The organism is Sorangium sp. So ce321, from assembly GCF_051530195.1.
Lineage (GTDB): Bacteria > Myxococcota_A > Polyangia > Polyangiales > Polyangiaceae > Sorangium.
Genome location: NZ_CP150329.1, coordinates 5,505,336 through 5,620,678, shown reverse-complemented (window position 1 = coordinate 5,620,678; position 115,343 = coordinate 5,505,336). Strand labels below are relative to the sequence as shown.

At 71.0% G+C, this 115,343-nt stretch carries 73 protein-coding genes (3 of these 73 running past the window's edge); 42 read left to right on the top strand and 31 right to left on the bottom strand.

All coding sequences use genetic code 11. The features are described 5' to 3' along the window. Nucleotides 1-600, top strand: the final stretch of a protein-coding gene (locus tag WME89_RS20640; RefSeq protein WP_438010836.1) for a YncE family protein. 639 nt of this gene lie to the left of the window's left edge; 600 of the gene's 1,239 nt are visible here — the last part of the coding sequence; the start codon falls outside the window, past its left edge; its stop codon occupies nucleotides 598-600. A gap of 11 nt (nucleotides 601-611) precedes the next feature. On the opposite strand, the gene WME89_RS20635 is transcribed toward WME89_RS20640, so the two are convergent. Continuing rightward, nucleotides 612-845 (bottom strand): hypothetical protein, encoded by a 234-nt coding sequence (locus tag WME89_RS20635; RefSeq protein ID WP_438010835.1) that lies wholly within the window; start codon nucleotides 843-845, stop codon nucleotides 612-614. Nucleotides 846-922: 77 nt separating this feature from the next. Here WME89_RS20635 and WME89_RS20630 point away from each other — a divergent pair, with 77 nt between their 5' ends. Beyond that, nucleotides 923-1,303, top strand: a complete 381-nt coding sequence (locus WME89_RS20630) for a trypsin-like serine protease (RefSeq protein WP_438010834.1) — start codon at nucleotides 923-925, stop codon at nucleotides 1,301-1,303. Nucleotides 1,304-1,418: 115 nt separating this feature from the next. Here the strand turns inward: WME89_RS20630 and WME89_RS20625 are convergent, their stop codons facing one another. Next, nucleotides 1,419-2,177: an SDR family NAD(P)-dependent oxidoreductase gene (locus WME89_RS20625; RefSeq protein WP_438010833.1), complete on the bottom strand. Its 759-nt coding sequence runs from the start codon at nucleotides 2,175-2,177 to the stop codon at nucleotides 1,419-1,421. A 222-nt stretch (nucleotides 2,178-2,399) separates the two neighbouring features. On the opposite strand from WME89_RS20625, the gene WME89_RS20620 reads away from it, so the two are divergent. Both WME89_RS20620 and WME89_RS20615 read left to right on the top strand, forming a co-directional pair. After that, complete coding sequence (locus WME89_RS20620) at nucleotides 2,400-2,837, top strand: NADAR family protein (protein WP_437665034.1); 438 nt, start codon at nucleotides 2,400-2,402, stop codon at nucleotides 2,835-2,837. 167 nt (nucleotides 2,838-3,004) lie between these two features. After that, the gene (locus WME89_RS20615; RefSeq protein ID WP_438010832.1) at nucleotides 3,005-5,137 is read left to right on the top strand and encodes a hypothetical protein; all 2,133 of its coding nucleotides are present in this window, start codon (nucleotides 3,005-3,007) and stop codon (nucleotides 5,135-5,137) included. Nucleotides 5,138-5,147: 10 nt separating this feature from the next. Here WME89_RS20615 and WME89_RS20610 read toward each other — a convergent pair whose 3' ends face one another. Both WME89_RS20610 and WME89_RS20605 read right to left on the bottom strand, forming a co-directional pair. Then, a complete protein-coding gene (locus tag WME89_RS20610; RefSeq protein WP_438010831.1) occupies nucleotides 5,148-5,810 on the bottom strand; it encodes a hypothetical protein in 663 nt (220 codons plus the stop codon). 303 nt (nucleotides 5,811-6,113) lie between these two features. Continuing rightward, nucleotides 6,114-6,821, bottom strand: a complete 708-nt coding sequence (locus tag WME89_RS20605; protein ID WP_438010830.1) for a hypothetical protein — start codon at nucleotides 6,819-6,821, stop codon at nucleotides 6,114-6,116. Between the two features lie 109 nt (nucleotides 6,822-6,930). On the opposite strand from WME89_RS20605, the gene WME89_RS20600 reads away from it, so the two are divergent. Further along, complete coding sequence (locus WME89_RS20600) at nucleotides 6,931-7,896, top strand: DUF4423 domain-containing protein (protein WP_438010829.1); 966 nt, start codon at nucleotides 6,931-6,933, stop codon at nucleotides 7,894-7,896. Nucleotides 7,897-7,960: 64 nt separating this feature from the next. On the opposite strand, the gene WME89_RS20595 is transcribed toward WME89_RS20600, so the two are convergent. Next, nucleotides 7,961-8,632, bottom strand: a complete 672-nt coding sequence (locus WME89_RS20595) for a cyclase family protein (protein ID WP_438010828.1) — start codon at nucleotides 8,630-8,632, stop codon at nucleotides 7,961-7,963. Nucleotides 8,633-8,927: 295 nt separating this feature from the next. Between WME89_RS20595 and WME89_RS20590 the strand changes: the two genes are divergently transcribed. Further along, nucleotides 8,928-10,652 (top strand): ABC transporter substrate-binding protein, encoded by a 1,725-nt coding sequence (locus WME89_RS20590; RefSeq protein ID WP_438010827.1) that lies wholly within the window; start codon nucleotides 8,928-8,930, stop codon nucleotides 10,650-10,652. Between the two features lie 27 nt (nucleotides 10,653-10,679). Here the strand turns inward: WME89_RS20590 and WME89_RS20585 are convergent, their stop codons facing one another. Together WME89_RS20585 and WME89_RS20580 are read right to left on the bottom strand one after the other, a co-directional pair. Then, nucleotides 10,680-12,269 carry a carboxypeptidase regulatory-like domain-containing protein gene (locus tag WME89_RS20585; protein WP_438010826.1) on the bottom strand — a complete coding sequence of 530 codons (1,590 nt, stop codon included), beginning with the start codon at nucleotides 12,267-12,269 and terminating at the stop codon, nucleotides 10,680-10,682. A 208-nt stretch (nucleotides 12,270-12,477) separates the two neighbouring features. Then, nucleotides 12,478-13,032 (bottom strand): hypothetical protein, encoded by a 555-nt coding sequence (locus WME89_RS20580; RefSeq protein WP_438010825.1) that lies wholly within the window; start codon nucleotides 13,030-13,032, stop codon nucleotides 12,478-12,480. 782 nt (nucleotides 13,033-13,814) lie between these two features. Here WME89_RS20580 and WME89_RS20575 point away from each other — a divergent pair. Beyond that, nucleotides 13,815-14,966: a hypothetical protein gene (locus tag WME89_RS20575; protein WP_438010824.1), complete on the top strand. Its 1,152-nt coding sequence runs from the start codon at nucleotides 13,815-13,817 to the stop codon at nucleotides 14,964-14,966. Between the two features lie 47 nt (nucleotides 14,967-15,013). On the opposite strand, the gene WME89_RS20570 is transcribed toward WME89_RS20575, so the two are convergent. Further along, nucleotides 15,014-19,144 (bottom strand): PAAR-like domain-containing protein, encoded by a 4,131-nt coding sequence (locus WME89_RS20570; RefSeq protein ID WP_438010823.1) that lies wholly within the window; start codon nucleotides 19,142-19,144, stop codon nucleotides 15,014-15,016. Between the two features lie 185 nt (nucleotides 19,145-19,329). After that, nucleotides 19,330-20,178: a septum site-determining protein MinC gene (minC, locus tag WME89_RS20565; RefSeq protein ID WP_437931477.1), complete on the bottom strand. Its 849-nt coding sequence runs from the start codon at nucleotides 20,176-20,178 to the stop codon at nucleotides 19,330-19,332. Nucleotides 20,179-20,449: 271 nt separating this feature from the next. Here minC and WME89_RS20560 point away from each other — a divergent pair, with 271 nt between their 5' ends. The 3 genes from WME89_RS20560 to WME89_RS20550 all read left to right on the top strand — a co-directional run bounded on the left by WME89_RS20560 (nucleotide 20,450) and on the right by WME89_RS20550 (nucleotide 25,993). After that, nucleotides 20,450-21,241: a hypothetical protein gene (locus WME89_RS20560; protein ID WP_438010822.1), complete on the top strand. Its 792-nt coding sequence runs from the start codon at nucleotides 20,450-20,452 to the stop codon at nucleotides 21,239-21,241. 154 nt (nucleotides 21,242-21,395) lie between these two features. Beyond that, nucleotides 21,396-23,315 carry a WD40 repeat domain-containing protein gene (locus WME89_RS20555; protein ID WP_438010821.1) on the top strand — a complete coding sequence of 640 codons (1,920 nt, stop codon included), beginning with the start codon at nucleotides 21,396-21,398 and terminating at the stop codon, nucleotides 23,313-23,315. Nucleotides 23,316-24,784: 1,469 nt separating this feature from the next. Continuing rightward, nucleotides 24,785-25,993: a hypothetical protein gene (locus WME89_RS20550; RefSeq protein ID WP_438010820.1), complete on the top strand. Its 1,209-nt coding sequence runs from the start codon at nucleotides 24,785-24,787 to the stop codon at nucleotides 25,991-25,993. Between the two features lie 205 nt (nucleotides 25,994-26,198). Here the strand turns inward: WME89_RS20550 and WME89_RS20545 are convergent, their stop codons facing one another. The 3 genes from WME89_RS20545 to WME89_RS20535 all read right to left on the bottom strand — a co-directional run bounded on the left by WME89_RS20545 (nucleotide 26,199) and on the right by WME89_RS20535 (nucleotide 31,203). Then, the gene (locus WME89_RS20545) at nucleotides 26,199-27,773 is read right to left on the bottom strand and encodes a dipeptidase (RefSeq protein WP_438010819.1); all 1,575 of its coding nucleotides are present in this window, start codon (nucleotides 27,771-27,773) and stop codon (nucleotides 26,199-26,201) included. A 386-nt stretch (nucleotides 27,774-28,159) separates the two neighbouring features. Then, complete coding sequence (locus WME89_RS20540) at nucleotides 28,160-28,882, bottom strand: tetratricopeptide repeat protein (RefSeq protein ID WP_438010818.1); 723 nt, start codon at nucleotides 28,880-28,882, stop codon at nucleotides 28,160-28,162. Between the two features lie 2 nt (nucleotides 28,883-28,884). Beyond that, nucleotides 28,885-31,203, bottom strand: a complete 2,319-nt coding sequence (locus tag WME89_RS20535) for a 5'-nucleotidase C-terminal domain-containing protein (protein ID WP_438010817.1) — start codon at nucleotides 31,201-31,203, stop codon at nucleotides 28,885-28,887. A 269-nt stretch (nucleotides 31,204-31,472) separates the two neighbouring features. Here WME89_RS20535 and WME89_RS20530 point away from each other — a divergent pair, with 269 nt between their 5' ends. Further along, nucleotides 31,473-33,005 carry a DUF1570 domain-containing protein gene (locus tag WME89_RS20530; RefSeq protein WP_438010816.1) on the top strand — a complete coding sequence of 511 codons (1,533 nt, stop codon included), beginning with the start codon at nucleotides 31,473-31,475 and terminating at the stop codon, nucleotides 33,003-33,005. Nucleotides 33,006-33,557: 552 nt separating this feature from the next. Further along, the gene (locus WME89_RS20525) at nucleotides 33,558-34,217 is read left to right on the top strand and encodes an SMI1/KNR4 family protein (protein WP_438010815.1); all 660 of its coding nucleotides are present in this window, start codon (nucleotides 33,558-33,560) and stop codon (nucleotides 34,215-34,217) included. Between the two features lie 291 nt (nucleotides 34,218-34,508). Here the strand turns inward: WME89_RS20525 and WME89_RS20520 are convergent, their stop codons facing one another. From WME89_RS20520 to WME89_RS20505, 4 genes are all read right to left on the bottom strand, one after another. Continuing rightward, nucleotides 34,509-35,081: a hypothetical protein gene (locus WME89_RS20520; protein WP_438010814.1), complete on the bottom strand. Its 573-nt coding sequence runs from the start codon at nucleotides 35,079-35,081 to the stop codon at nucleotides 34,509-34,511. A 2-nt stretch (nucleotides 35,082-35,083) separates the two neighbouring features. Beyond that, on the bottom strand, nucleotides 35,084-36,454 hold the full coding sequence (locus WME89_RS20515) for a hypothetical protein (RefSeq protein ID WP_438010813.1): 1,371 nt from the start codon (nucleotides 36,452-36,454) through the stop codon (nucleotides 35,084-35,086). Next, nucleotides 36,451-37,383 (bottom strand): hypothetical protein, encoded by a 933-nt coding sequence (locus WME89_RS20510; protein WP_438010812.1) that lies wholly within the window; start codon nucleotides 37,381-37,383, stop codon nucleotides 36,451-36,453. Before WME89_RS20510 ends, WME89_RS20515 begins: the two co-directional genes overlap by 4 nt. Nucleotides 37,384-37,482: 99 nt before the next feature. Beyond that, nucleotides 37,483-38,436 (bottom strand): STAS domain-containing protein, encoded by a 954-nt coding sequence (locus WME89_RS20505; RefSeq protein WP_438010811.1) that lies wholly within the window; start codon nucleotides 38,434-38,436, stop codon nucleotides 37,483-37,485. Between the two features lie 159 nt (nucleotides 38,437-38,595). Here WME89_RS20505 and WME89_RS20500 point away from each other — a divergent pair, with 159 nt between their 5' ends. From WME89_RS20500 to WME89_RS20490, 3 genes are all read left to right on the top strand, one after another. Continuing rightward, on the top strand, nucleotides 38,596-38,769 hold the full coding sequence (locus tag WME89_RS20500) for a hypothetical protein (protein WP_438010810.1): 174 nt from the start codon (nucleotides 38,596-38,598) through the stop codon (nucleotides 38,767-38,769). A 109-nt stretch (nucleotides 38,770-38,878) separates the two neighbouring features. Then, the gene (locus WME89_RS20495) at nucleotides 38,879-39,730 is read left to right on the top strand and encodes a DUF350 domain-containing protein (protein ID WP_438010809.1); all 852 of its coding nucleotides are present in this window, start codon (nucleotides 38,879-38,881) and stop codon (nucleotides 39,728-39,730) included. Continuing rightward, a complete protein-coding gene (locus tag WME89_RS20490) occupies nucleotides 39,727-40,971 on the top strand; it encodes a glutathionylspermidine synthase family protein (RefSeq protein ID WP_438010808.1) in 1,245 nt (414 codons plus the stop codon). The genes WME89_RS20495 and WME89_RS20490 overlap by 4 nt, the downstream gene beginning before the upstream one ends. 243 nt (nucleotides 40,972-41,214) lie before the next feature. On the opposite strand, the gene WME89_RS20485 is transcribed toward WME89_RS20490, so the two are convergent. After that, nucleotides 41,215-43,137 (bottom strand): ATP-binding protein, encoded by a 1,923-nt coding sequence (locus WME89_RS20485; RefSeq protein ID WP_438010807.1) that lies wholly within the window; start codon nucleotides 43,135-43,137, stop codon nucleotides 41,215-41,217. Next, complete coding sequence (locus WME89_RS20480) at nucleotides 43,137-44,099, bottom strand: ABC transporter substrate-binding protein (protein ID WP_438010806.1); 963 nt, start codon at nucleotides 44,097-44,099, stop codon at nucleotides 43,137-43,139. Before WME89_RS20480 ends, WME89_RS20485 begins: the two co-directional genes overlap by 1 nt. A gap of 291 nt (nucleotides 44,100-44,390) precedes the next feature. Between WME89_RS20480 and WME89_RS20475 the strand changes: the two genes are divergently transcribed. Continuing rightward, nucleotides 44,391-48,077: a thioester reductase domain-containing protein gene (locus WME89_RS20475; RefSeq protein ID WP_438010805.1), complete on the top strand. Its 3,687-nt coding sequence runs from the start codon at nucleotides 44,391-44,393 to the stop codon at nucleotides 48,075-48,077. Here WME89_RS20475 and WME89_RS20470 read toward each other — a convergent pair. Both WME89_RS20470 and WME89_RS20465 read right to left on the bottom strand, forming a co-directional pair. Then, nucleotides 48,055-49,107, bottom strand: a complete 1,053-nt coding sequence (locus WME89_RS20470) for a sugar phosphate isomerase/epimerase family protein (protein ID WP_438010804.1) — start codon at nucleotides 49,105-49,107, stop codon at nucleotides 48,055-48,057. The two genes, WME89_RS20475 and WME89_RS20470, sit on opposite strands and share 23 nt — an antisense overlap. A 103-nt stretch (nucleotides 49,108-49,210) precedes the next feature. Next, nucleotides 49,211-50,584 (bottom strand): 3-deoxy-7-phosphoheptulonate synthase class II, encoded by a 1,374-nt coding sequence (locus WME89_RS20465; protein WP_438010803.1) that lies wholly within the window; start codon nucleotides 50,582-50,584, stop codon nucleotides 49,211-49,213. A 911-nt stretch (nucleotides 50,585-51,495) separates the two neighbouring features. Between WME89_RS20465 and WME89_RS20460 the strand changes: the two genes are divergently transcribed. The 5 genes from WME89_RS20460 to WME89_RS20440 are packed head-to-tail and all read left to right on the top strand — an operon-like array spanning nucleotide 51,496 to nucleotide 62,260. Then, on the top strand, nucleotides 51,496-57,231 hold the full coding sequence (locus WME89_RS20460) for a copper oxidase (protein ID WP_438010802.1): 5,736 nt from the start codon (nucleotides 51,496-51,498) through the stop codon (nucleotides 57,229-57,231). 43 nt (nucleotides 57,232-57,274) lie between these two features. Continuing rightward, nucleotides 57,275-59,263, top strand: a complete 1,989-nt coding sequence (locus WME89_RS20455; RefSeq protein ID WP_438010801.1) for a cytochrome D1 — start codon at nucleotides 57,275-57,277, stop codon at nucleotides 59,261-59,263. Next, nucleotides 59,260-59,916: an SCO family protein gene (locus tag WME89_RS20450; RefSeq protein WP_438010800.1), complete on the top strand. Its 657-nt coding sequence runs from the start codon at nucleotides 59,260-59,262 to the stop codon at nucleotides 59,914-59,916. Before WME89_RS20455 ends, WME89_RS20450 begins: the two co-directional genes overlap by 4 nt. Beyond that, the gene (locus tag WME89_RS20445) at nucleotides 59,913-60,590 is read left to right on the top strand and encodes an SCO family protein (protein WP_438010799.1); all 678 of its coding nucleotides are present in this window, start codon (nucleotides 59,913-59,915) and stop codon (nucleotides 60,588-60,590) included. Before WME89_RS20450 ends, WME89_RS20445 begins: the two co-directional genes overlap by 4 nt. Beyond that, nucleotides 60,587-62,260: an ABC transporter substrate-binding protein gene (locus tag WME89_RS20440; protein ID WP_438010798.1), complete on the top strand. Its 1,674-nt coding sequence runs from the start codon at nucleotides 60,587-60,589 to the stop codon at nucleotides 62,258-62,260. Before WME89_RS20445 ends, WME89_RS20440 begins: the two co-directional genes overlap by 4 nt. A 16-nt stretch (nucleotides 62,261-62,276) precedes the next feature. Here the strand turns inward: WME89_RS20440 and WME89_RS20435 are convergent, their stop codons facing one another. Together WME89_RS20435 and WME89_RS20430 are read right to left on the bottom strand one after the other, a co-directional pair. Next, on the bottom strand, nucleotides 62,277-63,800 hold the full coding sequence (locus tag WME89_RS20435; RefSeq protein ID WP_438010797.1) for a hypothetical protein: 1,524 nt from the start codon (nucleotides 63,798-63,800) through the stop codon (nucleotides 62,277-62,279). 189 nt (nucleotides 63,801-63,989) lie between these two features. Further along, on the bottom strand, nucleotides 63,990-65,480 hold the full coding sequence (locus tag WME89_RS20430) for a protein kinase domain-containing protein (protein WP_438010796.1): 1,491 nt from the start codon (nucleotides 65,478-65,480) through the stop codon (nucleotides 63,990-63,992). 614 nt (nucleotides 65,481-66,094) lie between these two features. On the opposite strand from WME89_RS20430, the gene WME89_RS20425 reads away from it, so the two are divergent. The 5 genes from WME89_RS20425 (at nucleotide 66,095) to WME89_RS20405 (ending at nucleotide 71,630) form a co-directional block, all read left to right on the top strand. Beyond that, complete coding sequence (locus WME89_RS20425; protein WP_438010795.1) at nucleotides 66,095-66,262, top strand: hypothetical protein; 168 nt, start codon at nucleotides 66,095-66,097, stop codon at nucleotides 66,260-66,262. Between the two features lie 283 nt (nucleotides 66,263-66,545). Continuing rightward, complete coding sequence (locus WME89_RS20420; protein WP_438010794.1) at nucleotides 66,546-68,084, top strand: DUF1592 domain-containing protein; 1,539 nt, start codon at nucleotides 66,546-66,548, stop codon at nucleotides 68,082-68,084. A 2-nt stretch (nucleotides 68,085-68,086) separates the two neighbouring features. Next, nucleotides 68,087-69,517, top strand: a complete 1,431-nt coding sequence (locus WME89_RS20415; RefSeq protein WP_438010793.1) for a DUF1552 domain-containing protein — start codon at nucleotides 68,087-68,089, stop codon at nucleotides 69,515-69,517. 107 nt (nucleotides 69,518-69,624) lie between these two features. Continuing rightward, entirely contained in the window at nucleotides 69,625-71,046 is a 1,422-nt protein-coding gene (locus tag WME89_RS20410) for a M64 family metallopeptidase (RefSeq protein ID WP_438010792.1), read from the top strand. Next, entirely contained in the window at nucleotides 71,025-71,630 is a 606-nt protein-coding gene (locus tag WME89_RS20405; RefSeq protein ID WP_438010791.1) for a hypothetical protein, read from the top strand. The genes WME89_RS20410 and WME89_RS20405 overlap by 22 nt, the downstream gene beginning before the upstream one ends. A gap of 33 nt (nucleotides 71,631-71,663) precedes the next feature. On the opposite strand, the gene WME89_RS20400 is transcribed toward WME89_RS20405, so the two are convergent. Continuing rightward, nucleotides 71,664-72,653 (bottom strand): LacI family DNA-binding transcriptional regulator, encoded by a 990-nt coding sequence (locus tag WME89_RS20400; protein WP_438010790.1) that lies wholly within the window; start codon nucleotides 72,651-72,653, stop codon nucleotides 71,664-71,666. Between the two features lie 185 nt (nucleotides 72,654-72,838). Between WME89_RS20400 and WME89_RS20395 the strand changes: the two genes are divergently transcribed. The 9 genes from WME89_RS20395 to WME89_RS20355 all read left to right on the top strand — a co-directional run bounded on the left by WME89_RS20395 (nucleotide 72,839) and on the right by WME89_RS20355 (nucleotide 87,958). Beyond that, entirely contained in the window at nucleotides 72,839-74,518 is a 1,680-nt protein-coding gene (locus tag WME89_RS20395) for a ribulokinase (RefSeq protein WP_438010789.1), read from the top strand. Beyond that, a complete protein-coding gene (gene araA, locus WME89_RS20390; protein WP_438010788.1) occupies nucleotides 74,515-76,035 on the top strand; it encodes an L-arabinose isomerase in 1,521 nt (506 codons plus the stop codon). The genes WME89_RS20395 and araA overlap by 4 nt, the downstream gene beginning before the upstream one ends. A gap of 13 nt (nucleotides 76,036-76,048) precedes the next feature. Then, complete coding sequence (locus WME89_RS20385; protein ID WP_438010787.1) at nucleotides 76,049-76,747, top strand: L-ribulose-5-phosphate 4-epimerase; 699 nt, start codon at nucleotides 76,049-76,051, stop codon at nucleotides 76,745-76,747. 134 nt (nucleotides 76,748-76,881) lie between these two features. Further along, on the top strand, nucleotides 76,882-77,802 hold the full coding sequence (locus WME89_RS20380) for an ABC transporter substrate-binding protein (RefSeq protein WP_438011954.1): 921 nt from the start codon (nucleotides 76,882-76,884) through the stop codon (nucleotides 77,800-77,802). 158 nt (nucleotides 77,803-77,960) lie between these two features. Further along, complete coding sequence (locus WME89_RS20375; protein ID WP_438010786.1) at nucleotides 77,961-79,484, top strand: sugar ABC transporter ATP-binding protein; 1,524 nt, start codon at nucleotides 77,961-77,963, stop codon at nucleotides 79,482-79,484. Between the two features lie 56 nt (nucleotides 79,485-79,540). Continuing rightward, a complete protein-coding gene (locus tag WME89_RS20370) occupies nucleotides 79,541-80,536 on the top strand; it encodes an ABC transporter permease (protein ID WP_438011953.1) in 996 nt (331 codons plus the stop codon). A 95-nt stretch (nucleotides 80,537-80,631) separates the two neighbouring features. Further along, nucleotides 80,632-81,642: a galactofuranose ABC transporter, permease protein YjfF gene (gene yjfF / locus WME89_RS20365; RefSeq protein ID WP_438010785.1), complete on the top strand. Its 1,011-nt coding sequence runs from the start codon at nucleotides 80,632-80,634 to the stop codon at nucleotides 81,640-81,642. Nucleotides 81,643-82,098: 456 nt separating this feature from the next. Continuing rightward, on the top strand, nucleotides 82,099-85,416 hold the full coding sequence (locus WME89_RS20360) for a glycosyl hydrolase 115 family protein (RefSeq protein ID WP_438010784.1): 3,318 nt from the start codon (nucleotides 82,099-82,101) through the stop codon (nucleotides 85,414-85,416). A gap of 109 nt (nucleotides 85,417-85,525) precedes the next feature. After that, nucleotides 85,526-87,958: an alpha-glucuronidase family glycosyl hydrolase gene (locus tag WME89_RS20355; RefSeq protein ID WP_438010783.1), complete on the top strand. Its 2,433-nt coding sequence runs from the start codon at nucleotides 85,526-85,528 to the stop codon at nucleotides 87,956-87,958. Between the two features lie 375 nt (nucleotides 87,959-88,333). Here the strand turns inward: WME89_RS20355 and WME89_RS20350 are convergent, their stop codons facing one another. After that, nucleotides 88,334-90,340 carry a c-type cytochrome gene (locus WME89_RS20350; protein WP_438010782.1) on the bottom strand — a complete coding sequence of 669 codons (2,007 nt, stop codon included), beginning with the start codon at nucleotides 90,338-90,340 and terminating at the stop codon, nucleotides 88,334-88,336. 330 nt (nucleotides 90,341-90,670) lie between these two features. On the opposite strand from WME89_RS20350, the gene WME89_RS20345 reads away from it, so the two are divergent. Then, nucleotides 90,671-93,514, top strand: a complete 2,844-nt coding sequence (locus tag WME89_RS20345) for a DNRLRE domain-containing protein (protein WP_438010781.1) — start codon at nucleotides 90,671-90,673, stop codon at nucleotides 93,512-93,514. Between the two features lie 232 nt (nucleotides 93,515-93,746). After that, nucleotides 93,747-94,145: a hotdog domain-containing protein gene (locus WME89_RS20340; RefSeq protein WP_438010780.1), complete on the top strand. Its 399-nt coding sequence runs from the start codon at nucleotides 93,747-93,749 to the stop codon at nucleotides 94,143-94,145. 209 nt (nucleotides 94,146-94,354) lie between these two features. On the opposite strand, the gene WME89_RS20335 is transcribed toward WME89_RS20340, so the two are convergent. After that, a complete protein-coding gene (locus WME89_RS20335; RefSeq protein ID WP_438010779.1) occupies nucleotides 94,355-95,533 on the bottom strand; it encodes a cytochrome P450 in 1,179 nt (392 codons plus the stop codon). Between the two features lie 458 nt (nucleotides 95,534-95,991). Next, nucleotides 95,992-96,960: a LysR family transcriptional regulator gene (locus WME89_RS20330; RefSeq protein WP_438010778.1), complete on the bottom strand. Its 969-nt coding sequence runs from the start codon at nucleotides 96,958-96,960 to the stop codon at nucleotides 95,992-95,994. A gap of 45 nt (nucleotides 96,961-97,005) precedes the next feature. Here WME89_RS20330 and WME89_RS20325 point away from each other — a divergent pair, with 45 nt between their 5' ends. Continuing rightward, nucleotides 97,006-98,010 (top strand): hypothetical protein, encoded by a 1,005-nt coding sequence (locus WME89_RS20325; protein WP_438010777.1) that lies wholly within the window; start codon nucleotides 97,006-97,008, stop codon nucleotides 98,008-98,010. Nucleotides 98,011-98,172: 162 nt separating this feature from the next. Here the strand turns inward: WME89_RS20325 and WME89_RS20320 are convergent, their stop codons facing one another. The 3 genes from WME89_RS20320 to WME89_RS20310 all read right to left on the bottom strand — a co-directional run bounded on the left by WME89_RS20320 (nucleotide 98,173) and on the right by WME89_RS20310 (nucleotide 105,650). Then, nucleotides 98,173-102,129, bottom strand: coding sequence for an ATP-binding protein (locus WME89_RS20320; RefSeq protein ID WP_438010776.1), 3,957 nt, complete (start codon nucleotides 102,127-102,129; stop codon nucleotides 98,173-98,175). A gap of 373 nt (nucleotides 102,130-102,502) precedes the next feature. Further along, the gene (locus WME89_RS20315) at nucleotides 102,503-104,041 is read right to left on the bottom strand and encodes a hypothetical protein (protein WP_438010775.1); all 1,539 of its coding nucleotides are present in this window, start codon (nucleotides 104,039-104,041) and stop codon (nucleotides 102,503-102,505) included. Between the two features lie 37 nt (nucleotides 104,042-104,078). Continuing rightward, nucleotides 104,079-105,650 (bottom strand): hypothetical protein, encoded by a 1,572-nt coding sequence (locus WME89_RS20310; RefSeq protein WP_438010774.1) that lies wholly within the window; start codon nucleotides 105,648-105,650, stop codon nucleotides 104,079-104,081. Nucleotides 105,651-106,755: 1,105 nt separating this feature from the next. Between WME89_RS20310 and WME89_RS20305 the strand changes: the two genes are divergently transcribed. The 3 genes from WME89_RS20305 to WME89_RS20295 all read left to right on the top strand — a co-directional run bounded on the left by WME89_RS20305 (nucleotide 106,756) and on the right by WME89_RS20295 (nucleotide 111,344). Further along, on the top strand, nucleotides 106,756-107,715 hold the full coding sequence (locus tag WME89_RS20305) for a hypothetical protein (protein ID WP_438010773.1): 960 nt from the start codon (nucleotides 106,756-106,758) through the stop codon (nucleotides 107,713-107,715). A 436-nt stretch (nucleotides 107,716-108,151) separates the two neighbouring features. After that, nucleotides 108,152-109,324, top strand: coding sequence for an oxygenase MpaB family protein (locus WME89_RS20300; protein WP_438010772.1), 1,173 nt, complete (start codon nucleotides 108,152-108,154; stop codon nucleotides 109,322-109,324). 658 nt (nucleotides 109,325-109,982) lie between these two features. Then, entirely contained in the window at nucleotides 109,983-111,344 is a 1,362-nt protein-coding gene (locus WME89_RS20295; protein WP_438010771.1) for a putative zinc-binding metallopeptidase, read from the top strand. A gap of 135 nt (nucleotides 111,345-111,479) precedes the next feature. On the opposite strand, the gene WME89_RS20290 is transcribed toward WME89_RS20295, so the two are convergent. Beyond that, nucleotides 111,480-114,311, bottom strand: coding sequence for a PAS domain-containing protein (locus tag WME89_RS20290; protein ID WP_438010770.1), 2,832 nt, complete (start codon nucleotides 114,309-114,311; stop codon nucleotides 111,480-111,482). Nucleotides 114,312-114,583: 272 nt separating this feature from the next. On the opposite strand from WME89_RS20290, the gene WME89_RS20285 reads away from it, so the two are divergent. Beyond that, nucleotides 114,584-115,343, top strand: partial view of a hypothetical protein gene (locus WME89_RS20285; RefSeq protein WP_438010769.1) — the 5' portion only. Its footprint extends 35 nt past the window's final position; 760 of the gene's 795 nt are visible here — the first part of the coding sequence; its start codon is at nucleotides 114,584-114,586; its stop codon lies beyond the right edge, outside the window. After that, nucleotides 115,288-115,343 carry the end of a serine hydrolase domain-containing protein gene (locus WME89_RS20280; RefSeq protein ID WP_438010768.1) on the bottom strand. Its footprint extends 1,366 nt past the window's final position, so 56 of the gene's 1,422 nt are visible here — the last part of the coding sequence; the start codon falls outside the window, past its right edge; it ends in the stop codon at nucleotides 115,288-115,290. The two genes, WME89_RS20285 and WME89_RS20280, sit on opposite strands and share 91 nt — an antisense overlap.

Genomic DNA, 115,343 nt, shown 5'->3' with positions numbered 1-115,343 from the left:
GCCCTCTCGCGGCCGGACGGCGCCCGGGCCTACGTCGCCTGTTATGGCGACGACGCCCTCGCGATCGTCGACCTGACGGACCCGGACGCCGAGGTGAAGCTCGTCCCCGTCGGGCCGCCCCTGTCGTCCGACGCCCACGCGTCGGCCTACGGGCCCTACGCCGTCATGATGTCGCCCGATCAGAAGACCATCGCCGTGAGCAACACGGATAGCAGGGAGGTGCGCTTCTTCGATGTCGCGTCGGGGACGTTCGACGAGTCCAGGACGATCCTCACGATCGGCGCGCCTTATCTGGGCGCATGGACCCCTGACGGGAGGGCCATCTACGTACCGACGCAGGTGCCCGACACGATCGTTCGGATCGGCGTGACCCCGGACGGCGGCGCCGCCGTGTCCCGGAACATCAGCGAGGATTGCTTCAGGCCGCACCTCGCGGAGCTCGACGAGGAGCACGGGCTGTTCATCGTCTGCGAGGGCGACCAGACCGTGACGCCGGGCAAGGTGCTCCGGCTCGATCCCGGGACGCTGGAGACGCTCAGCGAGGCCGAGGTGGGCCTCTTTCCCGACGCGTTCGCGCGCGTCGCGGTGGGGGCGCGATGAGGGTGGAACAGCTACGCCACGGTGGGTTCCAGTAGCGGCTCTCCGCCCGGCTCGCCCGGCTCGACGCCCGCGCCGCCGCCCTCCGCCTCGCCGTCCTCGCCGCCGTCCCCCGCGTTGTTCTTCCCCGCCCCCGGCTTGCGCCCCCCGCCCCGCGCGAACAGCGACGGCGCGATCGCGTCGGCGTCGCCCTCGTTCCAGCGCAGGTACGACACAGCGCGGCGGCACGCGTCGTCATGCGCTGTCACGCACAGAATGAGAACATAGCGGCCTGGTGCGATTCGAGCGAAGGGCGACCGAGAGTACCGGCATCCACCAGGTAACGGTGAGCGGTGACGCAGGATCTGGCCGCGCCTCGGGGATCGAGGCCGCCGGAGCTGCGACCGAGGACAGGGTCGGCGACCCGGTAAGGCTGATCGGCTTCGGCAATGATGATGAGATCGCCGGGATCAACGGCGTCAAGCGCCACGTGTCCACCACCGTCAACACCGTCACCCCGCTCCTGCTCGGTCTCGGCGACGCGGACCACCACACGTGCGAGGGAGACTCGGGCGGGCCTGCGCTGATGAACGTGAGCGGCGTCCCCACGATCGTCGGCGTGACGTCGTTCGGCGGACGGCAGGCCCCCAGCCTCTGCATCGACGGCTGGGATACACGGGTCGACCTCTACCTCGACTTCATCGACCAGTTCGTGAACGCGCCCTAGCACTACCCGATCGAGGTCATGGATCGGCGGTTCAACCGCCCCCGGCGCACCGATCGTCCACAGCGAGGCGATCGCCATGTGCCCTGCGACTCAGGTCGCCGGGGCGCCGCGCTCCTCAAACGCCGTAAAGGACCTGGAAGACCCGCCGCAAGAGGCCGGGGGCGAAGCGCCGGGCATGCCACATCGCGGTCGTCCCCGGCCCGGGGAACACGAAGACACGCCTGGAGGGCAGCGCCTCTTCTATGGCGTCAATCACGGCATCCGGCGACAGGGGCTTCACGAGCTTGGTCGCCTTCTCGGGGATCGCCCCGCTCCCGATCATGGTGGACAGCATCGCGGTGTCCACCCCCGGGGGGCACACGCAAAGCACGCGGATCCCCTCGCCGGCCACGTCCTCGGCCAGGCACTCGGCGAACCCGACCACGGCGAACTTGCTCGCGCAGTAGGCAGGCAGCACAGGGGTCGGCATCCAGCCGGCGATCGAGGCGAACAGCACGATCTCGCCCGACCGGCGGGCCCGCATGGCCGGCAGCACCGCCTTCACCCAATGCACCGTGCCGAGGTAGTTCACCTCCAGGACGCGGCGGAAATCGGCGGAGGACGCCTCGTGCGCCCGCCCGGGCAGGCAAATGCCGGCCGCGTTCACGAGCCGGTCGACCTCCCCCAGCCGCTCATGGATCTCCTCCGCCGCCCGGGCGACCGCCTCGGCGTCGGATACGTCACACTCGAACGCCGAGATCCCGGGCTGGCTCGCTTCAAGATCCTTCAGCAATGAAGCCGCCCAATCCACGGCGGCCACCTTCGTGCCCGCTCGCGCCAGGCGTACAGCCGCCGCCCGCCCCATACCACTCGCTGCCCCCGTGACGATCGCCACGCGCGGATTTCCCATCTGCCGTCCTCCTCGAACAGGCGGTCCCGAAATGGTCCCGCTCCGATCGTTGTATTGTCTCATGTCAGGGCTGCCAGCTTACGGCGTCGTCTGCCTGGTGGAGAAGGCCGCCGGGACGCCGACGACGCCCGGAGAGCTTCTCTTCCTGGCACCTCGCCGACGCGTTTGCCGCCCGGCGTCGCCGCGCCGTGGGGTAGGATGGGGCCCATGGCTGTCATCCGCTTCTATCGCGCCGGCGACGCCCACGGCTCCTTCTCCAACTTCTCGCGCCACCCGGTCACCCTGAAAGGCAAGGTGTGGCCCACGAGCGAGCACTACTTCCAGGCCCAGAAGTTCCCGGGCACGGCCCACGAGGAGGAGATCCGCAACGCCCCCGGCCCCGGCGAGGCGGCCCGCATGGGCCGCCAGCGGAGCCGCCCGCTGCGCCCCGACTGGGAGCAGGTGAAGGACGACATCATGCGCGAGGTGGTGCTGGCGAAGTTCACCCAGCACGAGGAGCTCAGGCACGCCCTGCTCGACACGGGCGACGCCGAGCTGATCGAGCACACAGCGAACGACGCCTACTGGGCCGACGGCGGCGACGGGAGCGGGAAGAACATGCTGGGCAAGATCCTGATGGAGGTCCGCGAGCAGCTGCTTCGCTGACGCGCCGGAGAGAGCCTCTCTCCTCGGGAGCCTCGGGATCGCTGGTGTTACGCCGGTGGGAGCGCGCGGACGCCGGAGCACGCGCGAGCCCCGTCGGTCAGCGCTTTGGCGGAGACAACGGGGCCGGTCGGGTGGTACCACGGCGCAACTTCATGAGAAGAGCACCCATGTCGAGGCGCGTGTCCTTTCCCAGCGTCCTCACCGCGGCCGGGCTTGTCGCGCTCGCGTCCTGCGGAGGCCCCACCGCGGCGACGCCGCCGTCGCGCCCGGCCGAGGCCCCGTCCCCCGCGGGGAGCGCGCCGTCGACCGTCCCCGCGCCGCCGCGACGCGTGGAGTCGCTCGTCGACATCGTCCCGAGGGACGCGGCGCTTGCCGTGAGCGTCCCGGGGGCCGACGCGCTCCTCGCCGGCGCTGCGCCGGCCGTCCGGGAGGCGCTCCTCGCGGAGGCCGCGGCGGTCCTGGCGGGCCAGTCCGGCATGAGCCCTGAGCTCGCCCGCGACCTCGCGGCGTCGTTCGACGGCGCCACGGTGTTCGTCTTGGGCGAGGCGGCCCGGGGCGGAGCCGTGGGCGCGCGCGCCGAGCACAGCTGCGCGGCGGCGCGATTCCGCGACACGGCCCCGGTCGAGCGACTGCTGAAAGAGCTGCCGCGGGAGACCGGCGAGGGCGGCGTGTTCGCGATCCGGGGCGACAAGGACAGCGTGGTCGCTCACGGCGCATGGCTCGCGGAGTCGCGGGTCGCCCTCCTCTGCGCCCGGCCAGAGCCGCTCGCGAGGGCCCTGCGCGTCGCGGAGCGGCGCGAGCCGTCGTTCAGGACCTCCGCGCTCTTCCAGGCCGAGCGCGCCCAGGATCCCTGGCTCGCGGCCGACCTCCACCGGCTGAGCGGCAGCGGCGCGGCCGAGCCCGGGTCACGGCTCTTCATGGCCCTTCCCGTCCGCCAGGGCGCGTCCGCCCTCCACGTGGAGCTCGCCGTCTACGGGCCGGGGTATCCCGCCCTCGGCACGGTGCTCGCGGCGACGGACCATGGAGCCGTGGCGAAGCTGCCTGCGGGCGCCCTGATGACGCTCGGGCTCTCGCTCCAGCGGCCGCCCGGAAAGACGGTGAGCGACGTCCTCGGCGCCTTCGACGGGCTCGCCGGCGGGCCTGCCGCGGCGGCGGCCGCGGGCGCGCTCGCCGAGATCGGGCTCGAGCTCGGCGACCTGGACCGGGCGCTCGGCGGCGAGGCCGCGGTCGGGATCTACCGCGATCCGAAGCACAAGCTCACCCTCGCGGGCGGCCTCGCGGGTGGCCGGCGCGACGAGGCGCTCAGGCACAGCGCCGTGCTCATCGCGCTGGCGACCGCGGACGAGGCGGCGCAAAAGAAGGTGTTCGGCGCGGTCGCCGCGCAGATGAAGCGGACATCGAAGAAGCTCAGGGTCAAGCCGGGCTCGCTGGCGCAAGATCTCGAGGACGGCAACGAGCTGCGGGCCGAGGCGCGGCGAGGGTTCGTGCTGATCGGCGCTGGCGACCGGAAGTACCTCGCCCAGGTCGCCGCGCGCTTCGGGAACGAAAAGGAATCCCTGGCCGCGAGCCCGTCGTTCGCAGAGGCGCGGGCGGACGCGAAGGCGACCTCGCATCTGCAGATGTACATCGATCGTCAGGCCCTCGCGGGCGTGCTCGACGGCGCCGCGGCGGCGAGCTTCGGTGCCCTCGGCGGCTCGCCGACGCTGCTCTCGCTGGCGCTCGCGCCGAGCGACCGCGGGCTCGAGCTCACGCTGACCGGCCATGGCGGCGTCGAGATCCTCGGCGCGGGCGCCGCGCTCGCCGTCTACGGTGTCAGGCGCTACATCACCTCGGCGAAGACGGCGGAGGCGAAAAACACGGTGCTGGCGATGGCCCGCAGCGCGGCGGGGGCGTTCGAGCGCGCGGCGGGCGCGGCGGGCACGCAGAAAGGTGGGCCGCCGTCGCGCGCCCTCTGCAAGTCGGCCACCCCGGTCCCCGCCGCCGTGCCGCCGGGGACCCGCTACACGCCCTCTTCGAGCCCTGGAAAGGACTTCAACCAGGGCGACGACACCTCCGGGTGGCGGTGCCTGCGGTTCAGCGTGGAGGAGCCCTTCTATTATCAGTACGACTACCGCGCGGGCTCGGGCTACAAGGGCCCCGCGCGCGGCGGGCCCGATCCGGGCAAGGACGGGTTCGAGGTCTCCGCCGAGGGGGATCTCGACGGCGACGGCGAGACGAGCCTCTTCACGAGGACCGGGAAGATCATCAACGGCAAGCTCGTGCTGAGCCCGCAGATCTTCATCTCGAACGAGCAGGAGTAGCGCGCTCCCCTCACCGCTCCCGCGGCGCGACGACGCGCAGCGAGGCGCGCGCGTCGCCGATGCGCACAACGACGTCGCCCTCGCCCCAGCGCTCGTGGAGCGGGTAGGCGCGCATGCGGATACCGTTGCCGAGAACGCCGCTGCACAGGGCCGCCATGTGGCCGCAGCGCGGCGGATTGACCGCGAGGAAGTCGGGGTGGCTCCAGGCGATGCTCCGCGACGAAACGAGGTCGAGATCGAAGGGCTCCCCGCGCGCGGTAAGGGCCTCGACCTCGAGCTCCACATCGCCCTCGATGACGCCGGGCCCCTTCACGGTCAGCCGCGCGATCGGCGCGACGACGAGGGCGATGTCGCCGTTCTCGCACCGCACCACGCCGCGCCCTGCGCGCATCGCCTCGACGTACACGGGCGGCCCGTCCCCCGGCTCCACCCGGAGGGCGCCGCCGCCCTCGTGGACGCGGCACGCACCGCCGCTGCGCTCCGGGAGCACCACGCTCACGCCGGCGGGCACGCGGTGCTCGCCGAGCAGCGGGTGACACCCCGCGAGCCAGGGGAGCAGCGCCAGGACGCCGGCACGCACGGGCAGAACGCCGCGGCGCGCGGCGGCGCGGCGATGGCGCCTCGTGCCGGAGATCCGCGCGGCGACGGGCAGGCGGTGATTCCGGCTCATCATCGCAACGTATCATGACGGGGCGAGGGGCGCGCCCACGAGCCACCGCGGGCTCCGGTCCCGGCCCTGAGGAATCCCCTCATTCTACAGCCCTTTCAGCAGGAAAATTGAACAGGGAGGCGGGGAGACAGGGAGTATTTTGAAGATCTTCCTCCCCGTCTCCCCGCCCCCCTGTGAATTTTCCGAAGAATTTGAGGGGATGCCTCAGATCCCGGCCTCCTCGGCGCGTCGCCGTCACCTCGATCCCTGATCACCTCGCGCCGCGGCCGACTCCGCAGGTCGGCCATCACAGCCCGGAACGGCGCCTCAGAAGTCCGCCACGTCGAAGGGCTGCGCGGAGACCGACGCGTCCGGTCCGCTCCCGGTAGGGTAGCTCTCGGCGATCCCGCTGATCGTACCGTTGACGGCGCTGCTGCTCAGCGTGCCGCTCAGGTAGACGAACACCTCCCTGAACTCCGCGGGATCGACCTCGGTGACCTCGTACGAGCCCTGGAGCGCCTCGAGATCGATCGTGTGATGGTACCTGCCGGCGTCGACCTGCTCGGCCCGGAGCGTGACCGAGAACGACTCGTCGAACGCGCCGTCCTCCGTCGCGAAGGCCAGCGGGGCGTCGATCTGCAGGTGATCGGCGCAGTCCACGGCGAGCGCCGGCTCGGCGACGCCCGGCCCGCTCCCCTCCGGCCCGCCCGCCTTCGCCGGCTGGGACCGGACGAACCGCGCCGAGATGAGCTCGCCGAGGGAGACGGCCGCCGTCGTGCTGCCGCCCTTCGCCCACGTGAGCGGCGCGGAGCGCTCGCCGGAGAGCGCCGCGATCACCTCGTTCGCCGAGAAGCCCAGCGGGGAGACGACGTCCGCGCCGATGTCCTCCGCCTCCTCGTCGCACCCGCCCTCCGCGCCCTGGACTCCGCCGATCTGGCCGCCCTGCGGGGGGCCGCCCTCGCCATCGACGCACCCGAGGAGCCCGACGCCCGTCACCGCCGCAAGCACCCAAGAAAGCCAACGCCGCTCGCTCATGTTCAAGACCTCCTGCGGGCTACCTTGCGTTCGCCCGCGGAGCGGCGCCAGCTCAGCTTCGCACATTCCATACCGCAAATAGACCGATAACTGTGCGAATCTGCGATACGTGAACCACGAATCCCTCGCAAGAGAGCTGATCCGCGCCCTCCGCGGGCGGCGCTCGCAGCTCGGCTTCAGCCGCCGGCTCGGCTTCCGCACCAACGTCGTCTACACGTGGGAGTCCGGGCGGCGATGGCCCACCGCGGCCACGTTCCTCGCGGCGGCGCGGCGCGCTGGCGTCGACGTCGCGGCGGCGGTGAGTCGCTTCTTCCCCTCGCTGCCCGCCTGGCTCGCGCACACCGATCCGGCGTCGGCCGAGGGCGTCGCCGCGCTCCTCACCGAGATGCGGTCGATGTCGCCCATCGTCGACGTGGCGCGGCGCGCGGGCAGGAGCCGCTACGCTGTCGCGCGCTGGCTCTCGGGCGCGGCCGAGCCGCGGCTCCCTGACTTCCTGCGCATGGTCGAGGCCTGCTCGCTGCGCCTGCTCGACTTCGTGGCGCTCTTCGCGAACCCGGCGGCGCTCCCGGCGGCGAGCGCGGCGTGGCGCACGCTCGAGTCCCAGCGCCGCGCCGTCTACGAGGAGCCGCTGCTCCCCGCCGTCCTGCTCGCCCTGGAGATGCCTTCCTACCGGGCGCTGCGGCGCCACGAGCCGGGGTGGATCGCGCGGCGGCTCGGGTTCCCTGTCGAGGACGAGGCGCGCTGCCTGGAGCGGCTCGCCGAGGCCGGCCAGATCCGGAGGAGCCGCGGGCGCTGGAGCGTCGCGCCGATCCGGACCGTGGACACGCGCCCCGACCCGGACGCGGAGCACCGGCTCAAGTGCTTCTGGGCCGGCGTCGGGCTGGAGCGGCTCTCGCGCAAGGCGGACGGGCGCTTCTCGTTCAACGTCTTCACGGTCTCCGCGGCCGACCTCGCGAAGCTCTCCGAGCTGCACGTGAGCTATTTCCAGAACATGCGCGCGGTGATCGCCGAATCATGGCCGCCCGAGCGCGTCGTCGTCGTCAATATGCAGCTCTTCCCCCTCGACGGCGAGTGAGCCGCTCACGGTGGCTGTCGGTACCCCCGGGGGCGCCCGCGCCGCGCCCGCTGCTCTCCTCGATTCACACGATCGCGAACGCCCGGACCGGGAATGTACCGAAGGAGCGGACCTTCACCGGCACGGCGAAGAGCCGGGCCCCGGCGGCCGGGAGCTGGTCGAGCGCCGTCATGTGCTCGCAGATCGGGATGTCTTTTCCGAGCAAGATCGAGTGGACCGGCCGCGCTGGATCGGCCGTGTCGTCGATGTTGTAGGTGTCGACGCCCACGAACGCGACGCCCGCGCCGGCGAGGAGCCGCGCCGCGTCCCGCGTGAGGTACGGGTGCCCCTCGAAATAGCGCTCCGAGCGCCAGTGGTCGCTCCAGCCCGTGCGCACGAGGACGGCCTTGCCGGCGAGGTCGAGCCCCGCGAAGGCGCCCTCGTCGATCGCGCGCCCGGGCCGGTCCCGCGCCTCGATGACAACGCTGTCCAGGTCGGCGAGCGATTCGAGCCGCAGGTCGGCGAGGTCCTTGCCGTTCGCATAGCGATGGAAAGGGCTGTCCAGGTACGTCCCCGTGTTCGCGACCATGTCGATGCGGCCGATGTGGAATTCGACACCTTCCGCATACAGCTCGCGCGATCGCTCGCGCGAGAGGAAATCGCAGATGACGGGGGCCGGCACGCCCTTGTACGTGGTCATGCCGTGCTCGATGGTGTGGCTCAGATCGACGAGCCGTCGTGAGGTGGGCGTGGTCACGGTCCGCTCCTAGGGAGCGCCGCCACGCGGGCGGAGCCTCCCATGACCCGGTGAGTTCCCCGAGCCGCCGGCAGTTTCGCGACAGGACGCGAGGAGGTCCAGAAATCGGGTAAGTTGACATGCTCTCACATCCGCCGATAGAGTGTGAATTCGGGGATGGCGCGCTCGTTCCGGGGCACCCTGGGGCGGGCGCTCTGCGGTGGCGCCTCGGCGCGTGCCGGGCCGGGCGTCGCCATTGAAATGGAGCGTCGCAGGGGGAGCCGAGATCGCCCGCATGGAGAACGTTATGCCTGGGATGAACCGAGCCACGCCGCGTCGCGCTTTCATCCTGTCGGCGCTGCTCCTTTCCACCGGCGCCGTGGCGGGCTGCTCCTCCAAGGAAGGCGCCGCCGTCGCTCAGGAGCGGCGCGAGGCGGCGGCGCCCGCGCCCGCGCCGCAGCCTCAGGCGAAGGGCGCCGCGCTGGTCACGGTCGCCAGGGAGCAGCAGGCCACGTGGGTGCGCAACTTCAATCCCCTGCTCCCCGAGGGCAACTCGCGCTTCCCGACGGTCGCCGGCGTGTACGAGCCGCTGCTCGTCTACAACACGATGAGGAACGAGTACACGCCGTGGCTCGCGACCAGGTACTCGTGGAGCGACGGGAACAGGAAGCTCACCTTCACGACGCGCTCCGGGGTCAAGTGGTCCGACGGACATCCGTTCTCGGCGCGGGACGTGTCGTTCACGTTCGCGCTCCTCAAGAAGCACCCGGCGCTCGATCTGGCGGGGATATGGAAGTTCCTCGGCGGCGTCACGGCGGAGAGCGAGGACGTCGTCGAGTTCACGCTGAGGCGGCCCTACGTCCCCGGGCTCAGCTACATCGGCCACCAGCCGATCGTGCCGGAGCACAAGTGGAAGGACGTCGCCGATCCGGTCACGTACGCGAACGAGAGCCCCGTGGCGACGGGGCCCTTCACCGAGGTGAAGACGTTCCAGAACCAGGTGTACGAGCTCGGCAAGAACCCGCATTACTGGCAGGAGGGCAAGCCGGCGGTCGACGGGCTGCGCTTCCCGGCGTACCCGGGCAACGACCAGGTCAGCATGGCGCTCGTCAACGGCGAGATCGACTGGGCGGGCGCCTTCGTCCCCGACATCGAGCAGGTCTTCGTCGCGAGGGATCCGGCGCACCACCATTACTGGTTCCCGCTCGTCGGAGGCACGGCCACGCTGTACCCGAACTCCACGCGGAAGCCGTTCGACGACGTGCGCGTGCGCAAGGCCATCAGCATGGCGATCGACCGGGACCAGATCGTCAAGCTCGCGGCCGACAACTACACGCACGGCGCGGACGCGACCGGGCTGGACGACTCCTACGAGCGGTTCCGCAGCGAGAAGGCGGTGGCGGCGGGCGACTGGGTGAAGCTCGACGTCCAGCGGGCGAACCAGATCCTCGACGAGGCGGGCTACCCGCGGGGCGCGGACGGGGTCCGGACGAGGAACGGCAAGGCGCTGCGCTTCGAGATCAACGTGGTCAGCGGCTGGTCCGACTGGGTGCGCGCGGTCCAGATCATCACGCAGAACCTGCAGAGCGTCGGCATCGAGGCGACGATGCGGACGTACGACTTCAGCGCGTTCTACGAGGCGCTGCAGAAGGGCATGTTCGACATGTCGATGGGCTGGACCACCGTCGAGCCGACGCCGTACAACTTCTACCGTGATCTCATGAGCGCTGCGCTCGTGAAGCCTGTCGGCGAGATGTCCGCGCGCAACTGGCACCGCTTCGGCGCGAGGGAGGCCGACACGCTGTTCCACGCGTTCGAGGCCGCGACGGATCCCGCCGAGCAGAAGCGCATCCTCGAGGCGCTGCAGATGATCTTCGTGCAGACGGCGCCGGTGATCCCGCTCTTCAAGAACCCTTCCTGGGGCGAGTACAGCACGAAGCGGTTCACGGGGTTTCCCACCATGGAGAACCCGTATGCCAAGCTGACGCCGAACAACCCGCCGGAGTACCTGCTCGTCCTGACCGAGCTCCGGCCGAGGTGAAGGCCCCGGCCGGGCCGGGGCGGCGGCTCAGTTCGTGTCCTCGGCGGCTGGCCTCGGCGTCACGTCGAGGTTCACGGTCGTGACGCCGCCCTCGTCGACCTGGACGCCTTGGCCCACCGAGGTGGTCATGACGGTGATCAGGTAGTTTCCCGCGACGAGCGAGGGCACACGGAAGCTGCCGTCCTTGTCGGTCACCGGCGTGTGCCGCTCGAAGCCCGGCTTGCGGCCGCGGTTCGCGGTGACGAGGAGGCGGATCCCGGCAAGGGGCTTGTCGCCGGCGGTGACGCGTCCGCGGAGCTCGCCGGTCCCCTCGGCGAAGAGGGAGATGTCGCGGTTCACCGCCATGCCCTCCTTGACGTTCACGGACACCATGGTCGCGCGGCTCCCGTCGCGCAGCTCGACACGCACCCTCCCGGCCGGCAGGTCATCGATGCGATAGCGCCCCTCTTCGTCGGCCGCCACGTTCACGAAGCCGACCGAGCGGGCGAGGAGCGTGATCTTGGCGTGGGGGATCGGCGAGCCGTCCTCCCGGCGCGCCACGCCACGGATGCTCCCGCCAGGGGACATGACCACCTTGACCGGCTCCACCTTGCCGCAGTCGGAGATGTTCGAGGCCAGCGTGGTCACCGCGTGGCTCCCGTCGTAGGCGCGCACGTGGATTTCCCCCGTGGGCACGTGCTCGAGCCGGAAGGTGCCGTCGTCCTCGGTCTGCGTCTGCTGCACATCGGCCGAGGACTGGACGGCCTGCTCGCTCAGGTAGCCGGCGCCGAGGCGCGACTCGGCGTCGACGAACACGCCGGGCAGCGGCGTGCCCTGCGCGTCCTCCACCCTCCCTGAGAGGACGCACCCGCGGGAGAGCGCGAGCTCCACCGCAGCCGTATCGCCGCGCTCCACGGAGAGCATGTCGGAGAACCCCGGCGCGAGCTGCTCGGCCGTGGCCTTGAGGATCACGTCCCAGGGGGGAATCTGGTCGATGCGGAAGGTCCCATCGGGGCTCTCGAACGTCTGCGAGTACATCGGCGGCGGCGCCGGCACGTCGTCGGGAACGGCGGAGAGGACATCGATGGTGAAGCGGCGCACCGGCTCCTTGCGCTCGTCGAGGACGCGCCCGGTGATGACGCCGCTCCGCGACAGCGCGAGGCTCACGGTGTCGCCGCTGTGCGCGACCGCGTTGGTCGGGCCGTAGCCGGCCAGCTCGGCCTTGAGCTGGTACGTCCCGTCCGGGAGGCTGAGCTCGAAGCGCCCGCGCTGGTCGCTCTTCACGGAGCGCGCGGTCGAGGGGATGTTGCCGGCGACCTCGAAGGTCGTCGCGATGACGGTCGCGCCCGCGAGCTTGTCACCGTCCGTGTCATAGACGTGGCCGACGATCCGCGGGCCCTCGGGCTCGCGCGGCCCGGACGGCGCGGGCGACCTCAGGATGGCCCGGTTCCGGTAGGTCGACGATCTCCTCCGCGTCTCGCCCCCGGCCTCCTCGCTGTGCGCGGAGAGGGGCTCTTCGGCTCTGGAGCGGGCGAGCAGCATCACGGCGGCCGCGATCGCGATGGCGAGCAGGGCGAGCAGGAGGAGCCTGCCAGAGGACCGGTGAAGAGAGCTTGTTCGTGAGCTGTGCAGTTGCATCGTCGTGCCTCCAGGTGGCGTACCCCGGCGAGCGCGCGGTCGCGGCAGACGCCTTACACAAAAAGGGAGAGCCGCCGGCCTAAGCCAGCGACTCCCTTACGAAAAGAGACCGGAGCGCGCGCCGCCGTCGGCCACCGGAGCTCCCGCGTGCATCCCGGGAGCTCCGGCCGGCCGCCGATCGGCCGCGCTCCGGATCGCGCGTCGAGGATCAGTCGTCGGTCGTCGGCGCCTCCGTGGCGTCCTCGTCCACTTCTTCCTCGTCCCCGCCGTCGTCGCCCACAGCCACGAGGTCGCAGCCGTAGTTGACGTAGCCGAGCCCCTTGAAGCTGCACACGCCCCAGACGTTGCCATCGGGGTCCTGGTTCCCGATGAACTTGTTGACCTTCCGCTTCTCATTCTTGAAGAAGAACTTGGTGATTTTATCGGGAGCGTTGATGACGAGAGTGCCCGTCGGCTCCTTGTCGAGCTCTTCGCAGTCGTAGTTGCCGGTCGTCATCTTCTGCCAAAGAAAGACACTGGTGCTGTCCAGCAGATCCCCTTCGAACGTCGCCTTGCAGGCGTGCGCACAGAACTGGGCCGGGTAACCGAGCGCCTCGTCGTCCTCAACAAGAAAAGAAGGATCGCACTTCACCGTGTTGACGTCACTGACACCGAAATAATAATCGATCTCGAGCCTGAAGTCCTTGTTCGCTTCGATTGCCATCGCGCTGGCGGAGAACGTCGCGGCGGCAAGAACAACGAACGAGATAAGCGACTTCTTCATGGAATCCTCCCATCATGGCCACACGTAAACAATCTCACGCCGGGACATGCCTCCCGGCGCACAGCTCCACATCAGCCGGTGGGCCAGTGCGACATCTGTCGCGAGCTCACCGGCCTCTTGCGGGCCCGAACGCGGTCACGCGCTCGGCTGAGCTCTGCGTGACAGCGAGCGGTAAGCTATTCCACGACTGCGCTGGTGCAAGAGCTTTTTCAGCTGGTGGTTATGTTTCAGGGTAGTCGCGCTGGACGATAATTCTTTGTTCCAGCGGCGCCAGCTTACGGGAACACTGGGTTTGTCCTCGCGCCATCGCGCTTGTCGATTTCTGTCACCGATGCCTCCGCGGTGGTCCGGACGCGAGATGTCGACCGTCTCTGGTCCCGCAGAGGGCGATCGTTCCAAACGGCCTTCCCTGTGTGCGAGAGGTGATGACCGATGGCGAACGCTGCCAGGGCGAACACGCTCGTCCCGGGTGCAGTCGGCTCAGGAGCCCACGACGGCGGAGCCCCGGCGGGCCCGTCGCTCCCCCGGGGGGACCGCATTGTCCCGAGCGGCTCAACGGCCGACCGTCGGCGCTGGAACCCGCGCCCATGCCGGCGGCTGCGGGCGATGGGGATCGGCTCCGGCCCGGCGTGCGGCACGTGCGCATCGGGCAGGCTGACGAGGCGAGCGAGGAGCGCCGGCGCGCGAGGGCGGGCCCGCGGAGCAACGCGAGGACGCGTGCCCCGGAGCCCCCCATCACGTAGGCTTCCGCGGGCATGACGGAGGCAACAGCGAGTCCCCCTGTGTCGACTCTCCGCGGCCGAGAAGAGCCGCTGCGCCGCACGATCGTCGCGGCGCACCTCGGCGCGGAGCACCGCGAGGGCATGAACCTCGTGTGGAGCGCGGGCCTCGATCTCGCCTGGCGCGAGCTGACCAGGCTGGCTGGCGGCGGCCCCATCACCCTGCCCGGCGCCGGCGAGGACGACCCCGCGCTGGCCCTGGTCCGCGCGCTGAACGACAGCGCCGTCAAGGCTGGCGACGCCGGCACGCTCGACGAGGGCGCGTACGTGGCCCGCGCGGGGATGCACACGCCGGAGCTCGTGGCAGGCCTCCTGGAGGAGCTGCGGCGCAAGTTCGGCGGCGACGCGGCGCCGCGCCTGCTCGAGGAGCCGCCGAGCCCGGGTGGGTTCCTCGCCTATGCCTGCCTCTCCAAGCAGCTCGTCTTCGACCCGCCGCTCGTGCGGGGCACATGGCCTCTCTCGTTCCGAGGGGACTCCCCGCAAGGGAGGTACGTGCACTCCTTCGGGCTCTGGGAGACCCAGGACGAGCCGCCGGAGCTCTGGGGGCCGCGCGTGCGCTCGATCGTGATCCACTATCCCCGCTGGACCGACGCGGAGGTCGACGCCATGTCCGAGGAGGAGATCGACCGGATGTACAACGAGCGGACCTTCGTGGTGGAGGTCCTGCCAGCGGACCGCGGCGATCGCGTCATCGTCGCGTGCGTGGAGCCCGGGGCCACGCTGCAGGAGACCGTGCAGCGGGCCATGGCGCGGCTCGACGACCGGGCGGAAGAGCACCCGCGAGCGCGCCTCGATTCGACGGAGAGGTTCCAGGTCCCGTGCATCGATCTCGACGTGCGGCAGCTCTACCCGGAGCTCCAGGGCAAGCTGTTCGCGGGGGCGCACCTCCCGGCGGGGCTGCTCGGCGAGGTACTCCAGGCCGTCCGCTTCCGGCTCGACGAGGGCGGCGTGACCCTCCGCGCCGAGGCGCGCGGGCGCGGCCTCTGCGCGCCCCCCCGGGAGATGGTCTGCGAGAGGTCGTTCCTCGTGCTCCTGATCCGGCGCGGCAGCCCTGTCCCCTTCTTCGCGCTCTGGGTCGCGAACGACGAGCTGCTCGTCCCATCGCCTGAACCGGAGCTGCTCGGCGAGATGCGGAGAGAGGGGCTGATGGACTGAGGCCCACCGCGCGACGCTTGAACGCCATCACGGGCTGCGCCCGCGGATCACCACGTGCCCTGGTGCGCCGTGGGCGACGCGACGGGGGTCGTGGTGCCCCCGGCGGCCCGGCGCCACTCACCGCCGTTGAGGTCCACGGAGCCGTTCGCGCCTCCCGGCGAGGCCAGCCTGTAGGGACGCACGTAGGCGATCCCGGACGGACCCACCGCGGCGTTGCCGGTCGCCTGGTTGACCCCCGAGACGACGCTCTGGCCCTTCTTTGGATCCATCGACGCGTTGCAGGCGACGACGACGACCTCGGCGTTGTTTTCGAGACCGAATTTCTTCAGCTCGCCGCCGAGCTCCTGTCCGGAGATCCAGTTCTTGCCGTTGGCTCCCGGGAACTTGACCTTTCCGCCCTCCGGGGAGCCGTGCGCGATGATCTCGACATGAGGCTCGTTGGCGAGCGCCCCCGGGTACAGCGACGAGGCCGGAAGGACGCTTTGCCCGGTCGCCCTGGCGCGCTCGTTCGCTGACGCCCAGGTCTCCTCATCGCTCGATCCGACGATGATGAGGAGCCCGGACGGGTCGATGTACACCGTCGGATTCGGGACGAAGGCCACGTCGTTCAGCGATCCCTCCAGGCCGAGGGGATCGGGCGTGGTGAACGTACCGAGCTCCGGGGCATAGTAGCGGTGCCGCTGGTATCGGAGGCCTGTGTCGCTGTCGGCGCGCTGGCCCGCGAAGCGCAGCGACCCCGGAACGCCGGACACGAAGACCTCCCGGCCGCGCGGGTCGAGGTCGAGCTCGGCCGTCGAGCCGTCCGCTCCCAGGAAGAACCAGGGCGTGCTCGCCAGATCGGAGGCCACGATGCGGAACGTGTCCCCGCGGACGCAGTCGAGGATCGGAGAGTAGCTGTCGTCCTGGTAGACGACGCGCGCGCGCTCGCCCGTGCTCGACCGCTCCTCGACGGGCGCGTCGCCATCCCAGCCGAACCAGACGCTCGTACCGTCGTTCCGTACCGCCGCGATGCGCCGGCCGAACGGATCGTAGATGTACTGCACCCGGTAACCGTCGCTGCGCGCCGCCGTGGCGAGGCGGCCGGCGCCGTCGTAGGAGAGCGCCCACGATACCCGCCCGTCCGTCGAGCTCATCCCGCTGAGCCTGCCGAGCGCATCCCACGTGAACCGCTGCTCGCCGGCGGCGAGCTTCCGCCCTCCGGGCCCGATCTGACACGGCTCCTCGGCGCGCGTGATCGGCGTCCCCTGAGGCGTATAACGGATCTCCTCGCGGAGCCCGAGCCCGCCCACGGCGACCGGCCGGCCCATCGGCTCGAGCTCGTACGTGCGCGCGCCACGCGCGCTGTCCTCGACCTGCGCGAGGCCTGCCTGCGGTGCCCACGCATAATCGCGCCGCCGGAGCGGCTCCCCGTTTTCTCCCCGGATCACCACCTCGACGGGGCGCCCCCGCTCGTCCCGCCGCGTCGTCACGGAGTCCCCACGGCCGGCGCGCTTCATCGTCTCGACCGCCCCGCCGCTGCTCAGCTCCAGCGCTTCGAGCAAGGCGCCCGCGCCGTCGTGCACGGTGAGCCGCCGGAGCACGCCGAGGGGCCCGCGGCCGCGGGAGACGGCCCATCCGGTCGAGTACCGCGTCTGCACCTCGTAGCCGAGCGCGTCGTGCTCCCGCTCCACGCTGAACTCGAAGCCCTGCGCCCGCTGCACCTCCCGCTGGACCCTGCCGTCCGCGTCGCGCTCGAGCGTGACCGTGACCGCGTGGTTCGACGCGCGCGTGATGAGGCCGCCTATATCGCGCTCGAACGCCTCGAAGGTGCCGTCCGGGTACTCGCGGCGCACGACCTGCCCGGCGGTGTCGTATTCGGTCCGGGTGACGCCCCCGTCACCATGGGTCTTCGCGACGACGCGGCCGGCCGCGTCGTACGCATACCGGATCTCGCGCCCGGCGAAGGTCCTCACGCGGACGAGCTGCCCCGCGGCGTCGTATTCCTGGGTATGGCGCTCGCCGGCGGCGTTCTCGAGCCATATCGGCCGGAGGAGCGCGTCGTAGCCATACCGCAAGACGGCCCCGTCCGGCGTGCGGCGCTCGACGAGCGCGCTGCCCACCCAGCTGAAGTGCGTCACGCCCCCGCCCGGGTGCTGCTCCGCGAGGAGCCGCCGGGCCGCGTCGTGGTGGCGCGCGACGCGCAGCCCGAGCGGGCCAGTCATCCCGACGAGGCAGCCCCGCGAGTCGTACCGCAGGTCGTACGCCGCGCCGTCCGGCACCTCGATCCGCACCGGAAAGCCGCGCAGGTCGTACGTATAGCGCCAGCGGGCGCCGCGGACGTCCACCCGCTCGATCAGGTTCCCGTGCGCGTCGTACGCGGCCGTCTCGGCGCCCCCCGGGCCGGCGACGCGCCTGGCGAGCCCGCGCGCGTCATAGGCACACTCGGTCGCGCGGCCCGCGGGGTCCGTCCTGCGGACGATCTTGCCGGCGCCGTCGCGCTCCATCCGCCAGCGGGCCCCGCCCGCGTCGACCAGCTCGATCACGTCACCGGCCTCGTTGCGCTGCATACGGACGGTCCGCCCCAGCGGATCGGTGACGCTCCTCAGGCGCCCCATCCAATCCAGCAGCCGGTGCTCGCCGTGCCCGGCGGGATCCCGGGCCGAGACGAGGTGCCCCATGGGATCATAGGAGAGCTCCGTCACGCGCCCGAGCGGATCGACATACCTGCGGACCAGCCCGTGCTCGTTGCCGATATACCGGTGCACGCCCCCCTCGGCGTCCACCACCATGGAGTCGAAAGCCCCTGGGCCGTACTGGATGCGCGCGTGAAATACCCCCTTGGCGCCGTGCGGGTGCGGCCCCGCGCCCCCGCGCAGCTCGGCGAGGATGTCGCGCCCCGGCAGCTCACCCCAGGTCTCCACGCAGCGGCGCCGGCCATCTGGCCCGTCCTGGTAGACGAAATGGTAGACGATGCCGTCCGGCCCCCGCTCCTGGACGAGGAAGTGCTCGTCGTCGTAGCGGTACTCGGTGGTCGCGCCGGCGACGACGGCGCGCACGAGATCTCCCCGCTGATCGTACTCGTAGCTGGCGCAGAGCAGGCGGTGCTCTCGGCCTTCTCCGTCCGTGAGCGCGAGCCGGAGCACCTCGATGTCGTGCGAGCGCTCGCGCTCGACGCGGCGCCCCACGCAATCGGTGAGCGCGACGAGCTCGCCGTCGCGCCATTCGAGCTCGGTGGTGTTGCCCGCCCTGTCCCGCACCTCGGCGAGGCGATAGCTCCGCGGCCCGTCTGCGCGCAGGACCCGCCGGACGCCGTCCTGGGTGGTGAGCACGAGATCTCCACCCGCGCGCTCGAGGCTGTGTCCGAACGGCGCGTACGCGATCTCGTCCTGATCGACGAGCGGAAAGCGCATGGAGATGCCGTCGGGATCGACGACGACGACCTCGCCTCCGGCGACCTGCGCGGCGTAGGCGAACGAATGCGACCACCCCCACCCGAGCCCGCAGCGCCTGCCGACAGCCGATGTTCGGTACTGGCGCACCCACTGGAGCGGCAATGGCCCCCTCAGATCGACGTCGACGGCCGCCAGCGTGTAGACGGCGCCCGTGATCACGTCGACCGGGTGGCCTGCCTTCGCCTGTCCGTCGGCCTTGGGCGGCGCCGGCGCGTTCGGCGCCCCCGCGCCCTGGTTGCTCCCGCCGCCGCCACCGCCGCCGTTGCCGGCCCCCTGCGGCCCGCCGCCGGGGGGCCCGCCGGCGCCACCGGCGCCACCGCCGCCGCCGCCGCCCTTGCCCCCCGCGCCCTGCGCGCTGGCGCCGGCGCCGACGGTGATCGACTTGTTCATCTGCCCCATGCTCCCGGTGATGCCGGCCATCCCGAGCTCGATGAGCACATTGGGCGCGCCGAGCCAGGGGAAGCAGGGACCTCCGGTGTTGAGGCTGACGACCTCCCTGAGCGTGCCAGGCTCGTTGCCGTGACACGCCTTCATGCAGCCGCCGACGGTGAGGATCTTCGCGCCGTTGATCTTCGTGCGCATGCACGGATCGATGATCCCCTCGGCCACGGTGCCCATCGTGGGGTACGGGATCGGCAAGGGGCTCGGCGCCGCGGGCGTCAGGCAGACGCTCACGGCCATGCCCGTCATCTGATGGCCGGATTTCTCCGTGATCGTATCCATCCCGAGCGCGGTGACCTTCGCCATGACGTGAGCAGGCTACTCCGCTCTCGACACGACAGCAGTCGCCTTGCGGCGCACCGCACCCCAGCGCTCGATGATTCAGCGTGTCTCTGATGGAATAATGTGTCGGGGACGCATATACCTCCCCACGACGCCATTCCGGGGCTCCTTGCGGACAGCGCCCTGATCGGACAGGGCTCAGCCGGGGATCACAGGCGCGTGATCACGAGCCCGTCATTCTGAACGGAAATGCGGGCGGGCTTGCCGCGATGCTCGTCGGGGATCTCGTCGGCCATGAGGTAGCGGCCGGCGATGGAGACGAACTCCGCCTCGAGGCTCATGCAGAAGATGCTCGCGTCCGCGTTGTTGTGGGCGCCGGCCATGGCGCGGCCGCGGAGCGGGGCGTAAACGTGGATATTGTCGTTGGCGATGAGCTCCGCGCCCGAGCTGACCGGCGAGAGGACCACGAGGTCGCCGTGGGGCACATAGATGACCTGCCCGCTGCGCACCGGGTGCCGCACGGTGAGCCCCGCGGGCGGCGGCTCGCCCGCTGCGTCCGGCGCCGGGGCGGCCTCCCTGGGGCGCCGGCCGGGCCCGGCCGGCCCGCGGTCCGCCGCCGCGGCTCCGGCCCCCCCGCGGTCCGGCGCCCCTGGGGCCACGGCCACGGGCCCCGGCGTGGGGGTGCTCCCCTCGCCCGGCGCGGCCTGGCGCGGCGAGCGCGAGAGGGGCGTCCGCAGGACGCCGAGGCCGGCGGCGACGGCCCGCTCGCGCTGGGCGTCGGTCGGGTTGCGCACCGCGATGGGCACGAGGTTGTGCTTCCGCAGGAGCTGGGCGAGGGCGCCGAGGTCGACGAGCTCATCGCCGAGCTCGGCGAGGTCGAGCAGGATCGGCAGGTGCAGGAAGAAGTGCGGCATCTGCGAGATGTGGTCGGCGAGCTGACGCTCGATGGCCGAGACGTCCGCCGTCCGCAAACAGAGCATCGTGATGGCCGGCATCGTGCCCTTGAGCGCAAACGCCTGCTGCTCCTGCCGCTTCTCCCCTCGCCTGCCCGACACCATCGCTGTCCTCGCTCGCAAAAAGGTGCTTCCGCGGCGGCACTGTAACCCGGATCCGCCGGCGCGCGCCGGAAAAACCGGCGGGCTCTCCGCGCGTCACCCCCGGCGCGCGCGTCGCCGCTCGCGCGTCGCTGTTCCCTCGGCGCGCGCGTCGCCGCTCGCGCGTCGCTGTTCCCCCGGCGCGCGCGTCGCCGCTCGCGCGTCGCTGTTCCCTCGGCGCGCGCGCGTCGCTGGTTGGCTGGCCCCCTCGGACGATGCTAACGGTGGTTTGGCCATGCCCACCGCGCGCCGCGCCTCCGTACGGCGGCTCGACCTCGATCTCCTCTCGACCTCCCCCTCCTTGTCGTCCTCCTCCTCCCCGCGCGCGGGGAGAGCGCCGGTCGACGCGCTCGCTCGGCACTTCGCCCTCGAGATACCGCGCGTGTTCTCCGAGGCGGAGCGCGCCGCGCTTGTCGCGGGGGTCCGCGCCGCGCGCGCCGAGTGGACTGCCGACTTCGGAGGCGAGCAGTCCTCGCTGGGGCGCGCCTTCTACACGCACCTGGAGCAGGGCCGCTCGAAGCTCTATTTCGCCGACGCGGCCGCCTCCGACGCCCGCGTCGAGCGCCACCTCCCCGGCCTCCAGCGCCGGATGCGGGAGCTCGTCGCGGCGCTCACCGGTGGGCTCGCGCAGCCCCGGCGCGGCTTCTGCGGGCCCGGCGTGCACATCTTCCCCGCGGGCGAGAAGGTCGCGCGCGAGGGGGGCGTCATCCACTTCGACACGGAGGGGCTCTCCGACTACCACCTTGCCCGGCGGCTCCGCGCCATCACGGTCGTCGTGATGCTGGAGCTCCCCGACGCGAACGGCGGGCTCAAGCTGTGGGACGTCCTCTACGATGGGCGCGACGACCCGGGCGACGAGGCGCTCTCCGCCCGGAGCCTCGTCGCGAGCTACAGCCCCGGCGGCGCGCTCGTCATCGACAGCTACCGGCTGCACCAGATACAGCCCTTTCCAGGCGGCCGCGACCGCATCTCCGCCACGGTCCACGCCGCCGAGATCGACAGCGGGCGCTGGGAGACGTGGTTCTAGTACCTGGTCCCCCGAGGACGAATTTGCTGTGGTTGGCGGGCCGTGTTGAGCGCGGTCGAGAAGCCATGCTGACGAGCCTGGCGTCGATGTGCCACGCTGGCCGGCCGGCTGGGAGCTCGAGCGAAGGCAGGGACGGGAGCTGGGAGAGGCGAAGTTGAAGCAGCGAGGGGAAGAGGACCGGCGCCCGGCCGGGGAGCGGGCGGCGCGGCCGACGCGGGTGGCGATGGCGGCGGCCGCGGTCACGGCGGCCGTGGTCATGGCGGCGATCGTCGTCTGGGCGCTGGCGCAGCGGGACGCGGCACGCGCCGCGGAAGCCGCCGCGCGACGGGCCGAGGATGCGGCGAAGGCCGCGCGGCAAGAGGCGACGGCCCAGGCGGCGCGAGCGCGAGCCTCCTCGCTGATGGCCGGCGCTCGTGAGCTGCTGGCGAGAAACCAGCCGGGACCAGCGGTGAAGCTGCTGCTCGAGGTAGAGGACGCGGGAGAAGTACGTGGCTGGACCGACCTGACACGTGATGTGCTCGCCTCGACGCCTTCGATTCTCACGATGCGCGGCCATCGGGGCGACGTGTCGCTCGCTGCCTTCAGCCCCGGTGGGCAGCGCATCGTCACCGCCTCGCTCGACAGGACGGCGCGGGTCTGGAACGCCGACGGCAGCGGCGCGCCCGTCGTGCTCCGAGGCCACGAGGACGGGCTCAGGTCCGCAGCGTTCAGCGCCGACGGGCAGCGGGTGGTCACTGCCTCGCTCGACAGGACGGCGCGGGTCTGGAACGTGGACGGCAGCGGCACGCCCGTCGTGCTCCGGGGGCATGAGGCATGGGTTGCTTCCGCGGCGTTCCGTGCCGACGGGCAGCGGGTTGTCACCGCCTCGCTCGATAAAACAGCGCGGGTCTGGAACGCGGATGGCAGCAGCATGCCTGTCGTGCTCCGAGGACATGAGGCCCAGATCTGGTCCGCGGCGTTCAGCGCCGATGGGCTGCGGGCGGTCACCGCCTCGAACGACAGCACGGCGCGGGTCTGGAACGTGGACGGCAGCGGCACGCCTGTCGTGCTCCGGGGGCATGAGGCCCAGGTCTGGTCCGCGGCGTTCAGCGCCGATGGGCTGCGGGTGGTCACCGCCTCCCACGACAGGACGGCGCGGGTCTGGAACGCGGACGGCAGCGGCGCGCCCATCGTGCTCCGCGGCCACGAGGCAGGGATCAGCTCCGCGGCGTTCAGCGCCGACGGGCAGCAGGTGGTCACCGCCTCGCTCGACAGGACGGCGCGGGTCTGGAACGCGGACGGCAGCGGTACACCGGTCGTGCTCCGGGGGCACGAGGACTGGGTCAGGTCCGCGGCGTTCAGCATCGATGGGAAGCGGGTGGTCACCATCTCGCACGACAGGACGGCGCGGGTGTGGAACGCAGACGGCAGCGGCACACCCGTCGTGCTCCGGGGGCATGAGGCCCCGGTCTGGTCCGCGGCGTTCAGCATCGATGGGCAGCGGGTGGTCACCGCCTCGCTCGACAGGACAGCGCGGGTGTGGAACGCGGACGGCAGCGGCACGCCTGTCGTCCTCCGGGGCCACGAGGGCTCGGTTCTCTCCGCGGCGTTCAGCATCCTTGGTAAACGGGTGGTCACCGCCTCGCACGACAACACGGCGCGGCTGTGGAACGCGGACGGCAGCGGCACGCCCGTCGTGCTCCGGGGCCACGAGGCTGGGGTCAGCGCCGCGGCGTTCAGCGCTGACGGCCAGCGGGTGGTCACCGCCTCGCACGACAGGACGGCGCGGGTCTGGAACGCGGACGGCAGCGGCACGCCCATCGTGCTCCGGGGCCACGAAGTAGGGGTCAGCTCCGCGGCGTTCAGCGCTGACGGGCAGCGGGTTGTCACCGCCTCGGACAGGACGGCGCGGGTGTGGGCCCTCTCTGCCGACGCTCTTCGGCAGGCCCTTCACGCCGCCACCACCGACTGCATCTCCCATGAAATGCGCCGAGCCCACCTCGGCGAGAGCGACGAGGCCGCCCGGCGGGGCTACGAGTCCTGCGAGCGCGCGTACGGCCGGACGCCGTTCTACCCGGACGCTGAAGCGCCCTGAGCGACGCCCGATCTGCTGCTGTACGGGCGAGGCATGGCGCATTCGTCATCCGCCGGCACAGCGCCGGCCAAGTGCCCCTGCGTATCGCGCGCCGCAGGGCCCCCGCCGGACCCGGGTGACCCTCGCTCCTCCGGCGCATTCTGGAACGACCAGTCCAGAATGCGCCGCGGGCGCGAGGACAGCCGGGCTCGAGCGTGGGGACAGCCCGCGCCGCGCGACCGGCTGAGATAGCGCTCGAGCTTGGTCAGAACCTCAGCACGGGTCGACTGCAGCGCGGGAGACAGCGACTGCGGAGTCCGCCTCGACCCCGCGGCGGCGCGGCGGCGCGGCGGCGCGGTGGCAGAAGATGACTTGCACAATCCGCCTCTCCTGGAAGAGCCCACGATATGAACGATCCACACACGTCAGAACTGCCGCGTTCGCTTCACCGCCAGCCCGCGGAACCTCGTACAACGGCTGAGCAAATGTACAATCACAAAAGTCTTTGTTAAGGCAGTTGACGAAGTGCGTCTGCTGCTGATAGGGTGCGGTTGCCTGCTCGGTGCGCCAGCGAGGTCCGTGCGCGAGAAATCGAGCTCGCAGCGCCGAGGCCAGAGCCGGCCGCGATCCTGAGCCTCGGGGTGCGATGGCTTTGCGCGAGCCCCGGCCCCGGGGTGGACCGATGCACATCCTGGTGCATCCACTGGGATTCATCAGGCACAGTGGAACACGCATTCCGGGGCGCAGACCGCTCGCTCTGCTGCATCCATGATCTCGTCTCATGGCAATTGTTTGCTGATACGGGCATCGACACGAGCGGCGAGTCCGGGTGATCAAATTTCGGAGTCGCGGGAATGTCTGTGGGGATGGTCCACGGCGGGCGCGCGTCGTGTGCGGCTTGCGTGAAGCTTGAGGAAGGCAGGTTCTGATGTCCCTGAAGCACGAGCTTTCCTTGGGTCCTCCGCGAATGCTCCTGTCGCGCAGAGGATGCCATTCGCATGTCAATCTGGCCATCCTGCCTCCACCGCGACCACGGCCTCGTCCACCGGACATGCCGCCGGTGGCGGCGGCTCGAGCGGAGCGGGCGACGCGCACACAAAGGATCATTGCTTGGTCGGTCACTGCCGGCCTGCGAGAGCGACATGCTAAATATTAACCTGCTACACGTATCTGCGACTGACCACCGTACATCCCGACGGTGCCTCGCCACGCTCGTGGCGCTGAGCGCGCTGTCACTCAGCGCGTGCGTCGGTGAATCGGGCAACTCGTCGAGCGGCGGGTCAGAGGGCGGCGCGGGCGGCACCGATGTGACGACCGGACCAGGCGGCTCGATCTCGCAATCGAGCTCGCAGTCGGGCTCGGGCTCGGTCAGCAGCGGTGTCGGCGTCGGTGTCGGTGGCGGTGACGGTGACGGTGGCGGCACGCCCAGCCATCCGTTCGACCACTGCGTGGAGGGCTATCGTCCCCACCCGACCGACTCGAGCCCTACCATGAAGGACGGCCCCGCGGACTTCTTTCCGCCCGGCAACAGCGATCCGAACATCGTCGATACGACGGTGCAGCCGGAAGTCCTGAAGTGGATGTATGACCACTCCTGGCAGGATGCCCACGTCGAGTGGCACGCGGTCCGCGGGTGCAGCGTTCCGGGCGGCGGTGGGCTGAGCCGGGTGAACATCTGCTCGTTCACCCAGCTGGTCCCGGAGGATCAGAACTGTCAGACCGCCGGCGACGGTTACCAGTTCCTGGTGTTTCACCGTCACATGATCCAGGCGTTGAAGCAGCTCTGGCCCAACCATAGCGAGCAGTTCACGGGCTTCACCAAGTTCCCGACCTCGGCGGCGGACGTGCCGCCCCAGTGGCGCTCCGCGTGGAAGGACTGGGACGCGGCCGCGCTCGAGGCCGGGAGGATCGGCGACGAGATCGACAAGCCCGAGAACCTCGCGATGTTCCCGGATGAAGGCACGCTCGGCTTCTGGCTCCAGTGCAACGTGGGTCAGAGGCTGAGGGGGGCGACCAACATGCCGTGGGTGGGCCTCCACTTCGTGCTGCACGCCAAGTGGGCGCGGCCGGGCAACACGACGCACGGCGTGAACAACACCAGCGCGAACATCGACAACTACATGTTCTGGAAGCTCCATGGCTGGATCGACAACGTGTGGGAGAAGTATCGCCTGGCCAAGGGCCTGCTGCCGACGGACCAGAAGCTGAAGGACGATCTCGTCGCGCAGTGCCGCGAGATGGATACCGAGATCAAGATCATCCAGGACAACCTGACGCCCGGCGAGGTCCCGGATCCCAGCGAGCCCTTGCCGGTGGAGTCAGGGTTCTTCCACGAGCGGGTGCGGCCCATCCTCGAGAGCGCGACGAACCTGTGCACCGGCTGCCACGCCGAGGTGGGCGCCAATGCGAAGCTGACGCTCGGTGGCCACGTCAGCTCCAGGAAGATCGTCGACGGTCTGGTCAACAAGCCCTCCATCGGCGGCGGCCAGTTCAAGCTCGTCGTCCCAGGCGATCCCGACCACAGCTGGCTCTACCTCAAGGCCTCCGGCAGAGCGGAAGCCGCGGGCTGCCAGACGACCGCCACGGCGCAGTGCATCACGGGCGTGATGCCGCCCAGCACGGGCGGGCCGACCGTCAGCGCGGCGCAGCTCGAGGTCCTGCGTCAATGGATCCTGGACGGCGCTGAGGGCCCCCCCTGATCGCAGCGAGAGCTGAAGGCAGAGAAGGCAATGGGGACAGCCATGTCGGCGCGGCCGTCGCGCCAGCATGGCTGTCCACTCGCCCGGTCGCTGAGAGCACCCCGACCCCGGGCGATCAGGCGGGCGGGACGGCGCCGGTGGAGCGCGTGACCACCACCTTGCCCATGCGCCGCCCGCTTCGCGCGGACCCCCCTCTCGAGAGGGCCTACCGCGACAGCCTGAGATCCGGGGGCGGGGGCTCCGGCGCTCCACCCTTCAAGGCGCGCGGGACCGGCCTCGCAGGCGGGGGCGGCGGCACCAGCGCCCGCGGCGAGGGCAGCGGCTGCTCCGGCGGCGGCAGCGCGACCGGCGGGAGCGGCAGGTCGCGCAGCTCGGCCGCGCTGAGCTGCCGCGGGCTGCCGTCCCCGGACAGCGTGGTCTCCGTCGAGGCCGCATAGGCCTCGGCTTGCTCGAGGACCCGCGCGAAATTGCCGCCCAGCATGCTGAGGATGTCCCCTTCCGAGTAGCCGCGGCGAACGAGCTCCAGCGTGACGCTCGAGAGCCCGTCGTTGCTGGCGAGCCCTTCGTGGAGCGCATCGAGCTCACCGAAGCTGGAGCCGAGGCCGACGTGATCGACCCCCGCGACCTTCACCACGTGGTCGATATGGTCCACGAGCCGCGAGAGCGACGGCGCCATCACCGGCCCTTCCTGGGCCTTGAGCTTCTCGATCTCCTCGCGGAGCGCCGTCGTGTCGCCCTGGGACCTCTCGCCGAGCGCCTTGAGGTGCGCCCCGCACTTCTGCATGAAGCGCTCGGACTGCTCCGCATAGGCCTCGTCCAGGAAGAGCGCCCAGGAGTTCACCATGACGATGCCGCCGTTCTCCGCGACCGCGCGCAGCATGTAGTCGTCGACGCTGCGGCGACGGTGGCCGCCGGCGTGCATCGAGGAAGAGGCGATGACCGGCGCCTTGGCCACCTTCATGACGTCCTGGAACGTGCTGTCCGACGCATTCGAGACGTCGACCAGCATCCCGATCCGTTGCATCTCGCGGACCACGGCCTCACCGAAGGGGGAGAGGCCGCCGTGGCGGGCGACCCCGGGCTCGAGGGCTCCTCCCGCGGAGTCCGCCCAGTCGTTCGTGGTCGTGTCCGTGAGCGACATGGTGCGGACGCCGAGGCGGTAGAACGAGCGCAGCGCAGGCAGGGAGTTGTCGATGGCGTGACCGCCCTCGATGCCCATGAGCGCGGCGATCTTGCCTTCACGCTTGGCGCGGCGCACGTCTCTCGCGTTGCGCGCGAGCACCAGCGTGTCGCGGTGGCGCTCGATCTGCCGGTGGGTCGCGTCGATGAGGTCGAGCGCGCGGCGCGCGGCGCCGCCGCCGAGCGGCGAGGCCGCCTGCGACGAGGGCGCGCCGACGCGGATCGAGAAGAGCTCGCCGGCGATGCCCGCGGCCTTGATCCTGTCGAGCTCCGCGGCCGTCATCTCGTGATCCGGGCTCACCCGATCGAGCGAGCCGGCGAGGAGCAACGAGAGCGAGCCGCCGAGGCCGTCCACGAGGGTCGCCCTGGCTCGAAGCCGGGCGGCCCGCTGCTCCTCGGGCGTCGTGGGGACCGGCGTTGTCGGTGCCGGCGTCGCGGGCTCCGGCGGGCTCTCGACGACGTCGGGCGCGGCTGCGGCCCACGGCCCGACCTCGTCGATGGCCGGCGCGAAGAGATCGGGCGACTCCGCGGGCACAGAGGGGTGAACGCAGGCCGCGAGCGTCGCGGCGGCGAGGAACGCGAGGGACAGCGACGTACGCATGATCGGATCGTATCATGACGACTCGGCGCCTGAATGGCCCAATCGCCGGCGCGACTGTGCCCCGGAGACGCGGGCCGACAGCACCAACGGACGCGGGCGCGCCGGTCCCGATGGCCCCCCTCCACGCCGCTCGTTGCCGACGAAGCCACTCTGGCCACGGGCAGGCCGAGGCTCCCGACGCCCGGCGGCCGCCCCGAACGCGCGGCTGTCGCCGGCTCGCCCTCCACCATGCAACAGGACGCCTCATGCCGACATCGGCAGAGCCGTCGCGCGAAAGGCGACCTCTCATGACATGAGAGGGGACGGACCGGTTTGACGCCATGGCCGTCTTCAAGACGGTGATCGAGGCGGGCCCGGTCGCGGCGCCCCCATCGGGGACCGGCCGCCTACGGAGGAACCTGCCGGTGCTGGATGGCATGCTCGGCCTCCATCGTGTACCGGCGGCTCTCGGCCTCATCGGGCTCGAGCCCGAGCTCACCATAGAGATACGCCATCGCCAGCGTCTGGAGCGCCGCGGGGTGCTCCAGCTCGCCGGCGCGCTCGTAGAGCTCCACGGCCTTCCTGTCGTCCCTCGTCACGCCCGCGCCCGCGCGGTACGCGTTGGCGAGCAGGAACATCGCGTCCGGCGACCCTCCCTGCGCCGCGATCTCGAACCAGCGCGCGGCCTCCGCGGGGTCCGCCGTCGCGCCCTCGCCGTTCTGGCTCATCACGCCGAGGAAATACGCGGCGCTCGGGTGGCGCGAGGGCGCGGCGCGCAGCAGCCAGCCGCGGGCGCGCGCCGCGTCCCTGGGGACCGCCGGCAGGCCCTTCAGGTAGATCCTCCCGAGCGCGATCTGCGCCTCGACGTCTCCCTGCTCGGCCGCCCGCGCGAGCGCGTCCATCCCGGCGAGGACCTCCCCGGGATCCGCCAGCGTGAGCAGGCGAAAGCCGAGCGCCCGCGCGTCGACGCCGCCCGGGAGCGGAGCCCCGGCTCGCGGCGGCGACGAGGCCGCCGCGGCGAGCGCGGGGCGACCCGCCTCGGGACGCTCGCCCTCGCGTGGCGCCCCCAGGACGAGGGCGGCCACGACGCCGAGCACGACCGCGCCGCCGGCCACCGCGGTGAGCCGCACGCTCACCGGCTCAGGTCGATGGAGTAAACCGAGAGCATCTTGCCGCTGCCGTCATCCTCCGCGACGAGCGAGATGTTGCTCAGCCCGGCGGCCTGCGCCTTGGGCAGCGCGTTCTGCGCCGAGGTGAAGGTCACGAGGCCCATCGTCTCGACCTCGGCGAAGCGCCAGCTGCGGGCGGAGCCGTGCTCGGCCCGCGTGAGGCTCTCGACCCTCTTGATGTACGCGATGAGCACCTCGCGGTTCGTGTCCGGCGCGACGTAGATCGTCTTCGAGCCGTCGAGGCCAGGGAAGCCGCCGCCGCCGCTCGCGCGGTAGTTGTTCGTCGCCACGATGAACTCCGCCGCCGGGTCCATGGGCTCCCCGTTCCACAGGAGGTTCTTGATCCGCCCGCTGGCCTTCATCCCCATGGGCGGGAGCGGCTGCGTCACGTCGATCTCGTACGAGATCCGGCTGTCCGTGAACACGTCGAAGTTGTAGCCGGGCATCGCGACGTTGATGAGCGGCTGCGGCTCGGTCTCGCTCGGGTCGATCTGATTGAAGCGCATCGCGGCCCTCTCCAGCCAGTCGAGGAGGTCGGCGCCGGTGACCTTCACCGCCTGGAGCGTGTTCGCGTACAGGTAGAGGTCGGCCGCGTTGTTGATCGCGATGCTCCCCGCCGGCACGGCGGTGTAATCGTTGCCGCCCTGAAAGCCGGACTTGAACGGCGCGCTCACCGAGAGCACGGGGAGCGCCGCGTACTGCGGCAGGTTCTCCTCGATGTAGCGAGCGACGTAGTCCGCCTGGGCCTGGTTGACGATCTGGATCGCGGTGACGTCCCCCACGTCGGCGAACATCGACGACATCTCGAAATCGGTCGTGCCGATGGGCGTCCTGACGTAGGCCATCGTCGCCTGGTGCTCGGCGTCGAGGAGCGGCGCGATGGAAGGGTCGGCCTCGACGAAGACCTTCGTCTTGTCCGGCTGCGCGTCGCAGAGGGTCGCGAACGCGCACGGCGCCCCCGTGCGCCAGCGCTCCATCGCGTCGCACGCCTCGGGGAGCCCGCCCTTGCAGCTCGTGGCGATCGGCCGGGCCTCGACGACCGTCGTCGCCTTGTCGACCGTCCAGCCCTTGCCGTCGTGGGTGAGCCCCATCTTGATGACGCCGAGGTGCTGGCCCCAGAAGTTCGCCATCACCGCGGGGACGCCGTCGACCGTCCCCGCGTCCTTGTCGACCTTGGGCAGGCTGAACTGGGCCACGGTGCTGTTCGGGTTCGGGAAGATCTGGTGCGAGTGGCCCATGAGCATCGCGTCGATGCCGGGCACCTGGGCGAGGTACCACGCCTGGTTCTCGAGGGTGGGCGTGTAGGGCGAGGCGTCGAGGCCGCCGTGGATGATGGCGACGACGAGCTCGGCCCCCCTGGCGCGGAGGTCGTCCACGAGCGGGGCCGCGACGTCCTTCACCCCCTTCGTGAAGACCTTGCCGTCGAGCCACTTCTTGTCCCAGCTCAGGATCGTCGGCGGCGTGAAGTCGATGAAGCCGACCTTCAGCGTGCTCTCGATGGCGCCGCCGCCCGGCGCCGTCGCCGTGATGGTCTTCTCGACGAGGACGGTCGGCGAAAAGAGCGTCTCGTTCGTCTTCAGGCTGAAGATGTTGGAGTTCACCTGCGGGAACCGCGGGCCCTCGCAGCCCGCCGACGCAGCGAGATCGAGCCCCTCGACGTCGAAGGGGGTGTGGGTCACCTGCGAGAGGAAGGCGAGGCCGTAGTTGAACTCGTGATTGCCAATCCCGCCGACGTCGAACCCCATGTGGTTCATCGTCTTGTAGATGGCCAGCGTCTCGCCGCACCCGATCGGCTCGACGAGCGCCTGGTAGTCGGCGAGCACGGTGCCCTGGATGGTGTCGCCGTTATCGACGAGGATGTTGTTCGGGAGCTCGGCGCGCGCCTGGTTGACGAGGGTCGCGGTGCGCTCGAGGCCAATCGACGGGTCCGCGACCAGCTTGAAGTAATCGAAGCCGAGGATGTTGGTGTGGAGATCGGTCGTCTCGAGCAGCGCGAAGTCGGCCGTGGCCCCGCTCGGCGTCGCGGGCGCTCCCCCCGCGCCGCCTCCCCCGTCGCCGCCTCCCGCCGCGCCGCCTCCCCCGTCGCCGCCTCCCGCCGCGCCGCCTCCCCCGTCGCCGCCTCCCGCCGCGCCGCCTCCCCCGTCGCCGCCTCGCCCGCCCGAGCCGGTGGAGGTGGAGGTCGTCGAGCCTGCGCCGCCCTCGTCGTCGCCGCACGCGGCCAGCGCGGTCATGGCCAGGATCACCGAGGAAACCGCCGCTATCCGTCCGGCTCGACCTGTCATCGTGAGCACCTTTCCGAGCGCCGCTTCGGCCGATGCCTCTTCGCGTGCGTACAGCCACCTTGAAGGGGGCGACCGAGTTCTGGCACTCCCGCACGGCCGGATCAAGGGGGATGATGCGCTGCTCGGCCCGTCAGCAGCACCGGATAGGTGACCCGGCGGGAGAGCGGTTGATCGGCGCTCTCCGCACGCCGCTGTGTCCGTCCGATGGACGGCCGATGACAGCCTCGTCTATGCTCGCCACCTGCGGAGAACCGCGCGGAAGGACGCTCATGCACCGGAGACTCCCAGCGATCTGCATGCTCCTGCTCGCCGTATGGCTGCTGTCCATCACGGGCTGCGCCGCTGTGCCGCTCGCGCACCGCGAGCGCAGCTCGGGCGCGTGGGTGCGGCTCCGGACGGAGCACTTCGATCTGTGGACCGATCTCACCGTCGGCGAGGCGCGGCGCGCCGCCGAGGCGCTCGAGCGCACCCGCGCCGCGCTCGTGACCGCGGCCTGGAGCAAGGGCGCAGCGAGGCGGTCGACCGTCCGCGCGAACGTCGTCGTGCTCGCGAGTGGCCTCGATTTCGATCGGTACGCGGACAGCCGCTTCACGGGCGTGTTCAGCGAGCTGGGGCGGCCGACCATCTTCCTCTGGGGGTCGCCGGAGCGCTGGGAGCGACGCGAGCACCTGAAGGACGCGTCGACCACATCGGTGCTCCGCCACGAGCTCGTCCACCAGCTCGCCGCCGGGATCTACGGCCGGCAGCCGCGGTGGTTCGCCGAGGGGCTCGCGCAGCTCCTCGAGTCGCTCGTCGTCTCCGACGAGGGCACGACGGCCATCCTCGGTCGCCCCAACCTCGTCGCGCTGCGCAACTACAGAAGGCAGCGCACGTTCGGCGTGCGCGACGCCCTCGCGTGGAAGTCCGACGAGGGCATGGGTGAAGGCGCGATTCAGGGCCTCTACGGGCTGAGCTGGTTGATGGTGTACTGGATGTACAACACGCAGCCGGACGCGTTCGCGGCGTACCAGGGGCGGCTGGCGGCGGGGGTCGACCCCGAGCGCGCCTGGCAGGAGAGCTTCGGGGCGCTCTCCCTCGACGAGCTCGACAAGCAGCTCTATCACTACGCGCGCTTCGGCAAGTTCCAGGAGGTCAATGTCCCGCTCGAGCCGGTGAAGACCGAGCCGACGCCGGCGACGATCACCGCGGCCGACGTCCACGCCCTGCGCGCGCAGCTCGCGCTCACCGGCGCGTCGCTCCGGGCGGACGACGCGCTCCAGAAGGAGGCGCGCAGGGAGCTCGAATGGGCGCTCAGGCTGGAGCCGGCGAACGTCCTCGCCCTGCGGGTCCTGATGCAGCTCGAGAGAGGCCTGCCGATCGGCGAGTGGATCAGCCGCCTGGAGGAGCAGGTGGTGCGTCGGCCCGACGACGGGGACGCGTGGCTGCTCCTCGGCCAGCTGCTCGGCCGGCAGGATCGCGACGCGGAGCAGGTCGCGGCGCTGCGCCGGGCCGTCGCGCTCCTGCCCGGCAACGCCAATGCCTACAACGACCTCGCGTGGGCGCTCGTCAACGAGGGGCACCCGGAGGAGGCGCTCCCCCTGGCGACGAAGGCCGCCATGCTCGCCCCCTGGAACGCCTCGATCCTCGACACGTACGCCGCGAACCTGTTCGCGCTCGGGCGCTGCCCCGACGCGCTCCGGGTGCAGGCGCGCGCCGTCGACCTCATCTCCCATCGCGCGCAGGGCTCCAGCGGCGCGCGCTGGCTCACCGACAAGCTCGCCGAATACCAGCGCTCCTGCGGCCAGCCCGCGAAGTCCCCATGAGAGGACGATGGCCAGCGCAGGAGCGCGGCGAGCGCGACGTGCCGCGGCGAGCGCGGCGAGCGCGGCGAGCGCGGCGAGCGCGGCGAGCGCGGCGAGCGCGGCGAGCGCGGCGAGCGCGGCGAGCGCGGCGAGCGCGGCGAGCGCGGCGAGCGCGGCGAGCGCGGCGAGCGCGGCGCGCCGCGGCTGCCGCGCCTGGCGGCGTCAGCGGCTCACCGCGCCTGGCGGCACCTGCGCTGAAGCGCGCACACGACACCTCGCACGCAGATCGGCTGTGATCCGCGAGACATCGAGTAAGCGTGGCGCCGATTCGCGCTGTCGATTCTTCTCCGCTGCTTGCCCCCGACGACGACCGGACGGGCTCTTCATCGGCGTGCACTCCTTATAATATCTGCGTCGCCTGGCGGCGCGTATCTGCGCCGCCAGGCGGTGCGGGTGCGCGCGCGACGCGGATGTAGGTGGGGGGACGCGCGGAGACCCGCCGGGCTCGACGTTGCCATGACGTCCACATCGGCCTCGCCCCGCTCGGATTGACTTTCAGGGTCTCTGCGCGACATGGTGAGCCACATCGTGATCAGCGATCTCATCGAATCGGTCATGGCGATCGCCTTCGGCGTCCGCCGACCCGAGGACGGCTGTACGGAGGCGGACCTCTGTGCCGCCGAGCAGCGCCTCGGCCTGTCCCTGCCGGCGGCGCTGCGGGACTACCTCGCCACGGCGGGACGCCATCGCGGCATGACGGATGCCGACTTCCACGTGCTGCCGCCCGACAAGCTCAGGCTGGCGGGGGACTGCCTGGTTTTCTGCGAGGAGAACCAGTATGTTGCCGAGTGGGGCATCCAGGCGGCCGACAGGGCGTCTCCCAACCCCCGGGTGAGCGGCCGCGCCCACAACACCGAGAAGTGGTACAGCGAGGGGTCCAGGCTCTCGGGCTTCCTGATCCATGTGGCGACCTGGCAGGCCGTCATCTCGATGCCGGAGTGCTCGCGCTGCGAGCTGCCCGAGAAGGAGCTGAAGGCGCTGGAGCCGCTGCTGGAGTGCATCGGCGACAAGAAGCTGCGCTCCGGCGGGCACCGCGTCAGCTTCATCGACCGGACCAACGCGCTGCTGGCGACCTACCTCCACAACTCCGAGACCCTGTACGTGGGCGCCGCCCGGCCCGAGGCGCTCGAGGCCTTCGAGGCGCGCTGCGGGCTCGAGCTCGACGCCCTCTGAGCGAACGGCCGGTCATCAACGTGATCGGTGTTCCAGAGCGCTTTTCGCTCGGGTTTGAGACAGACGTCTTTCTCGTCTCTCGTCCTTCGTTTTCCGTCTCCCGTCTCCCGTCTCTCGTCTTTCGTCTGTCTTCCCCGTGCGCGTGCGCGTGCGCGTGCGCGATTTCCCGGAGTCAGCGCGCACGCGCACGCGCACGCGCACGCGCACGAAGGACGAGCACGGAAGACGGAAGACGGAAGACGGAAGACGGAAGACGGAAGACGGTGTAAAAATCCCGGCTTAAAGACCGCTCTAGACGATCTGCCGAAGGTAGTGGAACTTGGGGTCCTTCAGGTCCTCGGGCGTGAGCGCCCACCCCTCGTCCCGCGGGATCAGGTAGATGACATCCGACTTGACGCTGGCGAAGCTCACGTGCCCCAGGCTCTGGAGGATGTGGCCGAAGACGTCGCGGCGCCAGAGGCGGTCCTTCGGGACGTCGCAGACCGTGCGGAGCATCCGATCCGTCGGTGAGCCCTGCACCAGCAGGAACGCCATCGTGAAGGTCAAGTAGCGCGGCTGGCCGCGGTACGCGTCCGGCGTCCCCGAGGGGCCCTTGCGCGCGCCCTCCTCGGTGATCATGCCGCGAGACCACATGCCGAAATCGTTGAGCGCCCGGGAATCGTCGTCGAAGTAGTCCCAGCAGCCCTTCTCGAGGACGTGCAGGTTGGCGAGCAGCGCCACCTGCGCGCGGCGGTACTGGTGCCACTTCTGGTTCAGGCTCATCGTCTCGCAATGGCCCATGATCGACTCGTGCAAGGTGCGCTGCAGCGGGCTCCCGGGGTCGATGCGCGCGCACACCTCCATCGCGAAGATCGAATGCTCCACGATCAGCCTCCGTATCCGCCCGAGGCCCGGTTCCACGAGCCGCTCCGGCTGAGCGCCGCGCCGAGGATCACGCCGGTGCCGAGCGCCACGACGACAGGCACCGTCCCGAAGGTCTCCGGGACGCGCGGCGCCCCGCCAGGCGTGCTGCCGCTCGAGAACGGCGTCGCGCGCAACGTCGGCGTGTAGAGCTTGCCCGGCCTCCTCACCCGCGCGGACGGCTCGACCGGCGCCGGCACCGGCGGGCGCGGCGGCCCCCACGGGTAGTCCACCCAGAACCAGCCGTGCGACGCGGCGCCACCGCCATAGTAATAAGGAGGCCAGTCCTCCGTCTCGACCGCGGGCTTCGCCTCCGCGGGGTCCGGGGCGAAGACGTTCGCGGCCATCATGCGCACGTCGAGCTGGCGCGCCCGGTAGGCGACGAGATCGTCGTTGAGGTCGTCGGACTCGATCGTGTCCAGATCGGTGGGCACGACATAGAGCACGCGGCGGACCCCCCGGTCCCAGAGCGCATCGGCGGCCGGCAACCTCGCGACATACCGGTTGTCGAACTGCGCCGCGTCGTCCGAGTACGCCGAGAGCCGCTGCCGATCGAGGACGAACATCGTCGCGCGGGGGCCGGCAGCCGAGCGGGCGAAGAGCGGCTGATAGTAAGCCGCCGCGGCGAGCGTCAGGTGCGCCTTGACGACGCCGCGCGGGTGCGGCCAGTTGTCGAAGGTGAACACCGGCTCGAACGCCTCCGCCGCGCCGGCGGCGAAGGCCACCGACTCGGGGCCGTCCAGGTCCACGATGACCAGGATGTCCCGGCGGAGGCCGCTGTCGGTGCGCGCGGCCAGGAGCAGCGAAGCGAGCGCCTTGCCGCTCCGGTAGGCCCTGTCCATCGCCTGCGTGAAGATCGGCCGGAGCACGTTGACGAGCGGCGTGACGGGCGCCGGATCGCCCTGGGCGACGACCGTGGGCGTCGCGTGAGGCGACTCGAACAGCGAGGGCACGTAGTAGGCGCGCAGGGCCTCTTCCGCCGGCCGCAGGTCCGTGGACATCCGGGCGAGCGCGCCCTGGTCGAACGGCTTCTTCGACTCGCCGTCGAACGTCACGCTCTCCTGCGCGGCGCCGAAGCTCCAGCCGAAGGTCCGCTGCAGGTCGAGCGCCTGCTTCCGCTGGACCTCGGTCTCCTCGTCCGAGCACCCGTCGGCGGCCACGGCGATCGCCGCCGCGACACCGGCGAGCCCGACCGCGCCGAGCGCGAGCATGATCGCGCTCCGCCGCGAGGCGTCCTTCGGCGCCTCGGCGAGGCCCTGGTGCCACCAGCGCGCGCCCACGATCCCGGGCTTGTCGAGCACCTCGGCTCGCTCGAACGGCTCGTCCAGCTTGCTCACGCGGCGGCCTCCCCGGCGTCGCGAGGCGCGGGCGGCGACGGCGCGGGCCGCGCCGGCGAGGCGCCATGATCGCGCCGGAGCGCCTCGATGAGCTCCGGCGTGAAGGTGCCGTCGACGCGCAGCGAGTACCTGAAGAACGGATCCGCCTCGACGCCGTGGTAGTCGTGATCGTTGAACCAGTAGGCGCGGCCGCCGACAGGCGTCTTCCGCCGCGCCTGCTCGTCCCACAGGAACAGGCGCTTGTTGCCCGCCGGGCAGAGCGTGATGAAGTGGTCGGGCTCGCGCTGCGCGCGCTCTCGCAACGTCCCCTCCCCTTGCGCCCCCTCCCCGTCGCGGTGCACCGTACCGTGGTCGTTCGCCTCGAGACCCATGACGTTGCAGCGCCCGATCGACGAGAACGGCAGTCGCTTCACGTACGCGATCGTCTTCGGGAAGAACGACCTCGCGAGCCGGGTGAAGTCCTTGCCCTCGCTCCGGCTCTTGTCGCTCCAGTAGCGGTTGGGGATCAGCTCGACATAGACCTTCCAGGGGAAATAGACCCCGTGGCGGAACTTGAGCCAGAGCATCTGCCGGCGCGAGAGCGGTAGTTCGCGCTCCTCGCCGAACTCGAGCGTCGCGCGGGATGACCGGTCGATCGCGGCGGGGTCGTCCGAGAGGCGCTGGAACGTCAGGAACTCCTCGTCGCTCAGGCCGCGGATCACCTCACCGTAGTCGGCGAGCGCTTCGCCGCGGCGCGACGGGGGCATGATCCCCATCGTGCGGTGGCTGCCGCCGGTGTAGTCGATCGGCACCTGCGTGAGCGCGAGGCAGATCTCCTCGTGGATCTCCGCGAGCGGCGAGAGATCGAGGTACGGCTCCAGATCGATGTAAGGGCGCGCAAAGATGCCCTGAATGCCCTGGGTGCCTGAGTCGCGATGAGGTTCGGCCATGGGGACGCCGCGGGAGCCGGGCCGCCTCGCCCGGCACGCCTACCCATATCACAAAGGCCGGCCCGCCCCGCAAACCCGCAAGGCCGGAGACGCGTGGCGCTACGTGGGCTCGGGGCGCCCGAACAGCAGACGCCGCAGCCCCTCCTGCAGCGTGGCGAACGTCGGGACCCCCTCGAAGTCGAGGCCGCACTCGACCAGCATCCGCGCCGTGCGGCCCGAGATCCCGACGATCAGGCACTGTGCGCCGAGGAGCCCGGCGGCGCGCACCGTGTCGCGCAGGTGCCGCGCCGCGTGCGCGTCAATCTGCGGCACCCCGGTGACGTCGATGATGACGTGCTCCGCGCTGGTGGCCGTGATGCTCTGCAGGAGCACGTCGAGGACGCGCGCGGCCCGGTCCGGATCGATGTGGCCGATCAGCGGCACCGCCAGGATGCCGCTCCAGACGCGGAGCACAGGCGTGGACAGCGTGGCAATGGCGCGCTGCTGCTCCTCGCTGATCCGGAGCTGCTCGGCCAGCTCGGCCGTCCGCTCGGCGACCGCCGTCTCGAGCTGCTGCTTCTGGGCTCGCAGCTCGTCCTCCGAGCGCTTGAGCTCTCCGACGTCCATGTGGAGCTGGACCACCTCGCGTGGGCCCGACGTCCCCTTGACCGGGAGGAGCGCCGACGCGACCCAGCGGGCTGAGCCGTACCCGGTCAGCTCGACGGGATCGTACCGGATCGTCGGCAGCCTCGTGGCCTCTCCGTCGTGGAAGGCCCGCTCGACGACGGGCAAGAACCCGGCCGCGGCCACCTGCGCGTCCTTCAGGAGGGAATAGCTGCCGTGGATCTCCTCCGGCCGGAGCCCCCAGAGCCTGTCCCAGCAGGCGTTTGCCTCCGCGCTGTAGCCGTCGCGGTAAATCTGGACGCTGACGACGCCACCGTCGTAGATCGCCTGGTAACGGCGCGCGGGGACCTCGAGCTCGGCGACCCGCCGCCGGAGCTCCTCGTTCTCACGCCGAAGCTCTTCGATGGTCTGCTCCTCGTGGGAAAGCGCGGCGGATTCGGTGGGTTCCATGGTCGTCCGTGCGGTGCTGAAGCGCGGGCCTCACGTGAGCAGCGTCGCAGCGGCGACGCCAGCGGCCCAGGGAACGGGATAGAGGAGCCGCGAGCGTGCCGCAAGGCGGACAGCGCACCGGCGCCAGCGCACAGGCGTAGATACCGTACGCGTGCCCACATGGACGTTCCGAGAACCGCCGAGCTCGCCAAGGCCGTCGCAGGAGCCGTCCCCGTCGACGCGAGCACAGAAGTCATCCACTTCTATCATGCCGTCGAGCACATGAATGTCGCCCCGGGCGCCGCGCACCGCGAGGAGATGATCAAAACGCTCCTCGGCGACCGCCAGCGGTGATCCCTTCGTCCGGACGCGCGCCACACCCGGCCCGCAAGCCCGGAGACGACCGGCGCCGCCCGCGCTCGGGGCTTGTGACGTCGCGGCGCGTTCTGTAGCGTGCGGGCCCATGGATCTGTCCTACGTCATGGGGTTCGGGCTGGGCACCACGCTCGCTCTGCTCGCCCTCCTGCGCATCGGGCAGCGGATCTTCTCGCCGGCGCACACCGTCGCCCGCGATCTCGCCGAGAGCAACGCCGCGCGCCGGCTGCTCACGGTCGGCCAGGTGCTCGCGGTGTTCCTCGTCGCCGCGAACGCCGTCAAGAACTGCCTCGACGGGTCGAGCTTCGCGCGCGACCTCCTCTGGGTGAGCGCGTTCGCGGTCGTGGGCCTCGTCCTCGTGATCGCCACCGGCGAGCTCGGCATCCGGCTCCTGCTCAGGGCGCGGCTCCCGGCCGAGATCGAGCGCGGCAACGCCGCGGCCGGGCTCGCGGCGGGCGCGCACTACGTGGCGACCGGGCTCATCACCTCACGCGCGATCGCCGGCCAGGACCTCGGCGATCTCGCGATCTCCCTCGGCTTCTTCCTGCTCGCGCAGGCCACGCTGCACGTGTTCATCTCGCTCTTCCGGGCGCTCACCACCTACGACGACGCCGAGCAGATCCAGGGCGAGAACCTCGCGGCCGCGCTGAGCTACGCCGGCGCCTCGATCGCGGTGGCGGTCATCATCGCGCGGGCGCTCGAGGGCGACTTCGAGGGGCTCTTCGTCTCGCTGAAGGGCTACGGCGGCGTGCTGCTCTACCTGCTCGCCCTCTACCCTGTCCGGCAGCTCCTCGTGCAGAGCCTGCTGCTCGGCGCGCCGCTCTCGCTGCGCGGCGGCCGCCTGGACGCCGGCATCGCGGCCGACCGCAACGAGGGCATGGGCGCCCTCGAGGCGGCGACCTATCTCGCCACCTCCATCGCCATCGCGCGCCTCCTGTGAGCGACGCGCTCCGCGCCTACGACGCCTTCGCCGCGAGGATCGTCGAGACGGGCCTCATCACCGATCCGTGGGTGGACGGCGCGCCGCGCTTCCGCGAGGAGCCGGTGCTCGTCACGGCGGCGGAGCAGCGCGCGCTGTACCGGGCCGCCGAGGAGGTCGCGGCCGTCTACAACGAGCTCTGCCTCCTCGTCGCGGACGAGCCCTCGCTGCTCGATGACTTCTTCTGTCTCACGCCCTGGCAGAAGGCGATGTGGCTCTCGTCGCAGCCGCTCTGGCACGGCATCGCGCGCGCCGACGTCTTCCTGACGGACGAGGGGCCCGCGATCGCCGAGCTGAACTGCGACACGCCGACGGGCGAGGCGGAGGCGGTCGTGCTGAGCGCGCTCGCCGCGCCGGGCCATCCCGGCGCGCGGGACCCCAACGTCGAGCTCGGGGCCCGGTTCTGCGCCATGGTGGACGAGGTCGCCCGCGCGCTGCTCGGCGAGGCCGCGACGCGGCGCCTCGGCTTCGTCTATCCGACGGAGTTCACCGAGGACCTCTCGGTGATCCGCCTGTACCGGCGCTGGCTCGAGGAGCGCGGCTACGCGGTGATCCTCGGCTCGCCGTACAACCTCGGCCACGACGATCGCGGCCTGTCGCTCTTCGACACGCCGTTCTCGGTGCTGCTCCGCCACTACAAGACCGACTGGTGGGGAGAGCGCTCGAGCGTGTGGACCGACGAGCAGATCCCCGACGCCGAGCCGCTCGCCGGCCCGCTCGGCGCCGTGCTCTCCGCCGCGGCCGACGGGCGCGTCGCGGTCCTGAACCCGCTCGGCGCCGTGCTGCCGCAGAACAAGCGGTCGATGGCGTTCATGTGGGAGCACATCCACCGCTTCTCGCCGCACGCGCAGTCGGTGATCCAGCGCCATGTCCCGGTGACGTCGCGGCTGGAGACGGTGCACCCCGAGCTGCTGCTCGCGCAGCGCGAGGAGTGGGTCCTGAAGAGCGATTACGGCGCCGAGGGAGAAGAGGTGATCCTCGGGCGCCACACGCCCGACGACGTCTGGCGCGCTTCCCTGGCCAAGGCGCGCGAGGGCCGGTGGATCGCCCAGCGGTACTTCGCCGCGCTGGAGAACGAGCGGCGGGAGTCGGTCAACTACGGCATCTACCTGATCGCCGGCGAGGCGTGCGGCATCTACGCGCGCGTGCAGGCCGGGATGACGGACGCGACCGCGCTGAGCGCGCCGGCGCTGGTGCGGTAGGGACAGCGCATCACGACCGCGCCTTTACCACCAGGAACGGCGGCAGCCGTCGGAGCCGTCGGACAAACATCAACGCCGCTCGCGTCGCCCTCATTGCGCCGCACACCGAGCAATTCCTTGCGCGCCTTCCCGAACTCCAGCAGCGCCGGCTTGCCATCCAGGCATGGGCGAGCAATATCACGCCTCGAAGCCGCTTACCAACGGCTCACGAGGCGGCCCATGCGCTCGTCGTCATCACATCGATCATGCAGCGGCGCACCGCCCCCGGGCGCGCTCCACGTCGGTGTCGACGGGCAGCTCCACCCGGAACACCGTGCCATGGCCAGGCTCGCTCTGGACCGAGATGTGCCCGCCGAGCTGCAACACGATCTGCCGCGTGATCCACAGGCCAAGACCGAAGCCGGAGAAGTGCTTCGTCGAGGCCGCCCTCTCGAAGCGCTCGAAGATGCGCGCCTGCGCCTCCGCCGGGATCCCGATCCCGCGGTCGCGGACCTCGATCCAGGCAGCGCCCTGATGCCGCCCGACCGCGACCTCGATGGGCTGGCCCGCGCCGTACTTGGCGGCGTTCGACACCAGGTTGCTCACCACCTGCTCCAGCCGCAGGCGGTCCCAGCGGCCCACCACGCCCTCGTCGGCGCAGACCTCGACCGGGCAGCAGGCCCGGCGCAGCTGCTCGGCCGAGCGCGCGACGATGTCCCGCGCGACCTCCGCGAGATCCACGGCCTCGCGACGGAGCTCGACCCGCCCCTCGGCGAGGCAGGAGACGTCGAGCAGGTTCTCCACCAGATCGGCGAGCCGCTGGGCGTGAGCGGCTATCTGTTGCAACCGGCGGCCCGCGGAGTCGAGGGCGGGCTCCCGGCCGAGGGCGCGCTGCATGCTCTGCGCTTGCAGGAGCAGCGCCGTGACCGGGGTCCTGAGCTCGTGGGAGGCGATGACGACGAAGTCGTCGCGCGCTCGAACGGCCCTCTGCGCCTCCTCGTAGAGGCGCTGGCGCTCGGCCTCCACCCACTTGCGCTCCGTGATGTCGACGAACGTCACGACGCTGCGCAGCTCCGATTCGCCGCAGATCGGATACGACCAGTACTCCACCGGCACGAGGGATCCGTTGGCCCGCGTCATGACCTCGCTGTCGGAATGGACCCGCGCCAGCGATGAGCTCGCCGCGTCGGCGTCGGGCTGCCGCCTGTCCAGCAGGTGCAGCGTCCGCCCGATGAGCTGCTCGGGCCGCTCGAAGCCGAGGAGGCGCGCCGCCGCTGCGTTGGAGAAGGCGCAGCACCCTGCCTGATCGACGCCGTAGATGCCCTCTGCCGTCGAATCGAGCAGCAGCAGGATGCGGCGCTCGCTGGCCTCGAGTCTCTGGCGACTCTGCGCGATCTGCGCGGCCATCTCGTCGAAGGCCTGACCGATGCGCGCGAGCTCGTCCCTCCCGCAAAGCTCGCTGCGCGCGGCGAGATCGCCGTCGGCCAGCCGCTGCGCCGTCGTGACCAGGCGGCGCACCCGGCGCGTCAGGACGAGGCCGCCAAGGAGCCAGACGACGCCGGTGCCGGCCGCGAGGGGGACGATCGCCCTCATCGCCACTTGCAGCCCATCGCTCGCCGCCTGCGCATTGAGCCGCGTCAGGTCTTCCTCCACCACGAGCGCTCCGACGCGGGTCGGACGGATCTCGTGGGCCACCGGGGGCAAGAGGACCGGGTGGTAGGCGACGATGCGCTGTTCGTCGGGCGACACGTGCACGGCGCCGACCCGCGTACGGCGCGCCTGGTCGAGGGCGGCCCTGTCCAGCGAGCGCCAGACGAGCTCGATGCTCTGTCCCCTCGACTCCGCGAGGTTGGCCGCGAGGACGACGCCCCGGTCGTCCACGACCAGCGCGACCCGGTTGTCGGGCGCGGCCCCGAGCGCGGCGATCTCGGCCCGGACCTGCTCGATATCTCCGACGCGGAGCAGGTACTCGAGGGTGCTCTCGAGCGCCGTGAGGCGGAAGAGCAGGGCCGCTCTGCGCTCGTCGTGCGCCCGGTGGACGGTGAACCGCATCGAGCACCAGAGCGACAGCAGGGAGAGCGCGGCCGTGAGCAGCGCGACGATCACCGGAATCGCGACACGCAGCGACGGCGTGAACAGGCGCCTTGCGAGCGAGGGGGCCGGAGAAGGAAACGAGGTGGAATCCATCACCGAAGTCGGCGCCCGATCGGCCCCGGGGCGAGGAGGGACGACAGATCGACGGGCCGCTGCAGCAGGCCGTTGCGGTGCATCCACCTCGCGAGGGCCTCGGCCCTGGCACGGAGCGCTGGCCGCTCTCCCGACAGGAGCTTCCGGCTCTCGCCCGCGTCGGAGAAATGCACCCCCTGGAGGCCGGCGAGCGCCTGGGCTGGGTCGAGCTTGCAGCGCCGCTGGACGATCCGGGCGGCCTCGTCGGGATGCTCGTTGAGAAAAGCGAGGCCGCGGAACCAGGCGTCGAGCATCCGATCCACCTGCTCGGCGCGCGCCTCGATCTGGTCGGCGCGCACGACGATGACATCCGTGATGTCATCCTGGAGCTCGGAGCTGTTCATCAGCTCCCGGCCGCCCGCCGCGAGCAGTCGAGTCCGGACGGGCTCGTAGGTGACCACCGCGTCGACGCGCCCATCCGCCAGGAAGCGCTCACCCTCCTGGACCTCGATCGGGACGATGTTCACGTCCTCGGGGCGGAGCCCGGCCTTCTCGAGGGCCCGCAGCAGCACCAGCGCGCCGGTCGTCGTCCCCTCGACCGCGACGCGGCGGCCCCGGAGGTCGCCGAGCTCCCGCAGCTCCGGCATGGCGACGATGGCGTCGGCGCCCCGCGAGACGTCGGCGACGGCGATGATCCGCGGGGTGAGCCCCTGGTCGACCAGCTGCAGCACCTCGTCAAGCGTCAGCGCGGCCGCGTCGATGAGCCCGTTGCGAAAGGCACGCATCTGCGCCGAGGTGGACTCGAACTCGATGGATCGCACCGCTGTTTCCGGCAGGTGACCCAGCTCCTGGCCGAGGTAGAGCGGCGCGAAGCCGAGCCAGGGGGACGTACCGGTGCGCAGCGGGTCAGGGCTCGTCCGGCTGCACCCCAGCGCGAGCGCGCCGGCGAGCAGCAGGAATATCTGGAAGAGACGTCGCGTCACGGGTCAGGTGCGACAGACTATGAACGGCTTTGAACCCGGCTCAAGCGGACAGCCGGGCACCCCTGGTCTGGCGCTCGTCTGGCACCAATTCGTGACCTGCTGGGCGCGCGCCTCGACCAGGGCGCGCAGCGCGCGGCCTCTGGAGCGCCTCGATCCAGGCCAGGCGCCGCGGCGTCTCCTCGCCGCGAGCTCACCGCCGCTCTCTTGACGCACGGCTCCACGCGCGCCAGGTGTCCTCGGGTAAAGGCGGGAGGGAGAGTGATGGGGGAACGCAGGATGAGAAGTGACGCGATGGATCCGATCGCGGTCAACGAAACGTTGCTGAAACGATCACTGGAGCGCGGCAGCAGGCTGCTCGAAGCCGACGATCAGCTCCAGCGCACCTCCCCTTCCCGCGACGCGATCGACCTCCTGCGAAGGGAGTCCGGCAGCAGCATCGAGCTCGTCGCCCTGGCGTGTCGCCTGTACGCCGACAGGCCTTGCTTCGGCCGCCGGGCGATCGAGGTCTCGCCTCGGTTGGACACCGCGGACACCGCGGACAGCGCGGCTCGCGCTCTGCCAGCGTTCGATACCATGACGTATGCGGATCTCTGGACGCGCGTCGAGGCGTTCGCCAGCGGCCTGCGCCACGGCGGGCTCGCCGACACCGGCGATCTCGTCGGCATCTGTGGCTTCAGCAGCCCGGACTGGGTCGTCTCGGACCTCTCCTGCCTGTACCTCGCGGCCGTCTCGGTGCCGCTGCAGACGACCGCGAGCTCCGCCGAGCTCTCGCACATCCTCGGCGAGGCCGAGCTCCGCTGCGTCGTTTGCAGCGCCGAGCAGCTCGACAAGATCGCGTCGGCGCTGCCGCGCTGTCCCTCCTTGCGCAGCCTCGTCGTGATGGGCGGTAAGCCGGACGATCAAGCCGGGATCGAGGCGGTGGAGCGAAAGGCAAGGGAGCTCCAGCGCGAGCACGGCCCCTCCATCCTGGTACGCGCGATGCGCGACGTGGAGCTGCTCGGACGAGAGCGCGGGACAGCGCCGGTCGTCCTCCCCTCGGCGCGCGGCGAAGGTGCTCCGGATCCGCTGATGACGCTCATGTACACGTCCGGGAGCACTGGAGCGCCCAAGGGGGCCATGTTCCCCGAGAGCGTATGGCGGCAGCTCTGGCGCTCCACGCTGGAGAGCGTGCTCTCCGAGCTCCCCTACGTCGGCGTCGGCTTCATGCCGCTGAACCACGGCGCCGGCCGCACCGAGATCATGCGCTCCATCCTGCTCGGCGGCGTGACGTGCTTCGTGTCGAAGAGCGACATGTCCAGCCTGTTCGACGACATCCGCCTCGCGAGGCCCACGGTGCTCGCGATCGTGCCGCGGGTGTCGAGCATGATCCATCAGCATTTCCAGACCGAGCTCGTGAAGCGCGCTCCGAGCGCCGCGCTCGGCGACGCGCGCGCGAGGCGAGCGTTCGAGTCGGACATCATGGAAGAGATGCGCCGCTCCTTCTTGGGCGACCGCCTGCTCGTGATGACCACCACCACGGCGCCGACATCGCCCGAGATCCTCACGTTCCTCAGGCGCTGCTTCGACGTGCCCGTGCTCGACGGCTACGGCTCCACGGAGTGCGGCGTCATGACCCGCGACGGGAGGGTGTCGCGCGCCGCCGTCACGGACTTCAGGGTCACAGACGCCCCGGAGATCGGCTATCGCACCACCGACACCCCCTATCCTCGCGGCGAGCTCCGCGTCAGGTCCCGCCTCCAGGTCTCCGGGTATTACAAGAACCCCGAGGCCACAGCGGGCTTGTTCGACGAGGATGGCTATGTGATCACCGGGGACATCGTCGAGCAGCGGGGCCCTGACCACCTCGTCTGGATCGACCGCAGGAAGACCGCCATCAAGCTCGCGCAGGGCGAGTTCGTGAGCTTGCCGCGGCTGGAGGCCCTGTACAGCGCGAGCAGTCCGTTCATCCAGCAGGTCTACGTCGACGGGAGCAGCCTTCGATCCTACCTCCTGGCCGTCGTCGTGCCCGAGGTGCGCGCCGCCGCGGCCCACCTGGAGCAGCGCGGGCTCAGCGCGAACGACGCGAGCGAGCCCGCGCTGAGGCAGCTCATCCGCGGCGAGCTCAACCGCGTCGCCGCGGACGAGGGGCTGCAAGGCTACGAGATCCCGCGAGACTTCATCCTGGAGCTCGATCCGTTCACCGTCGAGGCGGGCCTCCTGACCGAGAGCAACAAGCCGTGCCGTCCCAGGATGGCGGCGAAGTACGGCGCTGAGCTCGCGCGCCTCCACGCGGAGATCGAGGGCAGGCAGCTCGAGGAGCTCCACGCCCTCGAGGAGCAGCGGAGGAGCGCGAGCTCCGTGGAAGAACGCGTGAAGACCGCGGTCGCAGCCACGCTCGGGACGAGCGACGTCGACCTCTCCGCGCAGAGCTTCGTCCGCCTCGGCGGCGACTCGCTCAGCGCCGCCCGCCTCGCCGCGCTCCTCACCGACGTCTGCGGCGTGGCCGTCCCCGTCGGGGTCGTGCTCGATCCGACGAGCAGCGTACGCGCCCTCGTGCAGTACGTGGAGCGGGCGCTGGAGGGACGAGCCGCCGGGGGACACGTCAACGTCACGTTCGAGCAGGTGCATGGGGTGGGCGCGCAGGTCCTCCGCGCGGACGATCTGCGGCTCGACAGATTCCTCGCCCCGGAAGAGATCGCGGCGGCCTCGCGCGCAGCGCCGGCGACCGCGCTGCCGCCCGAAGCCGAGGTGGTGTGCCTCACTGGCGCGAACGGCTTCCTCGGCAGGTTCCTGCTCCTGGAGCTCCTGGAGCTCCTGCCCGTGGGGCGCGGGAAGGTGTACTGCGTCGTGCGCGCGCCGGACGCCAGCGTCGCCGCAAGGCGGCTCCGCGAGGCCTTCGAGGGCTCGGATCCCGCCCTGCTCGACAGGTTCGACGCCCTCTCGGCGCACGGCCGGCTCGAGGTGCTCGCCGGCGACCTGATGAAGCCGAGGTTCGGGCTCCCGGACGCGCAGTACGATCGCCTCTGCGACGAGGTCGACACCCTCGTGCACAACGCCGCCCTGGTGAACCACGCGTTCTCCTACGCGCAGCTCTTCGAGCCCAATGTCCTGGGCACAGTCGAGGCGATCCGCATGGCCCTCCGCTGGCGCAAGAAGGCGGTGAGCTTCATCTCGAGCGTCAGCGTGGCGGGTGACATGGAGCGGGCGGGCCCGATCCTCGAGGAGGAAGACGGACGCGCCCTGTGGTCGGAGCGCCCGGTCGACGGCGGGTATGCGGCCGGCTACGGGACGAGCAAATGGGCTTGCGAGGTCCTGCTCCGCGATGCCTCCGAGCAGCACGGCATCCCCGTCATGGTCTTTCGCTGCAGCATGATCATGGCGCACAGCGAGTACCAGGGTCAGGTCAACACCACTGATTTCTTGACGAGGCTCCTCTGCGGCATCGTGTCCACGGGCCTCGCGCCGCGGTCGTTCTACGCGAGCGCCGCCTCGGGGGAAGGCGGCGCCCCGGGCAGCCACTTCGACGGGATGCCGGTCGATTTCGTCGCGCGCGCGATCGCCGCCGTGACCGCCCACCGGGAGGCGGGCCGGGCTCCGCAGCCTCGGGCGAGCTACGAGACCTACCACGTGGTGAACCCCCACTGGGACGATGGCGTCTCCCTCGATTCCTTCGTGGGCTGGGCGCAGTCGATGGGCTACCCGATCGCGCGAGTCGAGGAACATGCAGCCTGGTACCGGATGTTCTCCGAGCGACTCCAGGCGCTGGGCGAGGAGCAGCGGCAACACTCTCCGCTGCCCATCCTCCACCAGTGGGAGCGCCCCCTTCGTGTGGAAGCGCAGCTGAGGTTTGACGCTCAGCGGCTCGCGAGGCGGCTCGCGGAGCTCGCTCACGCTCGGGACGGGCGGCTCGCCGGCATCCCGGGCGTGAACGAGGCGTTCTTCCGCAGATACCTGAAGGACGTCGCCCGCCTGGGCCTCATCTCGGACCGAGAGGGGTAGCGGGCCTCGCTCGATGCCTGCGCTGCGGAGGCGCCAGAGCCCGCCGCACGGGCGCCTCCGACGCGAGGCTCTCCTCGAGCCGGATCAGCGAGTGTATGCCGTCCGCAGCGACCGCCCCCGGCGGCCTCGTGCGGTACTCCCCGTTGAAGATCTCGAGGGAGACGGGGCCGCTGTAGCCGGAGGCCAGGGCCGCGGCGAGGAAGCGCGCCACGGGCAGGGCGCCTTGCCCCGGGAAGCACCGATGGTGCCGAGACCACGATACGAGATCCATCGCGAGCCGCGGCGCGTCCGAGAGCTGGATGAACTCGATCGCACCGTCGGGGAGCTTCCGCAGGCCCTCGAACTCGTCATCGAGCGCGAGCGTATGAAAGCTGTCGACGACCAGACCGAGGTTGGGGCGCCTGGCCGCGTTGACGAGCCGGTAGGCTTCGCGCCAGCGGCACACGTGACGGCCCCACGCGAGCGCCTCGTAACCGACCCTGAGCCCTCGCTCGGCCGCCACGTCCGCGAGGACGCCGAGCTGCTCGGAGGCCCGGTCGGCCTCCGGGAGGGCGTCCGGAGAGACGTTGCTGCACACGAGGACGAGCTCGCAGCCGAGCGCCTCCGTGACATCGAAGAAGCGCCTCGCCCGGTCGAGGTTCTCGTGAAACAAGGGGGCCTCGACGCCCTCGATGTCCCGGAGCGGCTGGAACAGCAGGATGCGCAGGCCGAGATCGGCGGAGCGCCGCCGGACCTCGGTCGGGCTCAGCGCCGAGCCGAGGAGATCAGCCTCGACGATCTCGACGCCATCGAAGCCCGCAGCGGCGATCGCCTCGAGCTTCTCCGGCAGGGACCCGCCGAGCGAGACCGTCGCGATGGACCTCGGGGCGCGCGCCGCAGGCGCTCTGGCGCTCGCGAGGCGCTCTCCTCTACCCTCTCGACCATCGCCTCGCGCTCGATCTCCTCGCTGGAGCGGGATGCGCACGGAGCGACCGCGCCGCTCGCTGGGGCGATCCCGCACGATCTGTGTCTTGTTCTCGTCGTTCATCATGGTTCGTCCTGAAAGGTCGGCGCCGCGCGCCTGCACAGGCTCGAGCGCCAAAGGTGTTTGCTCAACCGTGGTGGATGTGGCGCGCCGCCGAGGCGCCCGTGCGCTACGCGCTCTCTGCGTCCGGCCCCAGTCGGCCCCTGCTCGACCTCGGTCCCTCGACAGGATAGCGATTGCTCTCCGGAGAGCGCCGCGCGCTCGGCCGTGACTGCGAATGACCGCGCCCTCGCCGGAGCGTCTCCGCGATCAAGGACGCGAGCTCGAGCGACTGGCTCCGATTGAGGCGCGGGTCGCAGGCTGTGTGGTAGCGCGCGCCCAGAGAGGAGGGCAGGACGGGCTGGGCGCCTCCGATGCACTCCGTCACATCCTTCCCAGCCATCTCGAGATGGACCCCGCCGGCGTACGTCCCCAGGGCCCGGTGGACGGCGAAGAACCGCTGAACCTCGCTCGCGATCCGATCGAAGGGACGGGTCTTGTACTGCCCCTCGAGGGTCGTGTTGCCGTGCATGGGATCGCAGACCCAGGTCACGACCTTGCCCTCGCGCTGCACCGCGCGGACGATCGGCGGCAGCTTCGCCTCCACGAGATCGGCGCCCATCCGAGCGATGAGGCTGATGCGGCCCGGCTCGTTGCCGGGGTTCAGCTGATCGATCAGGCGCAGCGTGTCCTCCGGCGTGGAGCGCGGGCCGACCTTGATGCCGAGCGGATTGGCGACGCCGCGCAAGAACTCCACGTGAGCCCCGTCCACCTGACGCGTGCGGTCACCGAGCCACAGCATGTGGGCCGAGCCGTCGTACCAGTCTCCCGTCACGGGGTCCTTTCGCGTCAACGCCTGCTCGTAGTGCAGCAGCAGCGCCTCGTGCGACGTGAACAGCTCCGTGCTGCGCGGCGCAGGCGCCTTGCGCAGCCCGTCGGAGAGCTCCCCGAGGGGTCCGCGCTCCGGCCTGCTCAGCCCGACGCCCGAGCTCTGCACAGGAACGCTGTGCAGGCCGACGCGGCCGCGCTGCGTGAAGGCGCTCAGCAGCTCGATCGTTGCCGCGGACTGGTGATAAGCGCGGAGGAGGCGCTCCGGCGCAGGGGTGCGCGCCTCGGCAGAGAACTCCGGCCCGTTGATGATGTCGCCGCGGTAGCTGGGCAGCTCGACTCCATCCACGATCTCGGTCGGCGCCGACCGGGGCTTGGCAAACTGACCAGCGATGCGGCCCACCGTGACCACGGGAACCCCCGCGCCGTCGGAGAGCACGAGGGCCATCTGCACGAGCAAGCGGGCCGTACCGAGGACATGCTCGCGGCTGAACTCGTCGAAGCTCTCGGCGCAGTCGCCGCCCTGCAGCAGGAAGGCCCTGCCCTCGGCGGCCCCGGCGAGCTCGTTCTTGAGGCGGCGAGTCTTCCGGGGCGGCACGAGCAGCAGAGAGCTGGAGAGCTGCGCCTCGACGTTCTCGAGAGCGGCCTGATCGGGATACGTGGGGACCTGGAGCATGGGCCTGCTGCGCCAGCTGGACGGGGACCATGCGTGGTTGTTGATTTTCGCTGCGTTCATCGGATTGCGTGACGTATTCGTACCTCGATGGGCCTCCTCGACATGAGGAGGTCGGGCACGAGCCATTCCTGGTTGCTGTCCCTCAAGCAGGCGCTGTGCCACGCGCCGGCGTCGCCGGAAACGCGCCCTTCCAGGCGCGGGACGCCGCTGCGCGAGGGGTATGGGGGCCGCAGCGTTGCGCGATCGAGCAACGTCGCGATCGCGACGGACAGGCTCCTCGTCGTGCGCGCCGCGCGAGCGAGCGGTGATGTGCCTCGTGATGTCTCGACGCGGCCATGCGCGCTCGTCGGCCGTCGAGCGGCCGCCGCCCCTGGCGGCCTGCTGGACGTCGCCGCCGGGCCCCTGGAGCCGGGGCCCCACGAAGGGCTCGGCCCGACGCGAGCCAGAAGACGCTGGATTATCACGCAGGCGATCGTGCCAGGACAGCGCGTGGTCGAGCGCGAGACGCTGGAGGTCCGGCATCGCGATCCCGAGCGGCGGCACCAGAGGCGGCTTTAGACAGGGTTGCCATCGAGGCGTGTTTCCATGATTGACAGCCTGCGTGGCGCTCCTCCGTTCGAACGCCACGTCGTCTTCATTTCCGCCCCGTACAAGCGCTGGAGATCGTGCGGCTACCACGTGCCGCACATAGCTGGGGCCGTTGGCTCCAGTTCTTGCATACAGAGTCCGACAGCGCGCGCCATCGTGCTTGGCGGGCGCACAGCCTCTGTGCTGGCGCCACGCTTCGCGGATTCCAGTCATCGAATTTCGGCCTGTTCGAGGCACTCCTATGTTCCGAGCGTCACCTGGCGCGGCCGTGCCGGTGGCAGCACGCAAGCGAGAGTCCTGACGGATGGATGAGGGGGCGGACCATGAGCGGGGTAAACGTCAGCAGTTCAGGACGATCGCGTTGGATAGCCATCGCGCCGTTGCTCGCCTGTGCCTTCACTGCGGCCTGCGCGCCCGGCGTCCGTCCGCTCCCTGCGCAGCCTCCAGGCGGCTCTCCGCCCTCGGCGGGGGGGCTCGCGCCGCCGGCGAGCTGCAAGGGCACGGTCACCGCGAACGTCGTCGCGCTCGATCACCCCATCATGTACAGCCGCATGGGCGCCAGCCAGCCGGGGGGCATGATCTTCGCGCTGGAACGGGACGTCGAGGAGAGAGGAAAAAACTTCATCCTGCGCCCCGACAAGCGCCCGCGGCCGCTCGTGCTGCGGGTGAACGTGGGAGATTGTCTGAAGATCCACTTCACCAACCGGCTCTCGGCTCAGCAGCCGTCCTGGCCGCTGCCGCCTCCGCCATCGCCGCAGGTCGGTGGGAGGGGCACGCTCGATATACCGGGGCTTCCGCTTCGTGACGCTGGCGCCCCCAACGCGCTTCCAGGGCTGCTCGAGCTCGGCGACGCCGGCGTCGCCGGCGCAACTCTGCCCCCGCTTCGCTTGACCGAGGGGGTGGAGCAGACCGCGACCGTCACGGCCGGCGTCTCCGTCATGGGGCTCAACGTCGTCCGTTCCATCACCGATACGGCCTCCTTCGTCGGCGCCAACCCGAGCGGCCTCGCGGCGAGCTGTGAGGCCACCCCGGACGGCGCGGTCCCGCAGAACTGCAGCGCGACGTACGACCTGTTCGCCGAGCGCGAGGGGACCTACCTGCTCCACAGCAGCGGCGCCGCCACCGATCTGTTCATGGACGCGCCCGTCCTGGGACTGCAGCGCTCCCCCGGGGGGCAGGTCACGAAGGGGCTCTTCGGCGCGGTCCACGTCGAGCCGGAGGGCTCCTCCTGGTACCGCAGTCAGGTCACCCGAGAGGAGCTCGTCAAGGCGACGCGGCCGCCCAGGCCGGGCCAGAAGCCGGGCGAGCACCTCCCGATCGTCGACTACGAGGCGACGGAGGACGGTACGCCCGGCGGCCTGCCGATCCTCAACATGCTGCACAGACACAGGAACAGCGCCGGCGAGGAGGTGAACGAGATCGTCCACAGCGACCTCACCGCGGTGATCACGGGGCCCAACCACGGACCGCTGTTCGACCCGAAGCGCCCGGACAGGCGCCACCCGGACAACCCCGCGACGCCGGAGCGGTGGCGGCCTTTCCGCGAGTTCACCACCATCTATCACGAGGACTTCCTGACAGTGCAGGGGTTCAGGGAGTTCGTCGATGGCAAGCTCGTGGAGATCCTCAAGACCACGGCCGACCACTTCGGCATCAACTACGGGATGGGCGGCATCGGCGCCGAGGTGCTCGCCAACCGCTTCGGGGTGGGGCCGGCGGCGAAGTGCCCCGAGTGCAAGTTCGAGGAGTTCTTCCTGAGCTCCTGGCCCAACGGCGACCCGGCGACGCTCGTCGACGTGCCCGCCGGCATCTCGCATGAAACGAACAAGAAGCGGCGCGCGACGAAGGCGTTCTACCCGGACGACCCGTCCAACGTCTATCACAGCTACCTGAACGACCCCCTGCGCTTCCGCGTCCTGCACGGCGGCGGGTTCGTCCCTCACGTCCACCACGTGCACACGCACCAGTGGCTGCGCTCGCCCGACAACGACAAGAGCGCGCTCCTCGACGCCCAGTCGATCGGCCCTGGCTCGGGGTACACGCTCGAGATCGCCTATGGCGGCAGCGGCAACCGCAACCGCTCGCCCGGCGACTCCGTCTTTCATTGCCACTTCTATCCCCACTTCGCCGTCGGGATGTGGGCCCTCTGGCGGGTACACGACGTGTTCGAGTGGGGGACGGAGCTCGACGCCGACGGCCGCCCGAAGCCAGGCGCCCGCGCGCTGCCCGACGGGGAGATCGCGCGCGGCACGCCGATCCCCGCGGTGGTGCCGGTCCCGACCCTGCCGATGGCGCCGCTGCCCGCTCCGGTCCAGCTCAAGGCCGACGGCACCGTCGAGGTCGAGCAGGACGAGGCCCGGCTGAGCGCCATCGGCGCGAGCAAGAACCCGGGGTATCCCTTCTTCGTCCCGGGGATCGCCGGCCACCGGCCGCCGCAGCCGCCGCTCGACTTCGCGTTCGACGCGAAGGGCCAGCCCCACGACGGCGGCCTGCCGCGCCACGTCGTGAGGTCCGGCAGGGCGAAGGGGCATGAGACCCCGACAGATTTCTCCAAGGAGATCCAAGAGCTCGACGCCATGCAGCTGCCCCACGAGGGGACGCCGGTCGAGATCGCGGCGATGGACTTCCACGCCCAGCGCCAGCACAAGACCCTCCGGCCCGACGGGACACGAGGTGATTTCAAGACCAACGGCAAGCCTTCGGTGCCGGGTGCGCCGTTCGCCGACCCGTGCGGCGACTGGGGCCAGGGCGCGATCGGTGAGGACGAGCTCGTCACGTTCAAGGGCACGGCCTTCGAGAAGGACGTCGTCTTCAACAAGAAGGGCTGGCATAACCCGCGCCAGCGGATTCTCGCGCTCTGGGACGACGTGGATGCCTTCGTGAAGGGCGAGAAGCCCGCTTCCCCGCTCATCGTGCGCGCGAGATCGCGCGACTGTATCCGGTTCTTGCACAGCAACGCGCTGAAGAAGGACTACGAGCTGCCGAAGATCCTGGCCAAGACACCGACCGACATCCTGGGGCAGCACATTCACCTCGTGAAGTTCGACGTGCTGAGCGCCGACGGCGGCGTGAACGGCTGGAACTACGAGGACGGGACGTTCAGCCCCGGCGAGGTCGAGGAGCGGATCCAGGCCATCAACCGAGGTGGCGGGCTCTGTCTCCGCGGCGCGTGCGACGAGGGCGGGACGCGCAGCGGCGAGCGCAAGCACCTCTCCCTCAGGCCGTTCACCCCGGACGCGACGCGCGGGACCCAGGCCGCGTCGCGAGCCACGGCGGCGTCGTGGCAGAAGCCGGGCGTGCAGGTCACGGTCCAGCGCTGGTGGGCCGATCCCCTGCTCGACAACCCGGAGCCTGGCCGCGCCCCGCGCGACCGGACGCTGCGCACGGTCTTCACCCACGACCACTTCGCCCCGTCGACGCACCAGCACGCCGGGGTTTACGGCGCGCTCGTGGTCGAGCCGACCGGCTCCCGGTGGACCGACCCGGTCACCGGCGAGCCCATGCACACCCGCGCCGACGGCGGGCCGACGAGCTTCCAGGCCATCATCGAGCCCGATCCGAAGGACCCGACCACGAGCTACCGCGAGTTCGTGCTCCTGTACCAGAACCTGCAGCCCGCCTACTGGAAGCAAGGGGGCCAGCAGCAGTTCCCGGTCAACGGGCCGCCAGGAGGGGCTCAGGTCGTCCCGGACCCGGTCGTGGGCACCTACAGCGTCAACTACCGGAGCGAGCCGCTCCCCTTCCGCGTCGCCGGCGGCGCCGGGGGGAGGAAGTGTCCGGATTCGAAGCAGCGGGAGTGCGATCTCGCCTTCGCCTTCAGCTCGATCGAGCGCTCCGACCCGGCGCTCAACCGCCAACCACCGGGGCCGCCGCTCACGCCGGGCGTCGAGGGGCCCGACCCGTACACGCCGATGCTCCGGGCCTACCAGGGCGACAAGGTGGAGATCAAGACGCTCCCCGCCGCGCAGGCCGACATGTTCCCGTTCCACATCCACGGCCTGCGGTGGCTCCAGGATGCTTCGGATCCGAACTCCGGATACCGCAACACCCAGGTGATGGGGCTGGCGGAGCACTTCGAGTTCGCCTTCACCGTACCGCCGGCGAGCGCGGGGACCCACGGCGACTTCGCTGACCATCTCTACCTCCCGAGCGCCATCCCGACGGCCACCTCGGATGGGCTGTGGGGGCTCCTCCGCGCCTACCGGGGCGCGCGGGGCGACCTCAGGCCGCTCGCGAGCAACCCGGGCGCGGGCGCGGGGGCTCAGCCCACGGGCTGCCCGGTGGACGCCCCCCGGCGGCCGCCGATCGAGGTGGTCGCCGCGCACGCGGCCGACGTCCTGCCGGACGGCGCGCCAGGGCTCGTGTACTACCAGCACGGCCAGGCCGGGCAGGACGGCGCGAGATCGACCATCACGGACGAGCAAGCGCTCCTCTACGTGCTCAGAGAGGATCTCGAGGGGAACAAGCTGAAGCCCGGCAAACGCCCGGAGCCCCTCGTGCTGCGCGCCCGCGCCGGCGAGTGCATCACGGTCAAGCTGACCAACCAGTTCAGCAAAGAAAGAGGCGATGTCTTCGAGCGGGATACGAGGCCTCCCGGCGGGTCGTTTCCGCCCTGTCCCAACGGCGCTTCCTCGAGCTGCAGAAACTGGAAGGGGAGAAACGATTACAAGCTCCGGCTCTCACCGGAGGTCGGGCTTCACGCCGATCTCGTCGCCTACGACGTGAACAGGGCGGACGGCTTCAACGTCGGCTACAACCGGGTCCAGACGGCCGCGCCGGGCGAGAGCATCACGTACGAGTGGTACGCGGGAAAGACCCGGATCGGCGCGAGCGGGGAGGTCATCGGCACGCCGGTCGAGCTCGGCGCGGTCAACCTCCAGGCGACAGACATGATCATGCACCACCGGCACAGCCTCGTGGGGTCGCTGATCGTCGAGCCGGAGGGCTCGCGGTGGGTCGAGGACGCGAACTCGCGCCTGTCGGCCACGGTGTACCCGGCCCGTGGCGACGCATTCCGCGAGCACGTGCTCCTCGTCCAGGAGGACCTCCGGCTCAACCTGTCGCAAGCGGACCGGCCAGTGACGCAGAGCCTCCGGATGGCGTTCAACTACGGCACCGAGCACCTCGTGTACCGGTACGGCGCCGAGGACACGAACGGCAGGAGATTCGCGAATGATGACATCTCGTGCGCCATGTCGAATCGGCTCTGGGTGGGCAGGGGTATTCCCCGGAACGCCGCGCCCAGCACCGCGGCCTCGCCGGGCGACCTGCTCCGGTTGCCGGGCAGCGAGCCCATCGGCGAGCCCAACACGCCGGTGTTCGTGGCCGCCGCCGGCACGCCGGTGCGGATCCGCACGCTGCACGCGAGCGCGGACGACCACCTGATGTCCATGCTCACGGTCCACGGCCACAGCTGGCAGAGCCAACCGTTCACGAAGGGCTCCACCGTGCTCGGCTACAACCCGACCTCGGCGTGGACCGGCGCCGGCGCGGCGCTGAGCATGACCGACCGGTTCGATATCCTGCTCCCGAGCGCGGGCGGCCCCTTCGGCGTCCCCGGCGACTACCTCCTCGCCGACTTCCTGAGCTTCCGTCTCGGCAACGGTACGTGGGGGCTCTTCCGCGTGACCGAGCGGGGGCGCGACGCGGTGGTCATCACCAACCGTACCTCCGAGCGGGTGACCGGCGTTGTCAGCGTGTTCCCCGAGGTCCACCCGGGCGGCGGCGCGCTCAAGACAGGCCAGTTCGCGCCCTCCGTGACCGTCCATGCGGGCACGCCGGCGCAAGGCGGAGGCTGCTCGGGCCCCCGGCTCGGCCCCCCTGCGCCGGTGAGCCCGCAGGACGGCACATGGACCTTCAACGGGCAGGGCATCCCGGAGAAGGTCTGTGTGCAGTCCGAGGGCGGCGGCGTGGCCGGCTGGGACGGCGTGTTCCCGGGGTCCTGTGACGTTGGGGTAATACCAAGAGCTGAACCGATGATCGTCGGGCCGCCGGTGCCCCCGGTGCTCCGCGCGCTCGACGTCGCCGGGCGCAAGGCCGGCGTGATCATCTCGGAGTGACCCGCCACAGCGCGCTGCGGCGCCGCCAGGAGGCCGTCCATCCATGGTCCCTCGTCCCTTCCGACAGGCGCTCTCGCCGCGCGCGGCGTCACGGCGGCTGACCCGCGCGGCGCTCGCGCTGCTGGCTGCGTCCGCCCTGGCGCTCGCCGGGCTGGCCTCGCTCCACGATCGCGAGCCCCCGCCCGAGCAGCAGCCCGCCGCGCTGCGGGTCGTCCAGGAGGGCGTCTCGGTGGAGCTCGCCGCCTTCGCCGTCGCCCCGGACCGGCGAGACAGGCCCTTGCGCTCGGGGGACGAGGCGACGTTCCGCTTCACGCTCACCGACGCGAGCTCGGGCGTTCCGCTGGAGAGCCGCTACCCGGCGGCCTGGGTCAACCCCCGGCCCCAGGGCGACGACGGCGCGGCCACGGGCTGCGCCGAGCGGGCCAATGAGATCATGAACGGCGGCTTCGCCCGCAGGGCCGAGATCGATCTCAACACCTACCGTGTCCTCGTCCTCCAGGACGACGCCACCCTCTCCATCATCGATCCGCGCTTCAGCTTCGGGGGCAGCAGGCTGCTCTCGATGATCTCCCTCAAGAGCCCGGGCGCGGACTGGGCCCTCACGGCCGACCAGTCCCGGCTCTTCGTCTCCCTGCCCGACGTCGATCGCGTCGCGGTCGTCGCCCCGGAGGCGTCCGCGGTGACCGCGGAGGTCGAGGCCGGGCCGCGCCCGGGCCGGGTCGCCCTGCAGCCCGACGAGGGGTACCTGTGGGTCGCCTCCGGCGAGGGCGCGCCGGCGGAAGGCGCCGGCACCGTCACCGTGATCGCCGTGCCCGATCTCCGGGTCGCTGCCCGCCTCCGCGTCGGGCGCGGCCGCCACGACCTCGCCTTCAGCGACGACAGCCGCACCGCCTTCGTCACCAACCAGGACGACGGCACGGTGTCCGTCATCGACGTCGGCCGGCTCGCGGTCGTCCGCGAGCTCCCCGCCGGCGGCGCCCCGACGAAGATCGCCTTCTCCAGGCTCGCCCAGGCGGCCTACGTGACCGACGCCGCGGAGGGGCGCGTGACGGTCATCGACGGAGCGCGGCGCGAGGTCGTGGCGCGCATCGACACGGAGCCGGGGCTCGCCGGGATCGCGTTCGAGCCGAAGGGCCGGTACGGCGTCGCGTGGAACGCGGAGCGCGACACGGTCTCCGTGATCGACACGGCCGAGCAGCGGATCGTGCAGACCGGCCAGGTCGAGAAGGGGCCCGATCAGGTCGTCTTCTCCGATCGACTGGCCTACATCCGCCACCGCGGCAGCGACACGGTCCTCATGATCCCGCTCGAGCGGCTCGGCGAGCGCGGCCAGCCGATCCCGGTCGCCGATTTCACCGGCGGTCAGAGCCCCCCGGGCGCCGTGTCGCTCGGCGCCAGCATCGTCCAGGCGCCCGGCGAGCCCGCGGTCCTCGTCGCCAACGCCGCCGACAAGGTCATCTATTACTACCGCGAGGGCATGGCCGCGCCGGCCGGGAGCTTCAGCACCCATGGCCGGGTGCCGAAGGCGATCCAGGTGCTCAACCACGGCCTGCGCCCGCGCGGGAAAGGGGTCTACGAGACCACCGCCGCGCTGAAGCGCGCCGGCCCCTACGAGGTGATCTTCCTCCTCGACGCCCCGCGCGTCGTGCACTGCTTCCCGCTCGACGTCGCCGAGGATCCGGAGCGGCCGCGGCAGGCGCGCACGCACGTGGAGGCGCTGCTCCCCGACCCGACCGTGGTTGCCGGCGCGCCGGTCCACCTCCGCCTCCGCCTCTCCGACGCGGAGACGCTAGCGCCGCGGAGCGGGCTCGCCGACGTCCGCGTGCTCGTGAACCTGCTGCCGGGGACATGGCACGACAGGCCCTGGGCCAGACCAGAAGAGGAGGACGGCGTCTACGCCATCGATTTCACGCCCCCCTCGCCGGGCACCTACCAGCTCCTCGTCGAAGCCCGATCGATCGGGCTTTCGTTCAACACATCACCCCAGGTCGTGCTCACGGCCGAGCGCGGCGGGGAAGGGAGATCGCCATGACACGAGATCACCGGGCGGGCGCGCGCGTCGCGCTCGCGGCGGCGGTGGCGCTGTGCTTCGCCGCCGGTTGCAAGGAGCCGCGATCGGACCTCGGGCCGCGGTCCGAAGCCGCGCCGTCGCCGCGCGCCGGCGCGGAGCAGCCGCTCGGGCGGCTCGCGCTGCCCGACGTCGCGCTGCGCAACGAGAAGGGAGAGCGCGTCCAGCTCTACCCCGATCTCGTGAAGGGACGCACGGTCGTGATGAGCTTCATCTTCACCCGCTGCACGACCGTCTGCCCCCCGATCGGCGCGATCTTCTCGCGTCTTCGGCAGCAGCTCGGCCCCCGCGCGGGCAAGGACGTGAGCCTCCTCTCGGTCACCCTCGACCCGCTGCACGATACGCCGGCCGAGCTCCGCGCGTGGGCGGAGCGCTTCGGCACCGGCCCGGGCTGGTCGCTCCTGACCGGCGAGCCGGAGGACATCGACCGGCTGCTCAAGGCGCTCGGGGTGTACTCCGCGGCCAGGGAGGAGCACGCCCCGATCGTCCTCGTCGGCGACGACCGCTCGGGCGAATGGACGCGCGCGTATGGCCTGACGTCCCCGTCGAGCCTCATGGACATCGTCGATCGCAAGCGCGGCGGCGCGCCGCTGCTGCGCCAGGGGGGAGGAGGATGAGCCCCCGCGCCCTCGCCTGGCTCGCCTGGCCCCTGGCGTTGCTGCTCGCGTGCCAGCGCTCGTCTCCAGACGGCCCCGGCGGCGCGGACGCAGGCGTGTCCTCGGCCTCGCACCGCGCTCCGGCGCCGGCACCGGCGCCGGCCAAGGCGCCGCCGGCCAACCCGAGGCCGGCCGCGCAGGGGTATTTCGACGGCCTGGTCCTGGTGGACCAGGACGGCGCGCAGGTGCGCCTCTACGAGGACCTGATCCGGGGCAAGGTCATCGTCATCAACACCTTCTTCGCGAGCTGCCAGGGCGCCTGCCCGGTCCTCGCTGGCACGCTCACCAAGCTCCAGGCGCGGCTCGGCGATCGCCTCGGCAAGGACGTCCACATCGCCTCGATCACGGTAGAGCCGGAGGTCGACACGCCGGAGAAGCTCAAGGAGTACGCGCTCCGGCTCAAGGCGAAGCGCGGCTGGCGCTTCCTGACGGGGCCCAAGGCCAGCGTCCACGAGGCGCTCCGCAGGCTCGGGCAGTACGTCGAGCAGCCGAGCGAGCACTCGGGCCTCATCCTCGCCGGGAACGACAGGACCGGGCTCTGGAAGAAGGCCTTCGGCCTGGCCGACCCGGACGAGGTCCTCCGGGTGCTCGACAGCGTCGTGAACGACCGCGGCGAGGCGCCCCAGGGGCCATGACCGGCGGCGCCCTGCGGGCTCTCTCCGCGCCGGCCGTGCGCTGGTCGCTGGCGGCGCTCGCCGTCCTGCTCGCCCTCGGCGCGGCGCTGGCCCGCCCCGGAGCGCCCCGCCCGCCGGCCGAGGTCCACGCCGCCGTCACGGCCGTCACGCGTGACGCGCCGGGCGAGGCCGCGCCGGACGCGCAGCGAGGCCGCGCGATCTACCTCCGGGGGGCCAGCGCTTCCGGTCCAGAGATCACGGCCGCCGTGGGCGCAGGCAGCGGGGCGGTCGTGCCGGCGACCGTGCTCCCGTGCGTCCAGTGCCACGGCCGCGACGGGCGCGGCAGGCCGGAGGGCGGCCTCTCGCCCTCCAACATCCGCTGGGAGGCGCTCTCGCGGCCCTACAGCGCCGCCGAGGCGAGCGGCCGCCTGCGGCCGCCTTACACCGAGCGAGCGCTCGGGCGCGCCATCACGATGGGGCTCGATCCGGCCGGGAACCGGCTCCAGGACGCCATGCCGCGCTACCGGCTCTCGCGGCGCGACCTCGCCGACCTCCTCGCGTACCTCAAGGCGCTCTCGGCCATGCAGGACCCGGGGCTCGAGGACGGAGCGATCCGGATCGGGACCATGATCCCCTCGGCGGGGCAGCTCGCGGACAGCGGCCGCGCCGCGCGCGCCGCGCTCTCGGCGTACTTCGAGGATCTCAACCGGCAGGGCGGGATCTACGGGCGCCGCCTCGAGTTCGCGTCCGTCGAGGTCCCCGCCGCGGGCACCGCGCCCGAGGCGCGCGCGCGCGCGGCGAGGGCCTTCCTGGACGACGAGCCGCCCTTCGCGCTGGCCGGCGTGCTCCTCGACGGCGACGGCGCCGAGCTCGCGGAGCTCGTGGAGGCCCGGCAGATCCCGCTCATCGGCGTCATCTCGCCCTCGCCGCGGATCACCCCCGCGCTCGATCGGCACATCTTCGCGCTCTACGCCGGCGTCGCCGAGCAGGGCGAGGCGCTGGCCGCGCTCGCCGCGAGGCAGCGGCCTCTCGCTCGGGCCGCGGTGGTCCTGCCGCCGGCAGCGCGGGAGGTGGGCCGGCGCATCGCCGCGAAGCTCCGCCAGGCCGGCGCCGGCGAGGTGACGGCGATCGAGATCGGAGAGGGCGCGACCGCCGGCGCCGACGCGGCGGCGGCGCTGTCCCGCAGCGGCGCGGAGGTGGTCGTCTTGCTGGGGCCGGCCAGCGCCGCGCGCGGCCTCTGGAGCGCCTCGATCCAGGGCGGCGCCCGCCCGCTCTTCCTGGTCCCGGGCGCGCTGGCCGGCGAGGCGCTGCTCGACGCGCCCGCAGCGCTCGCCGGTCGCCTGCTCACGTCGCTGCCGGCGCTGCCGTCGGACCGCGCGCCCGCGGCGCTCGGCGACTACCGCCGGCTCGCCGCCGAGCACCGGCTCTCGGGAGAGCACCTCACCGCGGAGCTGTCGGCGCTCGCGGCGGCGAAGATCCTCGTCGAGGGCCTCAAGCGCGCTGGGCGGGAGCTGACCCGCGAGGCGCTCGTGGAGGCGGTCGAGGGATTGCGCGATTTCCCGACCGGCCTGACCCCGCCGATCACGTACGGCCCCGCTCGGCGCATCGGGGCGCTCGGCGCCTATCCGCTGGCGCTCGATCCCGAGCAGCAGCGGCTCACTCCCGCGGGCGGCTGGATCCCCGTGGAGTGACCGCGCCGCGGGCGGGCTACTCGCAGGGCAGGATGCGCAGCACCTTGATCCTGGTGCTCGCGCTGCCGGGCGCGGCGAAGGCGACGCTCCCGTCGGGGAATGCGGCGAAGTCCTGATAGCGATTGCCGAGCACATCGACCTTCAGCGGCTCGCCTTCGGCCTCGCCTGTCGCGCGGTCGAGCGCCTGCACGTACAGCGCGCGCGCCCGGTCGTTGCGGGCGATGTCGCCGGCGGCCGTGGTGGTCTCCCAGGCCGCGAGCATGCGCGAGGCGCCGTAGGCGGCCAGGTGCGGCGCGCGGACGTTCAGGCCCGGGTCGCTCGCGATCGTGATGTCCTGGTCCGCGGCGCCGTCGGTGAAGTGGAGCAACCGCACCTCCGCGAGCCCGTTCGAGCTCGCCGGCTGGCCCGCGCGGAGATCGCTTGTCGTGAGCCAGTAGCCGCCGCCGGCCGCGGTCACGAGGTCTCCGAGGTTCGCGTAGGCGAGGTCGACCGGCTTGATGGTCGTGTAGCTGGGCGCGATCGCGATGCGGTTGTTGTTGTCGGTCTTGCACACCGTGACGAAGCGGCTCACCCGGTCGTCCCAGAGGATGCGCTCGTAGCCGCTGTGGCTGCAGCCCCAGTCGAAGCCGTCCCGCAGCAGCTCCCCGTCCGCGTCGACCACCTTCATGCGGTCGCCCTGGTGGATGTTGATGCACCCCTCTTGCGAGACGCTGATGGCGGCGCCGAAATAGCCCGCGTAGCGCGCGCCGTCGAAGGCGATGCGGCCGTGGTGGGCGTACCACCAGATCATGTACACGCTGGGCCCGGCGGGGCCGGTCGAGTAGGGCGGCAGCGCGGCGCTCGAGCTGGTCAGCTTGGTCGCCCATGTCTCGCTCGCGCCGTCGAAGCGGACCATGTACATGTCGTGACAGGCGACCGGCGGGGACGGCGGCGTGCCGCACAGGTTCGCCGGGGTGCCGCAATTCAATGTTCCGCCGCCCTCGGCGTCACGGGTGAGCAGCAGCACGCCGCCGGCGTCGTCGGCGTACAGATCGGAGAGGTCGTTCGCCGGCAGGGCCAGGGGGCGTCCCACGACATGATCGCTCGTGTCGAGCTGGGCGATGTGGACCTGGTCGTCGTCGCCCATCCAGGCGAGACGCGAGCCGCCGGACGGCATGGGCGAGATGACGAGCGGCCGGAGCGCGACCTCGTCCTCGTTGTTGAGCACGGGGGTCCCGACGTCGATCTCGGTGATGCGGACGCGATCGGGGGTGACGCCGCACGCGCCTGGCTCGGGGTTGCCGCCGGCGCCGCCGCCGCTGGCGCTCGACGCCCCCGCGCCCCCGGCGCCCCCGCCGCTCGCGCTGCCGGCGCCGCCGCCGCTCGTGCTCGACGCCCCGGCGCCCCCGCCGCTGGCGCTCGACATCCCGGTACCCCCGCCGCTGGCGCTGCTGGCGCCCCCGGCGCCGCCGCTCGTTGCCGAGCCCGACTCTCCCACGCAGGCCGCGGGCGCGGCGACGAGGACCAGAGACCAGATGACCTGGAGATATCGTATCGACATCACCTCAAGCTACAGGGCGATTCCTTTGTATGACAAGCATTCCATGAAGAGCAGAATCAGCCACAGAGATCCCGGCCCTCACAGCCATCCGGCGGTCTCTGCGACCACGGTAGAGATCAGCCTGCTCGTCCACAGGCGTGGACCAGCCCGGGAGGCTTGATCGCGCGCCGTCGCCGCCCGGAGGGCAGCTCAGAAGATCGTGCTCTTCCACACGCCTGTGTCGGTCGCGCGCTTGCGCGGGGGCGCACCGGCCGCGCTCCGCGGCGCCTCGGACGCGCGGGCGGGGCGCGCCGCGGCGGGGTTCGGGCCGGGCTCCGGCGCCGTCGCGACGGCGACCGGCGCCGTCGTGACGGCGACCGTCGACGTCGCCGGGACAGCCTGCCGGACCGCGGCGTACGCGCCCGCCTGGGGCGCCCTGGGCGTCTGCGCCGTGGGAGCGCGGCGCGCCACGCCGAGCACCACGTCGCTGGCCGCGCGCAGCGCGGCGGCGGACGCCGGCGGCTCTCGAGGCGGCGCGGTGGCGAGCGCCAGCCCCAGCCCGAGCGCGAGGACGAGGCTGGCCGCCGCGAAGTGCAGCTTGCTCCGCCGCGCCGGCGCGGCGGGCTGCTGCTGCGACTCCGGCGCGGGCGGCTCGTCCGGCGCGCCGGCCGCGGCCACGAACGCCGCGATCATCGGCTTGATGGAGGGGAAGCGGTCCTCCGGATTCAGGGCGAAGGCGCGCGCGAACCAGGCCTCCAGCTCTGGCGGCGCGCCCGGGGCCAGCGTCGACAGCGGGGGGCGCGCGTTGGTGACGATGGAGACGAGGACATCGGCGATGGTGCGGCCTTCGAAGGGCTGCTGGCCGGTGAGCGCCACGTGCGCGACGACCGCGAGGGCCCACATGTCGAGCTGGGTGTCCGCGTGTCCGTCGCAGGTGTGCTCCGGGCTGAGGTAGGCCGGCGTGCCCAGCACCACGCCCTCCGCGGTCTGGCGGGGGAAGTCGGCCGCCAGGTCCTGTCGGATCCACTTGGCGATCCCGAAGTCGGCGATCTTGGCGCGCAGGCGCCCGTCGCGCCCCTCGCGGAGCATGAGGTTCGACGGCTTGATGTCGCGATGCACGATCCCGAGGTCGTGCGCCACGGAGAGGGCCTCTCCGATCTGGCAGAGCAGCGCGGCCAGCTCGGCCGCCGGAACGGGCCCTTGCTCCTGGATGAGCTGCCGGAGGGACCGGCCGCGCACGTACTCCATGACGAGGTACGGGCCTGTCTCGGGGTCCTCGCCGGCGTCGTGCACGGCGACGATGCGGTCGGTCTTGCGCCCGAGCTGCGCCGAGACCTGCGCCTCGAAGCGGAAGCGCTCCATGGCGTCGATGGGCAGGTTCTGGCGCGGGAGCACGAGGAACTTGAGCGCGACGTCGAAGCGCCGGACGCTGTCGTGGGCGCGCCACACCTCGCCCATGGCGCCTCGGCCGAGCGGATGCAGGAGCCGGTATCGCCCGGCGACGATGCGGTCTTGCCGGAGCGCCGCTCGGGGGTCTTGCCGAGCGGCGCGCGGAGCAGCAGGACGGAGCTGCGCCGCGTGCGCGCTGAGCGTGACGGAGTCTCTTGCCGGAGGGTCGGGCTGGCGGCTGGCGGAGGGCGGCTGAAGAACGCCGTTGATCTGCGTCCCGCTCCTTTGCCCCAGACCGGGTGCTGTGCCCATGGGACGACGACCTGGGGTGAGAGTCCGGGACATGTCCGCAGCCTATCGCGAACGCCGGGGGTTTTTGAATGGCCAATACCCTGGATTGCTCGCGCACGCCTCCCTGCACGCCCACACGACAGCGTCGCGAGGCACAGCTTTGCTGCACTTGTCGCCCACGCGAGAGCGTCGCGCAGCTCTGCTGCACTTATCGTTGATTGAACGACCCGACCGGGGTTGCGGCCAGCCGACCCGGGTTGGGCGGCCCGACCCGGGTTGAGCGACCTGACCCAGGTTGAGCGACCCGACCCAGCGGCGACCGACCCAGGTTGGGCGACCCGGGTTGGGCGACCCGACCCGGGTTGGGCGGCCCGACCCGGGTTGGGCGGCCCGACCCAGGTTGGGCGACCCGACCCGGGTTGGGCCTCCACCGCGACTTCGCCGCGACCACCGGGACGTCCGACGCGTGGTGCCGCAGCGCGTCCACCGCCGACCGTTATGGCGCGATAATCACGATGGCATCGAGATCGAGAATCGCTGCATGCCAGCCCAATCAGGTTGACATACGCCCATGTGAGCGTTCACAATGACCTCTGCGGGCGGGCATCCTTGTGGATTGCTTCGGATGGGTCGTCGTGCTCACCGGGACCCTCGTCATCGACGACAGCGCGACGAGAGACGGCGCGATGGCGGGCGCGATCCTGCTGTGCGATGCGCCGGTCTGCCTCGAAGCCGTTCACGCAGCAGGGCGGGCTCACCAGGAGGTGTCGTGTGAATCGATCTTCATCATTGGCCGCCCCTGAGGCGGGTGTTCGCGCCGCCTTGAAGCGCGCCCTCGGCACAGGCCCGGGTCGCCGTGAGGGCCGATGCCTCGCAGACGAAGTCATGAATTTTTCCAATCACGATCGCGGCCCGAGCGTCGCGTTCAATCGACCGGAGGTAGAATTGTACGCTCGCAGCAAGGCGGCCTCTCGACTGCGGGGAATCGCCGCGTGCGCCTCGCTTCTCGTCGCAGGGTGCCTGGGTGATATAGGCGATGGCGCGCCCCCCGCGGGCGGCGGCACGATCTCCTCCGGAGGCGGCGGCGTGGACCCCTCGGACAACGGGGGCGGCCTGTGCAACCCGCGGCTGGAACGACGGGTCGTGCTGCTCGCCGACCTGCAGTTCACGAACGCCATCCGGGATCTCCTCGGAGACGAGGCCATCGAGCCGGACCAGGCGCCCGACGCGCGGACGAAGCCGTTCGTCAAGAAGGGCATCGTGGCCGGGACCTCGCTCGTGCATGCGCGGCTCGCGAGGGCCGCCTATGCCGCCGAGAGCATCGGGGGGCGCTTCGAGGAGGTGACGGGCTGCGCCCCGGCGGACGGAGACGACGCCTGCTCGAAGGCGTTCCTGACGCGGTTCGCGCAGCGGGCGTTCCGCCGGCCGCTGGACGCGACGGAGCTCGACAACCTGTGGTCCGTGGTTCGCCTCGGGCAAGAGACGAGCTACGAGCGCGGCGTCACGCTCGCCGTCGAGGCGCTCCTTGCGTCCCCCTCTTTCTCCTACCGCACCGAGCTCGGCGACGCCGAGGTCGGCGAGGTGGTGAAGCTCTCCGCGCACGAGATCGCGAGCGAGCTCTCGTTCTTCTTGACCGACAGCCTGCCGGACCCCGAGCTCGCCGCCGCCGCCGACTCCGGCGCCCTGAACGACCCGGAGGAGCTGACGCGCCAGGCCGCGCGCCTGCTCGAGAAGCCCGAGACGCGCAGCAGCCTGAGCACCACGCTGATCGCGGCGTGGGGGCTCAGCAACCTGTTCGGCACGGTGAAGGATCCCGGGCTCTTCCCCGAGTACACCCCCGCGCTCCAGGCGAGCATGTTCCACGAGACCGAGCTGCTCCTGGACGAGCTCCTGTGGAGCCGCGGAGAGGACGTGTCGGCCCTGCTCACCTCGAGGGAGACGTTCGTGAACGGCGCGCTCGCGCAGGTCTACGGCGTGGAGCACACGGGCGCGACCCCGGAGGAGTTCTCGAAGGTCGAGCTGCCGGCCGACGAGCGCGCCGGGCTCCTCACGCAGCCCGGCCTGCTCGCGGCGCTGTCCCGGACCGACAACACGAGCGTCGTCGCGCGAGGGCTCTTCGTGCGCGGCGCGCTGCTCTGCCTGGGGAAGATCCCGTCGCCCCCGGAGTCGCTCGCGGACGCGATCAAGGAGCTGCTCGAAGCCGACATGACCGAGCGCGAGCGCGCCGAGGCGCGCGCCGAGAACGACACCTGCAGGGCGTGTCACAGCCAGTTCGACGCTTTCGGCCTGATGCTCGAGAACTACGATCCGGTCGGCCGGTACCGCGACACCCTCGATGGGGAGCCCATCGACTCGCGCGTCGACCTGACCAACATGGCCGGCGTCGGCGGGATCTACACGAGCGCCGTCGAGTTCGCCGACGCCATCGCCAAGACCGATGGGTTCGCCGCCTGCGTCACACGGAACCTGCTGACCTACGGCACGGACGACGAGGGGCTCTCGACCCGCGACTGTCAGGTCCAGCACGTGATCGCGGCGCTGCCAGCGGGTGAGCGGACGCTGCCCAACGTCGTGAAAGCCATCGTGACATCGCCAGCGCTGACCGAGCGCGCCAAGGAGAAGTGATCGTGGGCTACAACCTGTCTTATGCGTGGTCTCGCCGCCGCTTCCTGCAAGGCATCGGCGCCGCCGCGGGTCTCGTCACGGTGCTCAAGGGCCTCGAGTCGGCCGCGGAGGGCGCGGCGCCCCCGAAGCGCCTCCTGATCGTGCAGCGCCCGGTGGGCACCGTGTACGAGAACTTCTGGCCGCAAGGAAACGGGACCAACTTCACGCTCTCCCGCATCCTCACCCCGTTCGCGGCCATGAAGGATCGCATGGTCGTGATGCGCGACCTGAAGCTGCCCTTCGACGGGTCCGTCGGCGGCGGCCACGAGCGCGGGACGGTGCTGATGACCACGGGCGCCCGGACCAAGCAGCTGTATCCGGGCAACGGCGGTGACGATCCGGTGGCCGAGGGACCGAGCATCGACCAGCTGCTCGTGAGGCAGTCGGCCGAGCTCCAGGGCACTCCCATCGCGTCGCTCCAGGTCTCTTGCGACAACCGCGCCGACACGCCCGAGGTGTCGACCCGCCACATGTCCTATTCGGGCGCGCGCGCGCCGATGACGCCCTACTACCAGCCGCTCGACGCGTACCGGCGGGTGTTCGGCACGCTGATGCCGGGCGGGCCGACGAGCGAGAACCTGGATGCCCTGGCGCGGGCGCGCCTGCAGAAGAAGAGCGTGCTCGACTTCGCGATGAAGGACCTGCAGCGCCTTCAGAGCCTCGCGCCGAGCTCGCAGCGAGAGGCGCTGGAGGGGCACGCCGCCGCCATCCGCGAGGTGGAGAAGGAGTTCGACGCCGACCCGAGGGATCCCGCGTCCTGCGGCGCCGGGCAGGAGCCCGAGGTCATCCAGGTGAGCGGGCACATCGATCCCTACGGGAGCTCGCACGTCGTCTCGGAGCGCGACGACGAGAAGCACGCGCGCATCGGCGCGCTGCATTTCTCCGTGATCAAGGCCGCCTTCCGCTGCGACCTGACGCGCGTGGTCACGTTCCAGTGGGCCCCTGGCACGAACCACGTGAGCTTCGGCGAGCTGTGGCCCCCCAACTCCTCCATCTTCAAGGTGCACCACACCACGAGCCACGATCCCGACACGCCCGACACGCTCGAGTTCCTCACGCGGGTGGAGGAGTTCTACGCCGGCTACGTCGCCGGCTTCCTGAAGGAGCTCGCGGACACCAAGGACGTGGCCGGCGGGACGCTGCTCGACACCACCCTGGTCCCGTACATCACGGAGGTCGGCACGCGACACCACAACTGGGACAAGATGCCGTGGGTGATGTTCGGCGGCGCGGACACCAAGCTGCGCGGCGGGCAGGTGTGGACCAACGGCAACCGCGGCCTCCGCTCCACCAACGACGTGTGGATGGCGATCGCGGGCGCCTTCGGTGTCCCGGATCTCGTGATCGGGGACAGCGACCTGCGGACCACGGCGGTCGAGGGGTTGTTCGGGTGAGCGTGGCCAGCCGGGCGCCTGTGAGCTGAGCGCACGCACCAGCCACGCAGGCCCCCGGTCCCCGTCTGGCGTCGCTGCCGCCGGCGAGGCGTCGTGAGGTGAACGCGATGAAGTCGAGCTGCAACCTGCAGATCTTGAGCCTCGTGGCGCTCTGCGCTTGCGGTGAGGCGCCGGCCAGCGGCACCTCGACGACGGGCAGCGGCAGCACCTCGGCGGGCGGCAGCCCGGCGGCCGGCGGCTCGGCCGGTGACGGAGCAGCAGGCGGCGGCGCTCCAGGCGCGGGCGGGGCCGGCGGAGCGGGCGGGCGCGGCGCTGCCGGCACGGGCGCCGGGGGCGCTTTCGTCCCCGGCGGCGCTGGCGGAGGCGGCTCCGCGCACGTCCTCGATTGCGGCGCGAACGGCGTGGCGATCGAGAGCGCGGGCCCGCCAGAAAACCGCGTCAACTACGTCATCCTGGGCGACGGCTACGACGCCACGGCCGTGAGCACGACGTACCTCGAGCACGTCGAGGCGGCGATGGCCCTGCGCTTCAGCAGCCCGGTCGGCGAGCCGTACGGCCGGTATCGCAAGTTCGTCAACATCTGCGCCATCAAGCTGGTCAGCCCCTCGAACGGCGTCCCGGGGGCGCTCGGCTGCACGGGCGATGACGAGAGCCGCCTCGCCGACTGCGACACCCGCGCGGCGGATGACGCGCTCGAGGCGAACCTCCCCGAGGACTTCGAGGTCGACTGGCACGCCATCGTGCTCAACAACGACCGCTGGTGGAACACGGGCTCCGCCTGGATGCTCTGGTCCGGCGCGCACCCGGAGGCTCCCGGAGCGGCCCTGCACGAAGGTGGCCACGGCTTCCATCAGCTCGCCGACGAGTACTGCGCCAAGACGACGGGCTCGGACTGCGGCGCGGACAGGTGCGGCGGCGACGGCACCGAGTACGTCGAGGTGAACTCCACGGGCAACTGCACGACGACGGCGGGCAAATGGGACAGGTGGCTTGGCCATGACGCCGCCGACGCCACCGGCGTCCAGGGCACCTTCGTCGGCAGCCGCTACGTCGACGGCGGGCAATACCGTCCGTCCTCGAACTCGATGATGAACAGCCTGTTTGGAGGCCACAAGAACACGAGCTTCAACCCGGTCTCGCGCGAGAAGATGATCATGGACATCTGGATGCGCGTCAAACCGATAGACTCGACCGATCCGCCCGCCGGGGCCGTCACGGATCCGGCGACGCTCACGGTCGACGTGATCGATCCCGAGGTCATCAGCGTCGATTGGACGCTCGACGGCGACGTGATCGCGACGGACGGCGGCCCCTCCTACAACGTCGCTGCGGCAGGCCTCGCGTCGGGCACGCACACCATCGTCGCCAGGGCCTACGACAACGCCGGCGAGGAGTGGGTGCGCTACCGCAGCGGCGAGTGTCTCGACCCTCCCCCGTCGACGAACCCCGGTTACATCGATCCCTGCTGGGGTCGCGACAACTGGCCCCGCTCGCAGCAGACGGTGACGTGGACGGTGACGATTCCGTGAAGCCGCCGCGCAGCCGGTGGCTCGTGGCCGCGCCGATGCTGCTCGGCGCGGCGCTCTGCCTCGTCAGTCGCGCGCGAGAGCCCGACGGACGACGGCCGCCTGCATCCCGGCAGGAAGCGTCGCGCGAGGAGGCGCCGCGCCAGGCGGCGCCGCGCCGCGCGTCGGCCGAGCCGCCCGCGCCGTCTGGCAGCGCCGAGCACGCCGCGGCGGTCGACGACCTCGCCTCGGCGGTCGACGACCTGCCGGTCACCGGGCCGGGCCCCGACGACCGACACGACGGCCCCGCTCACCCTCACCCCATCACGCCGCGTCACCTTGAAATCCAGCATGAAAACGGCCTCATCGCGCTGCTGCACGACGCGATGAGCGCGCGGAACGGCGCGCGCATGCGCGAGCTCGTGCACGAGTACCGCCGCGCGCACCCCGGGGACCCGAGCCAGCTCGCGGACGGCTACGAGGTCATCGCGGCCTGCCTCGAGACGCCCGGCGAGGAGTCGAGGGCGGCGGCGGCGGGCTACTACGCCGAGCGTCGCGCCTCGACCGTGAGGCGCTTCGTGCGCAGGATCTGCCTCGAAGGTGGCTGAGGGTGCCTCGACCACGACGCTGGCGGCGCGGGGTCACCGGCGCTTCGGCACCGCGGTGCTCTTGCGCAGGACGAGCTCGGCCTCGACCACGACGCGCGGCGCGGAGCGCTGGCCGCTCTCGATCTGATCGAGCAGGATGTGGAGGCACCGGCGCCCGAGCTCGGAGAAGTCCTGGCGCACCGTGGTGAGCGGAGGCGTGAAGTAGGCCGCCTCCGGGATGTCGTCGAACCCGACGATGCTGAGGTCCTGCGGCGTCTCGCGCCCGTTCTCGTGCAGGAAGCGGAGCAGGCCCAGCGCCATCTGGTCGTTGCCCACGAACACGGCGGTCGCGCCCGCCGCGCGCACCAGCTGCGGCGCGAGCTCGTAGCCGGAGCGCGCGCTCCAGTCGCCCCGCAAGATCGGCGGGACCTCCGCGCCGGCCGCCTTCAGCGCCGCGCGCCAGCCGTCGATGCGCTGGTCGGCCTCGAGCCAGTCGGTCGGGCCGGCGATGTGCCACACCGTCCTGTGCCCGAGATCGAGCAGGTGGCGCGTCGCGGCCACCGCCCCGCCGTGCTGGTCGACGGCGACCACCGGCACCGAGTCGTCCGGCCCGCCCTCGACAGCGACCACCGGGACGTCGGAGGTGAGGTGGCGGAGCGCGTCCACCGCCGACCGCTGCGGGGCGATGACGACGACGCCGTCCGCCCCCTGGTCGCACAGCCGCTGCACGGCCTCCACGACCGGCGCGCGGCTGAGCGCCCGCAGGCTGGCGATGGTCACGCCGTAGCCCGCGTCGTGCGCCGCCTCCTCCAGCCCGAGGAGCGTCGACGCCGGACCGTAGAGCGTCGTGTCGAAGCTGACGACACCCAGCGTCCTCGACCGCCCGGTCACGAGCGCCTGCGCCACCGAGCTGGGCCGGTAGTCGAGCTGGCGGATCGCATCGAGCACCCGCTCCCGCGTGTCGCGGCGCACGTGCGGGCTGTCGTGCAGGACCCGCGAGACCGTTTGGTACGAGACGCCGGCGAGCTTGGCCACATCGACCATGACCGCAGCCCGGCGTCCTCCTCTCTTGACGCGGCGCTCCGGAGGAGACCCGCCAGCCTTTTCATCCATCGGGGCCGGAGGATAGCCGCGGACGGACCGATTGGAATTGACATCCATCATGTGAACGTTCACATTGATTTTCGGGGGTCACTCTTTTACTGCTTCACCCAGCAGCGGGTCGTCTCATGCGCACCGGGACCTTCGTCATCGGGATCGATTTCGGCACCGACTCTGTCCGCGCCGTCGTCGCGGACGCGAGCAACGGCGCGCTCGCGGGGGCCGGGGTCGCGCCCTACCCGCGCTGGGCGCAGGGCCTTTACTGCGACCCCCACGCGCACCGGTTCCGCCAGCACCCGCGCGACTACCTCGAGGCCATGGAGGCGGCCGTCCGCGCCGCCCTGGGCCAGGCAGGCGCCGACGTCGCCGCGCGCGTGCGCGGGATCGCGGTCGACACGACCGGCTCCACGCCGGTCCTCGCCGACGCGAAGGGCAGGCCGCTCGCGCTCTGCCCCGGCTTCGAGGAGGACCCGGACGCGATGTTCATCCTCTGGAAGGATCACACCGCCGTGGCCGAGGCGGCCCGGATCAACGAGCTCGCCCGGACCTGGGGCGGCCCTGACTACACGAAGTTCGAGGGCGGCGTGTACTCGTCCGAGTGGTTCTGGGCCAAGGCGCTCCACGTCCTCGAGGCCAGTCCGGCGGTCGCGCGCGCGGCGGCCACCATCCTGGAGCACTGCGACTGGATCCCCGCCGTCCTGACCGGCACCGACGATCTCGGGCGGATCAAGCGGAGCCGCTGCGCCGCCGGCCACAAGGCGATGTGGCACCCGGAGTTCGATGGCTATCCGTCGAACGATTTTCTGGCGCGGCTCGACCAGCGCCTGCCCGCGCTCAGGGCCACCCTCGGCTCCCGCACCTGGACCGCGGACGAGCCCTTCGGGACGATCTCGCCCGAGTGGGCCGCGAAGCTCGGCGTCCCGGGTGACGCCGTCGTCGCGGTCGGCGCCTTCGACGCCCACATGGGCGCGGTCGGCGGCGACATCCAGCCGCATCACCTGCTCAAGGTCATGGGCACGAGCACGTGCGACATGCTCGTCGTCCCGAGGACGGGCGCGCCAGAGGTCCTCGTCGCCGGGATCTGCGGCCAGGTCGACGGCTCGATCATCCCGGGCGCGATCGGCTACGAGGCAGGGCAATCCGCGTTCGGCGACGTCTTCGCCTGGTTCAAGCAGCTCCTCAGCTGGCCGCTCCTCGCGATCCTCCCTTCCCTCCCCGGCGCCGGCGGCTCGCCGCGCGAGGGGCTCGCCGACGCGATCATGGAGCGGATCATCCCCGAGCTGGACAGGGCGGCCGCGGAGATCCCGCCGGCGAAGAGCTCCGTCCTCGCGCTCGACTGGCTGAACGGGCGGAGGACCCCGGACGCGGACCAGCGGCTCAAGGGCGCCCTCGTCGGGCTCGACCTCGGCACCGACGCCCCGCGGATCTACCGCGCGCTCGTCGAGGCGATCGCCTTCGGATCGCGCGCCATCGTCGAGCGCTTCCGGTCCCAGGGGATCCGCATCGACGGCGTCATCGGGATCGGCGGCGTCGCGCGCAAGAGCCCCTTCACCATGCAGGTCCTGGCGGACGTGCTCGACATGACCGTCGAGGTCCGCGCCGGAGAGCAGCCGGTCGCGCTCGGCGCGGCGATGTTCGCCGCGACGGCCGCCGGCCTGCACGCCACGATCGAGAAAGCGCAGCGAGCGATGTCGCCCGGGACCGAGGCCCTGTATCGTCCCGACGTCGCGCGCGCCGCGCTGTATGACGCGCTGTACAGGGATTATGTCGCGCTCGGGTCCTTTGTGGAGAAGGAGCTGACGCGATGAGCGGAGTTGTCATGAAGGATTTGCTCGAAGGCTTCGAAGTATGGTTCTTGACCGGCAGCCAGGACCTCTACGGCGAGGAGACGCTGAAGCAGGTCGCCGCGCACGCGCGTGAGATCGCCGCGCACCTCGACGCGTCCGGCAAGCTCCCGGTCAAGGTCGTCTGGAAGCCGACGCTCAAGAGCCCCGAGGCGATCCTCGCCGTCTGCCGCGAGGCCAACGCGTCGCCCCGGTGCGCCGGCGTCATCACGTGGATGCACACGTTCTCGCCGGCGAAGATGTGGATCGCGGGGCTCACGCGCCTGGAGAAGCCGCTCGCTCACCTGCACACGCAGTACAACCGCGAGCTGCCCTGGGGCACCATCGACATGGACTTCATGAACCTGAACCAGTCGGCCCACGGGGACCGCGAGTTCGGGTACATCGGCGCGCGGCTGCGCATCGAGCGGAAGGTGATCGTCGGCCACTGGACGGACGGCGACGTCCTCGCCCGGCTCGACACGTGGGCGCGCGCCGCCTGCGCCGCCGTCGACGCGCGGCGGCTCAAGATAGCCCGCTTCGGCGGGATGAACATGCGAGAGGTGGCCGTCACCGGCGGCGACCGCGTCGAGGCGCAGGTCAAGCTCGGGTGGGCGGTGAACGGCCACGGCGTCGGCGACCTCGTCGGGCGCATCGCCGACGTCGACGAGGGCGAGGTCGATCGCCTCGTGGCGGAGTACAGCGACGCGTACGCCGTCGCTCCCGCCCTGAGGAAGGGCGGCGAGCGCCACGGCGAGCTGCGCTACGCGGCGAGGCAGGAGGCGGCGATGCGCTCCTTCCTCGTGGAGGGCGGCTTTGGCGGGTTCACCACGACGTTCGAGGACCTGCACGGTCTCAAGCAGCTCCCTGGCCTCGCCGTCCAGCGGCTCATGGCCGAGGGCTACGGCTTCGGGGCGGAGGGAGACTGGAAGTCGTGCGGCCTCGTCCGCGCGCTGAAGGTCATGGCGTCCGGCCGGCGCGGCGGCGTCTCCTTCATGGAGGACTACACCTACCACCTCGTCGCGGGGAAGGAGCGCGTCCTCGGCGCCCACATGCTCGAGATCTGTCCGTCGATCGCCGCGGGCAGGCCGTCGCTGGAGATCCACCCGCTGTCGATCGGCGGCCGGGGCGACCCGTGCCGGCTCGTCTTCGACGCCGGGACCGGCCCCGCCGTGAACGTCGCCATGGTCGACATGCGCGGCCGGATGCGGATGGTCGCCAACGAGCTCGAGGCGGTGGCGCCCGAGGCGGAGATGCCGGAGCTGCCGGTGGCGCGCGCGGTGTGGATCCCGAAGCCCGATTTCAAGCGCGCATGCGAGGCGTGGATCCTGGCCGGCGGCGCGCACCACTGCGCGCACAGCCGCGCGCTCACGATGGAGCACGTCGAGGACTTCGCGGCGATCGCCGGCGTGGAGCTGATCCGCATCGGCGAAGGGACCGAGATCCGGGCGCTCAAGAACGAGCTCCGCTGGAACGACCTCGCCTACCGGCTGGCGCACTGAACGGGGGCGGGACGTGAGCGCTACTTATCGAGAGCTGCGAGAGCGCGCCTTCGTGGCGAACATGGAGATCCCTCGCCGGGGGCTCGCCATCTACACCTTCGGGAACGTCTCGGCGTTCGACCGCGACCGGGGCGTGCTGGCGATCAAGCCGAGCGGCGTCGCGTACGAGCAGCTGAAGGTCGACGACATGGTGGTGGTCGACCTCGAGGGGAAGGTGGTCGAGGGCCGCCTCCGCCCTTCCTCGGACACCCGGACGCACATCGTGCTCTACGCGAGCTTCCGCGGCGTGGGCGGCGTCGTCCACACGCACTCGACCTACGCGACGAGCTGGGCGCAGGCGGGCACGCCGATCCCGATCTACGGGACGACCCACGCCGACCACCTGGCCGAGGACGTGCCGTGCACCGAGGTGATGCGCGCGGACGCCGTGCAGGGCGACTACGAGACGGAGACCGGCAAGCAGATCCTCGAGTGCTTCAGGGAGCGGAGCCCGCTCCACACGCCGATGGTGCTGGTGGCGGGCCACGGCCCCTTCACCTGGGGCGAGGACGCCGACAAGGCGGTGTACAACGCGGTGGTGCTCGAGGAGATCGCGCGGATGGCGTTCATCACGCGCACGATCCACCCGGGCGCCGCGCGCCTGCCCGAGCCGCTCGTACGCAAGCACTTCGACCGGAAGCACGGGAAGGGCGCGTATTACGGCCAGAAGTGAGGCCGGGCGTGCCAAGCGTCAGGCAACGACGAGCAAGCCGCCTCGACGGACGGGGCGCATCACGGATGAAAAGGAGTTGCGCCATGAAGAGGAGCCGTTTTGTCGCGGCGGCGGTGGTGGTCCTGACCGGGCTGATGATGACCCTGGGGGGGATGGGCTGTCAGGCGGAGAAGAAGAAAGTGACGCTCGGGTTCTCCCAGATCGGCGCGGAGAGTGAGTGGCGGACCGCCAACACGAAGTCGATCGAGGAGTCCGCCAAGGAAGCCGGGATCGAGCTCAAGCTCTCGGACGCGCAGCAGAAGCAGGAGAACCAGATCAAGGCGATCCGGTCGTTCATCGCCCAGAAGGTCGATGTCATCGCCTTCTCGCCCGTGGTCGAGACCGGCTGGGAGCCCGTCCTGCGCGAGGCCAAGGCCGCCAAGATCCCGGTCATCCTGACCGATCGCTCCGTGGACTCGAAGGACGAGAGCCTCTGGGTCACCTTCATGGGGTCGGACTTCGTCGAGGAGGGCCGCCGCGCGGCGAACTGGCTGGTCGAGAAGACGAAGGGCCAGGAGGGCACCATCAACATCGTCGAGCTCCAGGGCACCGTCGGCTCGGCCCCCGCGATCGACCGCAAGAAGGGGTTCGAGGAGGTCATCAAGGACAAGCCGAACTTCAAGATCATCCGCTCGCAGACGGGCGACTTCACCCGCGCCAAGGGCAAGGAGGTCATGGAGGCGTTCCTCAAGGCCGAGGGCAAGAACATCAACGTCCTCTACGCCCACAACGACGACATGGCGATCGGCGCGATCCAGGCGATCGAGGAGGCGGGCCTCCGCCCCGGCAAGGACATCACCATCATCTCGATCGACGCGGTCAAGGGCGCGTTCGAGGCGATGATGGCCGGGAAGCTCAACGTGACGGTCGAGTGCAGCCCCCTCCTCGGGCCGCAGCTCATGAGCGCGGTGAACGACCTGATGGCCGGCAAGACGCTGCCCAAGCGCATCGTGACCCAGGAAGGCGTCTTCCCCATGGAGACCGCCGCCCAGGAGTTCCCGAAGCGCAAGTACTGAGCGCGGGCGCGCTGTCGCCTGTCCACCGACATTTCAACCAGCGCGGGAGACCGGGGGACGACCGGGATCTTCGTCCCCCTCCCCGCCCCCCATGGTCTAGTGCCAGCACAACCCTGAGCATGCGCGACGGTTATCGCCGCGCGGGAAGAGCGTGAACGATGGCCAGCGAAGCCGTGCCCGTGCTCGAGATGAAGGGGATCTCCAAGGGATTCCCTGGAGTGCAATCGCTCTCGTCCGTCGACTTCCGGCTGATCCCGGGAGAGGTGCACTCGCTGATGGGGCAGAACGGCGCGGGCAAGTCGACCCTCGTCAAGGTCCTCACCGGCGTCCACGCGCCGGACGACGGGCGCATCCTCCTCGACGGCCGCGAGATCAGGCCGGCGAGCCCGCTCGACGCGCAGAAGCTGGGCATCAGCGCCGTCTTCCAGGAGGTGAACCTCTGCCCCAACCTGTCGGTCGCCGAGAACATCTTCCTCGGGCGCGAGGGCTCGAGCGCCTTCGCGCTCCGGTGGCGGGAGATGCGCCGGAACGCCGCCGCCGTGCTGAGCGACCTCAACGTGCACGTCGACGTCGCCGCGCCGCTCTCGGCCTATTCGCTGGCCGTGCAGCAGATCGTCGCGATCGCCCGCTCGCTGACCGCCAAGGCGAGGATCCTCATCCTCGACGAGCCGACCTCGAGCCTGGCCGAGGACGAGGTGAAGACGCTCTTCTCGGTCGTCCGCCGCCTCAAGGCGCAAGGGATGGCGCTCCTGTTCATCTCGCACTTCCTCGACCAGGTGTTCGAGATCTCGGACCGGATCACGGTGCTGAGGAACGGCGAGCTGGTCGGCGAGTACCTGGCCGCCGAGCTCTCGCGCGTGCAGCTCGTCACGCGGATGGTCGGCCGCGAGGTCGCGGAGGACGGCCCGACCCGGGCCGCGCGCGACAGGACGGCGAGCCCTGCGGGCGAGGGAGCGACGTTCTTGCGGACACGCGGCCTCGGCAAGAAGGGCTCGGTCCGGGACATCGACCTCGAGGTGAGGCTCGGTGAGGGGCTCGGCATCGCGGGCCTCCTGGGCGCCGGAAAGACGGAGACGGTGCGGCTCCTGTTCGGGATCGACGCGGCGGATCAAGGCTCCATCGAGATCGACGGCCAGGAGGCGCGCATCGGCTCGCCGCTCGACGCGATCGCGCGCGGCCTCGGCTTCTGCCCCGAGGACCGGAAGACCGAGGGCATCCTCGGCGACCTCTCGCTGCGCGAGAACATCATCATCGCCCTCCAGGCGAAGCGCGGCATCTTCCGCAACCTGTCGCGGGAGCGGCAGGACGAGATCGCCCGCCTCTACATCGAGCGGCTCGGCATCGTGGCGGCCGACGCGGAGGTGCCCATCTCCAAGCTGAGCGGCGGCAACCAGCAGAAGGCGCTCCTCGCCCGCTGGCTGGTGACCGACCCGCGCATGCTCATCCTCGACGAGCCGACCCGCGGCATCGACGTCGCGGCCAAGGGCGAGATCATGGGCCAGGTCTCGGAGCTCTGCGACCGGGGCATGGCGGTGGTGCTCGTGTCCTCCGAGATGGCCGAGGCGCTGCGCTACTCCGACCGGCTCGTCGTCCTGCGCGACAGGCGCAAGGTGGCGGAGCTCGCCGCGCGCGAGGCCGGCGAGCAGGCGGTGTACCAGATCGTCGCGGGAGGCCAGGCGTGAGCGCGTCCACCTCCCTGCGCCGGCTCACGCGGAAGAGCACCTTCTGGCCGGCGGCGATGCTCGGGCTCCTGCTGCTCTTCAACCTCGTGAGCAGCCCTCGCTTCTTCGCGGTCACGGTGAAGGACGGCCATCTGTACGGCAGCCTCATCGACATCCTCAACCGCGCCTCGCCGCTCATGATCGTCGCCATGGGGCTCACCCTGGTGATCGCGACCCACGGCATCGACATCTCCGTCGGCGCGGTGGTCGCCATCTCGGGCGCTGTCGCGGCGGCGCTGATCGGCGGCCAGCTGGTGCTGAGCGGCGGGGCCGGCATGACGGACATGACGCAGTACCCGCTGCCTGTCGTCCTCTGCGGCGCGCTCGGCGTGGCGCTGGTCTTCGGCATGTGGAACGGAGCGCTCGTGTCGTTCCTCGGCATGCAGCCGATCATCGCGACGCTGATCCTGCTCGTCATGGGCCGTGGCGTCGCCCAGCTCATCACGAACGGCCAGATCATCACGATCTATTACAGCCCTTACCACGTCATCGGGAACGGCTTCTTGCTGGGCGTCCCTGTCGCGCTGTTCATCGTGGCCGGCGTGGGCGCCGTCCTCTGGCTCTTGACCCGCAAGACGGCGCTGGGCCTGTTCATCGAGGCGATCGGCGTCAACCCGGTCGCCTCGCGGCTGGCCGGGATCCGCGCGCGCTCGATCACCTTCGCCTGCTATGTCGTGTGCGGGCTGTGCGCCGGCATCGCCGGGCTCATCGTGAGCTCGAACGTCAAGAGCGCCGACGGCAACAACGCGGGCCTGCTCTTCGAGCTGGACGCCATCCTGGCCGTGGTCCTGGGCGGCACGTCGCTCTCCGGGGGCAAGTTCACGCTGGCGGGGAGCGTCCTCGGCGCCCTGATCATCCAGACGCTCACCACCACGATCTACTCGGTCGGCGTGCCGCCCGAGGTCAACCTGGTGGTCAAGGCGCTGGTCGTCTTCCTGGTGAGCATCCTGCAATCGCAGAAGGTCAAGGAGCTCATCGGGAGGCAGCGGGTGAGGAGGGTGGCCGTTCCATGAGCGACACAGCCGCAGCCACGGGGGCATCCATGAGCGACACAGCCGCAGCCACGGGGGCATCCATGAGCGACACAGCCGCAGCCACGGGGCCATCCATGAGCGACACAGCCGCAGCCACCCCCGGGCGATCCCTACGGCTCGACCCGAGGCACCTGCCGCTCGCCGTCACCGTCGGCCTCTTCGTCCTGATGTTCGGGGCCGGATCATGCCTGTTCGACGGCTTCTTCTCGCTGCAGGTGTTCCTCAACTTCTTCATCGACAACGCGTTCCTGGCGATCACCGCCATCGGGATGACGTTCGTCATCCTCTCCGGCGGGATCGACCTCTCGGTCGGCTCGGTCATCGCGCTGACGACGATGGTCTCGGCGTCGCTCGTCGAGCGGCACGGCGTCAGCCCGGCCGTGGTCATCCCGCTCGTCCTGGCCATGGGCGCGGGCATCGGCCTCGTGATGGGGTTGGTCATCCAGTACTTCGAGGTCCAGCCCTTCATCGTCACGCTGGCGGGCATGTTCCTGGCCCGCGGGCTTTGCTACCTCATCAGCATCGACTCCATCACGATCACCGACGGCTTCTACGTCGCCGTCTCGTCGCACCGCATCCCCTTCCTGTTCGGCACCGCGATCACCTGGAACGTGGTCATCGCGCTGGCGCTGTTCGCCGCGGCCATCTACCTCGCGCACTACACGCGCTTCGGCCGCACCGTCTACGCGATCGGCGGCAGCGAGCAGTCCGCCCTGCTGATGGGCCTCGCGGTGCCGAGGACCAAGGTGCTCATCTACACCTTCAACGGGTTCTGCTCGGCGCTCGCGGGCGTCGCCTTCACGTTCTACATGGTGTCCGGCTACGCGCTGCACGCCGGCGGCATGGAGCTGGACGCCATCGCCGCCGTCGTCGTCGGCGGCACCCTGCTGACCGGCGGCCACGGCACGGTGATCGGCACCCTCTTCGGCGTGCTCATCCTCGGGACCATCCAGACGCTCATCATGTTCGAGGGCACGCTCAGCTCCTGGTGGACGAAGATCGTCATCGGGCTCCTCCTCCTGGTCTCCTGCCTGCTCCAGCGGCTGCTCGCGCGACGCCCGGCCGGGGTCGCGCGAGGGGGATGACAGGAGCGCCTCCCTTGCTGGGCGAGGCGTGATCAGACCGGCACCCTCCGGGAATTTCTGAGCCTGATCAGTGAGCCGCGAGCCTGGGGACCCCAGCACGCCCTGTCCGCGGCAGCGCGCGACGATCGAAGACTGTCCATTCATCGACCGGGGAACTCAGGCGGATCGAGGCGAGTCGCGGGCGACGACGCGGCGCTTGAACACCGGAGAGCATCTGCGCGTTCGACCGTCGTTTCCACGCGCCCCTGGCGGCTCGGACCAGAGCGGAAGGCTCGCCGCGCCGGGCATTTGTAAAGTGGTTTGACAATCAGGGATCATCCCGCCGGCGGGCGCAGGCCCCGTCCTGCGCTGCAGCGTCATGGTCCCAAGAAGCAGCGTGTTTGTGCCCTGCTCGCGCATGCATGTCGCGCGCGCCGGCGGGAGTCCTTCCGCGTGAACAGTCGAGGAAGACAGCTCATGACGACCATCGAAGAAGATTGCAGCGCGAGCGAGCTGGCGCGGTTCAACGAGGGCGCCGCCCGCGCGGAGCGCTCCGGTCGCCCGTGCGCCGGCCCAGGCAGGCGAGCGCTCGGGGCGCTTCGGGGGAGCTTCAGGCCGATGCTGCGGACAGGGCTCCTGCTGGGGCTCCTGCCCCTCTCCCTGTCGGTGCTGGGGAGCTGCTCGACGCCTGACGGCACGCCGCCGACCTCCGGAGGTACGGGCGCGCAGCCAGGCGATCCGGGCACGCAGCCGGGCGATCCGGGCACGCAACCGGGCGATCCGGGCACGCAGCCGGGCGATCCGGGCACGCAGCCGGGCGATCCGGGCACGCAGCCGCACCCGGAAGATCCGGAGAAGTACGTCTCGTTCGAGCCCGGGCCCGACAGCTTCCCCCTTGTCGCCGGCGGCAAGGCCGCGCCGCTCGTCGTGAGCGCGAGCGACCACCCGGGTGTGATCCGGGTGGTGAACGACCTCAAGACCGACATCGGCCGGGTCACGCAGGTCGAGCCCGAGGTCTCGCTCGACGAGATCCCGGCGGCGGAGGACGTCGTGCTCATCGGGACCCTCGGCAGGAGCCCGCTCATCGACAGGCTGGTGAGCGAGAAGAAGCTCGACGTCACCGGCATCGAGGGCCGGTGGGAGACGTCGCTCCTCCAGGTGGTGAAGGATCCGCTGCCGGGCGTGCGCCGCGCGTTCGTGATCGCGGGCAGCGACAAGCGCGGGGCGATCTTCGGTGCGTACGACGTGTCGAGGAACATCGGCGTGTCGCCCTGGCACTACTGGGACGACGTCCCCGCCCACAAGCACAGCGAGCTCCACATCCTGCCGGGGCGCTACTCGCAGGGCGAGCCGAAGGTGAAGTACCGCGGCTTCTTCATCAACGACGAGAACCCCGCCCTCGGCACCTGGGCGCGCAACACGTTCGGCCCCGCGCCCAACTCGAGCGCCCCGAACGGCTTCGATCACGAGCTCTACGCCCATGTGTACGAGGTCATGCTCCGCCTCAAGGCGAACTACCTGTGGCCGGCCGTGTGGGGCAGGTCGCTCTTCGACGACGACCCCGAGAGCCAGGCGCTGGCCGCCGAGTACGGGATCGTGATGGGGACCTCGCACGAGGCCCCGATGATGCGGGCGCAGGACGAGTGGAACCGCCACGGGAGCGGGGAGTGGAACTTCGATAACAACCAGGAGTACCTGAAGAAGTACTGGGCCGACGGCATCCGGCGGATGAAGGACTACGAGAGCGTGGTGACCGTCGGCATGCGGGGCAACGGCGACCTGCCCATCGACAACGGCGGCAACATCGATCTGATGCAGCGGATCGTGCAGGCGCAGCGGCAGATCCTCACCGAGGTGACCGGCAAGGAGGTCACCACCATCCCGCAGGTCTGGACGCTCTACAAGGAAGTCCAGAGCTTCTGGGACGACGGCATGCGGGCGCCGGACGACGTGATCATCAACTGGTGCGACGACAACTGGGGCAACATGCGCGAGCTGCCCGACCTCTCGGCGGCGCCGCGGTCCGGCGGCTACGGGCTCTACTACCACTTCGACTACGTGGGCGGCGGCCGGAATTACAAGTGGGTGGACACCAACCTCCTCCCCAACATCTGGGAGCAGCTCCACCTGTCGTATCGCTACGGCGTCGATCGGCTCTGGGTGGTGAACGTGGGCGACATGAAGAACGACGAGCACCCGCTCGAGTTCTTCCTGGACTATGCGTGGAACCCCGAGCGGTGGCCGGTGGAGCGCATCCCTGTGTGGGAGCGGCAGTGGGCGGCGCAGCAGTTCGGGCCGGAGCACGCGGCCGAGATCGCCGAGGTCCTGACCATGTACTCCCGGCTGCAGTCGCGCCGGAAGCCCGAGCTGCTCAACCGGGCCATCACCGTCAAGGCGGGCGCCGACGTCGGCAGGGACCCGAACAACGCCATCGTCTACAGCGACGGGAGCCCCTTCAGCTTGATCCATTATAACGAGCTGGAGCGGGTCGTCGCGGAGTGGCAGGCGCTCGCGGCCGAGGCGGAGCGGCTCAACGAGGCGCTGCCGGCGGACCACCGTGACGCCTACTACGAGCTCGTGCTCTACCAGGTGAAGGCGAGCGCCAACCTCTACGAGCTCCGCCTGGCCGGCTTCAAGAACATCCTCTACGCCGCCCAGGGGCGCGCCGCGACCAAGGACATGGCCGAGGCCGCCCAGGCACGGCTCGCCGACGACAAGGCGATGTCCGCCTATTACAACGACACGCTCGCTGGCGGGAAGTGGAAGGGCTTCCAGACGCAGCCCAAGATCGGCTACGGCGGGAACTATCCGGACTCGGGCTGGCAGCAGCCGGAGAGGAACAACGCCGTCCTGGAGGACTTCATCTGGCCGGAGCTCAAGCAGATCAACGTCCCGCGCGCGGCGGACATGGGCGTGGCCATCACCGGGTCGGACAAGCACTGGCCCGCGGAGCGGACGGCCGCGGTGCTGCCCGAGCTCAGCCCGTTCCAGACCCAGCCGGCGCAGCACATCGAGGTCTTCAACCGCGGCCAGGAGCCGTTCGATTACACGATCGAGGCGGCCGTGCCCTGGGTGAGGGTGTCGCCGAACAAAGGCACCATCGAGAAGGAGGTGCGCGCGACGGTGAGCGTCGACTGGGACGCCGCGCCCACGGGGACCACGGAGGTGCCGCTCACGGTGACGGGCCCGGGCGGCAAGGCGGTGGTCGTCAAGGCCGTGGTCAACAACCCGGACGTGAACCGCGCGGAGCTCGAGGGGTTCGTGGAGAGCAACGGCTACGTGTCCATCGAGGCCGAGCACTTCACCCGCGCCGTGAGCGCGGACCCGATCACCTGGCAGCTGATCCCGCACATCGGCCGGACGGCGGGCGGAATGACGCCCTTCCCGGTCACGTCGCCGAGGCAGACGCCCGGCGGGGAGAGCCCGCGCCTCGAGTACGAGATGAACCTCTTCACCAGCGGCAAGGTGACTGTCTGGGCGTACCTGTCGCCGAGGAACAACGTGCTGCACAGCGACGGGCTGAAGTACGCCGTGTCGATCGACGACGGGCAGCCGCAGATCGTCAACGTCACCACGGCGCTCAACGGGGTCCCCATGAACAAGTCGTGGGAGAGGAACACCTCGGACAACGTGAACCTCACGTCGACCACGCACACCATCGCGCAGCCCGGCGCGCACGTGCTGAAGTTCTGGATGGTCGACCCGACCGTGGTGGTGCAGAAGATCGTGGTGGACACAGGCGGCCTGAAGCCGAGCTACCTGGGGCCGCCGGAGAGCTTCCGCGCGACGAAGTAACGAGGCCCTGGGCCCCTCTCCACTGGAAAGGTTGATGCAGATGACGCTTGCTCCGGAAAACGAGAATTCGAGTTGGACAGACGGGCCGCCCAAGAGACGGTCCCATTCGTTGAAGATCCAGAGATTTCCGCTCCTGCTTGTCGGGCTGCTGAGCATCGCGCTCGCGAGCGCCTGTTCCTCGAGCGGCGCCGATGAGCCGAGCGGAGGGACCGGCAGCGGCGGCGGCTCGAGCGGCACTGGCCCCGGCGCCTCGGTCGGCGGCGGCGACGGCACCGGCGCCTCGGGCGGAGGCGTCGTCGGGAGCGGGGGCGGCACCGGCGCGGGCACGGGAGGGGGCGAGAACACGGGCGGCGCGTCGGGCTCCGACGAGGAGTATCCCGTGCCGGGCTCCCTGCCGAACGAGACCGGCGCAGACCTCTGGCTCAGGTACCCGAAGCTCCCGATTCCGGGGCGCCTCGCGGAGTATCAGGCGGCCTTCAAGCGCGTGGTCAAGTCCGGGAGCGGCGCGAGCCTCGATATCGCCGAGGCCGAGCTCGTGAAGGGCCTGAGCGGCTTGACGGGCGGGACGGTCGAGACCGGCGCGGCCGTCGAGGGCCCTGGCGCCGTGGTGATCGGGACGGCCACGGCGAGCCTCATCAAGGACCTGCCGCTCGCGGCGCGCCTCGGAGCCCTGGGCCCCGAGGGCTACGTCGTCGAGACAGCGGACGTGGGAGGGCAGCCGGTGATCGCCGTGGCGGGCAACACGGAGGTGGGCGTGCTCTATGGCGCCTTCGCGCTCCTCCGGCACGCCCAGAGCCACAGCGCCCTCGCGCGGCTGTCGCTCAGCGGCTCGCCCAGGATCGAGCACCGCATCCTGAACCACTGGGACAACCTCGATCGCACCGTGGAGCGCGGCTACGCGGGCCGCTCCATCTGGGACTGGAGCGCGCTGCCGGGCACCCTCTCTCCCCGGTACAAGGACTACGCGAGGGCCAACGCCTCCATCGGCATCAACGGGACCGTGCTCACGAACGTGAACGCCAACGCGCAGGTCCTGACGCCATCGTACCTCACGAAGGTCAAGGCGCTCGCCGACGTCTTCCGCCCTTATGGCATCAAGGTCTACCTCACCGCCCGCTTCAGCGCCCCGATCGAGATCGGCAACCTGAGCACGGCCGATCCGACCAATGCCAGCGTCAAGCAGTGGTGGGTGAACAAGGTCAACGAGATCTACGAGCAGATCCCCGACTTCGGAGGCTTCCTCGTGAAGGCGAACTCCGAGGGGCAGCCGGGGCCTCAGGACTACGGGCGGACGCACGCCGACGGCGCCAACACGCTCGCCGACGCGCTCGCGCCTCATCAAGGCATCGTGATATGGCGCGCCTTCGTTTACTCGGACGACAGCCCGCCGGACCGCATCAAGCAGGCCTACGAGCAGTTCAAGCCGCTGGACGGCAAGTTCAAGAGCAACGTCCTCGTGCAGGCCAAGAACGGCCCGCTCGACTTCCAGCCTCGAGAGCCGTTCCATCCGCTGTTCGGGGCCATGCCCGAGACGCCCCTGGCCCTCGAGCTCCAGATCACGAAGGAGTACCTCGGCGAGGACACGCACCTCGCCTACCTCGGCCCGCTCTTCGAGGAGGTCCTCAAGGCGGACACCTACGCGGACGGCGAGGGCTCGACCGTGGCGCGGGTCATCGACGGCACCCTGCACGGCTACACGACCACCGCGATCGCGGGCGTCTCCAACGTCGGTGACGACGCGAACTGGACCGGGTCCCACATGAACCAGGCGAACTGGTACGTCTTCGGACGCCTGGCGTGGAATCCGGACCTCTCCTCGGAGGCCATCGCCGAGGAGTGGGTCCGCCAGACCTTCTCGAACGACCCCGTCGTCGTCACTCCGGTCGTTCAGGTGATGATGAGCTCCCACCAGGCGCTCGTCGACTACATGACGCCCCTCGGGCTGGTCCACATCATGGGCAGCGACCATCACTACGGGCCGGCGCCGTGGGTGAGCAACCTGACCCGCGCCGAGTGGAACCCGGTCTACTACCACAAGGCGGACGCCCGCGGCATCGGCTTCAACCGCTCGTCCTCGGGCAGCAACGCTGTCGCCCAGTACTTCGGGCCGGTAGGGCAGAAGTTCGGAAGCCGCGACACGGTGCCTGACGACTTCCTGCTCTTCTTCCACCACGTCGGCTGGCAGGACGAGCTGAGCTCGGGGAAGACGCTCTGGGAGGAGCTCGTCCATCGCTACAGCCGCGGCGTCGACGAGGTGGGGCTCATGCGAGAAGCATGGGAGTCCGTCGAGGGGCGTATCGACGGCCAGCGCTTCAAGGACGTGACCGACTTCCTGAAGATCCAGCACCACGAAGCGCGCTGGTGGCGCGACGCGTGCCTCTCCTACTTCGGCCAGGTCGGGAGCCTCCAGGTCCCGAGCGGGTATGCCCCCACGGCGAACTCGCTGAGCTTCTACCAGGGGCTCAGCTGCCCGTCCGACGTGAAGAAGCCCCGCTGCTCGCAGATCTACACGGGGGATCCGTCACCCGCCATCCTCCCCTGAGAGCGGCCCGCCAGCCCGGCGACCCGGAACCTGGTACCTCGTCCCCCGAAGCCGTCTCTGATTGCACGGGAGGACTGCGGCGCTGCCGAGCCCGGAAGCTGCTGCTCATCACGCGGCCCGGCAACCCTGCCGGCCACGTGACCCTCGCTACTGCAGCGCATTCTGGACTGATCATTCTGGAATGATCGGTCCAGAATGAGGCGCGAGAGCGAGGACTGCCAGGCTCCGGCATGGGGTCAACCCGTGCCGTGCGACCGACAGCGGCTACTACGCCGCCGGTCAGGAAGCTGGCGCCGTGCTCGGCGGCCGTCACGGGGTACCCGAGCGCTACGGCGCGCCGGCGCCGCTGGCCTCACGCACCTAACGTATGAGGTATCAGGCGCTGGAAGCGCTGCCCTGGGCGTCCGAGGCGCCGGAGGCGCGGCGGCCGCGAGACGCGCCGGCGAGCGCGAGCCCGAGCAGCGCCGCCTGCGCCAGGCACGTCTCCACCGCAGGGTAGACCCCGAGCGCCGCGAAGCGAGGGAGCGGCAATCCATGGACCGGGAGCAGCCCGCAGAGCTGGAGGGCGGCCACGCCGCGGCCGGCGAGCGGTGCGCACAGCAGACAGACGAGCCATGCGGGAGGGCTCGCCCAGCGGTGCGCGGCCGCCCGGCTCACGCGGATCACGAGCGCCGCGCCGGCGACGAGCAGCGCGAGCGCGAGCAGGGCACCGGCGACGGCGGGCGGCGACACCGGAAGGGACACGCCGAGCGCGGCGTCGAGCCCTGAGAACGCCGCGCCGAAGCTGGCCAGCAGCGCGGTCGCGAAGACGACGGCGCGAGCGCCCCGCGACAGGCCCTCTCGCGATGGCTCGCGCGGGCGCGGCTGCCGCGCGTCGCGCTGCAAGGCGAGCGCCGCCGCGCCGGCGACGGCGGCGACCGCGAGCGAGGTCGCCGCGCCTGCCACCAGCGTGCGCCAGAAGCCCGCCCCATGCCCGAGCGCCGCCGCGACCCAGGCGGCGAGCGCGAGCAGCAGCGCCGCGCCCGACGCGACGTGGACGACACGCCGGCTCCGGGACGGAGCGACGGCGGCGAGCGCGGCGAGGAAGAGCGCCGCGGCGGCGAGCTCGCGCAGCAGCAGGCGGCCCGATACGAGGGCCACGAGCCGACCCGGCGCGCGCCCGGACCGCGCGAGCGCTACCTCGGCATAGGTGGCGTCGCGCAGGAGCGTGGCCATGCCGGCGTCCAGCACGTCCGTGGTCGCGCCGGACGCGAGCGCCGCTCGCAGGGCGAAGTCGCCGTCGCCGAGGTCGTCCGCGAGCGCCTCCTTCACGGCGCGGACGCTCGCCTCGGCGGCGTCGATGCCGTCGAGCCGGGCCGTGTCGAGCGCCGCGCGCGCTTCGACGAGCCGACCCTCGCGCAGGGCGGCGCGCCCCCGGTCGAGCGCGGCGCGCGCGATGGAGAGGGGGGACGACGAGGCCTCGGGGGTATAGGGGACGCGCCGCCGGAGCTCCGCGAGGAGCGCCGCGTGCCGGTCGGCGGGGACCCCGCGCGCCGAGAGCTCGGCGCGGAGGTCCCCGTCGGAGCGGACCGCGAGCTCGACCACGGAGTAGCCCGGTAGATCGAGCGGCCGCGGGGCGGCGCCGGGCTGCGGGTGGTGGAGGCCGGCGACGTGGAAGGCGAGATCCCAGCGCTCGCTGGCCGTGAGAAAGGTGAACGGCACCATGGCCGTGCCGTTGACGCCGAACCGGACGGTGGACTCGACGGCCGTCGGCGCGAGCTGCTCGGCGACGGCCGCGTCGTGGAAGTTCGCCGGGTGCGGGACGAGGCTCGCCGCGCGCTTCGTATCGGCGTGCCCCGTCGGGCCGTGGCAGCTGGCGCAGTTCTCCTGATAGAGGGCCGCGCCGCGCTCCACGTCGGGCCGCGAGAGCGGCGCCTCCGCCAGCCGGAAGGCGGCGGCGACCCGGTCGCGCGCGGTCCTGGCCGCAATGGCGACCCGATCCGCAGAGACCTTCTCCTCGACGAGCGCGCGCACGTCGGCGACGCCCTGCGCAAGGTCCCCCGCCCCGCTCTCCAGCGCGGACGGCTGGATACGGGCGGCGATGTGGATCGCCTCGCCGAGCAGCGTCAGCTGCTCGTCGTACTCGATGGCGCTGGTGACGGCGCCGTCCGCCACGCAACCGCCATAATCCATGGCGACGTAGCCGAGCATATGAATGAGGCGGCGCGCCTCGACCTCGGCCGGCTCCCCCGCGTCCGCCAGCGCGAGACGCTCGCCGACGATCAGGACAATGGCCGGGGTGGCCAGCAAGGTAACCGCGCTGGCCGCGCTGGCCGCGCTGGCCGCGGCCAGCGCGGCCACCCTACCCACCTGGGCCAGGCGAAGCAGAAATCGGAATGACACACTTCCCTCATACAATCGAAAAGGAGTTCATGCTAGCTTCCCGCGGTTGTGCTGCGTCCCTTTGTTCAACGATAATGGTTTGAGGTCCTCCTGATCATGATCGCACCCCCTGACGCTCTGTGCGAGGTGCTCTCCGATTTAGGATGATAGTTCATGCGCGCCTGCGGTAAGGTGATAGCAGCGCGTCCACGTCCGATGCGCTGTTCGCGCGAGGTCTCAGGCGCGATGCGATCGATGACGGTGACCGCACCAGGAAGGTGCTCGGCTCGCCCATGGCGAGCTTTTGTCGGAGGCACGCGGGATGAATCAGGAAACACGGAGGGTGAAGCGATGAAATTGAACCCCGGACATCATCTGACCATCGCGTCGATGGCAGTGACGATGACGATGGCGTGGGCGGGACAGGCGGCCGCTCAGTCGGTGGTGAGGCAGCCCTACCTGCAATCGGTGACGCCCAGCTCGGTCTATGTCGTGTGGACGACCGACGTGGGCACGGACAGCCGCGTGCGCTACGGGACCGATCCAGCGAACCTGACGCAGACGGTGGACCTCGGCGCGCTCGCGACCCAGCACGAGGTGTTCATCGGGGGCCTCGCCCCGGACACCCGCTACTATTACAGCGTCGGCACGTCGAGCGCGGTGCTGGCCGGCGGCTCCTCCTCCTTCTACTTCGAGACCGCGCCGCCCGTGGCCACGCCGAAGAAGTTCCGGGCCTGGATCGTCGGCGACACAGGCTACAGCGGCAGCGCGCCCTGGGCGACGCGCGACGCGATGCTGGGCTTCGTCGGCGCGTACCGCCCCGACCTGTTCCTGCACATGGGGGACATGGCGTACAATTTCGGCACCACCGACGAGTTCACGAACGGCTTCTTCGCGCAGTACGCCACGATCCTCCGCAACACGGTGGTGTGGCCGACATTCGGCAACCACGAAGGCCTGAGCTCCGACTCGACGACGCAGACCGGCCCTTATTACACCGCCTACGTGCTCCCCAGCGCCGGCCAGGCCGGCGGGGTGCCTTCCGGGACGGAGGCTTACTACTCCTACGACTACGCGAACGTCCACTTCGTCGTCCTCGACGGCTACGGCTCCTCGCGCTGGTCGACCGGCGCGATGGCGAGCTGGCTCGCCGCCGATCTCGCCGCGACGGACCAGGACTGGATCGTCGCGTACATGCATTTTCCCATGTACACGAAGGGCAGCCACGACTCCGACGAGGACTGGCTGATCATCGAGCACCGGGAGAACCTCGCGCCGATCCTGGAGGCGGGCGGGGTGGACCTCGTGCTCGCCGGCCATTCGCACAACTACGAGCGCTCGTTCCTCGTGGACGGCGCCTACGACACGCCGACCACGGCGGCCGGGCACATCGTCGACGGGCGCGACGGCAAGCCGCTCGGCGACGGCCCCTACGTGAAGCTCCCCGGCAAAGGGGTCCACGAGGGGACGGTCCATGTCGTCGCGGGCCACGGCACCTACGTGGGCGGCGCCGGCGGCCACCCGCTCATGTACTTCAGCGAGCAGCAGAGCGGCTCGTGCCTCCTCGACGTCGAGGACAACCGACTCACGCTGTCCAACATCCGCTACGATGGCGTGATCAGCGATCGCTTCGCGATCGTGAAGGGACCGGCCCTCGACGTCGCCGCGCCCGACGGCGGCGAGCGCCTGCCCCCGGGCGGCATCTACCCGATCCGCTGGGCGACCTCGGGCAACGTCCCCACCGTGCGGCTCGAGTACACGACCAACGACGGCGCGACCTGGACCACGATCGCGAACAACGTCGCCAACACGGGCCGCTACAACTGGGTGGTTCCGTCCGTGGACACGACGGCGGCCCTCGTGCGCGTCTCCGACGCCGAGAATGTGCTGCTCTCCGACGAGAGCAACGCCGGCTTCACCATCCAGAGCCTCCCCCGCACGGCGGTTTACTTCGGCGATTACTGGGTCTACGACGACCAGGGCGTCGACCGGGGCGCCGCCTGGCGAGGCCTCACGTACGATGACTCCTCGTGGAAGGGGGGCTGGGGACAGCTCGGCTACGGCGACGGCGGGGAGACGACGGCCCTCTACCGGGCGACGCCTTCGTACCCCACCGCGTACTTCCGCAAGATCATCCCGATCGACGGGCCCGTCGCGCAGGCGACGATGAAGCTCATCCATGACGACGGCGTCGTCGTCTGGCTGAACGGCACCCAGGTGGCATCGAGGCGGGTATCCGGCACCGCCTACGGTGACTATGCAGGACAGGAGTCGCGCGAGGACGAGCTCACCACGGTGACGCTCTCCCCGAGCTCTTTCGTCGTCGGCAGCAACATCATCGCCGTGATGGTCAAGCAGTCGGCCCCCGCCTCGACCGACCTGTCCTTCGATATGGAGCTGACGCTCACGTACGCGCCGCCCGGCGGCGGGACCAGCAGCTCGACCACGAGCAGCTCGAGCGCTTCAAGCTCGACCAGCAGCAGCTCGAGCGTCTCGAGCTCGACCAGCAGCAGCTCGAGCGTCTCGAGCTCGACCAGCAGCTCGACGACGAGCAGCTCCAGCGCTTCCACCTCGACCAGCAGCAGCTCGAGCACGGGCAGTGTCATGATGAGCAGCTCGGTGAACGCGAGCAGCACGGGGTCGGGCGGCGCCGGCGGCGCGGGCCCGGGAGGCACGCCCGTGTGCAGGACCGTGCAGCGCGGCGTCTTCGGCACGGTGTGGGACGCGACGCTCTGGTCGGGCTCGCCGACCTACCAGGACGGGGCGTACACGTCGATCTACTCGGGCGGCGGGGGCACCGGGGCCTTCCGTACTGCGCTGCTCTGGTTCGACCTCTCGTTCATCCCCGCAGGCGCGCCGGTCTTCTCGGCCACCTTGACGATCAACCAGGTGTACAAGATGCCGCTGACCCTCGTCCGCCTCCACCAGGCCCTCGCGCCCTGGGGCGAGACGACGGTGAGCTGGTCCAGCTACAATCAGAGCTGGGATCCGCTCAGCTTCGCGTCGATCATCTCCGGCAACGGCGCCGGCGATCGGACCGCCGATCTCACGGACATGGTGACGGACTGGGTGAACGGCGTCCCGAACTACGGCATCGTGCTGGAAGAGGACGCGACGGCTTCGACGCAGTGGCGGGCCAGCGAGGACACCACGCCGTCGCGCCGCCCGCGCCTCGAGGTCTGCTACGCGCAGTGACAGCGCGGGATAGCGCCCCTCCGGGCATCGCCTTCTGATCTCATCACCTCATCGAGCCCGCCGGTCTGCGCCGTGAGCGGCCCCCGGCGCTCCGCCTCGGACCTCCGGGTCTGCCGGCGCCACGACCACGACGCGCGCCGCTGGACCGGGTACGATGGCAGGCCCACGTCGGAGAGGCGCCCGATCCACGAGGGCGTGACGCGGCGGGCTGCAGGGCAGGAGGATGGGATTCATGAGGCGTGAGCGTCCCTTTCAGGTCGGCGAGGTGTCGTCGTTCGAGCGTCGCTTCACGGACGAGGACGTCCTCGAGTTCCAGCGCATCTCCGGCGACGCCGGCCGGCATCACGCCCGGCCTGACGCGCAGGGCAGGCGCGTCGTGCACGGCCTGCTCACGGCGACGCTCCCGACGCGGCTCGGCGGCGACATCGATTTCCTCGCGCGGGAGATGCAGTTCGATTTCCTCCGGCCCGTCTTCACCGGGGACACGGTCCGCTGCGAGATGACCATCACCGAGGTCGCGCCGGAGGCGGGGCGCGTGCGCCTCGCGCTGAGCGGCAGCTGCTGGAACCAGGACGGGAAAGAGGTGCTGCGCATCCACGCCCGGGGCGTGGTGCTGGACGAAGGGGCGTGAGGGCGGTGCTGCGCGCGCGCTCGGTCCACTGGCTCGATCACGCGGCGGGCGTGCTGACCCGCCGGCGCCGGCTGTTCACCGGCGGCTGGGGGGACGAGGGCGTGCTCGAGAAGGTGCCGGCCATCGCGCGCTTCTCGGAGAACTGCAGGCCGGTTCTTTTCGAGGCAAGGCCAGGCGGCCGTCTCGGCGCTCCCGATTGCTTCACCCGGTCACATGAGCAGCGCCGGGATCCGGTCGGGCCCAAAGGCGGCCGAGCCGCGTGACGACGTCGAGAACACCGGCCGCACCGCCGGATCGGCCCGCAGCGCCGGGAAGCGCTCGAGCAGGAGCGACACGCCGACCCGCGCCTCCATGCGCGCGAGCGGCGCCCCGACGCAGTAGTGTGGCCCCGCGCCGAAGTGCAGCAGCCCCACGGGCCGCCGCCGGATATCGAACACCTCCGGGCGTGGGTAGGCCTGCTCGTCGTAATGGAGAGCGGTGAGCGACAGGTACACGATCGTCCCCGCGGGCAACGTCTCGCCGGCGATCGTGGCCTCGCGCTCGACGAACCGCACGATCCCGGTCGCGCTGCTGCACCAGCGGGTCGACTCCTCGATGGCCTGCGGCAGGAGCGAGGGCTCCTGGCGCAGATCGGCCATCGCGTCGGGGTGGGCGAGCAACGCCGTCATCAGGTTGGCGAGCATCCAGCTCGTCGTCTCATAGCTGCCGAGAATCAAGGTGAGCACGACGCCCTCGCACGCGTCGACGCCGCCCAGCCCCTCCGCGGCGATCGCGCGCGCGATCTCGCCGAGCAGCGTATCGCTCGGGTGCGCCATCTCGCGCTCCGCGATCTCGCGGAGCTGCGCGCGCATCGCGGCGTGGGCGCTCCGCCCCTCGGCCACGATGTCGGGGGCCTGCGGCATCACCACGCTGCGGATCATCTTGCGAATCAGCACGTCGTTCTCGGCGATCCTCTCCTCCTGCATCCCGAAGAGGGCGCTCGTCACGCCCATGGGTATCGCGCACGCGAAATCGTCGAACAGGTCCGCCCTCTCCTTCCGCGCGAGCCTGTCCACGACCCTGCGCGCCACGGGGGTCACGAACGCCTCCTCGTAACGGGTGACCACGCGTGGCGAGAGGACCGCGTTGAAGAGGCGCCGCGTGCGCGTGTGCGCCGCGCCGTCGAGCGCCACCAGCGACCCTTTCATGATCCCGATGTCGTAGGCGCGGGTGCTGAACGTCTCGGTGTCGCGCAGCACGGCGGACACGTCGCTCCCGCGGAGCACGACCGGCAGGCCGAGCCCCTCGTCGAGATAGACCGGGTGCTCCTTCGACGCCGCGGCGAGATGGACCCCGAACGCACGGGGATCTTCGGAAGTGAGCGAAAATAGATTTTTGCGTACTAACATACATTGATCCATGTATGCCGTTCCGGATCACGGATCAAGACACCTGTCTGTTCGTCACCGCGCCTGGAGCTCGACTGGGACGATCAGGGAACCAGGTAGGTTGTTCCGCGTCGGCCCAACGTGGGCGTATGTGGGCGAGGAGCGCTGCGTCGTGCCAGCTCGGCGCCCTGCGGGCAGGTGCGCGAAGCGCGCCCGACCGTCAGTCCGCAAGCCCTTGTCTGGCTGCCCTGCGCCACGCAGTTCACATATCTTCGCCAGGCTCACGAACGCGTGTGTGCCAACCGAGACATGTTCCGGCGCGGTGACCAATACTATATCTCAGGAGCGCGTGAGATTGCCGAAGGCTGCACCGGAGGTCGCGCTGCAGCGGAGGAGCGAGGCGGCGCCTCGAGACGGAGCTGCCTGCCGGCCGGGAGCTCACGACGGCGGCCCCGCGCCCAGGGGATGCTTCCCTCCGGCTACCCCAACCTGGGTCGGGTCTCAGCCTGGGCCGGTTCCGCCCGCAGCGTCTCCAGGATCACCCTCCGCAGACACGCGCCGGCAGGGTCCTTGTGCGTCCGCTCGTGCCACGCCAGCCACATCTCGTGCCCGAGGTCCGCCACGGGCAGCTCGATGAGCCGGACCGGGAGGTGCGACCCGAGCGCCACGGCCACGCGACGAGGCATGAACGCCACCAGGTCGCTGCCCGCCGCCGCCATCGCCGCGGCCGCGAACCCGGGGACCACCAGGGCGATCCGGCGGACCAGGCCCTGCGCGCGGAAGGCCTGCTCGACCAGGGCGTGACCCCGACCCGGACGGCCGAGCGGGATGTGCACGTCGATGAAGCCGAGCCGCGGGAAGGTGCCCCGCGTCAGCCGCTTGCCCACGATCGGGTGATCGCGGCGGACCACCCCGACCGTCGGATCCCGGTAGAGCGGCGCGACGCGCAGCCCCGGGTCGCGCTTCCGCATCCCGATCGCCGCGTCGATCCCGCCCGCGGACAGGCCCCCCGACGCCACCAGGTAATCGATGCTCACCACGCGGAGCCGCGCGAGCGGCATCTCCCGCGCGAGCGCCGCCGCGACGGGCGGCACGTCCGCGATCTGCGAGTTGTCGGCGCACGCGAGCGTGAGCTCCCGGGTCGACGTGCGCGGATCGAACGTCCTCCGGTGCTCGATCATGGACCGCAGCTGACCCATCGCCGCGGCGAGCTCCGGCAGCAGCTCCTCCGCCGCCGGCGTCGGCGCCATGCCGCGGCCGTCACGCACGAGCAGCGGATCGCCGAGGAGCTCGCGCGCCCTCGCGAGCGCGTTCGACACCGCCGACTGCGTGACGCCGAGCCGCCGCGCGGCGCGCGTCGCGCTGCGCTCCTCCAGCGTGACAGCGAGCACGTGGAGCAGGTTGAGGTCGATGGTCGAGAGATTCACCACGGTGATGAGATCTATCACGAACCATCACTGGAGATGGCACGTGGCGCCTGCGTAGATACGGCCATGTCCACACGAGAGAGAGGCCCGACACACGCGCAATGCGCTCTTCTCTGGCTCGCCGTCGCCGGGCTCGCCGCCTCCGGCTGCGACGATTTCCGCCAGTGCGATCCGCCCGACCCGGAGCGCCAGGCCGAGCTGCCCGCGGCGCTATCGCAGACCGGCCTCTACGCCGACATCGCCGCGGGCACGGTCGCGAGCGACGTCGTGACCTACGAGCCCGGGTTCGAGCTCTGGAGCGACGGCGCGGAGAAGCGGCGGTTCCTCCGGCTGCCGCCCGGGGCGCAGATCGACACGAGCGATCAGGATGCGTGGCAGTTCCCCGACGGGACCCGCTTCTGGAAGGAGTTTCGCAGGGACGGCGCGCTCGTCGAGACACGCCTGCTCGCCAAGGTGGGCTCCGCCCCCGAGGACTGGGCCGCGGTCGCCTACGTCTGGAACGCCGAAGGCACCGACGCGCTCGCGACCCCCGGCGGCGCCGACGACGCGCGCGGGACACCGCACGACGTGCCCGGGGCGGCCGAGTGCATGGGCTGCCACGGCGGGACGGAGAGCCGCGTGCTCGGGTTCTCCGCGATCCAGCTCGCCTCGAGCCAGGGCGAGGTCGACCTCCGCGAGGTCGCGGCCCGCGGGATGCTGTCGGATCCGCCGCGCCAGCCGATCGAGCTGCCCGGAGACGCCGTGGCGCGCGCCGCCCTCGGCTGGCTGCACGCGAACTGCAGCCATTGCCACAACAAGCGCCGCCCGGAGAGCGACGGGGCGCGCTGCTACGACCCGGAGCGCCGCTTCGATTTCACGCTCCGGGTCGCCGAGCTCGCGTCGGTCGAGTCGACCGCCACGTACCGAACCGCCGTGGGCACGGTGATTCACGCGGGCGATCCCGACGAGAGCGACGTGATCGAGCGCGCCCGGAGGCGCGATCCGGACTGGCCCTCGATGCCGCCCCTCGGCACCGAGATCGTCGACGAAGCTGGCCTCGCGGCGCTGCGCGCCTGGATCCGCGGGCTCTAGCTTCGCGTGTCAGTTGAGCTCCTGCTCGTCCGTCGATCCGCCGGACGCTGAAGTGCTCATCGACGGCAAGTCCATCGGTCGGACCGCGCGGACCTACAAGCTGTTACGCGAGCCCGGACGACGCATGGTGCGAGCCCGGGCACCGGGCCGCGACGACGCCTTTCACGCGTTCAACGGCGAGCCCGCGCGACTTTGGTCCTGCGTGGGGGGCGCGAGCGCGGCGCAGAGCTCGCGCAGGCGGTACGTCTCGGCCAGCGCCCGCACCTCGCCCACCCACGAGGAGAGCCGCGCGTCCTCCGCCTCGAGCGCGTTCAATCCCTGGAGCAGCTCCGGGATGCGCCCCCGATCGGCGAGGTCGGACAGCCGCGCGCGGACCTCCGCGGGCGGCTCGATCCGTGGCGCGGGCGCCTCCGCCCCTGTCGCCTCTACCGCTGTACGCGGGGCGCGGATCCAGGTGAGGCCGAGGCGCCGCCCGAGCACCTCGAAGAGCTCCGAAAGGCGCACCGGCTTGGGGAGGAATTCGTCGCACCCGGCCTCCCTGGCGCGCATTCGTTGCTCCTCGTCCACGCTCGCGGAGGAGGCGACGAGGGGTAACCCCGCGAGCGCGGGCAGGTGGCGCAGCCGGCGCGCGACCTCCTCGCCGCGGAGGTCCGGCAACGCGAGGTCGAGGATCAACAGGTCGGGCCGCTGCTCCTGGCATAGCGCGATGGCCCCCACGCCGTCCTCGGCCTCCTCCACCGCGAACCCGAGCGGCCCGAGCGCGTCGCGCAGAAAGGCGCGGTTATTCTCGTTGTCATCGACGACGACCACCCTGCGCCGCGCGCCCTCGTAGCCGGTGAAGATCTCGGAGGGGCGCTCCTCGGCCGCCTGTGCCCGCTTCGCGATGGCGGGCAGGCGCACGGCCACCGTGAAGGTGCTGCCTTCGCCGGGCGCGCTCTGCACCTCGATGCGCCCGCCCATCTGCTCCACGATCTTGCGGCTGATCGACAGCCCGAGCCCGGCGCCCTGGGCGCGCGCGCGCCGATCGCCGGATTGCTCGAAGGGCTGGAAGATGCGCGCGACGTCCGCAGGCGCAATCCCCGGCCCGGTGTCCTGGACATGAAAGAAGAGCTCCTCGCCCCGGGCCTCCACGCGCAGGGTGACGCTCCCCTCGCGGGTGAATTTCACCGCATTGCCGAGCAGGTTCAAGAGCACCTGGGTGAGCTGCTTCTCGTCGGCCCGCACCCACGCAGGCGCGCCGTCGGCGGGCAGGTAATGGCAGGCGAGCCCCTTGGCCTCGGCCCGCACCCGGCAGAGGTCCACCACGCTCTGCAGGAGCAGGGGCAAATGGACGTCCCCCGGAACGAGCTCCAGCTTGCCGGCCTCGATGCGGGCGAGGTCGAGCACGTCGTCGATGAGCGCGAGCAGGTGCTCGCCCGACCTCTGCACGACGCCGAGCCCGGCCTGGCTCTCCCGGGGGAGCCCCGGCGTGCGCGCGACGAGCTGCGTATAGCCGAGGATGCCATTGAGCGGCGTGCGCAGCTCGTGGCTCATGCTGGCGAGGAACGCCGATTTGGCGCGGTTCGCCGCGTCGGCTGCCTCCTTGGCCGCCCGAAGCTCGGCCGTGCGCAGCTCGACCTGCTGCTCGAGCTCCCGGTTGCGCGTCGCGAGCGCCCGTAGCCGCAGGCGCACGCCTACGTAGACGACCCCCGCGAGCGCGAAGGCATACCCGAGATACGCCCACCACGTCCGCCAGGGCGCGGGCTCGACCCGGAAGGCGATCGACGCCGGTCCTGAGATGTTGCCCGTGGAATCGCGTCCCCAGACCTGGAAGGTGTATGCGCCGGGGGAGAGGTTCGTGTACCTCGCCTTGGCGTCCGTGGTCCATTCGATCGGCGATGGGTCGAACCCCACCATCTGCACGCGATAACGTGTGTCGCGCTCGCGGAACAGTGAGAGGAGCGCGTAATCGAACGAGACGGTGTTCTGGTTCCAGGCGAGCCTCGCGCCGGAGACGAGCGACCGCGCGCCGCCCTGCGCGCGCGCCGCGGACAAGACGAGCGGCTTGGGCGTGTCGTCTGCGACCTCCTCCGCCGGATCGAAGACAGCCGCGCCGCTCATCGCGCCCACCCAGATGCGGCCGCGGCTATCGACGAACGAGCCATTCATGTTGCACTCGTTGGTCGGCAACCCATCTTCGGTCGTGAAGGTGTAGAGGGAAAACTCCGCCGGGTCGTCCTGCGTGGGCGCGCGAGGGGTGAGGCGCGCGACGCCGCGATTGGTGAAGAGATAGACCCGACCTCGCGCGTCCGCGCGCACCTGATAGATGGTGTCGTCCGGCAGCGCCGGCCGACTGTCGGAATCGAGCACCGGTCGCCACGCCTCCGCGTCGAGATCGTAGCGCGCGGCGCCTCCGCCCATCGTGCCAATCCAGAGCACACGCGCGCCATGCGTGTCGCGTAACTCCGAAAGAGCCGTGATGAAATCCCCGCCGAGCGGCGCGCTCGTCGTCGTGTAGCTCTTCCACTGACCGTCCTCGAGCCGGGACAACCCTTGGCACGTGCCGAACCACGTGATCAGCTTGCCGTCAGGGCGCGTGGTCTCGAGGACGGTGGTGACCCGGTCATCGAGGATCTGCGTGTTTTCCCGCCTGAAGCCCTGCCACGTGCCCGACGCGTCGAGGCGCGCGGCGCCGCCGCCGAGCGTCGTGACCCAGAGCCCGCGCCCGTCCAGCGACTCGCGCACGTCGCTGACGTTCCCGCGCGGCATGGGAGAGTTACGCGGGTGGTACGTCGTGATGCGCCCGTCTTCCCAGCGGTGGAGGTGGAAGGAATCGTCACCGAGCCAAACCACGCCAGGCTCGCGTCGTGAAGCGAGGACCACGGTGATGCTAGCGGTCAGCCCCCCGAGCGCGTCGGGTGGGGCGAGCGGCGAGAAGCCTTGCTTGGAGGACCGCATCACGGTGCCGTCGTCCATGCCAAACCAGAATTCGGACGTGCCGTCCCGAGAGGGCACCTCGGCGATCCCGTAGACCGCGCCGGAGAGGGGCGAATTTCGCGGCGTGAACGCCGTCCACCCATCGGGGCGCAATCGGGCGAGGCCGCCGGTGTTGGTGCCGAGCCACAGCACCCGCCCGCCGTGCGCGCCTCCGCTCGGGGAGAGCACCATGACGTGATCGTCCGGCATGCCCGAGTTCGCCTTCGTCATCACCGTCCACGCGGGGCCCCGCAGGCGTGCGAGGCCGCCGCCGTAGGTGCCGATCCACAGCGTCCGCTCTCCGACGCCGCTCACCGTCTCGGCGAGCGCCAATACTTCCTTGGCGGGCAGCGGCGAATTCGTCGTCGTGAATTGCTCCCAGCGACCGTCCGCGTGACGAGCGAGGCCATTCATCGTACCGGCCCAGAGCTCCGGCCGGCCCCCGTCGCCGGTCGTCGCGACGAGGGCAGTGACGATGGGATCGGGCAACCCATCCGCGGTGGTGGCAAACGGTTTGCAATGGTCGGCCTCGCAATGGAAGAGCCCCGCGCTCGTGCCTACCCAGAGGGTCGGCTCGCCGCTGGGGAGCTTGCCTTCGCGCACGGCGATGGCGGCGGTACGCTCGAAGCCTGGCCCGAGCTCGATCCGGCGAAAGCGCTCCTTTTCGTCGTCGAAGCGATAAAGGCCGCCCTGCGTGCCCGCCCAGAGCGCGCGCCCTCCGCCCTCGTGCGTCTCGACGATGGTGGACACGTGCTTGCCCACCTCCAGCCCCTCGGCCGTCCCGAAGCGCGTGAACCGCTCGCCTGCATAACGGAAGATCTCGCCCGAATCCAATCCGAACCAAACGGCGCCGTCCTGCGTCGCGGCGAGCGACTGCACCCAGGCTGCGGACCCCGCGGTCGGGAGCGGCAAGACCGTGAAGCGCTGGCCATCGTGGTAGGCCGCGCCGCCCTGCGTACCGATCCACAGGTGGCCGTCGGGCGCGAGGGCGATGGCATTGACGCTGCTCTGGGGCAGGCCGTCATCCGTGCCGAAGGAGCGGATCATGGGGACGCCGAGCTCCGCGACGTCGGCGGCGGAGGATGCGCGCGCCAGCGCCAGGACGAGCGCGAAGACGGGCCCGGCGAGCGCGTGGCGGCCACGGAAGACGGAGCGGCTGGTCACGGGGCGGGATGGTACCTCGGACGGCGCGACGTTCCGAGCGAGCGCGTTGGGCGCGATGGGCGCCCACACCCGCGCCGGTGTTGCGCCCTTCAGGTTCCACACGACGGCGGATCTCAGCCCCACCAGAGCGCATCGCCCGGATGGCGGTGGGCGGGCACGCGCAAATGAACGCGTACGTTGCCGGACCGCTCGGCGTGTCGGTGAGCGCTAACGTGGACTGGATCGGCGGGAACGGTCTTGTGCTGCCTGGTCACGCGTCGGTGATTGCTGTCGCCGGTCCCGTGCTGCGATGGTTGGCCCTGGGACTCGATTCTCGAAGCTTCCTCCTAGCCGTCGTGGGGCTCCGCGCCGTCCTGCCGTGGTGTGCCTCGGGCTATTCGGGAAAGCGCCGCGTCTCGTGGCGCTCGCCGCTCGGCCCCATCGTCGTGGTGCCATCGTGATTCCAGCTCATGCCGCCCGGGCCCGGCGGTCCGATCTCGAAGGTGACGTCCTCCAGCGTGAGCTGGTCCTCGTCGAGGTAGGCGATGCCGATAGAATCGCCGCCGCGCCCCGGGCCGCCGTAGCCGCCGGGTCCTCCCTGGCCGCCCTTGCCACCCACGCAGGACTGAAAGCCGTTCCCCAGAACGCCTCCTGGAGCGCCCCGACCGCCTCGGCCGCCGTCCTCGGGTTCCCCCCCGTTGCCGCCCTGGCCGCCAGAGGGCGTCTTGATCTTGCTGTCGCGCACGGTCACCCGGGCGTGAAGCGCGAGGACGCCGATGGTCGCATGTCCGTTCCCTCCCCCGCGGCCCCCGCGGCCTCCGCAACTGCCGGCCCCGCCCGAGCCTCCTCCTGCACCCCCTCTGGAGGCCACGCCGCACACGGCGAGCCCGCCCCGAGCACCGCCGCCGCCGCCGCCGCCCTGGCCGGGCGTGCCCCAGCCCCCTTGGGCCCCGGTGTCGCCCTTCCAGCCTGTCTCGGTGAGGCGCCCGATGCCCTCGCCGGGCGCGCCCTGCGTTCCCGGGAACCCCGGGGCCCCGTCGGATCCGCTGGCACAGCCGCGGATGCCCTCCGCGTCACCACCGACGCCCGAGGGCGAAGGCTGCCGCTCCGAGGCGGGCTCACCGTCGCCTCCAGTCTCGGCGCTGTCGGGCATCCCGTCGCCTCCCTTGCCGCCGACGCTCGTGAGCCCGCTCGCGCACTGGTTCACGACCGCAGGCCCGCCGGCGACGCGCGCCGCCGAGCACGCGTCCTTGCCGAACATGCCATCCGGTCCGTCCGGCTGGATGGACGTCCACGGCTCGCCATCGCTGCCTGACAGCGCGCCGCTCGGGGCAATGTTGCTCCGCACGATCTCCACCGCCGTGTTGGACTGGACGAGTATGCCGAGCGGGCCCCGCGACGGCACGTCAAGATCGGCGAGCGTCGAGACCCCGTCGGCGGCCCCGCTGTCCTCAGGGCCCGCGGGTTCGATCGTCACCAGGGGGGCGATGGTGGCCCCCGCGGGCTGAAGCTCGGACCACGGGCGCCGGGGGTCACGCCCCCATTTCCGGCAATCGAAGCCACCGAGGAGGTCCACGCCGGAGGGCACTGTGATCGGATTCATGATGAATCCGTCGTTGCAGATGAACACGCGCCCTCGTCCAGTGCGCGCGAGCTGGATGGCGCGCCTGATGTTGTACACCGGCTTCGCCTTGGTGCCGGGGTTGCTGTCGTCGCCGCCTCCGAAGTTTCCGGCGACGAACACGCCGCAGCCGTCGTCGATGATATCCGCGGCGATGTGCTCGAGGCAGACCGACTCCGGGGGCGGCTCGTCCTCGCACGAGGTGCCCTCGCAAGCCGCCACGCCGGGGTCGACCACGCTGGGCGAGGTTCCGCAGCCGGTCGTCCATGCGGACAACAGAAGAAGCAGGGGAGCGGCGGTGATCGTTCTCATGTGCGTCTCCTGACGTGGGCTGCCAGCACAGGGCGGCTCATCGAGGTGGTTCCTCATCGGGCGCATCGAACCTGTACCAGAACAACGAAGGCCCCCTGTTGCCCTGGCCTGGTGCATCGACGACCCCTGTATTGCCGCCGCGGCCACCCTGGCCAGGTTGCCCGGCCAAGACGGTCGCATCCTGCACGAGGGTCACGGAGGCGCTCATCGAGGCGATGCCGAAGGACGCACCCCCGAGCCCGCCGCCGCCGTCGCCCCCGCGGCCGCCGTTGCCGCCACCGCCGCCGGCGCACCCGTGCGCCGTGCCGGTCGCAAGAGCGTGTCCACCGTGGCTCGGCCAACCGCCAAGGCCTCCCCACTGACCCGTTCCGCCGACCCCGCCATCGCCGCCCCTGGCCCCGAGGACCTTGCTGGCCTCGACCGCGAGGACGCTCCCCTGCAAGGCCACGATCCCGATGCTCGCGCCGCCGTAGCCGCCCCCCTGGGCCCCCTTGCCACCGCACCCGCCACTGCCGCCCGATCCGCCGGCCGCACCGCCCTGGGGCCGACCTGTCGGACACGCGTTCACGGGGCCGCGCCCTTTGCCGCCGCCACCCCCGCCGCCGCCCTGGCCGACGTCGCCCCGCTTCCCGTCCTCGCCGCGGAGGCCGATCCATCCGTCGATGTCCAGGCGGCCGTCTCCAACCGCTCCGGCAGCGTGCCCCGCAGGAGCGCCGTCTGCTCCGTTCTGCCCGTCCGAGCACGGCATGCTGGACGCGCCGCCGCCAGCCAGGCCGCGAACGTCCGGATTGCCAGCCGGTTCCGGCATCCCTGACGTCCCGTCGCCACCCCTCTCGATCCTGCCGTCGCCCCCGTAGCCGCCCGCCGACTCGATGCCGTCGTCGCACACGGTCACGACCGGAAGGGCGCCCATCGCCACGTCCGCGGTGCAGGCGTCCGCGCCGTCGTTCCCGACCACGCCGGGATCCGCGCGGAAGCTCGGCGCGTCCTCGCCCGGCTCGCCGTCCTTGCCATCGCCAGCGAGGATCGCGCTCTCCCGCACGGTCGCCCTGGCCCCCGGGCTCAAGATCATCGCGATCGACGACTTGCCATCGCTCGCGGAAGCGTCCGCCGCCACGGCGCGCACGCCGAAGATCATCGACGTCGCGTCGTCCCCCGCGAGGACCGCGTCGTCCCCCGCGAGGACCCGCACCGGGATCCCCACGGGCGGCGCGATGACGGTGAACTCATTCGGCCCGCCGAACGACCCATCATACGACCAATCGCCGCCGTCACACAGACGGGCACCCCAGAGGTCGACGCCCGAGGGCAGGGTGATCGCCTCCCTGAACGTTCCACCGCACGCGTAGACGCGCCCGGTAGGCCCCTCGCCGCCACCTCTTCCGCTCGAGGCGAGCCCGACGGCGTGCTGCAACGTCTTCACCGGCGCGTCCTTCGTGCCGGGGCTCCTGTCGTCGCCGTTCTCACTGACGAACACCCCGCATTGGTCGAGCGCCGGCGCCGTGCCGGGCTCGCCGGCGCAAGGTCCTGGCGGGGGCTCCGGATCCGGCGCGCAAGTTCGCACCTCCCAGCAAAGGTCGGTGTAAGCGCACCCTGTCAGCGTGCTCATCGCGCTCGCCGAGCACAGCGCGACAGCGACGACGGACGTTGCAGCGCTTCGGCCTTCCCGACCTGCTTTCGAATGCATCCCGTCTGCTCCTTGGATCCTCACCACGGTCCCTCGATCCTCACGCCGGTCTATCGCCCGGTCGCCACGGGCGCGACGTGAACCCGATCCTGAGTTGGTCGCTCGGTCTCGCCTTCAGAGGGGTATCATCAGCACTGGCCGATTTCGTGAAGCCGATTGCGATCCCGAGCGTGAGAACGATCGAGAGCGAGCGCGCGATGCAACGCACGCGGCCACGGTACTGACGTCCGCCGCTTGGCGTCAACCGGCAGAAACCGCAACGTCTCGGGCCGTTTGGGCGAGAATTGCCGGGCAGATGACGGAATGGGCTCCTCCGTCCTCTACGCCTGGCCCAGTGCTGACGCCTACGCTGCTCTGGGGTACCTCCAGCCCTCGCCGTGGGACCTTGGTCCGCTGGCGCTCGAGGCACCAGAAACGGTCCAGGTAGGGCTGCCGCGCTGCCCTGGAGCCACCGGCAACGGTCCGGGCAAGGCTGCCGCGCTGCCCTGGAGCCACCGGCAACGGTCCGGGCAAGGCTGCCGCGCTGCCCTGGAGCCACCGGACGCGGTCCAGGCAGGGCTGCCGCGCTGCCCTGGAGCCACCGGCAACGGTCCGGGCAAGGCTGCCGCGCTGCCCTGGAGCCACCGGACACGGTCCGGGCAGTGCTGCCGCGCTGCCCTGGAGCCACCGGCAACGGTCCGGGCAAGGCTGCCGCGCTGCCCTGGAGCCACCGGACACGGTCCGGGCAAGGCTGCCGCGCTGCCCTGGAGCCACCGGACACGGTCCGGGCAAGGCTGCCGCGCTGCCCTGGAGCCACCGGCAACGGTCCGGGCAGGGCTGCCGCGCTGCCCTGGCGCAAGCGTACGATATCGGGCGGCCTGTCGTCAGGATCCTGCCAGGCGCGTTGACGCATGGAGACGCGTCGTTATGCCTGGCCGGAACGTCCGGCGCGCGCCGGGCGCTCACAACCCATCCATCGCGGGAGGTCGAGGGCGTGTCCTTCCGGTCCTCGGCTCGGCGATGGAGATGAACGAGAGGTAATCCCCTCATGGCGCAATCTTCTTCGGTCAAGAAAAAGCCCGTTCCTAGCAAGCCCTCGGCCCCGCCCCAGGCGGCGGCGGCCTTCGACAAGGCGCTTCCCGAGATCGAGGCCCTGAGCCCGGACCGGCTCATCGCGATGAACCTCGACGTGCCCCGCGTGGTCTCCCAGGTGCTCGGCGTGCTGCCCGGCCTCCGCGCGCTGCGCGCCGACATCGCGGAGCACCTGCCGACATTCGAACTCGCGCGGCTGGACCGGCTCGATACCTACGCGCTCGCCGCCTGGTACGCGCACCTCCTGTGGCTGTCCAGCGGAGATGCCGAGAGCGCGGTGAAGCCGCTGCTCGCCGAGGCGGCGCCGCTGCGCGAGAACCTGCTCGGCGACGCCGAGGCGCTCGCCCGCCGCGGCCTGCTCGACGCGGCGACGGTCGCGGACATCCGCGCGGGGCAGGGGCACATCGACGTGGCCAACGACCTCGTGGCGCTCTCGACGCTCTTCAGCGCGAGCTGGTCCGAGATCGCCGGCAAGACGGCGGCGACCGCGGAGGAGGTGAAGCGCGCCGGGGAGATCGGGCCGCAGCTCCTCGCCGCCCTCGGCGTGCGGGAGCACGGCAAGGGGCCCGGGCCGACCGAGGCCGCGGACAAGCGGGCGCGCGCCTTCGCTCTGCTCGTCCATGCCTACGACCAGGTCCGCCGCGCCATCGCCTTCCTGCGCTGGGACGAGGGGGACGCCGACGTGATCGCCCCGTCGCTCTACAAGGGGCGCACGGGCCGCGCGACATCGTCCACCGACACCGCGACGACGCCGCCGGACGAGGCCCCGGGCGGGCCGGCAGCGTCGCCCGGCACGCCGGCCCCGGGAACGCCCTCCGGCACGGCGGCCCCGCCCGCTCCCGGCGCCGCGCCGTCCGGCACGGCGGCCCCGCCCGCTCCCGGCGCCGCGCCCAGCGGCGCGCCCGCTGTGGGCTAGCCTCTCCCCGCCCAGTTCCGGCGGCGAGCGCCGACCAAGTACACCCCGCCGCGCGGACCGCCCGAACGGGACATCGCGTGCGCTGAAGCCTGAACGCCCCGCTCCGGCACACCGAACCGACGATCCGACGCGCAGGGACGCCCGGCAATCCCCTTCCCCTCCACCCTTCGGGGGCTCGAAGAAATTCCAATGCTCCTTGGGCTCGCCCTCTTTGCTCCCCTCCTTCACCGGCGCACCGATCCGCACCCCTCCCCGCGTCGATGAGCACCGCCCGCCGCGCGTGCGGCGCCCCGATCGCCATCGCCCGGAGCTCTGCCAGGATGCACAGCCGCAATTCTTCCCCGACGTCCTCGTCCTCCCCGGGAGGCAAGCGGGCGATCACTGCGGTCGCCGTGCCTTGACACGCAAAAGAGCAGCATGGGAGGATCGTTTCCCGATGTCTGAACATCTGGACAAGCGAGACCCCATCATGTCCTCGACTTCTTCATCCCGCGGCCGCTGGACTGATGAGGTGCTCGAACCCTTTCGCTCCATGGGCGAGCCCGTTGCGGACGGGGTTATTCAGAAGGTCTTCGCCGACAACGAGGTGGAGACCGTCAACCGGATGCTCAAGAGCATCCAGTCGAACGTGCACCTCGTTCCAGCGGAGATGCCGGATGCGGTGGAGGAGTACTTGAACCAGACGGACGACTGGCCCGAGTGGGCCGATGCGGAGAAGGTCCGTCTGGGCCAGCGGCTCTTCCAGCGTTATGGCATGCAGATGACCCTGGCCTACTTCACCTGGTCCCTGCCGTGCTGCTACGCGTGGGCCAAGGCGTCCAAGGTGCTGACCTGGACGAGCGGCATCGACAAGCACGTGCACCGCCGGATCATCGAGACGGCGCAGTTCGTCCTGGATGTGATGGTGGAGGGCGGCCTCGGGCCAAAGGGGTTCGGGGTGCGCACGGCACAGAAGATCCGTCTGCTCCATGCCACCATTCGCTACCACATCGGGCGCGACCCCAAGTGGCAAACGTCCGAGTGGGGCATTCCGGCCAATCAGGAGGATCATGTCGCGACGCTCTTGACGCTGGCCCTGGTCCCCCGAGTGCTGACCAGGCTCGGGCTGGACTTCACCCCGGAGGAGGAGGACGCCTACTTCCACTGCTGGAAGGTGATCGGTCACTTCCTGGGCATCCACTCGGCTTTGCTGCCCCGCGACATGGAAGATGCCCAGCAGCTCTGGGAGGCTATCCAGCAGCGCCAGGTGAGGCCTTCGGCGGATGGGGTCGCGCTGACCAAGGCGCTCGTCGAGTACCTGGAGATGCGCATCCCGGGCACGATGATGGACGGCATCGTCGTGGCGACGATGCGTGAGCTATGCAGCGAGGCGGTGGCTGACGCTGTTGGGCTCGAGAAGGCGGACTGGACCCGCCTCCTGATGGGACCGATGCGTTGGATGCTCTTCCTGTCAGACGAGGCGCAGGATCAATCGGGTGTCGCTGCAAAGATCTCCGCCTCCCTGTCGCGCAAGCTGCTGGAGGGGCTGCACTCCTCGGAGACAGGCGGCAGCCGTGTCACGTTCCGGATCCCTCAATCGCTCCAGGAGTCGTGGAAACTCGGGGGTTGAGGAAGGCTGATTTCCACCCCGGAGACGGCTCCTACCCCCAGACCAGTTGCTGCGCATCCGCCGTCCCATGGTGGTCAGGATCGTCGTCCGGAGCCGGCCGTCCGGGGGCGTTCGTATGGCTGTTCCAGGATGGAGCTGAGCGGGCGCGCCATGGGACCTTGGTCCTATAGGGGCGCTCCGGAACCGGAGCAGCGCGGGGCGCGGCGCCAGTCGAGCGTCGCGGGGGCGGCGGGGCGGCGGGCGGCGCCAAGGCGGTTGCGCGGGACCTTGGTCCGATGGCGCTCGAGGCACCGGCAACGGTCCGGGCAGGGCTGCCGCGCTGCCCTGGAGTGCCGGGAACGGTCCGGCCGCCGCGCTGCCCTGGAGCCGGCGCTGGCGGCTGGTCGGCGCGGCCCGCCCCGCCCGGCTGCCGGACGCAAAGGACGGCGCTTTCGCCACACTGAGACACTCCGCGACGGCCGCACGAGCCGCCACGCCGGAAGCGGACGGCCTGCTCCGACGGCCTGCGCGGTCAGGCCCGTGACGCGATCCGGCGTCGATGGCATGGCACATGGCTTGCCAACGCGGCTTGCCAACGCGAACGATGCGAACGCGCACGCGAACGATGCCAACGACCGGCGAGCAAAGAGACCGGCTCCCAGCGAGACTATCCACCATCATGCCCAGTCGCTTCGACAACCTGACCGCGCGCCTGCGCAGCGCATGGAAACCGATCAAGCAACCCACCGCCCCGCGCGCCTACCGATGCCAGTGCGGCAGGCCGGTGTTCTTCCGCAACAGCCGGTGCCTGGCCTGCGATACGCAGCTCGGGTACGAGACCGAGCGCGCCAAGGTGCTGCCGCTGAAGCCCGGCCCGACGGAGGACACCTGGCAGCTCTGGGACGACACGGCGGCCCCGCCGCGGCTCTACGGGCGCTGCGGCAACTTCGACTCGGCGTCGGGCTGCAACTGGCTGGTCCCGGTGGAAGGGCAGGAGACGCCCGCGCTCTGCGTGGCGTGCCGGCTCAACCGCACCATTCCAGACGCCACCAATGCCGAGCACCAGGCGCTGTGGCGCCGCATCGAGACGGCCAAGCGACGGCTCGTGTCCCAGCTCCTCGCGCTGAACCTGCCGGTGAAGTCGAAGGTCAGCGAGGACCCGGAGCGCGGGTTCTGCTTCGACTTCCTCGCCTCGCCGCCGGACGGTCCCCGGGTGATGACCGGCCACGCCGACGGCGTGATCACCTTGAACATCGAGGAGGCGGACGACGCCACGCGCGAGCGCATCCGCGCGGCGATGCGCGAGCCTTACCGCACGCTGCTCGGGCACTTCCGCCATGAGGTGGGTCATTACTACTGGGACCGGCTGGTGCGCGACACCGGCTGGCTGGCGTCGTTCCGGGAGCTGTTCGGCGACGAGCAGCAGGACTACGCCGCCGCGCTCAAGGCCAACTACGAGCAGGGCCCGCCGGCCGACTGGCCGCAGCGCTTCGTCAGCGCCTACGCCAGCATGCACCCGTGGGAGGACTGGGCCGAGACCTGGGCGCACTACCTCCACATGGTGGACACCGTCGACACGGCGCTCAGCTTCGGCATCGACGCCGACGAGGTGGAGCTCGACGTCGAGCCCTGGGGCAACGACGCGCTGTGGCGGCCGGACGATCCCGACGCGAAGAGCTTCCTCGGCTTCGTGAACGCGTGGGTCGAGCTGACTGGCGTGCTCAACGAGATGTCGCGCAGCATGGGCCAGCACGACTTCTACCCGTTCGTGCTGCCGCGCGTCGCCGTGGCCAAGCTGCAGTTCATTCACCTCGTGGTGAGCGGAGCCCCTGCCCCGGCGACCGTCGCCACCACGCCGGCCGTCAGCACGCCCGACGCCACCGCGCCGGCCGTCAGCACGCCCGACGCCACCGCGCCGGCCGTCAGCACACCCGACGCCACCGCGCCGGCCGCCATCGCGCCCGACGCCACCGCCCCGCTCACGGGCATCGCGCCCGACGCGACCCAGCCAGCAGCCACCACGCCGCTGGCCGCGACCTAGCCCGCACTCACCACGCCGCTGGCCGCGACATGGCCCGCGCTCACCACGCCGCTGGCCGCGACCTAGCCCGCGCTCACCACGCCGCTGGCCGCGACATGGCCCGCGCTCACCACGCCGCTACCCCCCCGTCCGCCGTCACCCCGCCGCCTTGGGCCAGGTGAACGAGAAGCTCGCGCCGCGCCCGACGTCGGAGTCGAGCGCGATCGTGCCGCCGCTGCTCTCGATGATCTTCTTCACGAGCGCGAGCCCGATCCCCGTACCCCCCGACTTCTCGCGCGCCTGCAGGGTCTGGAAGATGACGAACACCTTGTCGTGGAAGCGCGGCGCGATGCCAGGGCCGTCGTCCGCCACCGTGAACCGCCAGTGCGCGCCCGCGTCCGCGGCGGAGACGACGACGCGGCCACGGGCCTTGTCGTGGTGGTGCTTGATGGCGTTACCGACGAGGTTCATGAAGACCTGCTGGAGCAGCGTGCGCTCGGCCACGACGCTGGGCAGCGGGCCGGCGACCTCGACGCGGAAGCCCTCCGGCGGCGACAGGAGATCCACGACCTCCTCGATGAGCGGCCCCACCGCGACGACCTCCGTGGGCACCCGCATGCGCCCCACGCGCGAGTACTCGAGGATGGCGTCGATGAGCGAGTCCATGCGCTGCACCCGGTTGCGCAGGAGCTCCAGGTTCCGCTTCGACTCGTCGCTGAGGTGCTCGCGCGCGTCGTCCTCGATCCACTGCGAGAGGTTCGCGATGCCGCGCAGCGGCGCCTTGAGATCGTGCGACGTGATGTAGGCGAACTGGTCGAGCTCGCGGTTCATCCGCTGCAGCGCCTCCGTCAGCCTCGCCAGCTCGTCGGCGCGCTGGCGGAGCGCGACCTCCGCGGTCATCCGCACCGTCACGTCGGTGCACGCGCCGGTCATCGTGAGCGGCCTGCCCTCGACGTCGCGGAGCATGCGGCCGCGATCGAGGAGCCAGTGGACGCTGCCGTCGGGCCACACCACGCGGAACTCGAGATCGAAGTCGGCGCCCTCGTTCACGCAGCGGTTCAGCGCGGCGAGGACGCGCTCCCGGTCCTCGGGGTGGACGAGGCTCGTGAACTGGTCGATGTGGCGCGCGGTCTTGCCTGCCGGCAGGCCGAAGAGCCGATCGAGGTTCTCGTCCCAGTCGAGGCCGTTCGTGGCCGGATCCCAGCGGAACGTACCGGTCGCCGAGGCGTCGAGCGCCGCGCGGAGGCGCTCCTCCTTCTCCTGGAGCGCGCGCTGCGCCTGGCGCTGCTCGGTGATGTCATGGCAGGTGCCGAGCACGCGCGCCGGAGCGCCGTCGGGCGCGCGGGCGACCTCGACGCGCGCCTGGATCCAGCGCGTCGCGCCGTCGGGCCGGACGATGCGGTACGTCACCTCGCCCGAGGGCCTCTGCCAGAGGATCGCCTCGATCTCCGCGGCGGTGCGCTGCCTGTCCTCCGGGTGGACGCACGCCATCGCGACGTCGGGGCGAACGCCGCCGTCCTCGATAGGCACGCCGTGGATGCGGTGCTGCTCCTCCGACCAGTCGAGCTTGCCGTTGACGATGTCCCACGACCAGCTGCCCAGGTGGGCGACCTCCTGCGCCTTCGCGAGCTGCTCGCGGCTCTCGCGCAGCGCGCGCTCCGCGCGGGCGCGCTCGATGGCGATGGCGGCGAGGCGCGTCGCGACGCGGACCACCTCCTCGTCGGCGGGGGTCGGGGCGCCGGGGGTCGACCTGTACACGGCCCAGGTGCCCAGCACCTCGCCCTTCGAGGAGACGATGGGCGTGGACCAGCAGGCGCGCAGCCCGAGCGGCAGGGCCAGGTGGCGGAAGTCCTCCCAGAGCGGGTCGGTCGCGATGTCCTCCACGACGACCGGCGCGCGGCGGTGGGCGGCGGTGCCGCACGAGCCCGCGCGCGGGCCGACGAGGATCCCGTGCACCGCCTTGTTGTACGACTCCGGCATGCTCGGCGCCGCGCCGTGGAGCAGGCGGCGACCGTCGTCGCTCGCGAGCAGGACGCTGAAGCGGCGGCCGGCCGAGTGCTCCTCGGCGTCGCGGCACAGGGTGTCGAGCGTGTCCTCGATGCCCTCGTCGAGGACGATCTTCTCGAGCACCTTGCGCTGCCAGGCGAGCAGGATCTGCTGCCGGCGCTGCTCGGTGGCGTCCATCATCGAGCCGAGCATGCGCACGGCCTTCCCGGTCGCGTCGCGCAGGACGAGGCCGCGGTCGTAGATGTACGCGTACTCGCCGTCGGCGCGGCGGAAGCGGTACTCGTCGCTCCACCCTGTCGCGTCGCCGTCGATGACGTCGTGGATGGCGCGCAAGACGCGATCGCGGTCGTCCGGGTGGATGCGGTTCGTCCAGCTCTCGACGCCCGGCTCGATCTCGTAGCGCGCGTAGCCGAACATGCGCTCGAAGTTCTCGTTCCACCAGATCGCGCCGGAGCCGAAGTCCCAGTCCCAGAGGGTGTCGTTCGTGGCCTTGGCGAGGAGGTGGAAACGCTGGTCGCTGAGGCGCAGCAGGTCCTGCGCCTTGCGGCGCGGCGTCACGTCCTCCAGCGCGCCGTCGTAGCGCACGACGCGCCCGGTCGCGTCGCGGAGGGCGCGCGCGGTGATGCTGACCCAGATGCGCACGCCGTCGAGGCGCACGAACTCGACCTCGTGGCCGTGGATGGAGCCCTCGCGGTCGAGGATGCCCATGATCTCGTGCCGCCTGGCCGGGTCGACGTAGAAGCTCGGGACGGGCATGTCGAGGAACTGCGTCTGGTCCGCGTAGCCGAGGAGGCGCGCGAAAGCGCGGTTCGCGTCGATGAATCGCCCCTCGGGCGTCGTCGTGAAGAGCGCGACGGGGCAGCCGGCGTAGAAGGAGGCGAGGCGTTCCTCGCTCGCGCGCAGGGCGAGCTCCGCCTCGGCGCTGGATCTCTCCGGGTGCGTCCTGAATTCGGGGGGGGTGAGGCGGGCGTCGTGGCTCATCGGGGCGCGTTCTCGGGGCAGGGCACCTTCCTTTGAGGGCAGATCCATACGACGGCAAGCTCGATGCGGCGGCAAGCGCGATGCGGCCGGTCGCGACGTTTATCCGCGCGGCACGGTCGCGCTCGCTGCGCCGCGCCTGGGCACACCGGCGGCGCGGCGGGGGCGCATGGCCGGGCTTCCGTGGCCGTGGCCCAGGTGCCGTGGAGAGGAAATGAGCCCGTCACCTTCGTGATGCTGAATGAACCGCCGGGGGACACGCACCCGAGGTGGGCATGCGAACGATGTCACTCAACATCTCGTGTCTCCTCTTGCTGGTCGCCTGCTCCGGCTCCGGGCCAGGCGCCTCGACCGGAGGCACATCCGGTCCTGGAGATACCGGCGGCAGCAGCGGTGACCCCAGCGGCTCCGGCGCCGCCGGTGGGAGCGGCGGCAGCGGCGGTGACCCCAGCGGCTCCGGTGGGAGCGGCGGCAGCGGCGGTGACCCCAGCGGCTCCGGCGCCGCCGCTGGGAGCGGCGGCAGCGGCGGTGATCCCGGCGGCTCCGGCGGCGCAGGGGACGGGGACGCCGGTGGCGCAGGTGGCGGCGCAGGTGGCTCCAGCGGCCTTGAATTCCGCTCTGCCTGCGGCACGTCCGGCAACCTCCTCGATACGCCGGAAGCGTTCCTCGATCTGGGACACCTCGCCCAGGTGCGCCGGCTCTTCGTCTCCGGGGATCGCATCCTGAGCTGGGACTACGACCGCTGGATCCTCTGGGATACGGCGGCCCACGCCGCGATCGCCGACGGTCATGCGCCCGGCGGCATCGACTACGAAGATCCCATGGAGCCGCCTGCGGCCACGGGATCTGCGCGACCCCGTACTGAAGGCCTCCGGCGCCCTTCGCGCGGGGAGACAGGGAGCATCTTGACAGCTTCCCTCCCCGTCTCCCCGCCTCTTCGTGAATTTTCTGACGAATTCGAGGGGATGCCTCAGGAGCCCTACGGCACATCCATCAAGGACAGATTGACCGCATCGCTGACCTCCTCCGCGCGGA

Bases quoted from the DNA above. Each gene is read 5' to 3' on its own strand.
- WME89_RS20590 (WP_438010827.1), top strand. From the start codon at position 8,928: ATGAACCGAGCCACGCCGCGTCGCGCTTTCATCCTGTCGGCGCTGCTC.
- WME89_RS20560 (WP_438010822.1), top strand. From the start codon at position 20,450: ATGCCCACCGCGCGCCGCGCCTCCGTACGGCGGCTCGACCTCGATCTC.
- WME89_RS20545 (WP_438010819.1), bottom strand. From the start codon at position 27,773: ATGCGTACGTCGCTGTCCCTCGCGTTCCTCGCCGCCGCGACGCTCGCG.
- WME89_RS20525 (WP_438010815.1), top strand. From the start codon at position 33,558: ATGGTGAGCCACATCGTGATCAGCGATCTCATCGAATCGGTCATGGCG.
- WME89_RS20485 (WP_438010807.1), bottom strand. From the start codon at position 43,137: ATGGATTCCACCTCGTTTCCTTCTCCGGCCCCCTCGCTCGCAAGGCGC.
- WME89_RS20380 (WP_438011954.1), top strand. From the start codon at position 76,882: ATGATGACCCTGGGGGGGATGGGCTGTCAGGCGGAGAAGAAGAAAGTG.
- WME89_RS20435 (WP_438010797.1), bottom strand. From the start codon at position 63,800: ATGTCGATACGATATCTCCAGGTCATCTGGTCTCTGGTCCTCGTCGCC.
- WME89_RS20395 (WP_438010789.1), top strand. From the start codon at position 72,839: ATGCGCACCGGGACCTTCGTCATCGGGATCGATTTCGGCACCGACTCT.
- WME89_RS20455 (WP_438010801.1), top strand. From the start codon at position 57,275: ATGGTCCCTCGTCCCTTCCGACAGGCGCTCTCGCCGCGCGCGGCGTCA.
- WME89_RS20440 (WP_438010798.1), top strand. From the start codon at position 60,587: ATGACCGGCGGCGCCCTGCGGGCTCTCTCCGCGCCGGCCGTGCGCTGG.
- WME89_RS20465 (WP_438010803.1), bottom strand. From the start codon at position 50,584: ATGCTCCAGGTCCCCACGTATCCCGATCAGGCCGCTCTCGAGAACGTC.
- WME89_RS20570 (WP_438010823.1), bottom strand. From the start codon at position 19,144: ATGGCGAAGGTCACCGCGCTCGGGATGGATACGATCACGGAGAAATCC.
- WME89_RS20605 (WP_438010830.1), bottom strand. From the start codon at position 6,821: ATGAGCGAGCGGCGTTGGCTTTCTTGGGTGCTTGCGGCGGTGACGGGC.
- WME89_RS20505 (WP_438010811.1), bottom strand. From the start codon at position 38,436: ATGGAACCCACCGAATCCGCCGCGCTTTCCCACGAGGAGCAGACCATC.
- WME89_RS20325 (WP_438010777.1), top strand. From the start codon at position 97,006: ATGTCCACACGAGAGAGAGGCCCGACACACGCGCAATGCGCTCTTCTC.
- WME89_RS20550 (WP_438010820.1), top strand. From the start codon at position 24,785: ATGAAGGACGGCCCCGCGGACTTCTTTCCGCCCGGCAACAGCGATCCG.
- WME89_RS20370 (WP_438011953.1), top strand. From the start codon at position 79,541: ATGCTCGGGCTCCTGCTGCTCTTCAACCTCGTGAGCAGCCCTCGCTTC.
- WME89_RS20305 (WP_438010773.1), top strand. From the start codon at position 106,756: ATGGCGCAATCTTCTTCGGTCAAGAAAAAGCCCGTTCCTAGCAAGCCC.
- WME89_RS20470 (WP_438010804.1), bottom strand. From the start codon at position 49,107: ATGATGAACGACGAGAACAAGACACAGATCGTGCGGGATCGCCCCAGC.
- WME89_RS20375 (WP_438010786.1), top strand. From the start codon at position 77,961: ATGGCCAGCGAAGCCGTGCCCGTGCTCGAGATGAAGGGGATCTCCAAG.
- WME89_RS20340 (WP_438010780.1), top strand. From the start codon at position 93,747: ATGAGGCGTGAGCGTCCCTTTCAGGTCGGCGAGGTGTCGTCGTTCGAG.
- WME89_RS20585 (WP_438010826.1), bottom strand. From the start codon at position 12,269: ATGCAACTGCACAGCTCACGAACAAGCTCTCTTCACCGGTCCTCTGGC.
- WME89_RS20620 (WP_437665034.1), top strand. From the start codon at position 2,400: ATGGCTGTCATCCGCTTCTATCGCGCCGGCGACGCCCACGGCTCCTTC.
- WME89_RS20500 (WP_438010810.1), top strand. From the start codon at position 38,596: ATGGACGTTCCGAGAACCGCCGAGCTCGCCAAGGCCGTCGCAGGAGCC.
- WME89_RS20580 (WP_438010825.1), bottom strand. From the start codon at position 13,032: ATGAAGAAGTCGCTTATCTCGTTCGTTGTTCTTGCCGCCGCGACGTTC.
- WME89_RS20360 (WP_438010784.1), top strand. From the start codon at position 82,099: ATGACGACCATCGAAGAAGATTGCAGCGCGAGCGAGCTGGCGCGGTTC.
- WME89_RS20315 (WP_438010775.1), bottom strand. From the start codon at position 104,041: ATGAGAACGATCACCGCCGCTCCCCTGCTTCTTCTGTTGTCCGCATGG.
- araA (WP_438010788.1), top strand. From the start codon at position 74,515: ATGAGCGGAGTTGTCATGAAGGATTTGCTCGAAGGCTTCGAAGTATGG.
- WME89_RS20290 (WP_438010770.1), bottom strand. From the start codon at position 114,311: ATGAGCCACGACGCCCGCCTCACCCCCCCCGAATTCAGGACGCACCCG.
- WME89_RS20310 (WP_438010774.1), bottom strand. From the start codon at position 105,650: ATGAGCACGCTGACAGGGTGCGCTTACACCGACCTTTGCTGGGAGGTG.
- WME89_RS20535 (WP_438010817.1), bottom strand. From the start codon at position 31,203: ATGACAGGTCGAGCCGGACGGATAGCGGCGGTTTCCTCGGTGATCCTG.
- WME89_RS20475 (WP_438010805.1), top strand. From the start codon at position 44,391: ATGGATCCGATCGCGGTCAACGAAACGTTGCTGAAACGATCACTGGAG.
- WME89_RS20410 (WP_438010792.1), top strand. From the start codon at position 69,625: ATGAAGTCGAGCTGCAACCTGCAGATCTTGAGCCTCGTGGCGCTCTGC.
- yjfF (WP_438010785.1), top strand. From the start codon at position 80,632: ATGAGCGACACAGCCGCAGCCACCCCCGGGCGATCCCTACGGCTCGAC.
- WME89_RS20510 (WP_438010812.1), bottom strand. From the start codon at position 37,383: ATGGCCGAACCTCATCGCGACTCAGGCACCCAGGGCATTCAGGGCATC.
- WME89_RS20335 (WP_438010779.1), bottom strand. From the start codon at position 95,533: ATGTTAGTACGCAAAAATCTATTTTCGCTCACTTCCGAAGATCCCCGT.
- WME89_RS20530 (WP_438010816.1), top strand. From the start codon at position 31,473: ATGCACCGGAGACTCCCAGCGATCTGCATGCTCCTGCTCGCCGTATGG.
- WME89_RS20345 (WP_438010781.1), top strand. From the start codon at position 90,671: ATGAAATTGAACCCCGGACATCATCTGACCATCGCGTCGATGGCAGTG.
- WME89_RS20430 (WP_438010796.1), bottom strand. From the start codon at position 65,480: ATGGGCACAGCACCCGGTCTGGGGCAAAGGAGCGGGACGCAGATCAAC.
- minC (WP_437931477.1), bottom strand. From the start codon at position 20,178: ATGGTGTCGGGCAGGCGAGGGGAGAAGCGGCAGGAGCAGCAGGCGTTT.
- WME89_RS20460 (WP_438010802.1), top strand. From the start codon at position 51,496: ATGAGCGGGGTAAACGTCAGCAGTTCAGGACGATCGCGTTGGATAGCC.
- WME89_RS20445 (WP_438010799.1), top strand. From the start codon at position 59,913: ATGAGCCCCCGCGCCCTCGCCTGGCTCGCCTGGCCCCTGGCGTTGCTG.
- WME89_RS20300 (WP_438010772.1), top strand. From the start codon at position 108,152: ATGTCTGAACATCTGGACAAGCGAGACCCCATCATGTCCTCGACTTCT.
- WME89_RS20615 (WP_438010832.1), top strand. From the start codon at position 3,005: ATGTCGAGGCGCGTGTCCTTTCCCAGCGTCCTCACCGCGGCCGGGCTT.
- WME89_RS20400 (WP_438010790.1), bottom strand. From the start codon at position 72,653: ATGGTCGATGTGGCCAAGCTCGCCGGCGTCTCGTACCAAACGGTCTCG.
- WME89_RS20295 (WP_438010771.1), top strand. From the start codon at position 109,983: ATGCCCAGTCGCTTCGACAACCTGACCGCGCGCCTGCGCAGCGCATGG.
- WME89_RS20450 (WP_438010800.1), top strand. From the start codon at position 59,260: ATGACACGAGATCACCGGGCGGGCGCGCGCGTCGCGCTCGCGGCGGCG.
- WME89_RS20610 (WP_438010831.1), bottom strand. From the start codon at position 5,810: ATGATGAGCCGGAATCACCGCCTGCCCGTCGCCGCGCGGATCTCCGGC.
- WME89_RS20495 (WP_438010809.1), top strand. From the start codon at position 38,879: ATGGATCTGTCCTACGTCATGGGGTTCGGGCTGGGCACCACGCTCGCT.